110 protein-coding genes and 1 tRNA gene (2 of these 111 cut by a window edge) are annotated in these 112,455 nt (G+C 63.5%); 90 read left to right on the top strand and 21 right to left on the bottom strand.

What is annotated here, in order from left to right:
• From AC07VI_RS16295 to AC07VI_RS16275, 5 genes are all read left to right on the top strand, one after another.
• Positions 1-92, top strand: partial view of a substrate-binding periplasmic protein gene (locus AC07VI_RS16295; protein ID WP_226935844.1) — the 3' end only. It extends 706 nt beyond the left edge of the window; only the last 92 of its 798 coding nucleotides appear in the window; its start codon lies beyond the left edge, outside the window; the stop codon is at positions 90-92.
• A 21-nt stretch (positions 93-113) separates the two neighbouring features.
• On the top strand, positions 114-626 hold the full coding sequence (locus AC07VI_RS16290; protein ID WP_492995091.1) for a lipocalin family protein: 513 nt from the start codon (positions 114-116) through the stop codon (positions 624-626).
• Between the two features lie 257 nt (positions 627-883).
• On the top strand, positions 884-2,671 hold the full coding sequence (locus tag AC07VI_RS16285) for a methyl-accepting chemotaxis protein (RefSeq protein WP_099374959.1): 1,788 nt from the start codon (positions 884-886) through the stop codon (positions 2,669-2,671).
• 84 nt (positions 2,672-2,755) lie between these two features.
• Positions 2,756-3,442: a tRNA-uridine aminocarboxypropyltransferase gene (locus AC07VI_RS16280; protein WP_086148309.1), complete on the top strand. Its 687-nt coding sequence runs from the start codon at positions 2,756-2,758 to the stop codon at positions 3,440-3,442.
• Positions 3,443-3,522: 80 nt separating this feature from the next.
• Positions 3,523-4,716 carry a PA0069 family radical SAM protein gene (locus tag AC07VI_RS16275; RefSeq protein WP_492995088.1) on the top strand — a complete coding sequence of 398 codons (1,194 nt, stop codon included), beginning with the start codon at positions 3,523-3,525 and terminating at the stop codon, positions 4,714-4,716.
• A 153-nt stretch (positions 4,717-4,869) separates the two neighbouring features.
• Here the strand turns inward: AC07VI_RS16275 and AC07VI_RS16270 are convergent, their stop codons facing one another.
• Both AC07VI_RS16270 and AC07VI_RS16265 read right to left on the bottom strand, forming a co-directional pair.
• A complete protein-coding gene (locus AC07VI_RS16270; protein ID WP_492996355.1) occupies positions 4,870-5,472 on the bottom strand; it encodes a gamma-glutamylcyclotransferase in 603 nt (200 codons plus the stop codon).
• 61 nt (positions 5,473-5,533) lie between these two features.
• Positions 5,534-6,457 (bottom strand): LysR family transcriptional regulator, encoded by a 924-nt coding sequence (locus AC07VI_RS16265; protein WP_086148308.1) that lies wholly within the window; start codon positions 6,455-6,457, stop codon positions 5,534-5,536.
• A 126-nt stretch (positions 6,458-6,583) separates the two neighbouring features.
• On the opposite strand from AC07VI_RS16265, the gene AC07VI_RS16260 reads away from it, so the two are divergent.
• From AC07VI_RS16260 to AC07VI_RS16190, 15 genes are all read left to right on the top strand, one after another.
• Positions 6,584-7,117: a VOC family protein gene (locus tag AC07VI_RS16260; protein ID WP_076567022.1), complete on the top strand. Its 534-nt coding sequence runs from the start codon at positions 6,584-6,586 to the stop codon at positions 7,115-7,117.
• Between the two features lie 60 nt (positions 7,118-7,177).
• Positions 7,178-8,212, top strand: coding sequence for a fumarylacetoacetate hydrolase family protein (locus AC07VI_RS16255; RefSeq protein ID WP_099374958.1), 1,035 nt, complete (start codon positions 7,178-7,180; stop codon positions 8,210-8,212).
• A gap of 14 nt (positions 8,213-8,226) precedes the next feature.
• Positions 8,227-8,877 carry a maleylacetoacetate isomerase gene (gene maiA / locus AC07VI_RS16250; protein WP_086148306.1) on the top strand — a complete coding sequence of 217 codons (651 nt, stop codon included), beginning with the start codon at positions 8,227-8,229 and terminating at the stop codon, positions 8,875-8,877.
• 137 nt (positions 8,878-9,014) lie between these two features.
• On the top strand, positions 9,015-9,794 hold the full coding sequence (locus AC07VI_RS16245) for a uracil-DNA glycosylase family protein (RefSeq protein ID WP_086148305.1): 780 nt from the start codon (positions 9,015-9,017) through the stop codon (positions 9,792-9,794).
• 38 nt (positions 9,795-9,832) lie between these two features.
• Positions 9,833-10,384: a riboflavin biosynthesis intermediates N-glycosidase gene (gene ybiA / locus AC07VI_RS16240; RefSeq protein WP_492995084.1), complete on the top strand. Its 552-nt coding sequence runs from the start codon at positions 9,833-9,835 to the stop codon at positions 10,382-10,384.
• Between the two features lie 216 nt (positions 10,385-10,600).
• Positions 10,601-11,077: a Fe-S cluster assembly transcriptional regulator IscR gene (iscR, locus tag AC07VI_RS16235; RefSeq protein ID WP_034779566.1), complete on the top strand. Its 477-nt coding sequence runs from the start codon at positions 10,601-10,603 to the stop codon at positions 11,075-11,077.
• A 40-nt stretch (positions 11,078-11,117) separates the two neighbouring features.
• Positions 11,118-12,374 carry an IscS subfamily cysteine desulfurase gene (locus AC07VI_RS16230; RefSeq protein WP_076567030.1) on the top strand — a complete coding sequence of 419 codons (1,257 nt, stop codon included), beginning with the start codon at positions 11,118-11,120 and terminating at the stop codon, positions 12,372-12,374.
• A 175-nt stretch (positions 12,375-12,549) separates the two neighbouring features.
• A complete protein-coding gene (iscU, locus tag AC07VI_RS16225) occupies positions 12,550-12,939 on the top strand; it encodes a Fe-S cluster assembly scaffold IscU (protein ID WP_076567031.1) in 390 nt (129 codons plus the stop codon).
• A 51-nt stretch (positions 12,940-12,990) separates the two neighbouring features.
• On the top strand, positions 12,991-13,311 hold the full coding sequence (gene iscA / locus AC07VI_RS16220) for an iron-sulfur cluster assembly protein IscA (protein WP_071322760.1): 321 nt from the start codon (positions 12,991-12,993) through the stop codon (positions 13,309-13,311).
• 64 nt (positions 13,312-13,375) lie between these two features.
• Positions 13,376-13,891: a Fe-S protein assembly co-chaperone HscB gene (gene hscB / locus AC07VI_RS16215; protein WP_099374956.1), complete on the top strand. Its 516-nt coding sequence runs from the start codon at positions 13,376-13,378 to the stop codon at positions 13,889-13,891.
• A gap of 108 nt (positions 13,892-13,999) precedes the next feature.
• Complete coding sequence (gene hscA / locus AC07VI_RS16210; protein WP_086148302.1) at positions 14,000-15,880, top strand: Fe-S protein assembly chaperone HscA; 1,881 nt, start codon at positions 14,000-14,002, stop codon at positions 15,878-15,880.
• A gap of 71 nt (positions 15,881-15,951) precedes the next feature.
• Entirely contained in the window at positions 15,952-16,293 is a 342-nt protein-coding gene (gene fdx / locus AC07VI_RS16205; protein WP_034750070.1) for an ISC system 2Fe-2S type ferredoxin, read from the top strand.
• Between the two features lies 1 nt (position 16,294).
• Positions 16,295-16,489: a Fe-S cluster assembly protein IscX gene (gene iscX / locus AC07VI_RS16200; RefSeq protein WP_071076333.1), complete on the top strand. Its 195-nt coding sequence runs from the start codon at positions 16,295-16,297 to the stop codon at positions 16,487-16,489.
• A complete protein-coding gene (locus AC07VI_RS16195; protein ID WP_492995080.1) occupies positions 16,476-17,393 on the top strand; it encodes a class I SAM-dependent methyltransferase in 918 nt (305 codons plus the stop codon). Before iscX ends, AC07VI_RS16195 begins: the two co-directional genes overlap by 14 nt.
• A 157-nt stretch (positions 17,394-17,550) precedes the next feature.
• Positions 17,551-18,309 carry an rRNA pseudouridine synthase gene (locus tag AC07VI_RS16190; protein WP_099374954.1) on the top strand — a complete coding sequence of 253 codons (759 nt, stop codon included), beginning with the start codon at positions 17,551-17,553 and terminating at the stop codon, positions 18,307-18,309.
• On the opposite strand, the gene AC07VI_RS16185 is transcribed toward AC07VI_RS16190, so the two are convergent.
• From AC07VI_RS16185 to AC07VI_RS16165, 5 genes are all read right to left on the bottom strand, one after another.
• Complete coding sequence (locus tag AC07VI_RS16185) at positions 18,306-18,734, bottom strand: group III truncated hemoglobin (protein WP_086148299.1); 429 nt, start codon at positions 18,732-18,734, stop codon at positions 18,306-18,308. The two genes, AC07VI_RS16190 and AC07VI_RS16185, sit on opposite strands and share 4 nt — an antisense overlap.
• 66 nt (positions 18,735-18,800) lie before the next feature.
• Positions 18,801-19,337 carry an RDD family protein gene (locus tag AC07VI_RS16180; protein ID WP_099374953.1) on the bottom strand — a complete coding sequence of 179 codons (537 nt, stop codon included), beginning with the start codon at positions 19,335-19,337 and terminating at the stop codon, positions 18,801-18,803.
• The gene (locus AC07VI_RS16175) at positions 19,327-20,115 is read right to left on the bottom strand and encodes a DUF3106 domain-containing protein (RefSeq protein WP_099374952.1); all 789 of its coding nucleotides are present in this window, start codon (positions 20,113-20,115) and stop codon (positions 19,327-19,329) included. The genes AC07VI_RS16180 and AC07VI_RS16175 overlap by 11 nt, the downstream gene beginning before the upstream one ends.
• Before the next feature lie 2 nt (positions 20,116-20,117).
• A complete protein-coding gene (locus AC07VI_RS16170; protein WP_099374951.1) occupies positions 20,118-20,522 on the bottom strand; it encodes a DUF3619 family protein in 405 nt (134 codons plus the stop codon).
• Complete coding sequence (locus AC07VI_RS16165) at positions 20,519-21,088, bottom strand: RNA polymerase sigma factor (RefSeq protein WP_076567046.1); 570 nt, start codon at positions 21,086-21,088, stop codon at positions 20,519-20,521. Before AC07VI_RS16165 ends, AC07VI_RS16170 begins: the two co-directional genes overlap by 4 nt.
• 497 nt (positions 21,089-21,585) lie before the next feature.
• Here AC07VI_RS16165 and AC07VI_RS16160 point away from each other — a divergent pair, with 497 nt between their 5' ends.
• The 9 genes from AC07VI_RS16160 to AC07VI_RS16120 all read left to right on the top strand — a co-directional run bounded on the left by AC07VI_RS16160 (position 21,586) and on the right by AC07VI_RS16120 (position 31,359).
• Positions 21,586-23,337 (top strand): acetolactate synthase 3 catalytic subunit, encoded by a 1,752-nt coding sequence (locus AC07VI_RS16160; protein ID WP_172404781.1) that lies wholly within the window; start codon positions 21,586-21,588, stop codon positions 23,335-23,337.
• Between the two features lie 2 nt (positions 23,338-23,339).
• Positions 23,340-23,831, top strand: a complete 492-nt coding sequence (gene ilvN, locus AC07VI_RS16155) for an acetolactate synthase small subunit (protein WP_010399754.1) — start codon at positions 23,340-23,342, stop codon at positions 23,829-23,831.
• 74 nt (positions 23,832-23,905) lie between these two features.
• A complete protein-coding gene (gene ilvC, locus AC07VI_RS16150) occupies positions 23,906-24,922 on the top strand; it encodes a ketol-acid reductoisomerase (protein ID WP_076567050.1) in 1,017 nt (338 codons plus the stop codon).
• A gap of 111 nt (positions 24,923-25,033) precedes the next feature.
• Positions 25,034-25,483, top strand: a complete 450-nt coding sequence (locus tag AC07VI_RS16145) for a hypothetical protein (protein WP_139842533.1) — start codon at positions 25,034-25,036, stop codon at positions 25,481-25,483.
• A 192-nt stretch (positions 25,484-25,675) separates the two neighbouring features.
• Entirely contained in the window at positions 25,676-26,923 is a 1,248-nt protein-coding gene (locus tag AC07VI_RS16140) for an MFS transporter (RefSeq protein ID WP_492995075.1), read from the top strand.
• Between the two features lie 186 nt (positions 26,924-27,109).
• Positions 27,110-27,865, top strand: coding sequence for an SIMPL domain-containing protein (locus AC07VI_RS16135; protein WP_086146451.1), 756 nt, complete (start codon positions 27,110-27,112; stop codon positions 27,863-27,865).
• Positions 27,866-27,978: 113 nt separating this feature from the next.
• Positions 27,979-28,743, top strand: coding sequence for an SIMPL domain-containing protein (locus AC07VI_RS16130; RefSeq protein WP_086146450.1), 765 nt, complete (start codon positions 27,979-27,981; stop codon positions 28,741-28,743).
• 171 nt (positions 28,744-28,914) lie between these two features.
• On the top strand, positions 28,915-29,766 hold the full coding sequence (gene pssA, locus AC07VI_RS16125; protein ID WP_086146449.1) for a CDP-diacylglycerol--serine O-phosphatidyltransferase: 852 nt from the start codon (positions 28,915-28,917) through the stop codon (positions 29,764-29,766).
• Between the two features lie 48 nt (positions 29,767-29,814).
• Positions 29,815-31,359, top strand: coding sequence for a 2-isopropylmalate synthase (locus AC07VI_RS16120; protein ID WP_086146448.1), 1,545 nt, complete (start codon positions 29,815-29,817; stop codon positions 31,357-31,359).
• 167 nt (positions 31,360-31,526) lie between these two features.
• Here the strand turns inward: AC07VI_RS16120 and bamE are convergent, their stop codons facing one another.
• Positions 31,527-32,024 (bottom strand): outer membrane protein assembly factor BamE domain-containing protein, encoded by a 498-nt coding sequence (gene bamE, locus AC07VI_RS16115; protein WP_086146447.1) that lies wholly within the window; start codon positions 32,022-32,024, stop codon positions 31,527-31,529.
• A gap of 185 nt (positions 32,025-32,209) precedes the next feature.
• Here bamE and rpsO point away from each other — a divergent pair, with 185 nt between their 5' ends.
• The 33 genes from rpsO (at position 32,210) to AC07VI_RS15950 (ending at position 61,993) form a co-directional block, all read left to right on the top strand.
• Positions 32,210-32,479, top strand: a complete 270-nt coding sequence (rpsO, locus tag AC07VI_RS16110) for a 30S ribosomal protein S15 (protein WP_010399743.1) — start codon at positions 32,210-32,212, stop codon at positions 32,477-32,479.
• Between the two features lie 232 nt (positions 32,480-32,711).
• Complete coding sequence (gene pnp, locus AC07VI_RS16105) at positions 32,712-34,829, top strand: polyribonucleotide nucleotidyltransferase (RefSeq protein WP_492995071.1); 2,118 nt, start codon at positions 32,712-32,714, stop codon at positions 34,827-34,829.
• Between the two features lie 215 nt (positions 34,830-35,044).
• On the top strand, positions 35,045-35,740 hold the full coding sequence (locus tag AC07VI_RS16100; RefSeq protein ID WP_099419445.1) for a hypothetical protein: 696 nt from the start codon (positions 35,045-35,047) through the stop codon (positions 35,738-35,740).
• Between the two features lie 30 nt (positions 35,741-35,770).
• Positions 35,771-36,046 (top strand): hypothetical protein, encoded by a 276-nt coding sequence (locus AC07VI_RS16095; protein WP_492995069.1) that lies wholly within the window; start codon positions 35,771-35,773, stop codon positions 36,044-36,046.
• 134 nt (positions 36,047-36,180) lie between these two features.
• Positions 36,181-38,127 carry a methyl-accepting chemotaxis protein gene (locus tag AC07VI_RS16090; protein WP_492995067.1) on the top strand — a complete coding sequence of 649 codons (1,947 nt, stop codon included), beginning with the start codon at positions 36,181-36,183 and terminating at the stop codon, positions 38,125-38,127.
• Positions 38,128-38,281: 154 nt separating this feature from the next.
• Positions 38,282-38,491: a hypothetical protein gene (locus tag AC07VI_RS16085; protein WP_086146444.1), complete on the top strand. Its 210-nt coding sequence runs from the start codon at positions 38,282-38,284 to the stop codon at positions 38,489-38,491.
• A 245-nt stretch (positions 38,492-38,736) separates the two neighbouring features.
• Positions 38,737-39,498: a GIN domain-containing protein gene (locus tag AC07VI_RS16080; RefSeq protein ID WP_086146462.1), complete on the top strand. Its 762-nt coding sequence runs from the start codon at positions 38,737-38,739 to the stop codon at positions 39,496-39,498.
• A gap of 69 nt (positions 39,499-39,567) precedes the next feature.
• The gene (locus AC07VI_RS16075) at positions 39,568-40,176 is read left to right on the top strand and encodes a tetratricopeptide repeat protein (protein ID WP_099374950.1); all 609 of its coding nucleotides are present in this window, start codon (positions 39,568-39,570) and stop codon (positions 40,174-40,176) included.
• Between the two features lie 73 nt (positions 40,177-40,249).
• A complete protein-coding gene (locus tag AC07VI_RS16070) occupies positions 40,250-41,230 on the top strand; it encodes an NAD(P)H-quinone oxidoreductase (protein ID WP_086146442.1) in 981 nt (326 codons plus the stop codon).
• Positions 41,231-41,303: 73 nt separating this feature from the next.
• Entirely contained in the window at positions 41,304-42,053 is a 750-nt protein-coding gene (gene tpiA, locus AC07VI_RS16065) for a triose-phosphate isomerase (protein WP_086146441.1), read from the top strand.
• A gap of 28 nt (positions 42,054-42,081) precedes the next feature.
• Positions 42,082-42,489 (top strand): preprotein translocase subunit SecG, encoded by a 408-nt coding sequence (secG, locus tag AC07VI_RS16060; RefSeq protein WP_086146440.1) that lies wholly within the window; start codon positions 42,082-42,084, stop codon positions 42,487-42,489.
• Between the two features lie 179 nt (positions 42,490-42,668).
• A tRNA-Leu gene (locus AC07VI_RS16055) sits at positions 42,669-42,753 on the top strand.
• Positions 42,754-42,930: 177 nt separating this feature from the next.
• Complete coding sequence (locus AC07VI_RS16050; RefSeq protein WP_010399734.1) at positions 42,931-43,290, top strand: NADH-quinone oxidoreductase subunit A; 360 nt, start codon at positions 42,931-42,933, stop codon at positions 43,288-43,290.
• A gap of 3 nt (positions 43,291-43,293) precedes the next feature.
• A complete protein-coding gene (locus tag AC07VI_RS16045; RefSeq protein WP_010399733.1) occupies positions 43,294-43,770 on the top strand; it encodes a NuoB/complex I 20 kDa subunit family protein in 477 nt (158 codons plus the stop codon).
• Between the two features lie 17 nt (positions 43,771-43,787).
• Positions 43,788-44,381: an NADH-quinone oxidoreductase subunit C gene (locus AC07VI_RS16040; RefSeq protein WP_086146439.1), complete on the top strand. Its 594-nt coding sequence runs from the start codon at positions 43,788-43,790 to the stop codon at positions 44,379-44,381.
• Positions 44,381-45,634, top strand: a complete 1,254-nt coding sequence (locus AC07VI_RS16035; protein WP_010399731.1) for an NADH-quinone oxidoreductase subunit D — start codon at positions 44,381-44,383, stop codon at positions 45,632-45,634. The genes AC07VI_RS16040 and AC07VI_RS16035 overlap by 1 nt, the downstream gene beginning before the upstream one ends.
• Before the next feature lie 12 nt (positions 45,635-45,646).
• Positions 45,647-46,126 (top strand): NADH-quinone oxidoreductase subunit NuoE, encoded by a 480-nt coding sequence (gene nuoE, locus AC07VI_RS16030; RefSeq protein ID WP_035820520.1) that lies wholly within the window; start codon positions 45,647-45,649, stop codon positions 46,124-46,126.
• Positions 46,123-47,418: an NADH-quinone oxidoreductase subunit NuoF gene (gene nuoF / locus AC07VI_RS16025; RefSeq protein ID WP_010399729.1), complete on the top strand. Its 1,296-nt coding sequence runs from the start codon at positions 46,123-46,125 to the stop codon at positions 47,416-47,418. The genes nuoE and nuoF overlap by 4 nt, the downstream gene beginning before the upstream one ends.
• A gap of 22 nt (positions 47,419-47,440) precedes the next feature.
• On the top strand, positions 47,441-49,774 hold the full coding sequence (nuoG, locus tag AC07VI_RS16020) for an NADH-quinone oxidoreductase subunit NuoG (protein ID WP_492995063.1): 2,334 nt from the start codon (positions 47,441-47,443) through the stop codon (positions 49,772-49,774).
• The gene (nuoH, locus tag AC07VI_RS16015; RefSeq protein WP_086146437.1) at positions 49,774-50,856 is read left to right on the top strand and encodes an NADH-quinone oxidoreductase subunit NuoH; all 1,083 of its coding nucleotides are present in this window, start codon (positions 49,774-49,776) and stop codon (positions 50,854-50,856) included. The genes nuoG and nuoH overlap by 1 nt, the downstream gene beginning before the upstream one ends.
• Positions 50,857-50,870: 14 nt before the next feature.
• The gene (gene nuoI / locus AC07VI_RS16010) at positions 50,871-51,359 is read left to right on the top strand and encodes an NADH-quinone oxidoreductase subunit NuoI (RefSeq protein WP_492995061.1); all 489 of its coding nucleotides are present in this window, start codon (positions 50,871-50,873) and stop codon (positions 51,357-51,359) included.
• A 66-nt stretch (positions 51,360-51,425) separates the two neighbouring features.
• Entirely contained in the window at positions 51,426-52,058 is a 633-nt protein-coding gene (locus AC07VI_RS16005; RefSeq protein WP_076567084.1) for an NADH-quinone oxidoreductase subunit J, read from the top strand.
• On the top strand, positions 52,055-52,363 hold the full coding sequence (gene nuoK / locus AC07VI_RS16000; protein ID WP_010399724.1) for an NADH-quinone oxidoreductase subunit NuoK: 309 nt from the start codon (positions 52,055-52,057) through the stop codon (positions 52,361-52,363). Before AC07VI_RS16005 ends, nuoK begins: the two co-directional genes overlap by 4 nt.
• Before the next feature lie 46 nt (positions 52,364-52,409).
• Positions 52,410-54,482 (top strand): NADH-quinone oxidoreductase subunit L, encoded by a 2,073-nt coding sequence (nuoL, locus tag AC07VI_RS15995; protein ID WP_086146436.1) that lies wholly within the window; start codon positions 52,410-52,412, stop codon positions 54,480-54,482.
• A 29-nt stretch (positions 54,483-54,511) separates the two neighbouring features.
• On the top strand, positions 54,512-56,011 hold the full coding sequence (locus tag AC07VI_RS15990) for an NADH-quinone oxidoreductase subunit M (protein ID WP_086146435.1): 1,500 nt from the start codon (positions 54,512-54,514) through the stop codon (positions 56,009-56,011).
• Positions 56,012-56,027: 16 nt separating this feature from the next.
• Positions 56,028-57,530 (top strand): NADH-quinone oxidoreductase subunit NuoN, encoded by a 1,503-nt coding sequence (nuoN, locus tag AC07VI_RS15985; RefSeq protein ID WP_076567089.1) that lies wholly within the window; start codon positions 56,028-56,030, stop codon positions 57,528-57,530.
• Positions 57,531-57,533: 3 nt separating this feature from the next.
• Positions 57,534-57,863, top strand: a complete 330-nt coding sequence (locus AC07VI_RS15980) for a DUF2818 family protein (protein ID WP_086146434.1) — start codon at positions 57,534-57,536, stop codon at positions 57,861-57,863.
• A gap of 75 nt (positions 57,864-57,938) precedes the next feature.
• On the top strand, positions 57,939-58,496 hold the full coding sequence (locus AC07VI_RS15975; protein WP_086146461.1) for an NUDIX domain-containing protein: 558 nt from the start codon (positions 57,939-57,941) through the stop codon (positions 58,494-58,496).
• On the top strand, positions 58,493-59,200 hold the full coding sequence (locus AC07VI_RS15970; protein ID WP_494808809.1) for a hypothetical protein: 708 nt from the start codon (positions 58,493-58,495) through the stop codon (positions 59,198-59,200). The genes AC07VI_RS15975 and AC07VI_RS15970 overlap by 4 nt, the downstream gene beginning before the upstream one ends.
• Positions 59,201-59,212: 12 nt before the next feature.
• On the top strand, positions 59,213-59,920 hold the full coding sequence (ispD, locus tag AC07VI_RS15965) for a 2-C-methyl-D-erythritol 4-phosphate cytidylyltransferase (RefSeq protein ID WP_086146432.1): 708 nt from the start codon (positions 59,213-59,215) through the stop codon (positions 59,918-59,920).
• A gap of 11 nt (positions 59,921-59,931) precedes the next feature.
• A complete protein-coding gene (ispF, locus tag AC07VI_RS15960) occupies positions 59,932-60,432 on the top strand; it encodes a 2-C-methyl-D-erythritol 2,4-cyclodiphosphate synthase (protein ID WP_086146431.1) in 501 nt (166 codons plus the stop codon).
• A 37-nt stretch (positions 60,433-60,469) separates the two neighbouring features.
• Positions 60,470-61,633 (top strand): PQQ-dependent sugar dehydrogenase, encoded by a 1,164-nt coding sequence (locus tag AC07VI_RS15955; RefSeq protein WP_492995054.1) that lies wholly within the window; start codon positions 60,470-60,472, stop codon positions 61,631-61,633.
• Positions 61,634-61,690: 57 nt separating this feature from the next.
• Positions 61,691-61,993, top strand: a complete 303-nt coding sequence (locus tag AC07VI_RS15950; RefSeq protein WP_172404779.1) for a hypothetical protein — start codon at positions 61,691-61,693, stop codon at positions 61,991-61,993.
• A 3-nt stretch (positions 61,994-61,996) separates the two neighbouring features.
• Here AC07VI_RS15950 and AC07VI_RS15945 read toward each other — a convergent pair whose 3' ends face one another.
• Positions 61,997-63,229: an MFS transporter gene (locus tag AC07VI_RS15945; RefSeq protein WP_099374946.1), complete on the bottom strand. Its 1,233-nt coding sequence runs from the start codon at positions 63,227-63,229 to the stop codon at positions 61,997-61,999.
• Positions 63,230-63,322: 93 nt separating this feature from the next.
• Here AC07VI_RS15945 and AC07VI_RS15940 point away from each other — a divergent pair, with 93 nt between their 5' ends.
• Positions 63,323-63,943 (top strand): TetR/AcrR family transcriptional regulator, encoded by a 621-nt coding sequence (locus tag AC07VI_RS15940; protein WP_086146427.1) that lies wholly within the window; start codon positions 63,323-63,325, stop codon positions 63,941-63,943.
• A gap of 18 nt (positions 63,944-63,961) precedes the next feature.
• Here AC07VI_RS15940 and AC07VI_RS15935 read toward each other — a convergent pair whose 3' ends face one another.
• Positions 63,962-64,291 carry an MmcQ/YjbR family DNA-binding protein gene (locus AC07VI_RS15935; protein ID WP_086146426.1) on the bottom strand — a complete coding sequence of 110 codons (330 nt, stop codon included), beginning with the start codon at positions 64,289-64,291 and terminating at the stop codon, positions 63,962-63,964.
• A gap of 525 nt (positions 64,292-64,816) precedes the next feature.
• Here AC07VI_RS15935 and AC07VI_RS15930 point away from each other — a divergent pair.
• Complete coding sequence (locus AC07VI_RS15930) at positions 64,817-65,473, top strand: CCXG family PEP-CTERM protein (protein WP_086146460.1); 657 nt, start codon at positions 64,817-64,819, stop codon at positions 65,471-65,473.
• A gap of 97 nt (positions 65,474-65,570) precedes the next feature.
• Here the strand turns inward: AC07VI_RS15930 and AC07VI_RS15925 are convergent, their stop codons facing one another.
• The 5 genes from AC07VI_RS15925 to AC07VI_RS15905 form a co-directional block, all read right to left on the bottom strand.
• Complete coding sequence (locus tag AC07VI_RS15925; RefSeq protein WP_099419439.1) at positions 65,571-66,548, bottom strand: FHA domain-containing protein; 978 nt, start codon at positions 66,546-66,548, stop codon at positions 65,571-65,573.
• The gene (locus AC07VI_RS15920) at positions 66,545-67,945 is read right to left on the bottom strand and encodes a S1 family peptidase (protein ID WP_086146424.1); all 1,401 of its coding nucleotides are present in this window, start codon (positions 67,943-67,945) and stop codon (positions 66,545-66,547) included. The genes AC07VI_RS15925 and AC07VI_RS15920 overlap by 4 nt, the downstream gene beginning before the upstream one ends.
• 64 nt (positions 67,946-68,009) lie before the next feature.
• Entirely contained in the window at positions 68,010-68,663 is a 654-nt protein-coding gene (ribA, locus tag AC07VI_RS15915) for a GTP cyclohydrolase II (protein WP_076571963.1), read from the bottom strand.
• Positions 68,664-68,883: 220 nt separating this feature from the next.
• Positions 68,884-71,127 (bottom strand): PhoX family protein, encoded by a 2,244-nt coding sequence (locus tag AC07VI_RS15910; protein WP_099419438.1) that lies wholly within the window; start codon positions 71,125-71,127, stop codon positions 68,884-68,886.
• Between the two features lie 200 nt (positions 71,128-71,327).
• Positions 71,328-72,029 carry a pirin family protein gene (locus AC07VI_RS15905; RefSeq protein WP_086146459.1) on the bottom strand — a complete coding sequence of 234 codons (702 nt, stop codon included), beginning with the start codon at positions 72,027-72,029 and terminating at the stop codon, positions 71,328-71,330.
• A gap of 166 nt (positions 72,030-72,195) precedes the next feature.
• Between AC07VI_RS15905 and AC07VI_RS15900 the strand changes: the two genes are divergently transcribed.
• Both AC07VI_RS15900 and AC07VI_RS15895 read left to right on the top strand, forming a co-directional pair.
• Positions 72,196-73,119, top strand: a complete 924-nt coding sequence (locus AC07VI_RS15900; protein WP_086146422.1) for a LysR substrate-binding domain-containing protein — start codon at positions 72,196-72,198, stop codon at positions 73,117-73,119.
• A 190-nt stretch (positions 73,120-73,309) separates the two neighbouring features.
• Positions 73,310-75,469 (top strand): putative bifunctional diguanylate cyclase/phosphodiesterase, encoded by a 2,160-nt coding sequence (locus tag AC07VI_RS15895; protein WP_086146421.1) that lies wholly within the window; start codon positions 73,310-73,312, stop codon positions 75,467-75,469.
• Here the strand turns inward: AC07VI_RS15895 and AC07VI_RS15890 are convergent.
• A complete protein-coding gene (locus AC07VI_RS15890; protein WP_492995048.1) occupies positions 75,466-76,395 on the bottom strand; it encodes a LysR family transcriptional regulator in 930 nt (309 codons plus the stop codon). The two genes, AC07VI_RS15895 and AC07VI_RS15890, sit on opposite strands and share 4 nt — an antisense overlap.
• Positions 76,396-76,492: 97 nt before the next feature.
• On the opposite strand from AC07VI_RS15890, the gene AC07VI_RS15885 reads away from it, so the two are divergent.
• Positions 76,493-77,716 (top strand): MFS transporter, encoded by a 1,224-nt coding sequence (locus tag AC07VI_RS15885; RefSeq protein ID WP_492995046.1) that lies wholly within the window; start codon positions 76,493-76,495, stop codon positions 77,714-77,716.
• 33 nt (positions 77,717-77,749) lie between these two features.
• Positions 77,750-78,145, top strand: coding sequence for a hypothetical protein (locus AC07VI_RS15880; RefSeq protein ID WP_492995044.1), 396 nt, complete (start codon positions 77,750-77,752; stop codon positions 78,143-78,145).
• Here the strand turns inward: AC07VI_RS15880 and AC07VI_RS15875 are convergent.
• Entirely contained in the window at positions 78,126-79,019 is an 894-nt protein-coding gene (locus AC07VI_RS15875) for an EamA family transporter (protein ID WP_099374941.1), read from the bottom strand. The genes AC07VI_RS15880 and AC07VI_RS15875 overlap by 20 nt on opposite strands.
• Before the next feature lie 77 nt (positions 79,020-79,096).
• On the opposite strand from AC07VI_RS15875, the gene AC07VI_RS15870 reads away from it, so the two are divergent.
• The 3 genes from AC07VI_RS15870 to AC07VI_RS15860 are packed head-to-tail and all read left to right on the top strand — an operon-like array spanning position 79,097 to position 81,113.
• Positions 79,097-79,585, top strand: coding sequence for an Lrp/AsnC family transcriptional regulator (locus AC07VI_RS15870; RefSeq protein WP_086146458.1), 489 nt, complete (start codon positions 79,097-79,099; stop codon positions 79,583-79,585).
• A gap of 10 nt (positions 79,586-79,595) precedes the next feature.
• Positions 79,596-80,417 carry an APH(3') family aminoglycoside O-phosphotransferase gene (locus AC07VI_RS15865; RefSeq protein WP_492995041.1) on the top strand — a complete coding sequence of 274 codons (822 nt, stop codon included), beginning with the start codon at positions 79,596-79,598 and terminating at the stop codon, positions 80,415-80,417.
• Positions 80,418-80,468: 51 nt separating this feature from the next.
• The gene (locus AC07VI_RS15860; protein ID WP_099374939.1) at positions 80,469-81,113 is read left to right on the top strand and encodes a GNAT family N-acetyltransferase; all 645 of its coding nucleotides are present in this window, start codon (positions 80,469-80,471) and stop codon (positions 81,111-81,113) included.
• A gap of 63 nt (positions 81,114-81,176) precedes the next feature.
• Here the strand turns inward: AC07VI_RS15860 and AC07VI_RS15855 are convergent, their stop codons facing one another.
• Positions 81,177-81,692, bottom strand: a complete 516-nt coding sequence (locus tag AC07VI_RS15855) for a hypothetical protein (protein ID WP_139842531.1) — start codon at positions 81,690-81,692, stop codon at positions 81,177-81,179.
• A 137-nt stretch (positions 81,693-81,829) separates the two neighbouring features.
• Between AC07VI_RS15855 and AC07VI_RS15850 the strand changes: the two genes are divergently transcribed.
• On the top strand, positions 81,830-82,213 hold the full coding sequence (locus AC07VI_RS15850) for a glutaredoxin domain-containing protein (RefSeq protein ID WP_099374938.1): 384 nt from the start codon (positions 81,830-81,832) through the stop codon (positions 82,211-82,213).
• A gap of 8 nt (positions 82,214-82,221) precedes the next feature.
• Here AC07VI_RS15850 and AC07VI_RS15845 read toward each other — a convergent pair whose 3' ends face one another.
• Positions 82,222-82,458, bottom strand: coding sequence for a DUF3820 family protein (locus tag AC07VI_RS15845; RefSeq protein ID WP_034749909.1), 237 nt, complete (start codon positions 82,456-82,458; stop codon positions 82,222-82,224).
• Between the two features lie 144 nt (positions 82,459-82,602).
• Here AC07VI_RS15845 and AC07VI_RS15840 point away from each other — a divergent pair, with 144 nt between their 5' ends.
• The 16 genes from AC07VI_RS15840 to AC07VI_RS15765 all read left to right on the top strand — a co-directional run bounded on the left by AC07VI_RS15840 (position 82,603) and on the right by AC07VI_RS15765 (position 110,722).
• Positions 82,603-83,814: an MFS transporter gene (locus AC07VI_RS15840; RefSeq protein WP_086146413.1), complete on the top strand. Its 1,212-nt coding sequence runs from the start codon at positions 82,603-82,605 to the stop codon at positions 83,812-83,814.
• An 82-nt stretch (positions 83,815-83,896) separates the two neighbouring features.
• Positions 83,897-85,114, top strand: coding sequence for a YeeE/YedE family protein (locus AC07VI_RS15835; protein ID WP_086146412.1), 1,218 nt, complete (start codon positions 83,897-83,899; stop codon positions 85,112-85,114).
• A gap of 68 nt (positions 85,115-85,182) precedes the next feature.
• The gene (locus AC07VI_RS15830; RefSeq protein WP_086146411.1) at positions 85,183-86,661 is read left to right on the top strand and encodes a sodium:solute symporter; all 1,479 of its coding nucleotides are present in this window, start codon (positions 85,183-85,185) and stop codon (positions 86,659-86,661) included.
• Between the two features lie 63 nt (positions 86,662-86,724).
• The gene (gene sppA / locus AC07VI_RS15825; RefSeq protein ID WP_492995037.1) at positions 86,725-88,599 is read left to right on the top strand and encodes a signal peptide peptidase SppA; all 1,875 of its coding nucleotides are present in this window, start codon (positions 86,725-86,727) and stop codon (positions 88,597-88,599) included.
• A 63-nt stretch (positions 88,600-88,662) separates the two neighbouring features.
• Positions 88,663-89,208, top strand: a complete 546-nt coding sequence (locus AC07VI_RS15820; protein WP_492995035.1) for a GNAT family N-acetyltransferase — start codon at positions 88,663-88,665, stop codon at positions 89,206-89,208.
• A gap of 437 nt (positions 89,209-89,645) precedes the next feature.
• The gene (locus AC07VI_RS15815) at positions 89,646-91,013 is read left to right on the top strand and encodes an efflux RND transporter periplasmic adaptor subunit (RefSeq protein WP_099374935.1); all 1,368 of its coding nucleotides are present in this window, start codon (positions 89,646-89,648) and stop codon (positions 91,011-91,013) included.
• The gene (locus AC07VI_RS15810; RefSeq protein WP_086145985.1) at positions 91,010-94,132 is read left to right on the top strand and encodes an efflux RND transporter permease subunit; all 3,123 of its coding nucleotides are present in this window, start codon (positions 91,010-91,012) and stop codon (positions 94,130-94,132) included. The genes AC07VI_RS15815 and AC07VI_RS15810 overlap by 4 nt, the downstream gene beginning before the upstream one ends.
• Positions 94,129-97,392: an efflux RND transporter permease subunit gene (locus AC07VI_RS15805; RefSeq protein WP_099419434.1), complete on the top strand. Its 3,264-nt coding sequence runs from the start codon at positions 94,129-94,131 to the stop codon at positions 97,390-97,392. Before AC07VI_RS15810 ends, AC07VI_RS15805 begins: the two co-directional genes overlap by 4 nt.
• On the top strand, positions 97,389-98,810 hold the full coding sequence (locus AC07VI_RS15800; protein ID WP_172404756.1) for an efflux transporter outer membrane subunit: 1,422 nt from the start codon (positions 97,389-97,391) through the stop codon (positions 98,808-98,810). Before AC07VI_RS15805 ends, AC07VI_RS15800 begins: the two co-directional genes overlap by 4 nt.
• A 128-nt stretch (positions 98,811-98,938) precedes the next feature.
• Positions 98,939-101,521 carry a chemotaxis protein CheB gene (locus AC07VI_RS15795; protein ID WP_226935853.1) on the top strand — a complete coding sequence of 861 codons (2,583 nt, stop codon included), beginning with the start codon at positions 98,939-98,941 and terminating at the stop codon, positions 101,519-101,521.
• Positions 101,518-103,662, top strand: a complete 2,145-nt coding sequence (locus AC07VI_RS15790) for a sensor histidine kinase (protein WP_492995031.1) — start codon at positions 101,518-101,520, stop codon at positions 103,660-103,662. The genes AC07VI_RS15795 and AC07VI_RS15790 overlap by 4 nt, the downstream gene beginning before the upstream one ends.
• A 66-nt stretch (positions 103,663-103,728) precedes the next feature.
• Positions 103,729-105,885, top strand: coding sequence for a S46 family peptidase (locus AC07VI_RS15785; RefSeq protein ID WP_492995029.1), 2,157 nt, complete (start codon positions 103,729-103,731; stop codon positions 105,883-105,885).
• A 145-nt stretch (positions 105,886-106,030) separates the two neighbouring features.
• Positions 106,031-108,628, top strand: coding sequence for a type VI secretion system Vgr family protein (locus AC07VI_RS15780; RefSeq protein ID WP_086145982.1), 2,598 nt, complete (start codon positions 106,031-106,033; stop codon positions 108,626-108,628).
• Positions 108,559-108,960 (top strand): phospholipase D-like domain-containing protein, encoded by a 402-nt coding sequence (locus AC07VI_RS15775; RefSeq protein WP_226935857.1) that lies wholly within the window; start codon positions 108,559-108,561, stop codon positions 108,958-108,960. The genes AC07VI_RS15780 and AC07VI_RS15775 overlap by 70 nt, the downstream gene beginning before the upstream one ends.
• A 2-nt stretch (positions 108,961-108,962) precedes the next feature.
• Entirely contained in the window at positions 108,963-110,060 is a 1,098-nt protein-coding gene (locus AC07VI_RS15770) for a tetratricopeptide repeat protein (protein WP_492995027.1), read from the top strand.
• 128 nt (positions 110,061-110,188) lie between these two features.
• Complete coding sequence (locus AC07VI_RS15765) at positions 110,189-110,722, top strand: hypothetical protein (protein WP_086145979.1); 534 nt, start codon at positions 110,189-110,191, stop codon at positions 110,720-110,722.
• Between the two features lie 3 nt (positions 110,723-110,725).
• On the opposite strand, the gene AC07VI_RS15760 is transcribed toward AC07VI_RS15765, so the two are convergent.
• Positions 110,726-111,127 (bottom strand): hypothetical protein, encoded by a 402-nt coding sequence (locus AC07VI_RS15760; RefSeq protein ID WP_139842496.1) that lies wholly within the window; start codon positions 111,125-111,127, stop codon positions 110,726-110,728.
• Between AC07VI_RS15760 and AC07VI_RS15755 the strand changes: the two genes are divergently transcribed.
• On the top strand, positions 111,119-111,253 hold the full coding sequence (locus tag AC07VI_RS15755; protein ID WP_494808808.1) for a hypothetical protein: 135 nt from the start codon (positions 111,119-111,121) through the stop codon (positions 111,251-111,253). The two genes, AC07VI_RS15760 and AC07VI_RS15755, sit on opposite strands and share 9 nt — an antisense overlap.
• 5 nt (positions 111,254-111,258) lie before the next feature.
• Here the strand turns inward: AC07VI_RS15755 and AC07VI_RS15750 are convergent, their stop codons facing one another.
• Positions 111,259-111,897, bottom strand: a complete 639-nt coding sequence (locus AC07VI_RS15750) for a TetR/AcrR family transcriptional regulator (RefSeq protein WP_172404755.1) — start codon at positions 111,895-111,897, stop codon at positions 111,259-111,261.
• 79 nt (positions 111,898-111,976) lie between these two features.
• Here AC07VI_RS15750 and AC07VI_RS15745 point away from each other — a divergent pair, with 79 nt between their 5' ends.
• Positions 111,977-112,455, top strand: the 5' portion of a protein-coding gene (locus tag AC07VI_RS15745) for a DUF2867 domain-containing protein (protein ID WP_492995024.1). It continues 40 nt past the right edge of the window; the window shows 479 of its 519 coding nt (coding positions 1-479); the start codon lies at positions 111,977-111,979; its stop codon lies beyond the right edge, outside the window.

The raw sequence follows: 112,455 nt of genomic DNA, 5'->3' as shown, positions 1-112,455 counted from the left end.
ATGATTTCATCGAACAATTCAATGCCGCCATCGCGCGCATGCAAAGCAGCGGCGAGATCGGCCGCATCGTCGAGCACGCATTGCTGCCCTGATTTCACTCACTGGAAAAGACCATGAAAAAACTGCTGTTCCTGTGTGTGCTCGTGCTGGCCGGCTGTGTCGGCCGGCCCGATAATATCGTCCCTGTCGGCAACTTCGACACCACGCGCTATCTGGGCAAATGGTATGAAATCGCGCGCCTCGACCACTCGTTCGAGCGGGGCCTGAGCCATGTGACGGCCGATTACAGCCTGCGCCAGGATGGCGGCCTGAAAGTGCTCAACCGCGGCTACAAGGATGCGGACGCGCGGTGGAAAGAGGCGGAAGGCAAGGCGTATTTCGTCGACAGGAAAGACGTGGGCTATCTGAAAGTGTCGTTTTTCGGCCCTTTCTATGGCTCCTATATCGTTTTTGATCTGGACCAGCAAAATTACAGCTATTCCATGATCAGCGGCCCCGATAAATCGTACTTGTGGTTGCTGTCGCGCACGCCGACCATGGACCCCGCTGTGCAGCAGCGCCTGATCGAGAAGGCCAGGGGGCTGGGTTTCGATACGTCCCAATTGATCTATGTGAAGCAAAACTGAGCTTGTTTGCCTGCCGCCCGCTCGTGGCGGCGTCGCGTCTTCTGGTTGTTGCTTTTCTGCATGTTATTTCTTGCAATACCATCCTGATTCACTCACAATCAGCACCAAAGTAGTGCGTGCGTGGCGCCTTGGCGCCGGGCACAGCTGCGTCCCCTCCCCACTCGCGTTTGTCTGGTGGCAAATGCTTGCTATAGTGATTTGTAGCGGCGGCAAGCTGGCGGCATCCGTGCATAGTGCTTTCAAATAGGAATCTCGCAATGAAAAACCTCAAGATTGGCGTGCGTCTCGGTGGCGGTTTTGCCGCTGTATTGCTCTTGCTGACTTCTTTGACCGTGGTGGGCATCGTGCAGATGCAAAGCGCCAGCCAGGAAACTGATCAGCTCGTCAACGTGAAGGTGCGCAATGAGCGCCTGATCGGCGAATGGACCAAGGTCATCGAGGTTAATGCGGCCCGCACGGCGGCCGCCTGGAAAGTCAGCGACCCGGAACACCAGAAACAATTTGAGAAGGAAATGGCGGTTTCATCCGCTCGCGCCACGGAAATCCAGAACGAGATCGGCAAGAGCGAACTGAGCGCGGAAGAGCAAGCGCTGTACCAGGAAGTGTTGAGCACGCGCAAGGCTTACACGGAGGTGCGCAAGGACGTGTTCAAGGCCAAGACCGCGGGCGACCTGGAACTGGGCAAACGCCTGTATGACGGCGACATGGCCGTCAAGCGCGACATTTACCTGGCGGCGCTGAAAAAACTGGCCGTGCTGGAAGCCAGATTGCTCGATGAAACGGCCGGGCAAATCCGTGCGCGCTATGAAAACGGCCGTTTGTTGCTGATTTCGCTGGGCATGGCCGCCATGCTGCTGGGCATAGCCTGCGCCTACTGGATCACGCGCTCGATCACGCGCCCCATCACGCGGGCCGTGCAGGTGGCGGAAGCCGTCTCGGCAGGCGATCTGACCAGCCATATCGTGGTGGAAAGCGGCGACGAGACGGGACAGCTGATGCATGCGCTGAAAAACATGAACGACAAGCTGGTGAGCATCGTCGGCCAGGTGCGTTCCGGCACCGATTCCATCAGCACGGCGTCGAGCGAAATTGCCGCCGGCAACATGGACCTGTCGTCGCGCACGGAACAGCAGGCCAGTTCGCTGGAAGAGACGGCGTCGTCCATGGAGGAGCTGACGTCCACCGTGAAACTCAATGCGGACAACGCGCGCAGCGCCAACCAGCTGGCCATCGACGCTTCGCAGATCGCCAGCAAGGGCGGCGCGGTAGTGTCGGAAGTGGTCAGCACCATGGGCTCGATCAATGACTCCTCGCGCAAGATCGTCGACATTATCAGCGTCATCGACGCCATCGCCTTCCAGACGAATATCCTGGCCCTGAACGCGGCCGTCGAGGCGGCACGCGCGGGCGAGCAGGGCCGTGGCTTCGCCGTGGTGGCGTCCGAAGTGCGCAACCTGGCGCAGAGGTCCAGCCAAGCCGCCAAGGAAATCAAGGGCTTGATCGACGATTCCGTGCAAAAAGTCGAGGCCGGTTCGCAACTGGTGGACAAGGCGGGCCGCACCATGGATGAAATCGTGGAAAGCATCGGCCATGTGACGCAGATCATGAACCAGATCACGGACGCCAGCGACGAGCAGCGCACCGGCATCGAACAGGTCAACCAGGCCATCGGCCAGATGGACCAGGTGACGCAGCAAAATGCGGCCCTGGTGGAGCAGGCGGCTGCGGCAGCCGAATCCATGCAGGAACAGGCGGCCAAGCTGGCCGACGTGGTGGGCGTGTTCAAGCTCGATGCTTCGCAGCAATATGTTGCCGCCAGTGCCGCTCCCGCTATGGCCCCGACCATGACCGCGTCCGCGCCGGCGCGGGCGCCGGTAAAATCGGCCGCGCGGCCCGCCATCCGGCGCACAGCGGCCCCGGCCCCGGCCCCGGTCGTGGCCGCGCCCGCGCCCGCGACGGGCAAGGCGGCGCCAGCGGAAGCTGTGCGCGCCCGCACGCCAAAGGCGCCGGTGGCCTCCGGCGCCGACGAATGGGAAGAGTTTTAAGCGCGGTTGCAAGCGCAGATTTCCCCCTGACATGGCGTGGGCGCTACAATCGCGGCTTGCAGACAGCCGCGATCACGCTCCGCCATGACCACCCGCCATACTTCCCGTCCTGCCGTCACCAGTTCTACGGTCGCTTCGTCTTCCCAGGGCGCATCCGTCAAACGCGCGCGCTGTCCAGCTTGCCTGCGCGCCGAAGCCAGCTGCATTTGCCGCTGGATCGCTCCCGTTGGCCACGCCGTGCAAGTGCTGATCCTCCAGCATCCGCTGGAAGTGCAGAATGCCAAGGGCAGCGCCCGCTTGCTGCACCTGAGCCTGCCCAACAGCCGCCTGCTGACAGGCGAACAATTTGCCCCCGCCACGCTTGCCGAGTTGCTGGCCGGCAAGTACAACGTGTTGCTGTATCCCGATACGCCCGGCGACCGCTCGCTGGGCATCGCGCCGCCGCCCGCGCTCGACCCCGCCATCTTGCTGGACCCGGCGCAATTGCAACTGGTGGTACTCGACGGCACCTGGCGCAAGAGCCGCAAGATGCTGTATGTAAATCCCCTGCTGCAGCAGCTGCCGCGCTTGCCGCTGCGCGACATGCCGGCTTCGCATTACCTGATCCGCAAGGCGCATGCACCCGACCAGCTGTCGACCCTGGAAGCGACGTCTTATGCCCTGATGCAGTTGGAGCAGGACGCGCCGCGTTTCGTTCCCCTGATCGCCGCCTTTGACGGTTTTGTCGCACAGCAGTTGAGTTATGTCACACCGCACGGTGAAAAAGCTTGAAATAGCACCACGGCGGCCCTTGATCTTGCCCCGGGAGCGGCATAGTATACTGTACGTATATACAGTTGATGGGGCCGTTCATGAAAGCAATCATTCCAGAGCACGATGACAGCTTTGCCGGGCAAGCGATGCTGCCGCCGCCGTCCTTGAAAGCCCGCAAGGGGCGTGGCGCCGTGTCCAACCTGCAAGGGCGCTACGAATTGCAGGCGCGGGCAGGCTTCGATGATGGCTGGGGCCTGGCCGACGAGGCCGGGCCGGCGGCCGGGGAGGAGGGCGCGGCCGCGTGGCAGACGCGGGTCAGCGACGAACAGGCGCGCACCATTCTCACGCGCAACGCCTCGCCCGATCTGCCCTTCAACGTCTCCCTGAACCCCTACCGCGGCTGCGAACATGGCTGCATCTATTGCTTTGCCCGCCCCACGCACAGCTACCTGGGCCTGTCGCCGGGGCTGGACTTCGAGAGCCGCATCTATGCCAAGGTCAACGCCCCCGAGCTGTTGCGGCGCGAACTGGCCAGGGCCTCGTACCTGCCCGAACCCATCGCCCTGGGCGTGAATACGGACGCCTATCAGCCGTGCGAGCGCGAGCGGCAGCTGACGCGGCGCGTGCTGGAAGTGCTGCACGAATGCGACCATCCGGTGGCGCTGATTACCAAATCGTCGCTGATCGAGCGCGATATCGACTTGCTGGCGCCCATGGCGGAAAAACGCCTGGCGGCCGTGGCGGTGACCGTCACCACGCTCGATCCCGCCATCGCGCGCACGCTGGAGCCGCGCGCGGCCGCGCCGGCGCGGCGCCTGCGCACCATACGCACCCTGACGGAGGCGGGCATTCCCGTGGGCGTGAGCATCGCGCCCATCATCCCGTTCGTGACGGAGCCGGAAATCGAGCAGCTGCTCGAAGCCGTGCGCGACGCGGGCGCCATCCATGCCCACTACGTGGTGCTGCGCCTGCCGTGGGAAGTGAGCCCCTTGTTCCAGCAATGGCTGGAAGCGCATTTCCCGGAACGGGCCCAGCGCGTGATGAACCGGGTGCGCGAAATGCGCGGCGGTAAGGATTACGACAGCGCGTTCGGCGCGCGCATGCAGGGCGAGGGCGTGTGGGCCGACCTGATCCGCCAGCGCTTTGAAAAGGCCATGCACCGGCTGGGGCTGCACGGCAAGGGCGGCCGCTTCAAGCAGCTCGACTGTACGCAATTCCGGCGGCCCCTGGTGGTGCCGCCGCTGGGAAGCAAGGCAAAAGGGGGCAATGCGGGGCAGCTGGATTTGTTTTAAATTAAACCGTCGTCACGGCTGGTGCTGCACGGGCGCTCAGGTGCTGAAGGCCGGTGGCGCTGGCCTGCTGCTTGCGGGAAAGCCGCCGCTCGCCGGAGGTGGCGGCGCGCCAGCGTCCTGGAACGCGCAGGCATGGCCAGGATGCTGGCTATCTCAGGTGCCGCCGGACGTTGCGGCGTCGTTCTGGGCATGGGTCTGGAGTCGCGCCAGATGTTGCTCGATGGCAAAGACATGCGGATCGCTCTTGCCCAGTTCGCGCAGGGCGCTGGCCAGGTGCAGCACATACTCGCTGTTGGGGCCGCTGGGGCCGTTTGAGCGGGCGATCTGGCGCGCGATGTCCAGTTCCGACGCGGCGCCGAGGAAGGCGGCGTTTTCTTCGTTGGCGACGTACACCAGGCCTTGCGTGCTGCTGCCGTCGTCGAAGCTGATGTCGGTGGCCAGGCGCAGATAGCCGTTCTTTTCGCGGTGGTCGAGGTGGGCGAAGACTTCGGGCGTGATCAGGTAGGCCATGCCGTCGCACGAGGCGCCCGCCTGCGGCACGATGGTGGCGACCCGGCCCGGCGCCATCGGCGTGCCCCGGTGGTCGTGCGAACCTTGCCAGAAGCGCCGCGTCCAGCCGGCGATGCTGGCGGGACGGCGCTCGAGGTACGGAAAATCGGCTTTGTAGATCAGCGAGCCGTAGCCGAACAGCCACACCTGCGCATGGCCGTCGAAGGCGTTCATGCGCTGGTTGATGGCGATGGTGGCGGCGTCGATGGGCGACAGCTCGTTCGGGGCAGGCTTGGTCATGGCGTAGGCGGCAAGGGATGGTGGCCCATTATAAGGCGGCGCCCGCTCCCACGTTCCACTCGTGCGTCTCGACATACTTGAACAAAAAGGCGATGAAGCTTTCGGCGGCCGGCGACAGCGAACGGCCCGTCTTCGTGTAGACGAAAAAGCGCCGCGTCAGTTCCGGCTCGTGCAGCGTGCGCATCTGCAGCTTATATAACTTCACCATCGGCTCCGCGTACGGCAGGCAGGCCGTGATGCCCAGGTTGGCGCTGACCATGGCCAGCGCCGTCGTCATGAACGTCACTTCATTGTAGGGATGGAGCGACAGGTCGCGCAAGCTGCCGTGCATGTCGCGCAGCAGGCGTTCCGTGAACTGGCCCTGCAGCGAGATGAACGGATAATCGGCCACGTCGGCCCAGGTCACGCGCGCTTTCCGCTGCAGCGGGTGCTGCTCGGGGAAGACCAGCACGAAGGGCATCTCGAACAGCACCTGCGCGGCGATTTCCGCCGTCGGGTCGCGCTCGGGGCCGATGCCGAAATCGACTTCGCCGCTGAAGACGCGGCTCGATACATTCTCCACGGGGCAGTCGACCAGGCGCAGCTGCACCTGCGGGTGCGCCTGGCGGTAGGCGGCGATGACTTCCGGCAGCAGCGTACACGCCATCATCTGCGGCGCCGCGATGCGCACCATGCCTGTTTTCAGGGCCTTGCGCTGGGCGATGCCGGCCATGGCGCCGTCGAGGTCCTCGATCATCTTCTCAAACAGCGGATACAATTCGCGGCCGATTTCGGACAGCTGTGTCTTGCGCGTGCTGCGCTCGACCACGCGCACGCCCAGCACGCTTTCCAGTTCCTTGATCAAGCCGCTCAAGGCCGATTGCGTCACGTGCAGGTACTCGGCGGCCAGGGTAAAGCTGCCGGTCTTGGCAAGGGCGACGAAGGCGCGCATCTGGCGCAGGCTGGGACTCATAAGATAATCCGATAAATCAATGGTTAAATATTGTTTGTATGATAGCTGGATCTCGATTCTAATGGTGAAAAGCTGAAAAACAGGCCAGCCATCGCGCCCAGGGCGCATCCATTGGAGACAAATACCATGAAAATCAAGCAAATCCACCATGTCGCCTACCGCTGCATCGACGCGAAGCAGACCGTCGAGTGGTACGTCAAGCATTTGAACATGAATTTCGTCCTCGCCATCGCCGAAGACCTGGTGCCGTCGACCAAGGCGCCGGACCCGTACATGCACGTCTTCCTCGACGCGGGCCAGGGCAATGTGCTGGCCTTTTTTGAATTGCCGACGCAGCCGCCGATGGACCGCGACCGCAATACCCCGGCCTGGGTGCAGCATCTGGCGCTGGAAGTGGGCAGCATGGAGGAACTGCTGGCCGCCAAGGAGCGCCTGGTGGCCGCCGGCATCGACGTGCTGGGCCCCGTCAACCACGCCATCTTCCAGTCGATCTACTTCTTCGACCCGAACGGCCACCGCCTGGAGCTGGCGGCCAACGTGGGCACGCCCGAGATGATGGCCAAACTGGACGCCGTCAAATGGGAAATGCTGGAAGAATGGTCGCAGACGCGCCGCGCACCGAAGCACGCCGCCTGGATGCACGCGCCAGCCGACGCCTGAGACTCAGCCTGACCTGGCGCAAACCGCAGCCCCGATACGTTCATCCACACAAGGAACACCATGAAATTCGCAACCCTGAAGAACGGCAGCCGCGACGGCGCCCTGATCCTCGTCAGCCGCGACCTGCGCCAGTACCAGCGCGTGGCCGCCATCGCCCCCACCCTGCAGGCGGCGCTCGACAACTGGGACGCCGTGGCGCCCAAGCTGGAACAGGCCTACGCCAACCTGAACGCGGGCCAGGCGCCGGACGCACAGCCGTTTGACGCCAATCTGTGCCACTCGCCGCTGCCGCGCGCCTACCAGTGGGCCGACGGTTCGGCCTACATCAACCACGTGGAACTGGTGCGCAAGGCGCGCAACGCGGAAGTGCCGGCCTCGTTCTACACGGACCCGCTGATGTACCAGGGCGGCTCCGACAGTTTTATCGGACCGCGCGACCCCATCTTCGCCCTGTCGGAAGAGTGGGGCATCGATCTGGAAGCGGAGGTGGCGGTGATTACGGGCGACGTGGCCATGGGCGCCAGCGCGGACGACGCGGCGAAAGCGATCCGCCTGGTGATGCTGGTCAACGACGTCTCGCTGCGCAACCTGATCCCGGGCGAACTGGCGAAGGGCTTCGGTTTCTTCCAGTCGAAGGCGGCCAGCGCGTTTTCGCCCGTCGCCGTCACGCCCGATGAACTGGGGGCCGACTGGGCGGACAGCAAGCTGCACCTGCCGCTGCTGGTGGACCTGAATGAGCAGCCCTTCGGTAAACCCAATGCGGGCGAAGACATGACCTTCAATTTTGCGCAGCTCGTCGCCCATGCGGCCAAAACGCGCGAACTGGGCGCCGGCAGCATCGTCGGCTCGGGCACCGTGTCGAACAAGCAGGGCAACCTGTTCGGCTCCAGCATCGAAAATGGCGGCGTGGGCTATTGCTGCCTGGCCGAAGTGCGCATGTACGAAACCATCGAACACGGCGCGCCGAAAACGGCGTACCTGAAGTTCGGCGACAAGGTGCGCATCGAGATGCGCGACGCGGCCGGCGCCAGCATCTTCGGCAGCATCGAGCAGACGGTCGCGCTGTATGTCGGCAACAGCGCCGGCCGCGCCTGAGGGGAGGGCGCCCGATGAAGCTGTACACCTATTTCCGCAGTTCGGCCGCCTACCGCGTGCGCATCGCCCTCAATTTGAAGGGCATCGCCTATGACAGCATCGCCGTGCACCTGCTGCAGGATGGCGGACAGCAGTTGCTGCCGGCCTACCGCGCCGTCAACCCGTCGGCCCTGGTGCCGGCGCTCGATGACGATGGCGCCATCCTGACGCAGTCGCTGGCCATCCTCGAATACCTCGACGAGACGCATGCGGCCGCGCCGCTGCTGCCGGCCGACGCGCTGGGACGCGCCAGGGTGCGCGCGCTGGCGCTGGCGATCGCCTGCGACGCCCATCCGCTGACGAATCTGCGCGTCCTGAAGTATCTGAAAGGGACGCTGGGCCTGTCCGAGGAAACCAAGCAGGAATGGTACCGCCACTGGATGGCCGAGGGACTGGCGGCCGTCGAAGCGCTGCTGGCCCAGGGCGACCCGGCCGGCGCGGGCCTGTTCTGCCACGGCGACAGTCCCACGATGGCCGATTGCTGCCTGGTGCCGCAAGTGTTCAATGCGCAGCGCTTCGGCATCGACCTGGCGCCTTACCCGCGCGTGGCGCGCATCCACGCGCACTGCGCCGCCTTGCCGGCCTTTGCCGCCGCCCATCCGGCGCAGCAGCCTGACGCCGAATAGATTTTATAGCGCACGATGCAGAAAGCCCCGCCTGGCAACAGGCGGGGTTTTTTTATGCGTGCTTGATTTTTGGAGGGCAATTCTTGCTTGCCGGTGCGCTACAATTTGCGTTTGCCCAAATATTTTACTGACGCGTCATGACCGCTACCACCATTCCTGCCAGCATAGCCGATGCCCTGTCCCTGGCGCATGCTTCCTGGCGGCCCATCCTGCTGCGCGGCCTGCAGGCCGTGATGGCGGCCGATCCCGCCTACCTGCCGGCGCTGGCCGCCGACGATTATCTGCCGACGCAGGGCCGGCTGTTCGCCGCCTTTGCCCTGCCGCTGGCGCAGGTGCGCTATGTGCTGGTGGGCGAGGGACCGTATCCGCGCGCCGACAGCGCCACGGGCGTGTGCTTCATGGATGGCGCCGTCGGCAGCCTGTGGTCGGCGACGGGCCTGTCGAAGCCCGTCAACCGCGCCACCTCCCTGCGCAACTTCATGAAGATGCTGCTGGTGGCCGATGGCCAGCTGCAGGGCGGCGACACCTCCGGCGCGGCCATGGCGCCCGTGGCGGCCGCCGCGCTGCAAGCCGGCAGCGGCGTGGTCCAGAGCCTGCCCGACTTGCAGCGCAAGATGACGGAGCAGGGTTTCTTGCTGCTCAACGCGGCGCTGGTGTTCCGTTCCCACGTGCCGCCCGTGCAGGATGCGCGCGGCTGGCTGCCCTTCCTGCAGGTGGTGCTGGAAGCGCTGGCGCGGCAGGGCGGGGCGGCCTTGCCGCAACTGGTGCTGTGGGGCAAGATTGCCGAGCTCATCAAGCGCTTGCCGGTGGCCGCATTGTTGCCGCAGGTCACGGCGGAACATCCGTATAATCTGTCCTTTATCGGCAACAGCGACATGCAGGCCTTGTTTGGCCCGATGCGGCTGTTGCGTGCTTGAGATTGAATTGGCGCCTGTCTGGCGGAAGTGCGGGGAATATGCAAATCAGTAACGTGGAAGAATTGAAGGCGTGGATCGCGGCCGGCGGCATGCCCGACTATCTGTATTTCTGGGGCCACACGCCGGCGCAGCCGCAGGTGCCCGACAAAAGCTGCTTCAGCCAGTGGTTTCCGTCGCCGTTCAGCCTGGCCGGCGTGACGTATGCGACGGCCGAACATTACATGATGGCGCAAAAGGCGGCCCTGTTTGGCGATACCTCGGTGCAGGCGCGCATCGTGGCGGCCGAACGGCCGTCGGAAGTGAAGAAGCTGGGGCGCGAAGTGGCCAATTTCGACGCCAAAGTGTGGGAAGCGGCGCGCGCCGGCATCGTCTTCGATGGCAATTTTGCCAAGTTCTCGCAAAAAGCCGCGCTGCGCAAGTTCTTGCTGGGCACGGGCGAGCGCGTCATCGTCGAAGCCAGTCCCGTCGACCGCATCTGGGGCGTGGGCCTGGCGTCGGACAATCCGCGCATCGGCGATCCATCGCGCTGGGACGGCTTGAACCTGCTGGGGTTTGAACTGATGAAAGTAAGAAGCGCTTTACGGGGCTGAGAATTGACGCTGCGCATGCCCGCGCTTTCCCGACTGTTGTTTTCCTGATGCCGCCGCGCCTGGCGCGGCCGGCCATGCCCCTGCCAGCCCTGTGGTCATCGAGGGGCGCTCTGACAAACCCCGCCGAATTTGTTATACTTGACTAAATCATTCAACTACTCGGGCTTTGAGAAGTTGAAAAACCGCAATATTTTAAACCAGTTGACCAGAGGATGTATGCGTCTGACTACAAAAGGCCGTTTTGCCGTGACAGCGATGATCGATCTTGCCCTGCGCCAGGGCAAGGGGCCGGTCACCTTGTCCGGCATCAGCCAGCGCCAGTCGATTTCCCTGTCCTACCTGGAACAGCTGTTCGGCAAGTTGCGCCGGCATGAGATCGTCGAATCGATCCGCGGTCCGGGCGGCGGCTACAGCCTGGCGCGCCGTGCCGACAAGGTGACGGTGGCCGACATCATCATCGCCGTCGACGAGCCGCTGGACGCCACGCAGTGCGGCGGCAAGGAGCATTGCCACGGCGCCGACGCGGCCACGGGCGCGCGCTGCATGACGCATGAATTGTGGTCCACGCTCAACGAAAAAATGGTCGATTATCTGGATTCTGTGTCCCTGCAGGACCTGGTCGACCAGCAGAGACAAAAGATTGCCGAACAAAGCGTGATGGTGATGCACCGTAACCACGCCGCCCTCGGTTGAACATAACAAAATACCAAGTTGCTGATTGCAGGAGTTATTGATGAACGCCCCAGAAAAAAACGTAGGCCAAGTGCACTTTGAAACCGCACCGCATTTCCCGATCTACATGGATTACTCGGCCACCACGCCGATCGATCCCCGCGTCGCCGACAAGATGATTCCCTACCTGCGCGAGCAGTTCGGCAATCCGGCCTCGCGCAGCCACATGTACGGCTGGACGGCGGAAAAAGCCGTGGAAGAGGCACGCGGCCACGTGGCGGCCCTGGTGAACGCCGATCCGCGCGAAATCATCTGGACTTCCGGCGCGACGGAAAGCAACAACCTGGCCATCAAGGGCGCGGCGCAGTTCTACAAGACCAAGGGCAAGCACATCATCACCGTCAAGACCGAGCATAAATCGGTGCTCGACACGGTGCGCGAACTGGAACGCATCGGCTTTGAAGCGACCTACCTGGAACCGCAGGACAACGGCCTGATCACCGTCGAGCAGCTGGCCGCGGCCGTGCGCCCGGACACCATCCTCGTGTCGGTGATGCTGGTGAACAACGAAATCGGCGTGATCCAGCCGATCGACGAGATCGGCGCGTTCTGCCGCTCGAAAGGCATCATCTTCCATTGCGACGCCGCGCAGGCGACGGGCAAGGTCGTCATCGACCTGCAAAAGACCAAGGTCGACCTGATGACCTTCACGGCGCACAAAACCTACGGTCCGAAGGGCGTGGGCGCCCTGTATGTGTGCCGCAAGCCGCGCGTGCGCCTGGAAGCGCAGATGCACGGCGGCGGCCATGAGCGCGGCCTGCGCTCGGGCACCCTGCCGACGCACCAGATCGTCGGCATGGGCGAAAGCTTCCGCATCGCCAAGGAAGAGATGGACAGCGAAATCGGCCGCATCCAGGCCTTGCGCGACCGCCTGGCCAAGGGCTTGCAGGAGATCGAAGAAGTCTATATCAACGGCGACATGGACCACCGCGTGCCGCACAACCTGAACGTCAGCTTCAACTACGTCGAAGGCGAGTCGCTGATCATGGCGATCAAGGATATCGCCGTGTCGTCCGGTTCGGCCTGCACCTCGGCCAGCCTGGAGCCATCGTACGTGCTGCGCGCCCTGGGCCGCAGCGACGAACTGGCGCACAGCTCGATCCGCTTCACCATCGGTCGCTTCTCGACCGAGGAAGACATCGACTTCGCCGTGAACCTGCTGAAATCGAAAGTACACAAATTGCGTGAGCTGTCGCCGCTGTGGGACATGTTCAAGGAAGGTATTGACATTAATTCGATCCAATGGGCAGCCCACTAAAAGCACCTGTTAAACCTACTGCGCGTCGCGATTTGCGGCCTGCGATGCTCACTGTGCTACAGCACAGTTCCGCTTCTCGGCCACAACTCACTGCCGCTCGCTACGGTTTTCCAGGCACTTGAAGATAAATTTGCCTCGTGAACGGGGCCGGCAAGAATATTTAAGGAGCATCAAAATGGCTTACTCGGACAAAGTACTCGATCACTACGAAAACCCGCGCAACGTGGGCGCTTTCGACAAGGGTGATGAAACCATCGGCACCGGCATGGTGGGCGCGCCCGCCTGCGGCGACGTGATGAAACTGCAGATCAAGGTCGGCGCCGATGGCCTGATCGAAGACGCGAAATTCAAGACCTACGGCTGCGGTTCGGCCATCGCGTCGAGTTCGCTGGTGACGGAATGGGTCAAGGGCAAGACCCTGGACCAGGCGCTGGCCATCAAGAACACGCAGATCGCCGAAGAACTGGCGCTGCCGCCAGTGAAGATCCACTGCTCCATCCTGGCGGAAGACGCCATCAAGGCAGCCGTTCTGGATTACCAGACCCGCCATCCAGTAGCAGCTTAAACGTTGGCAGCCCGCCCCAGCCGCAAGGCTGGGGCAGTTGCGGAGAAATACATGATCACACTGACCGAAAAAGCGGCGAAGCACATCAACCGTTATATCGAACGGCGCGGCAAGGGCGTGGGCCTGCGCTTCGGCGTGCGCACCACGGGCTGCTCGGGCCTGGCCTACAAGCTCGAATACGTCGATGAAGCGGCGGCCGAAGACAGCGTCTTCGAGTCGCACGGCGTGAAAGTCTTCGTCGATCCGAAAAGCCTGCCCTACATCGACGGCACGGAACTCGATTTTGCGCGCGAAGGCTTGAATGAAGGCTTCAAGTTCCACAATCCGAACGAAAAAGACGCCTGCGGCTGCGGCGAGAGCTTTAGAATTTAAAAGCTGGCAAGACCCCGGTCGGTGCGCTGTACTCATCGATTGAGGCACAGCGACCACCGACACTATGCAAAACCACTTCGAACTCTTCCAGTTGCCTGCCCAGTTCTCGCTCGACATGAACGCGCTCGACGCGGCTTACCGCGACGTGCAGGGCAAGGTCCATCCCGACCGCTTCATCAACGCCAGCAGCGCTGAAAAGCGCGTGGCGATGCAATGGGCCACGCGCGCCAATGAAGCCTACCAAACCCTGAAAAGCCCGCAAAAGCGCGCGCAATACTTGTGCGAGATCAATGGCGTCGACCTGCAGACGGAGTCGAACACGGCCATGCCCGTCAGCTTCCTGATGCAGCAGATGGAATGGCGCGAGGAGCTGGGCGACGCGCGCGCGGGCAAGGACGCCGACGCGCTCGACGCCCTGGACCGCCAGCTGCGCGGCGAACGCAAGGCCTTGCTGGCCCAGGTGGCGGCCCAGCTCGATGGTGGCGACTATGTGAACGCCGCGCAAAGCGTGCGCGCCCTGATGTTCCTCGACAAATTCGGCGAGGAAGTGCGTTTTGCCTATGAGGCCATGGAAGCCTGACTGGCCTATCGCTTGACCGGCGTGCCAAGCGCCAGTCTGGCGCGCGTCTTATAATGCGCACCAGGCATCAGCTGCATCATGCAATAAATTAATCGAGGCACGAATACAATGGCACTTCTGCAAATTTCCGAACCAGGCATGTCGACCGCGCCGCACCAGCACCGCCTGGCCGTCGGCATCGACCTTGGCACCACCAATTCCCTGGTCGCGACGGTCCGCAACAGCATTCCCGAGGTGCTCAACGACGAAGAAGGGCACTCCCTGCTGCCGTCCGTCGTGCGCTACCTGCCGAATGGCCATGCGAACATCGGCTACAAGGCCCTGGCCGCACAGACCACCGACCCGAAGAACACCATCGTGTCCGTCAAGCGCTTCATGGGCCGCGGCCTGGCCGACATCGCCTACGCGGAAAACCTGCCCTACGACTTCCAGGATACGCCTGGCATGGTGCAGCTGAAAACCGTGGCCGGCGTGAAAAGCCCCGTTGAGGTGTCGGCACAGATCCTCGCCACCCTGCGCCAGCGCGCCGAGGATTCGCTGGGCGACGACCTGGTGGGCGCCGTCATTACTGTACCAGCGTATTTCGACGATGCCCAGCGCCAGGCGACGAAAGATGCGGCGCAATTGGCCGGCATCAATGTCTTGCGCCTGCTGAGCGAGCCGACGGCCGCCGCCATCGCCTACGGCCTCGATAACGCTTCCGAAGGCGTGTACGCCGTGTACGACCTTGGCGGCGGCACGTTCGACATCTCGATCCTGAAGCTGAGCAAGGGCGTCTTTGAAGTGCTGTCCACGGGCGGCGATTCGGCCCTGGGCGGCGACGATTTCGACCGCCGCCTGTTCTGCTGGATCAGCGAGCAGGCCAAGCTGGCGCCGCTGTCGGACGAAGACACGGCCATCCTGATGGTGAAGGCGCGCGAAATCAAGGAATTGCTGTCGACCAAGCCGGAAACGACGATAGACGCCAAGCTGAACTCGGGCGAGGAAATCCACCTGCGCATCACGGCAGCGGACTTTGCCGCCATGACGCAGCACCTGGTGGGCAAGACCATGAACGCCATCAAGAAGGCGCTGCGCGACGCGAACGTGGATGCGGACGACGTCGACGGCGTGGTGATGGTGGGCGGCGCCACGCGCATGCCGCACGTGCAGCGCGCCGTGAGCGAATTCTTCCACACGACGCCGCACGCGAATATCGACCCCGATAAAGTGGTGGCGCTGGGCGCGGCCATCCAGGCGAACTTGCTCGCTGGCAACCGCGCCGCCGGCGACGACTGGCTGTTGCTGGACGTCATTCCGCTGTCGCTCGGTATCGAAACCATGGGCGGTCTGGTGGAAAAGATCATCCCGCGCAATTCGACCATACCATGCGCGCGCGCCCAGGAATTCACGACATTTAAAGATGGCCAGACGGCCCTGGCCGTGCACGTGCTGCAGGGCGAGCGCGAACTGGTCAGCGATTGCCGCTCGCTGGCGCGCTTTGAATTGCGCGGCATTCCGCCGATGGTGGCGGGCGCCGCGCGCATCCGCATCACCTACCAGGTCGATGCGGACGGCTTGCTGTCCGTCTCGGCGCGCGAACTGCGCTCGGGCGTGGAAGCGTCGATCAGCGTCAAGCCCGCCTATGGCCTGGGCGACGACGACATCGCCCGCATGCTGCAGGATTCGTACACCTCGGCCGACGTCGACATGGTGGCGCGCGCGCTGCGCGAAGAGCAGGTGGAAGCGGAACGCATCCTGCTGGCCACGCAGTCGGCGCTGGACGAAGACGGCGGCTTGCTGGACGCGGCCGAGCGCGCGGCAGTCGATGGCCTGATGAACAAGGTGCGCGACGCCATTATCCAATCGCAAAGCGGCGCCATCGACCACCAGGCATTAAAACTGGCGATCGAGGCACTGGCCGACGGCACCGAGGATTTCGCCTCGCGCCGCATGGACCGCAGCGTGCGCACGGCATTGACGGGCAAAACGCTTGATCAGGTCGTATAAAACTAATAGAACAGCGCGCCGCAGGCACTCGCCGCGGCCGCGCTCCGAATGACAGACTGAAAGAAGAAACCATGCCACAAATCGTTATCCTGCCGCACGCCAAGCTTTGCCCGGACGGCGCCGTCATCGAAGCCCCGGCCGGCAAGTCCATCTGCGACATCCTGCTGGAAAACGACATCGACATCGAGCACGCCTGCGAAAAATCGTGCGCCTGCACCACCTGCCACGTGCTGGTGCGCGAGGGCATCGAATCCCTGAACGAAGCGACGGAACTGGAAGAAGACATGCTGGACAAGGCCTGGGGCCTGGAAGCCGTGTCGCGCCTGTCGTGCCAGTCCATCGTGGCCGAGGCCGACCTCGTCGTCGAAATCCCGAAATACACGATCAACCAGGTCAGCGAAGGCAGTCACTAACATGAAATGGTCCGACATACACGCGATCGCCGAGGCGCTGTACGACGCGCATCCGGACATCGATCCGCTGACCGTGCGTTTCACCGACCTGCATAACTGGGTGGTGGAGCTGGACGGCTTCGACGATGACCACACGCGCGGCGGCGAAAAAGTGCTCGAAGCGATACAGATGGCGTGGATCGATGAAGCGCGCTAAGGGCGCGGCAGCCGCCGCCACCGCAGCCGTTGCGCCGAAAGACATCATCACGGCCGCCAGCAACATGCCCGAGATCAAGGATGGCCAGTCGGTCGCCCTGCTGCAGGAATTGCATATCCTGACGCGCGACGGCAAGATGAACCAGGACAGCCGCCGCAAGCTCAAGCAGGTGTACCACCTGACGCAGTTCATCGAGCCGCTGCTGCGCGAAGTGCAGCTCGACCACCCCGGCGTGTCGCTGGTCGACCACGGCGCCGGCAAGTCGTATCTCGGTTTCATCCTGTACGACCTGTTCTTCAAGAACGGCAACGACGGTTCGCACATCTACGGCATCGAGACGCGCGAAGAGCTGGTGCAGCGCTCGCAAGAGCTGGCGAAGAAATTCAAGTTCCCCGGCATGTCGTTTTTGCCGCTGTCCGTGGCCGAATCGACGGAATCGAACCTGCTGCCGCAGCAGATCGACATCGTCACGGCCTTGCACGCGTGCAACACGGCCACCGATGACGCCATCCACTTCGCCCTGAAGAAAAAGGCGAAGTTCATGGTGCTGGTGCCATGTTGCCAGGCCGAAGTCGCTACCGTATTGAGGAAGAACAAGGGCAAGAGCCTGGGCAAGAATGTTTTGACGGAATTGTGGCGCCACCCGCTGCACACGCGCGAGTTCGGCAGCCAGATCACCAACGTGCTGCGCTGTTTGCAGCTGGAAGCGCATGGCTACCAGGTCAGCGTGACGGAACTGGTGGGCTGGGAGCATTCGATGAAGAATGAACTGATCATCGCCAGCTACAAGAACCTGCCGCGCCAGCGCCCGACGGAGCGCCTGCAGGAAGTGCTGCAGACCCTGGGCCTGGAAGAGATGGGCCACCGTTTCTTTGCCGAGGAACTGGCCAAGGCCACGGCTTGATTGTCGGATGACGACCGGGGTCTGACCCCGGCCTTTTGCTGCGTAGGCCGGATTAGCGCAGCCTGATCCGACAGCCGGCAGCGCAAGTCGCAAAAGAGGTGGGGCGGGTCGGTTACAATACCGGCTTTCTCCTCCTCTTGCTTTTTGCGCCTTCCCCATGACCACACCACACGAAATGCCCACCGTCCGCCTGGCCAAGCGCCTGTCCGAAGACGTGCCCTGCTCGCGCCGCGAGGCCGAGCTGTATATCGAGGGCGGCTGGGTCACGGTCGACGGCGTGCTGGTGGAGGAATCGGGCGCGCGCGTGGCGGATAATCAGGAAGTGGTGCTGTTGCCGAACGCCACCCTCGATGAAATGCCGCCCGTGACGATTCTGCTGCACAAGCCGGCCGGCATCCATGGCGGTATCGGCAGCGAGGGCAAGCCTGCATTGAGCTGTCTGCGTCCCGAAGAGATATTCACCCCGGAGAACGTGGCGCCGAGCTCCGTCACGCGCTTCCTCAAGCGCCACCTGATCGGCCTGACCATCACCAACCCGCTGGAAACCATGGCCTCTGGCCTGCTCGTGTTCACGCAGGATTTCCGCGTGGCCCGCAAGCTGGTCGACGAAGCGAAGACGGTGGAGCAGGAATTCATCGTGGAAGTGGCGGGCGACATCATGGAAAACGGCCTGGCGCTGCTCAATCACGGCTTGCCCTTCAATGGCAAGCCCTTGCCGCCGATCAAGGTCAGCTGGCAGAACGAGACGCGCTTGCGTTTCGCCCTGAAAAACGTGCAGCCGGGCCAGATCGCCCATATGTGCAAGATGGTGGGACTGGACGTCGTCGCCATGAAGCGCCTGCGCATCGGCCGCATCCCGATGGGCGCCATGCCCGTGGGGCAATGGCGCTACCTGCAAGGCTACGAGAGGTTCTAAAGCTGCGGCGCCACGATGGAATGGTTTTCCGCAAAGCTTTTCCATAGCCGTTCGGCAATATTCAAGGCGATGGCATCGGCCTTCTCCTGCAGGGCCAGGTTGCCCATGCTTTCCGTGGTGGCAAAGAACAGGGTCAGCCAGCGTCGGAACATGCACGGCGTCAGGTTTTCCATCTGCGCGTGCTGGGCCAGCGGCTTGCCGTGGTAGCGCATGGTGCCGCGCAGCAAGCCTGACCAGAAATCAACGAGGGTCGCCAGGTGGGCGTCCCAATCCTTGACCTCGGCGGCAAAGATGGGGCCCAGCATGGCGTCGTCGCGCGCGGCCGCATAAAAGGTGTGGACAAGATGCTTGACGTCGTCTTCGCTGCAGACTTCCGCGCGGTATTTGGCGAAGCGGGTATGGGGGAGGGGGGCGGTATTATTCATGGCATGCCATGATCGCAGAGCCCCCGTGGCGCTTCAATGACGCAGGTCAAGACCTGCCGAGACAGCTCAAGCGGCGACCTTCTTCGCTTTCCTGGCGGGGGCCGGCAATTGCACGATCTGCGTGCCCAGCAATTTATCGTGCAGGAACTGGCCATTGCCCGTGAACAGGGCCGTGGCCGACCAGGCGAGGATGCCGATGCCGATGGCGCCCAATGCCGTCCAGTGCTGCAAGTCAAACGCGTACGCCACCAGCAGGGCTGGCAACAGCCACATCCAGGCCAGGATGTAGCGGCAGGCGGCCAGGCGCAGCGGCACGTGGGCGTGGCCCGGCAACACCACTTTCAGGCGCCACGTCTTCATGGCCAGGGTCTGGCCTTCGCGGCTCCACTGGTGGATGAAATACGCACCCATGACGAGGAAGGCCAGGCACTGGCGCAGGTGTTCCGTCAGCGGCGTGTGCGCGCCCTGCACGGCCAGTTCAAACAGCAGGAAGGGCAAGAACAGCACGGCCAGGGCCAGCAGCGACTCGTAAACCATGGAAATCAGGCGGCGCTTGATTGTCGGGCGGGAAGTGTTGCTGGCGGCAGGCGTACTATTTGACATTGGTGGGCAGTGGGGCAGGCGTGGTGGGTGGCGTGACGGGCACGGCGGCGGGCGGCGTGGCCGCGGCGGGATCGGCTGCCGGCGCGGGGGCAGCTGCGGCAGCGGCAGCGGGCGGCAGGGCGGGTGCGGCAGCCGCAGGTGCCGGCGGCGTGGCGGGCAGCAGGATGGGGGCCGGCTTGCTCGTGTTCGAATTGATGGCAGGAACTTTTTCCAGCGGCTTCTTCGGCATCGGCACGAGTTCCGTGGCCAGTTTTTTCCTTTGATCTTCCGGCAACTGCTGGTACTGCTCCCATTGGGCAGACTTTTGACCTGGATCAATCTTCTTCGTGCGCGCATAGTTTTCGCGCACCAGGCGGCGCTGTTCCGGCGTCAGTTTGACCCATTCGCGCATGCGTTCATGCACGCGGGTTTGCTCGTCGGGCGTCATCGAGGCGAAACGGTTGGCGATATCGAGCCATTTCTGCTTGCGCAAGGGTTCGAGCTTGTTCCATTCGCCGGCCAGCGGCTGCAAGGCTTCCTGCTGCGCGCGCGACAGCTTGTTCCAGGATGGGTTGTCGCTGGCCTTGGGCGGCGTGCCGCCCTTGCCGGCCGTGCGCGGCGAGCCGGGTTTGACGGGCGGCGCCGAGGCGACGGGGGCGGGTGCTGCCGCTGCCGGCGCGGGGACGGCGGCGGGCGCGGGATGTTGCTGCGCGCCTACCCAGGCGGCGCCGGCCAGGGCGCAGGCACCCAGGCCGATACCGGCGGCGAGCCAGCCATTGCGTACGCTTGAGCGTGCCATGCTTATTGCTCGCGTTTCGTCAGGTAGGCGTTGAAGCCATGGTCCATGTACGCAGACAGCGGCAATTCGTCCGACAGGACGGCGGCGTCGATTTCTGCCAGTTCGGCAATATGTTGTTCCTGCTCAAACTGATAGATGCCCACCATGCCGCCGACCAGCAGCAGCAGCGGGATGACCACGCTCATGCGGCCCAGCCATGACAGCGGCTCGGCGAAGAACTGGCTGGCCACGCCGGCGAACACGTTTTCGCGCGCGGCCACGGCGGCGGGCGCGTCCGCCTTCTTGCGCGACAGGGCCAGCTTGCGTGCCGCTGCCAGGCGATCGGTGGCCGATGCGGGCAGGTCGTCGAGTTTTTCGTTCAGTGCATGGCGCACTTTGTAAGCGAAATTGAGATCGTCGGTGTTCATAATTTTATTCCCTTGGCTTTCAGCGATTCGGCGAGCGTGTGGGTAGCTCTAGAGCAATGTGTTTTCACGCTGCCTTCGGAGCAACCCATCGCTTCCGCTGTTTCAGCCACATCCATGTCCTGCCAATAACGCATGAGGAAGGCTTCGCGTTGACGTGACGGCAGTTTTTGTACTTCTTCATCAATCAAATCAAGGATTTGCGCGCGTTCGACCTGGTCGGCCGAGGATTCGGCGGCGCTGGAGCCCTGTTCCGATTCATAAGTGTCAAGTATATCAAAATCTTCATGCTCGTCGCCCGAGGGCTTCATGCCGGAAAACAGGCTGACCCAGGTGTTGCGAACTTTTTCGCGGCGGAAATAATCGAGTATGGTGTTCTGCAAGATGCGCTGGAACAGCATCGGCAGTTCGGCGGCCGGCTTGTCGCCGTATTTCTCGGCCAGCTTGATCATCGCGTCCTGCACGATGTCGAGTGCCGATTCATCCTTGCGGACCGCGTAGGCGGCCTGCTTGAAAGCGCGCCGCTCGACATTTTCTAGAAAGTCGGATAATTCTTTGTCTGTTGCCATGCGGTATGGGGGCGAGCTAACGGCTGCGTGTGCTGTGGGCGAAAGGGAGGCGGGTATGCTTTTTGCAACCATGAGCATGCTAGCAAAAAATGTGCGTTTCCGCAGGGTTTTTGCATGTGGTGCGAGCAAAAAGGGCTTTCGGCTGACATTTTCCTTGACCATAATGGTGCAACGCGATAACGTAGGGGACGCTTTGAACACCCCAAAGCCCTATGGTCAGGTCGCGACCGGCACACAAGGCCAGCAGCGGCAAGACGCGCTTTCATTTGTAGGCAGTTTGTTCTAACCCGCGCCACAAGCGCGAGCGGTTCGTACAGGCGCCACAGAAACTCCGGCCAAACGAGTTGCGTTAAGCGTTGTTTTGTAAGGTATCTATGGGTGCCCAAAGAAATTGCGTGACCGCATGAAAAGGGAAGCAGGAGCACTGTTGCGTTAGGCGTACCTCGTCAGGAAAGAACATCCGATCAATCTCCAATGGACCTTGAAAGGAATGTTTCATGAATACCGAAGCAAAGGGACCTGCAACAGGTTCCGCAACAGGACCGATCACGGGCGCAGAAATTGTCGTGCGCTGTCTGGCTGAAGAGGGCGTCGAGCACGTCTTTGGATATCCGGGCGGGGCCGTACTCTACATCTACGACGCCATCTTCCAGCAAAACAAATTCCAGCATATCCTGGTACGCCACGAGCAGGCCGCGATCCACGCCGCCGATGCCTATTCGCGCAGCTCGAACAAGGTCGGTGTCGCCATCGTCACGTCGGGTCCCGGCGTCACGAATGCCGTCACGGGCCTGTCGACCGCCTATATGGACTCGATTCCCATGGTGGTGATCTCCGGCCAGGTGCCGAGCCACGCCATCGGCCAGGATGCGTTCCAGGAATGCGACACGGTCGGCATTACCCGCCCCGTCGTCAAGCACAACTTCCTCGTCAAGGACGTCAAGGATTTGGCGGCAACGATCAAGAAGGCGTTCTTCATCGCCCGTACCGGCCGTCCGGGACCCGTGCTGGTCGATATCCCCAAGGATATCAGCATGCACAAATGCCATTTCGACTACCCGAAGGAAGTCGAGATGCGTTCCTACCGTCCCGTCGACAAGGGCCACTCGGGCCAGATCCGCAAGGCCGTGCAGCTGCTGCTGCAGGCCGAACGCCCGATGATCTACACGGGCGGCGGCGTGATCCTGGCAAATGCCTCGGCCGAGCTGAACAAGCTGGTCGATCGCCTGGGTTTCCCGTGCACCAACACCTTGATGGGCCTGGGCGCCTACCGCGCCTCGAGCGAGCAGTTTGTCGGCATGCCCGGCATGCACGGCACCTACGAAGCGAACATGGCGATGCAGAACTGCGACGTGCTGATCGCCATCGGCGCCCGTTTCGATGACCGCGTGATCGGCAACCCCAAGCATTTCGCTTCGCATCCGCGCAAGATCATCCACGTGGACATCGATCCGTCGTCGATTTCCAAGCGCGTGAAGGTCGATATCCCCATCGTCGGCAACGTCAAGGACGTGCTGATCGAGTTCCTCGCGCAGCTTGACGCGGCCGAAGCCAAGCCGAACGTCAATGCCCTGAGCAACTGGTGGAAGCAGATCGCCGAATGGCGCGGCCGCGAATGCCTGAAATATCCGACCTCGGACCTGGTCATCAAGCCGCAATCGGTGGTCGAGAAAGTATACGAGATCACCAAGGGCGACGCCTTCATTACCTCCGACGTGGGGCAGCACCAGATGTGGGCGGCGCAATATTATCGCTTCGACAAGCCGCGTCGCTGGATCAATTCCGGCGGCCTGGGCACCATGGGTGTCGGCTTGCCGTACGCCATGGGCGTGCAGATGGCCAATCCGGACGCCACCGTTGCCTGCATCACGGGCGAAGGCTCGATCCAGATGTGCATCCAGGAGCTCGCCACGTGCAAGCAGTATCACCTGACGCCGAAGATCATCATGCTCAACAACCGTTTCCTCGGCATGGTGCGCCAGTGGCAGGAAATCGATTACGGTTCGCGCTATTCCGAGTCGTACATGGATTCGCTGCCCGACTTCGAGAAGCTGGCCGAAGCGTATGGCCACGTGGGCATGAAAATTGAAAAACCGGGCGACGTCGACGGCGCCCTGAAAGAGGCGTTTGGCATGAAAGACAGGCTGGTGTTCATGAACTTCATTACCGACCAGTCTGAAAACGTGTGGCCAATGGTGAAAGCCGGCAAGGGCCTGTCCGAAATGATGCTCGGCTCGGAGGATCTCTAATCATGCGCCATATTATTTCTGTTTTGCTGGAAAACGAAGCGGGCGCCCTGTCGCGCGTGGTGGGCCTGTTCTCGGCACGCGGCTACAACATTGAAACGTTGACCGTGGCGCCGACGGAAGACTCGACCCTGTCGCGCATGACCATCGTCACCAGCGGCTCGGACGACATCATCGAGCAGATCACCAAGCACCTGAACCGCCTCATCGAGGTTGTCAAGGTGGTGGACCTGACCGAAGGCCAGCATATCGAACGCGAGTTGATGCTGATCAAGGTCCGTGCCGTGGGCAAGGAGCGCGAGGAAATGAAGCGCACCGCTGATATCTTCCGTGGCCGCATCATCGATGTCACCGAAAAGACGTACACGATCGAATTGACCGGCAACAAGGTCAAGCTCGACGCGTTCATCGATTCGATCGACCGCGCCGCCATCCTGGAAACCGTCCGCACGGGCGGGTCCGGCATCGGCCGCGGCGAACGCATCCTCAAAGTATAAAAGTATAAAAACAGCAGTACGCGGCCACGGCCGCCCCCCCCATACAACGCATCATCAAATATATAGGAAATACCATGAAAGTTTTTTACGACAAAGACGCTGACCTCTCCTTGATCAAAGGCAAAAACGTCGCCATCATCGGCTACGGTTCGCAAGGCCATGCGCACGCGCAAAACCTGAACGATTCGGGCGTCAACGTCACCGTCGGCCTGCGCAAGGGCGGCGCTTCGTGGACCAAGGTCGAGCAAGCGGGCCTGAAGGTGGCGGAAGTCAACGACGCCGTGAAAGCGGCCGACGTCATCATGATCTTGCTGCCGGATGAAAACATCGCCCAGGTCTACAACGAAAACATCGCGCCGTTCGCCAAGCAGGGCGCCGTGCTGGCCTTCGCCCACGGCTTCAACGTGCATTACGGCCAGGTCGTGCCACGCGCCGACCTCGACGTGATCATGGTCGCGCCGAAAGCCCCGGGCCACACCGTGCGCGCCACCTACACCCAGGGCGGCGGCGTGCCCCACCTGATCGCCGTGTACCAGGACAAATCGGGCATCGCCCGCGACGTCGCCCTGTCGTACGCCTCGGCCAACGGCGGCGGCCGTGCCGGCATCATCGAAACGAATTTCCGTGAAGAAACCGAAACGGACTTGTTCGGCGAACAGGCCGTGCTGTGCGGCGGCGCCGTGGAACTGATCAAGGCCGGCTTCGAAACCCTGACGGAAGCGGGCTACGCGCCTGAAATGGCGTATTTCGAGTGCTTGCACGAACTGAAGCTGATCGTCGACCTGATCTATGAAGGCGGCATCGCCAACATGAACTACTCGATCTCGAACAATGCCGAATACGGCGAATACGTGACCGGTCCTAAAGTCGTCACCTCGGCCACGAAGGATGCGATGCGTCAATGCCTGAAAGACATTCAAACGGGTGAATACGCGAAGAGCTTCATCCTGGAAAACAAGGCGGGCGCACCGACCCTGATCTCGCGCCGCCGCCTGACGTCCGAGCACCAGATCGAAGAAGTGGGCGCGAAACTGCGCGCCATGATGCCTTGGATCGCCAAGAACAAGATGGTTGACCAGTCGAAGAACTAAATAATTATCGTTCTTCACAGGAAGCCGGCGCAAGCCGGCTTTTTTTGTGCGCGGGCGCCTGGCCGCCAACATCCGTTACAATCAGGTCCATTCAACCATAGCGTCAGCCTCATGCTTGTTTTTTCTAAAGTTTTTGTCGGCAATCTTCATGTGCTCAAGCGTCCCGCCTCGGTTGCCATCAGCTGCTGGTTTCTGGTCATCGGCTCGCTGTCGGCGCTGGTGTCAGCCTACCTCGGCCGCAACGATCCCGCCATGCAGGCGTGGATGGCGGACGGCGCGATTCCCGCCGAGGTGCAATACGCGATCTTGATCTTCAGTCAGGGCATTACCGTGGTGGCGGCGCTGGCCATGCTGCAAAGGCAGCGTGGCGCGCGCACCGTGTATCTGGTGTGGGGCGTGATCGACATTGCATTCTGCCTGGCGACCGTGCCGCTGAAGATGAGCGTCTTGCCTGGCGCGCTCCTGTTCGCCGTCATCTGCGCCTTGCTGTACAGTCCGAAATCGAATGCCTGGTTTTCGCCGCGCAAGGCGGCCAATGACGCCTGCATGACGCCAGCCTGAGCGCGGCCGGCTTGAGCACGGCTGTCTTGGCGCGCACGCTTTTCGCCCGCCTCCTATATAATCCCGCCCTTCCTTTGCAGTTTCCTGTGGACTGCATCTGTTTCGGTATCTGCCGACCGCAACGCGCATCACCGCTTTTGTAGCACGCCAGGCGCTGGTTTTTTAGCCGCTTGCGCAACCAGAAAGACCCCCATGACTGACCGTATCACCGCCACGGCGCCCTCGCAGGCTGCTGCTGACTCTTCCATTCCCGTTCTGGCCTTGCTGGCCCTGGCCATGACGGCCTTCCTCGCCCTCCTGTCGGAAACCTTGCCCGCCGGCTTGCTGCCGCAGATTGCCAAGGACCTCGGCATTTCCGAAGTCATGACGGGCCAGCTGGTCACCGTGTACGCCATCGGTTCCATATTGACGGCGATTCCCCTGACGGCGCTCACCAGCAGCTGGCGCCGGCGCAACGTGCTGCTGCTGGCCATCATCGGCTTTTTGATCTTCAATACGGCGACGGCCCTGGCGCCCAACTACGTCGTCGCCCTGGTGGCGCGCTTCGTCACCGGCATGGCCGCCGGCCTGGCCTGGGGCTTGATGGCCGGCTACGCGCGCCGCATGGTGTCCGTGGAACAGCAGGGCAGGGCGATGGCCATTGCCATGATCGGCACGCCGCTGGCCCTGTCGCTGGGCGTGCCGTTGGGCACCCTGATGGGCGGCGTGCTGGGCTGGCGCAGCATCTTCGGCGTCATGTCCGCCATGGCCGTGGTGCTGGTCGCGTGGGTGCTGCTGGCCGTGCCCGATTATCCGGGGCAAAAGCAGGGCGAGCGCCTGTCGATCCGCCAGGTGTTCATGACGCCGGGCGTGCGGCCGATTCTGGCGGTGATCGTCGCCTGGATGCTGGCGCATAACATTTTATATACGTATATCGCGCCGTTCCTGGCGCCGTCCGGCTTGCGCCCCCGCGTCGACCTGGTGTTGCTCGTGTATGGCGTGGGTTCGCTGGCCGGCATCTGGCTGGTCAGCCAGCTGATCGACCGCTGGCTGCGCCCGCTCGTGCTGGGCTGCATCGCCGCCTTTGCCCTCGTGATGGTGGCGCTGGGGCTGGCGATGGACTCGCCCGCCGTGATCTATGTCAGCATGGCCATCTGGGGCATCACCTTTGGCGGCGCCGGCACCCTGCTGCAGACGGCGTCGGCGGACGCGGCCGGCGACGGCATGGATGTGGCGCAGGCGATGGTGGCGACCATCTGGAACGTGGCCATCGCGGGCGGCGGCCTGACGGGCGGCATGCTGCTCGACGGCTATGGCGCGGCGTCGTTCCCGTGGGCCATGCTGGCCCTGCTGCTGGTGGCGCTGGGCATCGCCTGGCGCGCGCGCCGTTACAGTTTCAAGCCGGGCCGCCGCACGGGTGGCGTGGTGGCGGGACATAGATGTCATTGCCATTTAAAATAACGTTGTTATTAAAATGTGAGTAAATGTGACCGCCAGACGCATTTTGTGACGATTTGTTAATTTGCGCCACGGGAATGAACGAGGCGTTAGAATCTACACAGTTTGACAAGTTTCTCAAGCGAAAGGGACGGCAAAAGCGTTCCTTTCGCGGGCTGTCAGCCATATTAACCACCTAGGAGTACCCCCATGACCGTGATGAAATCCGTCCTTGTTGCCGCCGCAGCCACCGTTGCCCTGAGTGCGCAAGCGCAATCCCTGCCGACTTCCGGCACCCTGGTGGTCGTCCCCGCATTTGGCGAAGTCAAGCATGTCAACGACCAGGTCGTCGCCACCCTGGCCATCGAAGAGCAGGACAAGGACAAGGCCGCCGCCGCGTCGCGCGTGAACCAGAAGATGAACAAGGGCATCGCCATCGTCAAGCAGGCCGATCCTTCCGCTGCGCTGAAATCGTATGGCTATTACACTTACCCCGTGTATCCGGAAGAGCGTCCGCTGCCGGCCGGCGCCGTGGCCAAGCCGCGCCTGCCGACGGCGTGGCGCGTGGGCCAGTACCTGGAAGTGACGACGGCCAACCTGGCGTCCCTGCCGAAAACCGTGTCGGCGGCGCAAGGCGTGCTGACCCTGAATGGCTTGAATTTCGGCCTGAAGCCGGAAACCATCCGCCTGCTGGACGACCAGCGCATCGCCGCCACGTATAAAAACCTCAACGAGCGCGTGGCCGCCATCGCCAGGGCCATGGGCCGCAACGTGTCCGACGCCGTGCTCGATACGGTGGACTTCGAAGGTTCGGGCAATTACGCCACCGAAAGCCGTCCGGCCGCCGCGCCGATGATGATGCGCAGCGCCAAGATGGCCGAAGACAGCGTCGTCGCCGAGCCGAGCTTCGAGCCGGGCGAAACGACGCTCGACATGCGCGTCGTCGGCAAGGTGAAGTTCAAGTAAGCAAGCGTGTTTGCGCCGCGTGCCCCGCCCGCGGTACAGTAGTCGTCAAGTAAAAGCCGGGGAGCACCCAAGCTCCCCGCGCGTCTGAGTATCAAATTCCCAAGGAGAAATATATGACCGTCATGAAAGCTGTGCTGGCCGCCGCCGTTACCGCCGCCGCTACCGTTGCCCTGTCCGCCCATGCGCAAAGCCTGCCCACCGCCGGCACCCTCGTGGTCGTGCCCGCCAACGGTGAAGTGGTGCAGGCGAACGACCAGGTGACCGTCACCCTGGCCATCGAAGAGCAGGACAAGGACAAGGCCGCCGCCGCCTCGCGCGTGAACCAGAAGATGAACCAGGGCGTGGCCATCGTCAAGAAGGCCGACCCGCAAGCCGTGCTGAAGACGCAGGGCTACTACACGTATGCCGTGTACCCGGAAACGGCGCCCTTGCCGCCAGGCAGCGTGGCCAAGGCCCGCGTGCCGACGGGCTGGCGCGTAGGCCAGTACCTGCAGGTAACGACGACCAATCTGGCCGCCTTGCCGAAAACCGTTTCCGCGGCGCAAGGCGTGCTGACCCTGAACCGCCTGAACTTCGGCCTGGCGCCCGCCACCATCCGCAAGCTCGACGACCAGCGCATCGCCGCCGCCTACAAGAATCTCAATGAGCGCGTGGCCGCCATCGCCGGCGCCATGGGCCGCAACGTCAATGACGCCGTGATCGACACCATCGATTTCGAAGGTTCGGGCAACTATGCGCAGCGCGCCAACATGGCCGGCGCGCGCGCCATGAGCGCCGATGCGGCCAGCTACGGCGGCAGCCAGGTGGCCGAACCGAGCTTCGAACCGGGCGAAACCACCCTGAACATGGGCCTTGTTGCCAAAATCAAGTTCAAGTAATTTGTTCGGCGTTCAAGGCTGGATGCGGCGCTATCTTGCCAAGCTTGCTCCATCGCACTTTTCTTTGGCGGCGGCTCCTCTATAATGGCAGGATCGGCGCGCGCATGGTGTAATGGCCATGTGCGCGCCGCCTGGCACCGATACCCCGCAGTACACAAAATATGGAACAACATGGCAAACTTCCCCCGTCGTAGAGGCAAGAACGGCACTCCCGCAGCATCCAAAGCTTCCCGCTTCAGCAAATTCGTGCGCCAGCCGGTGGCAGATGGCACGGGCAAGAAAACCTTGCGCCGCCGCGGTATTTATCTGTTGCCGAACGCCTTCACGACGGCGGCCCTGTTTTGCGGCTTTTATGCCATCGTCATGGCCATGAACCAGAAATTCGAGCACGCGGCCTGGGCCATCTTCATCGCCATGATCCTCGACGGCCTCGATGGGCGCATCGCGCGCCTGACGAACACGCAAAGCGAATTCGGCGCCCAGTACGACAGCCTGTCCGACATGGTGTCGTTCGGCGCCGCGCCGGCGCTGGTCATCTATGAATGGTCGCTGCGCGGCATGGGCAAGCTGGGCTGGCTGGCCGCCTTCGTCTACTGCGCCGGCGCCGCCCTGCGCCTGGCCCGCTTCAACACGAATATCGCCGTGGTCGACAAGCGCTTCTTCCAGGGCTTGCCCAGCCCGGCTGCCGCCGCCATGGTGGCCGGCTTCATCCTGCTGATGAACGACCTCGAATTTGCCGGCAACCAACTGGCCTGGGTCTCGTGGACGATCGCCGTGTTCGCCGGCCTGACCATGGTCACCAACGTGCCGTTCTACAGCTTCAAGGATGTCAATTTCCGCAAGTCCGTGCCCTTCATCGTCGTGTTCCTGCTGGCACTGTTCTTTGCGCTCATTTCCATCGATCCGCCGAAAGTGTTGTTCCCCATCTTCGTTGCCTACGGCTTGTCCGGCTACGCCGTGTTTTTCTGGCGCATGGCCAAGGGAAAGCCTGTTAGCATAGTCCAGACGGACCCGGAGCACTGACAGCGGCCTGGGTCGGTAGCCACTTCTTTCCATCAGCGAGGAGCAGCCATGAGCACCAGCAACCGACTCATCATCTTTGACACCACCCTGCGCGACGGCGAGCAATCGCCGGGCGCCTCCATGACGCGCGAGGAAAAGCTGCGCATCGCCAGGCAGCTCGAGCGCATGAAGGTCGACGTGATCGAAGCCGGCTTCGCCGCCGCCTCGCAGGGCGATTTCGAGTCGATACGGGCGATTGCCGGCGCCGTGCGCGAATCGACGATCTGCTCGCTGTCGCGCGCCAACGACCGCGACATCGCCCGCGCCGCCGAAGCGCTGGCGCCTGCCGAGCGCAAGCGCATCCACACGTTCATCGCCACCTCGCCCCTGCACATGCAGATGAAGCTGCGCATGACGCCCGAGCAAGTCTTGCTGCAGGCGCAAAACGCCGTGCGCTACGCGCGCCAGTTCACGGACGATATCGAATTCAGCCCCGAAGACGGCAGCCGCTCCGACGAGGATTTTCTGTGCCAGGTGCTCGAAGCCGTGATTGCCGAGGGCGCCACCACGATCAATTTCCCCGATACGGTGGGCTACGCCGTGCCTGAAATCTTCGGCAACACCATCCGCCGCTTGCGCGAACGCATACCGAATTCCGATAAGGCCATCTGGTCTGTGCATTGTCATAACGACCTGGGCCTGGCCGTGGCCAATTCGCTGGCCGGCGTCATGATAGGCGGCGCGCGGCAGATCGAGTGTACCGTCAATGGCCTGGGCGAACGGGCCGGCAATACGGCGCTGGAAGAAGTGGTGATGGCGCTGCGCACGCGCGCCGCCTATTACAATCTGACCGTGGGCATTGATACGACGCAAATCGTCGCCGCCTCGAAAATGGTGTCGCAGATCACGGGCTTCGCCGTGCAGCCGAACAAGGCCGTCGTGGGCGCGAACGCCTTTGCGCACGCGTCCGGCATCCACCAGGACGGCATATTAAAGGCGCGCGAGACGTATGAAATCATGCGCGCCGAAGACGTGGGCTGGACGGCCAACAAGATCGTGCTGGGCAAACTGTCGGGGCGCAACGCCTTCAAGCAGCGCCTGCAGGAGCTGGGCATCGCGCTGGAATCGGAGGCGGAAGTCAACGCGGCCTTCATCCGCTTCAAGGAGCTGGCCGACCGCAAATCCGAGATTTTCGACGAAGACATCATGGCCCTCGTCAGCGAGGAGCAGCAGGCGCAGGAGAGCGAGCACTACCGTTTCATTTCCCTGGCGCAGCAGTCGACGACGGGCGCCGTGCCCCATGCGCGCGTGGAGTTTCTTGTCGGCGGCGAGCAGCGCAGCTGCGAGGGGCGTGGCGACGGGCCCGTCGACGCGACCGTCAACGCCATCGAAAGCGCGGTTGCCAGCGGCGCGGAACTGGTCTTGTTCTCCGTCAATGCCATCAGCACGGGCACGCAGTCGCAGGGCGAGGTGACGATGCGCCTGTCGCGCGACGGGCGCATCGTCAACGGCGTGGGCGCCGACCCGGACATCATCGTCGCCTCGGCCAAGGCGTATTTGTCGGCCTTGAACAAACTGCATGCCAAGGATGAGCGCATCGATCCGCAGCCGTAGGAAGGACGCCTGATGAAACCTGCTGCGCGTCGCGCTTTGCGGCCGGCGATGCTCGCCGCCTCGGCGGCCCCGTGTCTAGCACGGCTGCGCTTCCTGGCCCAAAGGGGGCGCCGAGCCTCACTGCCGCTCGCCACGGTTTTATCAGGCGTCGTTCCGCCGGTAATGGTTTACCAGAAGAAGCGGCGCTCCTCCTTGGCCGGATCGGGGCCGTTCATCATCATGCGCACGATGCCGTCATGGTCGAAGTGCACATGCATCATGGAATCCCACACGCCCGATTCCTTGTAGCGGTAGGACCAGACGTAGAGCCTGGGCAGCGGCAAATAGGATTTTTCCGTCGGGCGGCCCAGCGTCTGCAGCACGTCCTGCTGCGTCGACACGCCCACCTTGATGCGGGCAAAGCCCGGCGTGTCGAGCACTTGCTCATAGGAAATCAATCTGTCGTCGGGGCCGAAGCGGGCCATGTACGTATATTGGCCATACGGACCCGTCGCGTATTCGAGTTCCGGGCCCGTGGGCAGCTGGTAGACGGCCGTGGGCCGGCCCAGGCGCGCTTCCACGGCGGCGCGCGCTTCGCCCGGCTGCGGCGGCGGCGCGTTCCAGCTGGCGCAGCCGGCCAGCGCGGCCAGCAGCACGGCTGTTGCTAATTTGAGCAGTTTTTTCATGTTTGTCCTCCTGAAATGCGGGAAAATCCTATCATGCGCCGAGAAAAGCCCGCACGGCAGGATACAGGCGGGCATTTTTCCGATATACTTGCGCGTCTGGTTGGAAGCATAGGCCAGTATTTTAATAATCGTAGTTCACGGTGGATAGGGTTCAGACTCTGTGCACCGCATGTGAAAGGTTTATCATGACAGTAGAAAACATCAACAAAGCCGCTATCATCGCGGACAACGCACGTGGTCAAAACGACACCGGCTCCCCTGAAGTGCAAGTTGCACTGCTGACAGCTCGCATCAACGAACTGAACGGCCACTTCAAAGCCCACTCGAAAGATCACCACTCCCGCCGCGGCCTGATCATGATGGTCAACCGTCGTAAGAGCCTGTTGTCCTACCTGAAGGCTAAAGACGCTACCCGTTATCGCGACCTGATCGCTAAACTTGGTCTGCGCAAGTAATTTTTGCCGTACAAGGTTTATACAGAAATGCCTGCGCCAGTTCGCTGACGCGGGCATTTTGTCATTTGAATTCCGGATTTATGTCGAGAAGTACAGTATTCTCTACCGACATCATGTTTTAAAAGTAAAGTAGCAAAGGTGGCAACAAGTAAAGGCAGCATTTTTACGCCGCCTGTGGTGAGGTGAACGACAGCCCCTGAAAATCTGTCGGCAATTAGAAAAGGGATACCCCATGTTTAACAAAGTTACGAAAACCTTCCAGTACGGTCAACATCAGGTGACCCTGGAAACCGGCGAAATCGCACGTCAGGCATCCGGCGCAGTGCTGGTGTCGATCGAAGATACCGTCGTTCTGGCAACGGTGGTGGCACGCAAAGATGCCAAGCCAGGCCAGGATTTCTTCCCTTTGACGGTTGATTATGTCGAGAAAACTTATGCTGCCGGTAAAATCCCGGGCGGTTTTTTCAAGCGCGAAGGCCGTCCTTCCGAAAAAGAAACACTGACATCGCGTCTGATCGACCGTCCTATCCGTCCGCTGTTCCCGGAAGGCTACCTGAATGAAGTGCAAGTCATCATTCACGTGCTGTCGGTCAACCCGGAAATCGATCCGGACATCGCCGCCATGATCGGCGCATCGGCCGCCCTGTGCGTCTCGGGCGTGCCTTTCAACGGTCCTATCGGCGCCGCGCGCGTCGGTTACGCGAACGGCCAGTACATCCTGAACCCGACCGTCCAGCAACTGAAAACGTCGCAGATGGACCTGGTTGTCGCCGGTACCGAAACGGCCGTGCTGATGGTCGAATCGGAAGCGCAGCAGCTGTCCGAAGAAATCATGCTGGGCGCCGTGGTCTTCGGCCACGACCAGATGAAAGTCGTCATCGACGCGATTCACGACCTGGTGCGTGACGGCGGCAAGCCGGAAGTGGAATGGGCGCCTGCGCCGAAGAACGAAGCACTGATCTCCCGCGTCGCGCATTTCGCCAACGCCAAGATCAATGATGCATATCAAACCAAGGACAAGCAGGAACGCACGGCCAAGCTGAAGGCGGCAACGTCGGAAGTGCTGGCCGACCTGTCGGCCGAAGCGGCTGCCAACGGCGGCGCGGCGATCGACAGCGCGGAAGTGAACAACATCCTGTTCGACATCGAAGCCAAGATCGTGCGCACGCAGATCCTGGACGGCGAGCCGCGCATCGACGGCCGCGACACGCGCACCGTGCGTCCGATCTCGATCCGCACCAGCGTGCTGCCACGCACCCACGGTTCGGCCCTGTTCACGCGCGGCGAAACGCAGGCGCTGGTCGTCGCTACCCTGGGCACCGCCCGCGACAGCCAGAAGATCGATGCGCTGATGGGCGAGTTCACCGATTCGTTCATGCTGCATTACAACATGCCTCCGTTCGCCACCGGCGAAACGGGCCGCGTCGGTACGCCGAAGCGCCGCGAAATCGGCCACGGCCGCCTGGCCAAGCGCGCGCTGATCGCCGCCCTGCCGGCAGCTGAAGAGTTCAGCTACTCGGTGCGCCTGGTATCGGAAATCACGGAATCGAACGGTTCCTCATCGATGGCCTCCGTCTGCGGCGGCTGCCTGGCGCTGATGGACGCCGGCGTGCCGATGAAAGAGCACGTGGCCGGCATCGCCATGGGCCTGATCAAGGAAGGCGGCAAGTTTGCCGTGCTGTCCGACATCCTGGGCGACGAAGACCACCTGGGCGACATGGACTTCAAGGTAGCCGGTACCCGCAACGGTATCACGGCGCTGCAGATGGACATCAAGATCATGGGCATCACCAAGGAAATCATGCAAGTGGCGCTGGCGCAAGCCAAGGAAGGCCGCGAGCACATCCTGGGCGAAATGCAAAAAGCCATGCCGCACGTCAAAACCGAACTGTCCGATTTCGCACCGCGTCTGATCACCATCAAGATCAACCCGGAAAAAATCCGTGACGTGATCGGCAAGGGCGGCGCCGTGATCCGCGCGCTGACCGAAGAGACGGGCACCCAGATCGACATCAGCGACGAAGGCGTGGTCACCATCGCGTCCGTCGACGCTGCCGCCGGCCAGGAAGCCAAGCGCCGCATCGAAGAACTGACGGCCTCCGTCGAAGTGGGCAAGACCTACGAAGGCACCGTGCTGAAACTGCTGGACTTCGGCGCCATCGTGCAAGTCATGCCAGGCAAGGACGGCTTGCTGCACATCTCGCAGATCGCCAACGAGCGCGTCAACGCCGTGGCCGACTACCTGAAAGAAGGCCAGCTGGTGCGCGTCAAAGTGCTGGAAACGGACGACCGCGGCCGCCTGAAGCTGTCGATGAAAGCTGCTGAAGGCAACGAAGCGCCAGCCGCTTAAGCTCGCCTGACGGCGGCCTGGTCCGCCACCCCAAAAACCGCCGGCGCGCAAGCCCTGGCGGTTTTTTTATGCGTATCGTTTGCGCTGCATCGAAGGCACGCGCTTGGCGGCGCGCCTGTTTGCCTGCGCCTTGATGCAGGTCGCGTCAGCGTATTGCGCTCCTTGTAGATTCGTACGGGTTCCTTTCCCGTTCGCCACTTCCAAGGAGATGCAGCATGCTGAAACCCTACTGCCTGGCCGCCGCCTTCCTGATCGCGCTTGCCCCCGGCGCCTGGGCGCAGGCCGACGACAATCCCACGCCGGTGCCGCTGCCGATACCGATCGCCGCCGCCTCCACGGCCATGCCGGCGCAGGATATCGACGCCTTGCGCGCCGTGCATGCGCGTGAAATCAATGACCTCAGCACTTTCAGGACGGCGGGCTTGCCGCGCGAAGCTATCGACTCCTATCTCGATAGCGGGGCAGGGCAGCAATTTCTGCGCGAACTGCGCGCGGCCGATCCTGCCGCGCCGGCCGACACCATCTATGCGCGCGCGGTCGAGCAGCTGGCCTCGGGCAGCACCTTGCCGGCCCTGCAGCCGATGGCTGCCGCGCTGGTAAAAATCGTGCCGCACGGCCAGAACGTATCGCCATACTCGCCGTATTTCACCACCAGCACGCAGTTGCAGCTAGCGTCGGGCCAGTGCGCCAGCCTGGCCGACTGTTTCGGCCTGCCCCTGAAGAGCGAGGCGCCGCTGTATGATGTGTATCAGATCATGCCGAAGGGAACTGTCAACGTGTTCGTCAGCCAGGTGGCTCCCACGGAAGAGCTGGGCGGCCTCGTGCGGCGCCGGGGCGGGGCGCAACAGTACTTGTTGCCAAATCGTAACTTGTGGTCGGTGCCCGTGCTGATCGGCACGATCAAGAACTGAGGAGGCATGATGGATCAGCAGCGCTTGCGAATGCGTGCCGCGGAACTGGAACAGTTGCTGGCGCGCCTGGCGCCCGCCGATGGTGAGGTGGCCGAGCTGCGCGGCGCGCTCGAGCCGCTGCTGGCGCTGGCGGGCAGCGGCGCCTTGAGCGTGCCGCTGCCGTGGGGCGATATCCCCGGCGGACGCTATTTTACGGAAGGCGGCTTGCGCCAGTACCCTGAGCTGGAGCAGGCATTTGCGCGCTTTCGCCTCGAGGCGACGGGTGGCGAATCGCCGGCCCTGGGCAAGCTGCGCGGCGAGATGTAGTTAATGGGTTTAGTTAATATATGGTATCAATTGTTGTTTATGGGTAATCGACTGTTAGTATTGCTTGACGACAAAATCTTATTCCCTGACCATGGCGCATCCCTTCCCCTTTCCTCTTTTTTATCGGGTGCACCATGTTGTCCTCTCTTAAGGCGCGGCTGATCGCCATCGCTGTCTCTACCGTCGTGCTGGCCATGCTGGCCGTCGCCATCGCCAATTTCTATACCACGCGCTCAAGCACCCTGGCCGCGCTCGACACGCAGATGCTGCAGCTGTCGCACAGCCATGCGCAGGCGATCGCCGAATGGCTGCGTTCCAAGCAAGCCGTCGTGGGTTCGCTCAAGCAGGGCGCGCAGGCGGCCGATCCGCTGCCGGCCCTGAAGGCGGCCGAGCAGGCCGGCACGTTTGACATGGCTTACATCGGTTTTGCCGACAAGCACGCTGTGTTTTCGCAGGAGCGCAAGCGTGCCGCCGACTACGATCCCACGGCGCGCCCGTGGTACAAGCTGGCGTCCGAAACGGGCGGCCCCATCATCACGGCGCCGTATATCGGCGCCAGCACGGGCAAGCTGGTGGTGACGTTTGCCGAGCCGCTGGGCGGCAAGGGCAGCGTGACGGGCGTGATGGCGGCCGACGTGATGATGGATGCGGTCGTGCAAAACGTCGCCTCGATCAAGCCGACGCCAGCGAGCTACGGCTTTCTCGTCGATGGCGGCGGCAAGATCATCGCCCACCCGGACACCAAACTGACCTTGAAGCCGCTGTCCGAACTCGATGCTGGCCTGAGCGCACAGGCGCTGGGCAATATTGAAAAGAGCGGCGAAGGCGCGGCCATCCGCCTGGACGGGCGCGCAGGCATCTTGCACGTGAGTAAAGTGCCAGGCAGCGACTGGCTGCTGGCTACCGTGCTGGACCGGGCTGAATCGACGCAGGCCCTCAGTTCCATGCTGCGCGCCTCGGCCCTGACGGCCCTGCTGGTGCTGGCCCTGGCCGCCGCGGTGCTGAGCGCCCTGGTGGCGCGTGCCCTGCGCCGCCTGGGCCTGGTGCGCGATGCCATGGAAGCCATCGCCACGGGCGACGGCGACCTGACCAGCCGTCTCGACGCGGAAGGCACGGACGAGCTGGCCCAGATCGCCAAGGCCTTCAATCTGTTCGTCGAAAAGATCGCCACCGTGCTGGTGCAGATCCGCAGCATCAGCACCCTGGTGCGCAGCGAGTCGGCCGATATTGCGGCCGGCAATGCCGACCTGTCCTCGCGCACGGAAGCGCAGGCGGGCGCCCTGGAAGAGACGGCCAGCTCGATGGATGAGCTGACGTCGACCGTCAAGCAGAATGCGGAAAACGCGCATGCGGCCAACGAGCTGGCCGTGTCCGCCTCGGAAGTGGCGGCCAAGGGCGGGCGCGTGGTGCAGCAGGTGGTGGGCACCATGGCCGGCATCCAGGAAAGCTCGCGCAAGATCGTCGACATCATCGGCGTGATCGACGGCATCGCCTTCCAGACGAATATCCTGGCCCTGAACGCGGCCGTCGAGGCGGCGCGCGCGGGCGAGCAGGGCAGGGGCTTTGCCGTGGTGGCGTCGGAAGTGCGCAACCTGGCGCAAAGGTCGGCCGGCGCGGCCAAGGAAATCAAGGAATTGATCGGCGACTCGGTGGAAAAAGTCGATGCCGGCGGCCGCCTTGTCGACGAGGCGGGCCAGACCATGGATCAGGTGGTGGCCTCGGTGCAGCAGCTGACCACCATCATGAGCGAGATCACGGTGGCCAGCCGCGAACAGAGCGCCGGCATCGGCGAGATCAATACGGCCGTCACGCACATGGATACCATGACGCAGCAGAATGCCGCCCTCGTCGAGCAGGCGGCCGCCGCGGCGGAAAGCCTGCAGGAGCAGGCCGTTGACCTGGCGCAAGCGGTCGGCATGTTCCGCCTCGGCGATGCCGGCCCTGCCGCGGCCCCCGCGCCCGTGGCGCGCCTGAAGGCGAAGCCGCCCGCATCGGTTCCACGCGCGCCGGCCCGCGTGCTGGCGCCGGCCAAGCCCGTCAAGGTGGCCAAGTCCGGCGCCGACGAGTGGGAAGAGTTTTAAGCTGCTAGCGTAGCGATCTGTGCGTTCGTCCGCGTTTTTGTCAGGCCAGCCTGCCAAAAATGCAGTTCGTCGCAATCGGCGTGCCTGGCGGGGGCGGTATGGCTATAGTGACACCATACCGCAAGCCCACTGCCAGACACCCGAGGAGAACAACATGAACGTCGCTAAAAACATGGAAATCATTGCCGTTGCCGCCGCCATCGTGCTCGGCGCCGGCTGCTACGCCATCGCCCCGGCCGCCCCGGCCCTGCAAGTGGCCAGTTCCACGGCCACCCTCGCCACGCCAGCCGGCAAGGCGGCCATGCAAGTGGTGGTGGTCAAGGCCAGGCGCCTGAGTGCCGCCGAAAAAGCCCGTTTTGCATAAGACACCCGTCAAGACCTACTGCGCGTCGCGATTTGCGGCTTCCGATGCTCACTGTGCATTCGCACAGTTCCGCTTCTCGGGCCAACGGGGGCGCCGAGCCTCACTGCCGCTCGCTACGGTTTTGTCGGGCGTCAAAGTCATTGTCAGCAATTTTCGGCGCTGCTACAGTGGCAGCCAGTGGCAATGCGCGCGCGTCCCATGAGGGCGCCGCGACACATAAAAACAAGATACCGAGGATGCAATACATGAAAAAGATACTGCAACTGGCGTTGCTGTTCCTGGCGACACTGGGCCTGGTGCGCGGCGTGGCCGCCGAGACCCGTTTGCTGGAAATGCGCAACGTCGACGCCCGCGTGGTACGCGTCAAGCTCGACGGCGTGATGGAAGTGCGCATCCGCCAGGGCAGCGTGCCGTCGCTGAGCATCACGGCCGACAAGCGCTACATCGCCGACGTCAGCACGGCGCAAAGCGGCGATACCCTGCACATCGAAACGGAAGTGCGCGGCTTCAAGATCAACCCCGCATCGATCCGCGCCGACCTCGTCCTGCCGAACTTGCGCGAACTCAGCTCCGAAGGTTTCGGCAGCACGGATATCACGGGCTTTACGGGCGAGGAGCTGACCCTGTCGCTGGAAGGGGCGGGCAGCATCAAGCTGGTGGGCGATTACCGCAGGCTCAACGCCACGCTGGGCGGCGTGGGCAGCATGCAGCTCTGGATCGGCAACAATGAGCGGGCCGAGCTGGACTTGCAGGGTGCCGGTTCCGTGGTGCTGGGCGGGCGCGGGCGCTTGCTGAAGGCCAGCCTCGGCGGCCTGGGCAGCCTGAACGCGCAGCAGTTCGAAGTCGATGCCGTCAACCTGGAATTGAGTGGCCTGGGCAATGCCACGGTGAATGCCCATACGAATGCCAGGCTGAACCTGAGCGGACTCGGTTCGGTGGTGGTGTACGGCAAGCCGGCCAACCGCGACGTCAGCGTCGAGGGCCTGGGCAAGGTGAGCTGGAAGTAAGCAAGCGCAGCCAGGCCTAGCTGTCCTTGGGCTGGATAAGAAAAAGCAGTGAGACTACATCCCATTCCGATGAAAAAACTGATCATTACACTACTCATGCTGTTGGCGATACAGCTGCCCGCGCGGGCCGGCTTCGTCGAAGGCGCCAGCGCCTACAACAACAAGAATTATGCGCTGGCCTACAAGGAAATATTGCCCCTTGCCAAGACCGGCAACGCCGATGCCCAGCATTTGCTGGGCTTGATGTATTACATGGGGCGCGGCTTGCCGCAGGATTACAAGCAAGCCATGTTCTGGCACCGCAAGGCGGCCGAGCAGGGCAAGGCCGACGCCCAGTACGTGGTGGGCGCCATGTATTACACAGGCAACGCGGTGCTGCAGGACCACAAGCAGGCCGTGGGCTGGTTCCGCAAGGCGGCCGAGCAGAATCATGCCGAGGCGCAACAGGTGCTGGGCCTGATGTACCGCTATCACATGGGCGGCGTGCAGCAGGATAACGTCATCGCCTACATGCTGTGGAACCTGGCGGCCGCGAATGGCAACGCGAACGCGGCCGACCAGCGCGCCGCCGTGGTGCGCAAGATGACGCATGAGCAGGTCGAGGAAGGGCAGGCCCTGTCGGCGAAATGGAAGCCGGGCACGCCCTTGCCGCGCCAGTCGAAAACGGGCGGTGTCTGAGCGATCAAGTAGCGGCCTGCAAGGGGCGGCGGCTTGGCGTACAATCGCCGTTTTCCCTTGAAAGTGTCCCGCCATGCGTGCAGTTGCCATCAGCCAGCCAGGTCCCGCCGACGTATTGCAGATCGCCGAGCGTCCCGTTCCCGCTTTCAAGACGGGCGAACTGCTGATCAAGGTGCATGCGGCCGGCATCAACCGTCCCGATGTGCTGCAGCGCCTGGGCAAGTATGCGCCGCCGGCCGGCGCCTCGGACCTGCCTGGCCTGGAGGTGGCGGGTGAAATCGTCGATGGCGATTTCACCGGCACGGCGTTCAGGAAGGGCGACCTGGTCTGCGCGCTGGTGCAGGGCGGCGGCTATGCCGAATATTGCGCCGCGCCTGCCGGCCAGTGCCTGCCCTTGCCCAAGGGCTTGACGGCGCTGGAAGGCGCGTCCCTGCCCGAGAACTTCTTTACCGTGTGGAGCAATGTCTTCGACCGCTGCGCGCTGGCCGATGGTGAAACCCTGCTGGTGCAGGGCGGCACGTCCGGCATCGGCGTGGCGGCCATCCAGCTGGCGGCCGCTCTGGGCCACCGCGTGTTCGCCACGGCGGGCAGCGACGAGAAGGCGCGCGCCTGCGAGGCGCTGGGCGCCGAGCGCGGCATCAATTACCGCACGGAAGATTTCGTTGCCGTCGTCAAGGAATTGACCGATGGCAAGGGCGTCGACGTCATCCTCGACATGGTGGGCGGCGACTACCTGCCGCGCGAAATCGATTGCCTGGCCGACGATGGCCGCATCGGCCTCATCGCCGTGCAGGGCGGCAGCAAGGCCACTCTTGACCTGGGGCAAGTGCTGCGCCGCCGCCTGAGCGTCAGCGGCTCGACCCTGCGCCCCCGTCCCGTCGCCTTCAAGGCCGCCATCGCCAGCCACCTGCGCACGACCGTCTGGCCGCTGATCGAGGCGGGCAAGATCAAGCCCGTGATCTATCAAACTTTCCCGCTGGAAAAAGCTAGCGAGGCCCATGCCTTGATGGAAGCGAGTACGCACGTGGGCAAGATCATGTTGCAAGTTGCCTGAAACGGGGCACTGCCTGTTTGACCGGCATCGGTGCCGGAGTTAGAATGACGGGTTATTAAGAATTTAGGCTACTATGCGTCGCAAACTCGTCGTCGGAAATTGGAAAATGAACGGCAGTCGCACCACGAACGCGGTGTTATTGTCTGAAATAGTGGCTGGCTTGAGCGCCTCTGGCGCCGCCGGCGCCGTCTGCGTGCCCGCGCCCTATCTGGCGCAGTGCCAGGCGCAATTGGCAGGCTCGGCCCTTGGCTGGGGCGCGCAGGATGTTTCCGCGCACGCCAGCGGCGCCTATACGGGAGAGATTTCGGCCGCCATGCTGCAGGATTTCGCCTGCGGCTACGTGGTGATCGGGCATTCCGAGCGCCGCGCCTACCATGGCGAGAGCGATGCCCTGGTGGCGGCCAAGACGGTTGCCGCGCTGGCGGCAGGCATCACGCCTATCGTTTGCGTCGGTGAAACCCTGGCGCAGCGCGAGGCGGGTCAGACCGACGCCGTCGTGACGCAGCAGCTGGGCGCTGTGCTGGCGGCCATTTCCGCCGACGACGTGGCGAAACTGGTGTTGGCCTATGAGCCGGTCTGGGCCATCGGCACGGGCAAGACGGCCACGCCGCAAATGGCGCAGGACGTGCATCAGGTATTGCGCGCCCAGCTGGCGGCAAAGAATGCGGCAGCGGCCGCCGGCGTGCAGATCCTGTACGGCGGCAGCATGAAGCCGGAGAACGCAAAAGAATTGATGGCGATGCCGGATATCGATGGCGGTCTGATCGGTGGGGCGGCATTGAAGGCGGCGGATTTCCTGGCAATTATTCACGCCGCCGATTGAATTACTTTAAACTAAGAATGGAATTGCAATGAACATGATGTTCAATCTGGTAGTGGTGGTACAGGTTATTTCGGCATTGTCGATTATCGCGCTGGTGTTGCTGCAGCACGGCAAGGGCGCCGACATGGGCGCCGCGTTTGGTTCGGGCGCCTCGGGCAGTCTGTTCGGTGCGACGGGTTCGTCGAACTTCATGTCGAAGTCGACGGGCGTCGCCGCCGCGATCTTCTTCGGCGCCACGCTGGCCCTGTCGCTGATGGCCAACCAGCGCGCTACCACGGTAGGCGGCGGCGTGATGGATAAAGTCGTCAAGCCAGTGCCAGTCACCGGCGCGGGCGCAATCCCGACGACGGTGCCGGCGCCGGCAGCGCCGGCAGCAAGCACGCCGGCCGCTGCGGCGCCGGTTGCCAGCACCCCGGCTGGCGCGATTCCCAAGTAAGTGGCGGGATATCGAGAGTAATTCTCATTACGGGCAGATTATTGCTCAATGTTTCAGCAGCGCGGCAGGAAAAAATCGTGACGCGCTGGAAGATGTAAAAATTTATCGTTTTTATCTGTGTTTTGATGCATTTGTGCATTAACTTTAGCGCCAAAGCAGAGTAGAATACGGGCCTTACCGCCGACGTGGTGAAATTGGTAGACACGCTATCTTGAGGGGGTAGTGGCGAAAGCTGTACGAGTTCGAGTCTCGTCGTCGGCACCAGAAATCAGAAGCCAGCAACGGCGCACGAGCCATGGCTCGTACAAAGTTGCTGGCTTTTTTTACGAGGATGTGTCGTTCGATCCTGGTCTTAGCTTTGATTGGGGTCGTGCGTTAGATACGCTGCAAATGATCGCAGCGTCCTCATTTAACCGATCGTTCAATATAAGCTTATCAATCGTGAACCTCGAAAATTACTTCCCCGTCCTGCTGTTCATTATTATCGGCCTCGGTGTCGGTATCGCTCCCCAGCTCCTGGGGCGCCTGTTGGGTCCTAACAAGCCTGACGCAGCAAAACTCTCCCCGTACGAATGTGGCTTTGAAGCATTCGAAGACGCGCGCATGAAATTCGATGTGCGCTACTATCTGGTCGCAATCCTGTTTATTTTGTTCGATCTGGAAACGGCATTCTTTTTCCCATGGGGCGTTGCAATGCGCGACCTGGGCTGGGCCGGTTTCGTCACGATGATGGTGTTCATCGCTGAATTCGTGGTCGGATTTTGGTACATTTGGAAGAAAGGTGCCCTTGACTGGGAATAAACCATGGCTATTGAAGGCGTATTAAGCGAAGGTTTCATCACCACCTCGGCCGACAAGCTGATCAACTGGGCGCGCACCGGGTCTATGTTCCCGATGACGTTCGGTCTGGCCTGCTGTGCGGTCGAAATGATGCATGTGGGCGCAGCCCGCTACGATATGGACCGTTTCGGCGTCGTGTTCCGTCCGTCGCCGCGTCAGTCCGACGTCATGATCGTTGCCGGCACCCTGTGCAACAAGATGGCGCCGGCCCTGCGCAAGGTCTACGACCAGATGGCAGAGCCACGCTGGGTCATCTCGATGGGTTCCTGCGCCAATGGCGGCGGGTACTACCATTATTCCTACTCCGTGGTGCGCGGCTGCGACCGCATCGTGCCCGTCGACGTGTATGTGCCTGGCTGTCCTCCGACCGCTGAAGCCTTGCTGTACGGCATCATGCAGTTGCAGAACAAGATCAAGCGTACCAGCACGATCGCACGCTAACCGGGCCGCTTCAGATTATGACAACACATTTAGAAGTTTTGCAAAACGCCCTCGGCACTGCCCTGGGCGATCGCGTTAGCACGACCGTTGCGCTGGGCGAAGTCACCTTGCAGGTCAAGGCCGGGGACTACCTGGCCGTGATGCAGACCCTGCGCGACGATCCGACCCTGCATTTCGAGCAACTGATCGATCTGTGCGGCGTCGATTACTCGACCTATGGCGATGGCAGCTGGGATGGCCTGCGTTATGCGGCCGTTTCGCATTTGCTGTCGGTCAAGCACAACTGGCGCGTGCGCGTGCGCGTGTTCGCGCCCGACGACGACATGCCGCTGCTGCCTTCCGTGGTGGGCATCTGGCGCGCCGTCAACTGGTACGAGCGCGAGGCGTTCGACCTGCTGGGCATCCTCTTCGAAGGCCACAACGACTTGCGCCGCCTGCTGACCGACTACGGTTTCATCGGCCATCCGTTCCGCAAGGACTTCCCCGTCTCCGGCTATGTCGAGATGCGCTACGACCCGGAACAGAAGCGCGTGATTTACCAGCCCGTGACGATCGAGCCGCGGGAAAACGTGCCGCGCGTGATCCGCGAAGAACATTACGGGATGAAATAATGGCTGAGATTAAGAACTACACCCTGAACTTTGGGCCGCAGCATCCGGCCGCGCACGGTGTGCTGCGCCTGGTGCTGGAGATGGATGGCGAAGTCATCCAGCGCGCCGACCCGCATATCGGCCTGCTGCACCGCGCCACCGAGAAGCTGGCCGAGCAGAAGACCTACCTGCAATCCGTGCCGTACATGGACCGTCTCGACTATGTGTCGATGATGTGCAATGAACACGCGTACGTGATGGCCATCGAAAAGATGCTGGGCCTGGAAGTGCCGCTGCGCGCGCAATACATCCGCGTCATGTTCGACGAGATGACGCGCATCCTGAACCACCTGATGTGGCTCGGCACGCACGCGCTGGACGTCGGCGCCATGGGCCCGTTCCTGTATTGCTTCCGCGACCGCGAAGACTTGTTCGATGCCTACGAGGCAGTGTCGGGCGCGCGCATGCACGCGGCCTACTACCGCCCGGGCGGCGTGTACCGCGACCTGCCGGACGCGATGCCGCAGCACAAGGCGTCGATCATCCGCAACGCCAAGGCGATTTCCAAGCTGAATGAAAACCGCCAGGGCTCCCTGCTGGACTTCATCGAAGACTTCGCGCGCCGCTTCCCGAACTCGGTGGACGAGTACGAAACCCTGCTGACCGACAACCGTATCTGGAAACAGCGTACCGTCGGCATCGGCGTGGTCTCGCCGGAAGATGCGCTGGCCATGGGCTTTACGGGCGCCATGCTGCGCGGCTCGGGCGTGCAGTGGGACTTGCGCAAGAAACAGCCGTACGAAGTGTACGACCTGATGGATTTCGACATTCCTATCGGCACCAACGGCGATTGCTACGACCGCTACCTGGTCCGCGTGGAAGAGCTGCGCCAGTCGAACCGCATCATCAAGCAATGCGTGGAGTGGCTGCGCAACAATGAAGGTCCTGTCATGACCAGCAACCGCAAGGTGGCGCCTCCGGGCCGCGTCGACATGAAGACCAACATGGAATCGCTGATTCACCACTTCAAGCTGTTCACGGAAGGTTTCCACGTGCCGCCAGGCGAGGCCTACAGCGCCGTGGAACATCCGAAGGGCGAGTTCGGCGTGTACCTGGTGTCCGATGGCGCCAACAAGCCGTACCGCATGAAACTGCGCGCGCCAGACTACGCCCACTTGCAGTCGCTCGACGAAATGGCGCGTGGGCACATGCTTGCCGACGCCGTGACCATCATCGGGACGCAAGATATCGTGTTCGGCAGTATTGACCGCTAAGAGGCAAAAAGTATGTTGTTATCAGAGCAATGCTATAAGAAAATTGACCGCGAGCTGGCCAAGTACCCGGCCGACCAGCGTCAGTCGGCCGTCATGGCCGCGCTGGCCCATGCCCAGGATGAACTGGGCTGGCTGGCGCCGGAAACCATGAAGGAACTGGCCGACTACATCGGCATGCCGGCCATTGCCGTGCAGGAAGTGGCCACGTTCTACAATATGTACAACGTGAAACCCGTGGGCAAGCACAAGATCACCGTGTGCACCAACCTGCCATGCGCCCTGTCGGGCGGCGTGCGCGCTGCTGAGTACCTGAAGCAGAAACTGGGCATCGATTTCCGCGAAACCACCGCTGACGGCCAGTTCACCCTGGTCGAGGGCGAGTGCATGGGTGCTTGCGGCGATGCGCCGGTCTTGCTGGTCAGTAATAAAACCATGTGCAGCTGGATGTCGAACGAGAAAATCGACGCCATGCTGGAGGAACTCAAGAAATGACGTCACTCCACAACCGCCATATCGATCCATTGATCCTGAAGGATCTGGATGGCAAGAACTGGCATTTGCAAGATTATGTGAACCGCGGCGGCTATTCGGCCCTGCGGCGTATCCTGGAAGAGAAAATCACGCCGGAACAGATCATCGCCGACCTCAAGGCTTCGTCCTTGCGCGGCCGTGGCGGCGCGGGTTTCCCTACCGGCTTGAAGTGGAGCTTCATGCCGCGCCAGTTCCCGGGCCAGAAATACCTCGTCTGCAATACAGATGAAGGCGAACCGGGCACTTTCAAGGACCGCGACATCATTCGTTACAATCCCCATGCCCTGATCGAAGGCATGGCCATTGGCGCTTATGCGATGGGCATCACCGTCGGTTATAACTATATCCACGGTGAAATCTTCCAGGAATACCTGCGTTTCGAGGAAGCGCTGGAAGAGGCGCGCGCCGCCGGCTTCCTGGGCGACAAGATCATGGGCAGCGAGTTCTCGTTCCAGTTGCATGCGCACCATGGTTATGGCGCCTACATCTGCGGCGAAGAAACGGCCCTGCTCGAATCGCTGGAAGGCAAGAAAGGCCAGCCGCGCTTCAAGCCGCCTTTCCCGGCCTCGTTCGGCCTGTACGGCAAGCCGACGACGATCAACAACACGGAAACCTTCGCGGCCGTGCCTTTCGTGCTGAATATTGGCCCAGAGAAATATCTGGCCATGGGCAAGCCGAACAACGGCGGTTCGAAGATCTTCTCGATCTCGGGCGACGTGGAAAAACCGGGCAACTACGAAGTGCCGCTCGGCACCCCGTTTGCGACCCTGCTGGAACTGGCAGGCGGCATGCGCGGTGGCAAAAAGATCAAGGCCGTGATCCCTGGCGGTTCGTCCGCTCCGGTGATCCGCGGCGACATCATGATGCAGACCGACCTGGACTACGACTCGATCGCGAAAGCCGGTTCGATGTTGGGTTCGGGCGCCGTCATCGTGATGGACGAAACACGCTGCATGGTAAAGGCGCTGGAACGCCTGTCCTACTTCTACTTTGAAGAATCGTGCGGCCAGTGTACGCCTTGCCGTGAAGGCACAGGCTGGATGTACCGCATGGTGCACCGCATCGAGCAGGGGCAGGGTCGTCCAGACGACCTGGACATGCTCAACTCGATCGCCGACAACATCCAGGGCCGCACCATTTGCGCGCTGGGCGATGCGGCTGCCATGCCGGTACGGGCCTTCATTAAGAATTTCCGTGAAGAATTTGAATATCATATCGAGCACAAGCATTGCTTAGTGCCCGCATATATCTAAGCTGCGTCAGGTAACGATCACCATGGTTGAAATCGAAATAGACGGCAAAAAAGTCGAAGTCCCTGCTGGTAGCATGGTGATGGACGCCGCCAACAAATTGGGAACCTACATTCCGCACTTCTGCTATCACAAGAAATTGTCGATCGCAGCGAACTGCCGCATGTGCCTGGTCGAAGTGGAAAAGGCGCCCAAGCCTTTGCCCGCTTGCGCGACCCCGGTCAGTGCCGGCATGATCGTGCGCTCCGCCAGCGATAAAGCTGTGCAGGCGCAAAAGTCGGTCATGGAATTCTTGCTGATTAACCACCCGCTCGATTGCCCTATCTGCGATCAGGGCGGCGAATGCCAGTTGCAAGACTTGGCCGTCGGTTACGGCAAGGGCGAATCGCGCTACAAGGAAGACAAGCGCGTCGTCACGCCGAAGGAAGCCGGTCCGCTGGTTTCCATGCAAGAGATGTCGCGCTGCATCCAGTGCACCCGCTGCGTGCGCTTTGGCCAGGAAGTGGCCGGCGTGATGGAGCTGGGCATGATCGGCCGCGGCGAACACTCGGAAATCGTGTCGTTTGTCGGCCAGTCGGTCGACTCGGAACTGTCGGGCAACATGATCGACCTGTGCCCGGTCGGCGCACTGACCTCGAAGCCGTTCCGCTACAGCGCCCGTACGTGGGAATTGTCGCGCCGCAAATCGGTCAGCCCGCATGACGGCCTCGGTTCGAACCTGATCGTGCAAGTGAAAGCTGGCAAGGTCAAGCGCGTATTGCCGCTGGAAAACGAAGCCGTCAACGAGTGCTGGATCTCGGACAAGGACCGTTTCTCGTACGAAGCGCTGGACAGCGCCGAACGCCTGACGTCCCCGATGCTGAAACAAGGCAACGAGTGGAAAGAAGTCGATTGGCAGACCGCGCTGGAATACGTGGCGCACGGTTTGAAAAATATCAAGCACGAGCATGGCGCTGACGCCATCGCCGCGCTGGCCACCCCGCATTCGACCGTCGAAGAGCTGGTCCTGCTGCAAAAAGTCGCCCACGGTCTCGGTAGCGAACACGTCGACTTCCGCCTGCGCCAGACCGACTTCGCGCTCGACGCGAACGTCAAGCCATGGCTGGGCATGACGATCAGCGAATTTGGCCAGATCAAGCGCGCCTTCGTCATCGGCTCCTTCCTGCGCAAGGATCACCCATTGCTGGCCACGCGTCTGCGCGCGTCCGTCAAGGGCGGCGCCAAGCTGTCGATCCTGCACGCCTCCGACGATGATCAACTGATCACCATCGCCAACAAGATGATCGCCGCACCTGGCGATTGGCTGGCGGCCTTGTCGGAAGTGGTCGTCGCTGTTGCTAAAGCGAAAGAAATCGCCGCGCCAGCCGGTTACGAAGCGGTCACCGCTTCGGACGTGGCCGTCGCCATCGCCGCCAGCCTGATGGCCGGCGACCATGGCGCCGTGCTGCTGGGTAATGCCGCAACGCAACACCCGCAAGCGTCGCAACTGCATGCTGCCGCGCAATGGATCGCCGAACAGACGGGCGCCAAGCTCGGTTACCTGACGGAAGCGGCCAACACGGTAGGCGCGCACCTGGTCGCCAAGCCGCGCGCCAACGTGCAAGCGGCGTTCGCCGCGCCGAAGAAAGCCTACGTGCTGCTGCACGCCGAGCCGGAACTCGACGCCGCCAATCCGCAAGCGGCCCGCGCCGCCCTCGATGGCGCCGACATGGTCGTGGCGATGTCCGCCTTCAAGCACGGCATGGATTACGCCGATGTCTTGCTGCCGATTTCGTCATTTGCTGAAACTTCAGGTACTTTCGTCAACTGCGAAGGCCGCGCGCAAAGCTTCAACGGCACCGTGAAACCGCTGGCGGAAACCCGTCCAGCCTGGAAAGTGCTGCGCGTCCTGGGCAACATCCTGGGCCTGGCCGGTTTCGACTACGACACCTCGGAAGCGATCCGCGACGAAGCGTTCGGCGCCGGCGTGACCGATCTGTCGGCACAGCTGAACAACATCGCCAAGAACGCACCGGAAGCGGCAAGCTACGCACCGGCTTCACCAAAGCTGCAACGCATCGCCGACGTGCCGATCTACTTCGCCGACGCGCTGGTACGCCGCTCCGAACCGTTGCAACGCACGGTCGACGGCGCCGCGCCGCAAGCCCATCTGTCGCCAGCATTGGCGGAAAAGCTGGGCATCAAGGCGGGCGACAAGGTCAAAGTGGCGCAAGGCTCCGGCAGCGCCATCCTGGTGGCGGCACTCCATGCCGGCCTGCCAGCCAATGTGGTCAAAGTGTCGGCGGCGCATGCCTCGACGGCCAGCCTGGGCGGCATGTTCGGTGACATCACAGTTGAAACAGCAGAGGGGAAAATCTGATGGCTCTGCCTGAATTTGTAAACGTCATCAACAGCAGCGGCCAGGATTTGCTGGGCGGCACATGGCCGTTCTTCTGGACCCTGATCAAGATCCTGTGCGTGCTGTTGCCGCTGATGGGTCTGGTTGCCTACCTGACCTTGTGGGAACGCAAGCTGATCGGCTGGATCCAGATCCGCGTCGGCCCGAACCGCGTCGGCCCCTTGGGCTTGCTGCAGCCGATCGCCGATGCGCTGAAACTCTTGTTCAAAGAGATCATCATCCCGTCCAAGGCCGCCAAGGGCCTGTTCGTGATCGGCCCGATCATGACCATCATGCCGGCCCTGGCCGCCTGGTCGGTCGTGCCCTTCGGTCCGCAAGCCGTGCTGGCCAACGTCAACGCGGGCTTGCTGATGCTGCTGGCGATTACCTCGATGGAAGTCTACGGCATCATCATCGCCGGCTGGGCCTCGAACTCGAAGTACTCGTTCATGGGCGCCATGCGCGCGTCGGCACAGATGATTTCGTATGAAATCCCGATGGGCTTCGTGATGGTCATCGTGCTGATGGTCTCGGGCAGCCTGAACTTCATCGACATCGTCGGCGGCCAGCAGATCGGCTACTTCGCCGACAAGGGCGTCAATTTCATGTCGTGGAACTGGCTGCCGCTGCTGCCGATGTTCGTCATCTACCTGGTGTCGGGCCTGGCTGAAGCCAACCGTCACCCGTTCGACGTCGTCGAAGGCGAGTCGGAAATCGTTGCCGGCCACATGGTCGAGTACTCGGGCATGGCCTACGCCATGTTCATGCTGGCCGAATACGCCAACATGATCCTGATCGGCGCCCTGGCTTCGATCATGTTCCTCGGTGGCTGGTCCGCACCATTTGCTTTCCTTGAGTTCTGGGGTGGTTTCGGCGGCTTCTTCTGGCTGTTCGCCAAGACCTTCTTCATCGTGTCGGTGTTCATCTGGGTGCGCGGTACGTTCCCACGCTACCGTTATGACCAGATCATGCGCCTCGGCTGGAAAGTGTTTATCCCGTTGACGCTGGTCTACCTGGTCTTCGTCGCTGCCTGGATGCAGACATCCTGGAATATTTGGAAGTAAGAGAGTGCATACGAATGGATAAGGTAAAAGATTTCTTCAGCAGCCTCTTGTTAGGCGAGCTGATCAAGGGCATGGCGCTGACAGGCAAGTACATGTTTTCGCGCAAGATCACGGTGCAATTCCCGGAAGAGAAGACACCGATCTCGCCGCGTTTCCGTGGCTTGCACGCGCTGCGCCGCTACCCGAACGGCGAGGAACGTTGCATCGCCTGCAAACTGTGCGAAGCGGTTTGCCCGGCGATGGCCATCACGATCGAATCGGAACAGCGTGACGACGGCTCGCGCCGCACCACGCGCTACGATATCGACTTGACCAAGTGCATCTTCTGCGGTTTCTGCGAAGAGTCCTGCCCGGTCGATTCGATCGTCGAGACGCAAATCCTGGAATACCACGGCGAGAAACGCGGGGATTTGTATTACACGAAAGAGATGTTGCTGGCCGTGGGCGATTGTTATGAAAATGACATCGCCGCTGCGCGCGCCGCCGACGCACCTTATCGCTGATGGATGCGCCGCAGCTGAGAAGCTGCGGCGCGCCCCTCGTTCATCTGTACGTCTATTGGGTTTTTTATGGACTTTAAAACAATTTTGTTTTACGCCTTCGCGCTGATTCTGATCATAGCGGCGACACGCGTCATCACGGCCCGTAATCCGGTCCACGCAGTACTGTTCCTGGTGCTGTCCTTCTTTTCCGCAGCGGGCATCTGGATGCTGCTGCAAGCTGAATTCCTGGCCATCGTGCTGGTATTGGTGTATGTCGGCGCCGTGATGGTGCTGTTCCTCTTCGTGGTGATGATGCTCGATATCAATATCGACCGCATGCGCGAAGGCTTCTGGGGCTATCTGCCATTGTCCGTGACGGTGGGCGTGATCATCGTGCTGGAAATGGCCGCCGTCCTGTGGCACGGTTTCCGCAACTTTGCGCCTAGCATCGCGCCGGTGAACGTCAACCTGGGCGGCACCAAGGAACTGGGCCTGCTGATCTACACCAAATATGTGTTCGCCTTTGAAATCGCCGCCGTCGTGCTGCTGGTGGCCATCGTTGCCGCGGTCGCACTGACTTTGCGCAAACGCAAGGACACCAAGCATTTTGCTCCGGGCGATGCCGTGCGCGTCAAGCGCAACGACCGCCTGAAGATCATCAAGATGGACGCGGTCGTCGAGCGTCCTGCGGCTGAGCCGGAAGTTAAGGAGGCACCATGACACTATCGCTCACACATTTTCTGGTCCTGGGCGCGATCCTGTTCGCAATCTCGATCGTCGGTATTTTCCTGAACCGCAAGAACATCATCGTATTGCTGATGGCAATCGAATTGATGCTGCTGGCGGTGAATATGAATTTCATCGCGTTCTCCCATTTCATGGGCGACGCGGCCGGTCAGATCTTCGTTTTCTTCATCCTGACGGTTGCCGCCGCTGAGTCGGCTATCGGTCTGGCTATTCTGGTGGTGATGTTCCGTAATCTGGATACCATCAACGTCGAAGACCTGGACAGCCTCAAAGGCTGATGTTTTTCAGACTCGATCTCTCGAATAATAACGATTAAGGTTCATCATGGCGGGGCAACTCCTCAACCCTAACCTCCTTCTTGCCGTACCGCTGGCGCCGCTGGCCGGTGCCGCGATTGCAGGCTTGCTTGGCACCCAGTTCCTGGGTAATTTGGTCGGACGCAAGACGTCGCATACCGCGACGATCCTGGGCGTACTGATTGCGTTCATCCTGTCCGTGCAGACATTGCTGGCAGTGATGGATGGCGCGACATTCAATGGCACGATCTATAACTGGATGACGATCGGCACCCTGAAGATGGAAGTGGGCTTCCAGATCGATTCGCTGTCGGCGATGATGATGTGCGTGGTCACCTTCGTTTCGCTGATGGTGCATATCTATACGATCGGCTACATGAAGGATGACGAAGGCTACAACCGCTTCTTCGCCTACATCTCGCTGTTCACGTTCTCGATGTTGATGCTGGTCATGGCCAACAACTTCCTGCAGCTGTTCTTCGGCTGGGAAGCCGTGGGCCTGGTTTCTTACCTGCTGATCGGTTTCTGGTACCAGCGTCCGACGGCCATCGTGGCCAACATGAAGGCCTTCCTCGTCAACCGCGTGGGCGACTTCGGCTTCATCCTGGGCATCGGCCTGCTGCTGGCCTACGCCGGCACCATGAACTACCAGGAAGTGTTCGCCAAGAAAGACGAACTGGCGCTGTTGACGATGCCGGGCACCGACTGGGCCCTGCTGACGGTAGCCTGCATCTGCCTGTTCATCGGCGCGATGGGCAAATCGGCGCAGTTCCCGCTGCATGTGTGGCTGCCTGACTCGATGGAAGGTCCTACCCCGATTTCGGCACTGATCCACGCCGCGACGATGGTGACGGCCGGTATCTTCATGGTCTCGCGCATGTCGCCGCTGTTCGAACTGTCCGACACGGCACTGTCCTTCATCCTGGTGATCGGCTCCATCACGGCGCTGTTCATGGGCTTTTTGGGCATCATCCAGAACGACATCAAGCGCGTTGTTGCTTATTCGACACTGTCGCAACTGGGCTACATGACCGTGGCGCTGGGTTCGTCCGCGTATTCCGTGGCCGTATTCCACCTGATGACGCACGCATTCTTCAAGGCTCTGCTGTTCCTGGGCGCCGGTTCCGTCATCATCGGCATGCACCACGACCAGGACATCCGCAACATGGGCGGCCTGCGCAAATACATGCCGATCACCTGGATCACGTCGCTGATCGGTTCGCTGGCCCTGATCGGCACGCCGCTGTTCTCCGGTTTCTACTCGAAAGACAGCATCATCGAAGCCGTCGAAGCGACGCACATCTGGGGCGCTGGCTTTGCCCAGTTCGCCGTGCTGGCTGGCGTGTTCGTCACCGCTTTCTACTCGTTCCGCATGTATTTCCTCGTCTTCCACGGCAAGGAACGCTTCGGCCAGGCGCATGCGCACGGTCATGACGACCATCACGCGGCCAAGCATGATTCGGACGCGCACGATGAAGAAGACGACCACGGCCACCACGGCCTGGAACCTGGCCAGAAGCCGCATGAATCCCCGTTCGTCGTGTGGTTCCCGCTGGTGATGCTGGCGATTCCGTCGCTCATCATCGGTTACCTGACGATCGGCCCGATGCTGCATGGCGATTTCTTCAAGGGCGTGATTTTTGTGGGCGAAAACCATCCGGCGATGGAAGAGTTGTCGCATGAATTCCACGGCGCGATGGCGATGGCGCTGCACGGCCTGTCGACGGCACCGTTCTGGCTGGCATTGTCCGGCGTGGTGGCAGCCTACTACTGCTACATGGTCAACCCGCGCGTGCCGGCCTGGTTCTTTGCCAAGTTCCACGCGATCCACACCCTGCTGGACAACAAGTACTACATGGACAAGTTCAATGAAGTCGTGTTCGCCGGCGGTGCCCGCTTGCTGGGTAATGGCCTGTGGAACTTCGGTGACAAGAAGCTGATCGACGGTTTCGTCGTCAATGGCAGCGCCAAGGTCGTCGCCTGGCTGTCCTCGCTGTCGCGAGTGTTGCAGACCGGCTACATCTATCACTATGCATTCGTGATGATCCTGGGCGTGCTGGGCTTCCTGATCTATTTCCTGCCATTCTGGCCCGCTAAGTAAGCTGACCTGATAAAAGAATACTGAGAACCATGATGCAGTCTACGATTTCTACACTACCTCCTTACCTGAGTCTGTCGATCTGGGTGCCGATCATTTGCGGCGTCCTGGTCCTGGCTCTCGGCCGTGACAGCAAAGCGGGCTTTACCCGCTGGCTGTCGCTGGCCGGCGCCGTGCTCAGCATGCTGTGCACCTTGCCGCTGATCCAGCATTTCGACAACGCCGCCCACGGCATGCAGTTCGTCGAAAAAGCACCGTGGATAGCAACCTTCAATATCTGGTATTCGCTGGGTATCGACGGCCTGTCGCTGTGGTTCATTCCACTGACGGCCTTCATCACGGTCATCGTCGTCATTTCCGCTTGGCAAGTGATCGAGAAGCGCATCGCCCAGTACATGGGCTCGTTTTTGATCCTGTCGGGCCTGATGATCGGCGTGTTCTGCGCGCTGGACGGCTTGCTGTTCTACTTCTTCTTTGAAGCAACCCTGATCCCGATGTTCATCATCATCGGTATCTGGGGCGGTTCGAACCGCGTGTACGCGTCGTTCAAGTTCTTCCTGTACACCTTCTTCGGTTCGCTGCTGACCCTCGTTGCCATCATCTACCTGCGCAATGTGTCGGGCACCTTCGACATCCTGGCCTGGCATGCGTTCAAGCTGACGATGAACGAGCAGATCTTCATCTTCCTGGCCTTCCTGATGGCGTTTGCCGTGAAAGTGCCGATGTTCCCCGTCCACACATGGCTGCCGGACGTCCACGTGGAAGCGCCGACGGGCGGTTCCGCCGTGCTGGCCGCCATCATGCTGAAACTGGGCGCCTACGGCTTCCTGCGTTTCTCGCTGCCGATCACGCCGGACGCCAGCCACTATCTGTCGGGCTTCATGATCGCCCTGTCGCTGATCGCCGTCATCTACATCGGTCTGGTTGCCCTGGTGCAAACCGACATGAAAAAACTGGTCGCCTATTCATCGATCGCGCACATGGGTTTCGTCACCCTGGGCTTCTTCATGTTCAACGACATTTCGGTGCAGGGCGGTATCGTGCAGATGGTCTCGCACGGCTTCATCTCCGGCGCGATGTTCCTGTGCATCGGCGTGCTGTATGACCGCATGCATACCCGCAACATCGCCGACTACGGCGGCGTCGTGAACCGCATGCCGAAATTTGCCGCCTTCTTCGTGCTGTTCTCGATGGCCAACTGCGGTCTGCCAGCGACGTCCGGCTTCGTCGGCGAGTTCATGGTGATCCTGGGCGCGGTGAAATACAACTTCTGGATCGGCTTGCTGGCTGCAACGGCACTGATCTGGGGCGCGGCGTACTCGCTGTGGATGGCCAAGCGCGTGGTGTTCGGCAAGATCAAGAACAAACACGTGGCCGAATTGACCGACATCAACAAACGTGAATTCTTCATGCTTGCTGTGCTGGCCATCGCCGTGCTCGTGATGGGTCTGTACCCAGCCCCGTTCACCGACACGATGCAAACTTCGGTTGCCGACCTGCTGCAGCATGTCGCCATCAGCAAGTTGCCTTAAATAGAAGACCGATAACATGACTAATGCACCTAATCTGGTACCGCTGTACGCGGAAATCTTTCTGCTGATCGCCACGTCGGCGCTCTTGCTGATCGATATGTTCTTGCCTGCGGCGAAGCGTTCGATCACTTACGTGCTGGCCTTGCTGACCCTGGCCGGCTGCGCCTTGCTGACCGTGGGCGACTTCAACGCGGGCACCACCGTCTACACGTTCCACAATATGTTCGTGTCGGACCCGATGTCGCAGTTGCTGAAACTGTTCTCGTACGGCGCCGTGGCGCTGACGCTGATCTACTCGCGTGCCTATGCCACCGACCGCAGCATGCTGTCGGGTAACCTGGGCGGCGAGTTCTACGTGCTGGCCCTGTTTGCACTGCTGGGCCAGATGATCATGATCTCGGCCAACAACTTCCTGATCATCTACCTGGGTCTGGAACTGATGTCGCTGTCGCTGTACGCGCTGATCGCGCTGCGCCGTGACAATGCCAAGGCCACGGAAGCGGCCATGAAATACTTCATCCTGGGCGCGCTGGCTTCCGGTTTCATGTTGTACGGTATCTCGATGCTGTACGGCGCCTCCGGCACGCTGGACCTGGGCGAACTGCGGGTGGCGCTGGAAAACGGCAAGACCAACGGCACCATCATGGTCTTCGGCCTGGTGTTCCTGGTAGCCGGCCTGGCCTTCAAACTGGGCGTCGTGCCATTCCACATGTGGGTGCCTGACGTGTATCAAGGTTCGCCGACGGCCGTGACCCTGCTGCTGGGCGCGGCGCCGAAACTGGCCGCCTTCGCCATCACGCTGCGCTTGCTGGCCGAAGGCTTGCTGCCGATGGCGCATGACTGGCAGCAAATGCTGCTGGTGCTGGCCGTGATGTCGCTGGCCATCGGTAACTTCACCGCCATTGCGCAAACCAATTTGAAGCGCATGTTGGCGTACTCGACCATCGCGCAAATGGGCTTCGTGCTGCTGGGCTTGCTGTCGGGCACCGTCGACGCGCCGAACAACACGCTCAACGCGGCCGGCGCAGCCACCGCCTACGGCGCCTCGATGTACTACGTCATCACCTACGTGTTTACCACCCTGGGTACCTTTGGCGTGATCATGTTGCTGGCACGCAATGGTTTCGAAGCAGACGAACTGGCCGACTTCAAGGGCCTGGGCAAACGCAGCCCGATCTTTGCCCTGGTGATGACCCTGTTCATGTTCTCGCTGGCTGGCGTGCCGCCACTGATGGGCTTCATGGCCAAGTACTCGGTGCTCGCTTCCGTGCTGGCCACGGGCCAGCTGTGGCTGACCATCGCCGCCGTGCTGTTCTCGCTGATCGGCGCCTTCTACTACCTGCGCGTCGTCAAGATGATGTGGTTCGACGAGCCGAGCGACAGCAATGCGCTGGTCGTGCATGGCGACATGCGCGTCGTGCTGGCCCTGAACGGCGTGTTCGTCCTGGCCCTCGGTGTGATGCCTAACAGCATCCTGGCTGCCTGCGCGACGGCCATCACCAAGACCCTGGCGTCCTGACCGATGGATGTCACCGTCTCGAGCTGGCTGGTGATCGCCCTGGGCATCCTGGGCGCCAACCTGCCTTTCCTGAACGAGAAACTGTTTGCCGCCGTGCCGCTGAAAAAGGCGGCGCAGGCAGACGGGGGCAAAGGCTGGCGCAAGCCGCTGGCGCTGCGCCTGCTGGAGATGGTGATTCTGTACTTCATCGTCGGCGCCGTGGCGTTCGCGCTTGAAGCGCGCATCGGCAACGCTTTCCCGCAGACATGGGAGTTCTACGCCATCACCGGCTGCCTGTTCCTGGTGCTGGCTTTCCCAGGCTTTGTCACCCGCTACCTGCGCAAACGACATTAGCCCCATCGACCGAAAGCGGCGCCTCTGGCGCCGTTTTTTTTTATTGAGCATAATCAACGTATGGATACTGAACGCATGGATATGAATTTAACTGAGACCAAGGTGGACGGCGAACTCGTCTACCAGGGCGGCTTCCTGCGCGTGCAGCGCGACCGCGTTGCGCTGCCCGACGGCAAGATCACGGCGCGCGAATTCGTCCTGCATCCGGGCGCCGTCGTCATCCTGCCCCTGCTCGATGACGGCACCGTGCTGATGGAGCGCCAGTACCGCTATCCGCTGGACCGGGTGTTTATTGAATTCCCGGCCGGCAAGATCGATGCGGGCGAGGCCCACCTGGCCTGCGCCCAGCGCGAGTTGCTGGAAGAAACGGGCTACACGGCCAGCGACTGGCAATTCGTTGCCACCATCCATAACGCCATCGCGTATTCCGACGAACACCTGGAACTGTTTTTGGCGCGCGGACTCGTGGCCGGCGAACGCCAGCTCGACGAGGGCGAATTCCTCGAAACGTTTACGGCCACCGTGCCGCAGTTGCTCGACTGGGTCAGGGATGGCACGATCACGGACGTGAAGACCGTCATCGGCATCTTCTGGCTCGACAAGATTACCAGCGGCGCCTGGCAACCGGCTTGATCCTGCGCATGCGCACGGCGATCTTCCTGCTGCTGGCGTCGGCCAGCCTGGGCGCACACGGGGCGCAGCGCACGCCGTTCCAGGTGCGCTGCGAAGACACGATCAGCAAGACGGTGTCCGTGCTGACGGCGCAGCAGAACGGCTATACCATCGACACGCACCTGCCATACAAGGCGCTGACGGTGATGAAGGGCACGGCGCGCGCCGATGCCTGGGTGCTGGGCCTGACGAAGACCGATTCGCGCGTGGCCATCGCCCTGGCCGGCCCCATGCTGCAAGACCCGGCCAGCGGCTATGAATGCGTGGCGCCGCAGATTACCGTGACCCTCACGTATGCGCCCGTGGTGATCTACATCGGCCGCGAGTTTGCTCCCGGCACGTGCGCGTATGATGAAATACTCGCGCACGAGCTGCGGCACATGAAAACCTATATGGAACACCTGCCGCGCGTGGAAAAGACCGTGCGCGCGGCGCTGGCCCGGCGCTTCGAGGCGCGCCCCCTGTATGCGCCCAGCGGCACGGCCAAGGCGGCGCTGGCGCGCGAGATCGACACGGGCTGGTTGCCCTACATCAAGGCGGAAATGCGCAAGGTGGAAATCTTGCAGGCCGCCATTGATTCTCCGCAAGAATATGCGCGCCTGGGCAAGGCGTGCAAAGGTGAAATCCAGAACATCCTGGCCGGCAAGGCCGCGCCGACCAACTAGATAAGGAATGGCATGACCGCAGCACCGAACACCGTCCGTTATTTTGCCCTGATCCCCGCCGCCGGCGTGGGCGCGCGCATGGAGGCGGGCAGTCCCAAGCAATATTTAGCCATCGCCGGCAAGCCCATGCTGCGCCACGCGCTCGACGCTTTTCTCGCCAGTCCCCTGATCGCGCACACCTATGTCGTCGTCAGCGCCGACGATGGCGTCATCGACACGGTCGTGCCGGAGCAGGGCGTCACTGTGCTGCGCTGCGGCGGCGCCACGCGCATGGAAAGCATCCTGAACGGGCTGCAGGCCTTGCAGGGCAGCATGGATGGCCATGACCAGGTGCTGGTGCACGACGCGGCCCGTCCCGGCCTGACGCCGGCGCTGATCGCCAAGCTCATCACCGAAGTCGGCGACCATGCGGCCGGCGGCTTGCTGGCCTTGCCCGTGGTCGACACCGTCAAGCGGGCCGGGCCGGCCAATGTGTCGGCGCAGACGGTGCCGCGCGACGGCCTGTGGCTGGCGCAGACGCCGCAGATGTTCAGCTATGCCTTGCTGCACCGGGCCTTGTCGCAGGCGCCCGACCCGCAAGCGATCACGGACGACGCCAGCGCCGTCGAGGCGCTGGGCCTGGCGCCGAAACTGGTCGAGGGCCACCCGCGCAACCTGAAGGTGACCCTGCCGCGCGACATCCACACGGCCGAGCTGTACCTGGCCAACCCCCGCATTTGAAAGAGAACAATATGAATACAACGACTCCCGACCTCCCATTTCGTATCGGCCAGGGCTATGACTGCCACGCGCTGGTCGAAAACCGCGACCTGATCATCGGCGGCGTGAAGATTCCCCATCACCTGGGCCTGCTCGGCCACTCCGACGCGGACGTGCTGCTGCACGCGATTACGGACGCCATCTTCGGCGCCGCCGCCCTGGGCGACATCGGCCGCCATTTCCCCGACACGGACGCGCAATTCAAGGGCGCCGATTCGCGCACCCTGCTGCGCGAAGCCGTGCGCCGCGTGCAGGCGACCGGTTATATCATCGGCAATATCGACGCCACCATCATCGCCCAGCGCCCGAAAATGGCGCCGCACATCGCCGCCATGTGCGCCAACGTGGCCGAAGACCTGGGCGTGACCGTGGGTCAGGTCAACATCAAGGCCAAGACGAATGAAAAGCTGGGCTACCTGGGCCGCGAAGAGGGCATCGCGGCCGAAGCCGTGGCCTTGCTGCTGCGCGCCTGAGAGGCCCGCCATTGATCGATCACCGACAGGAGTCGCCATGTTCCAGTTACGCCGTACCAGCATCTTGCTTGCATGGGCATTGACTGCCGCGCCAGCGGCCCACGCCGAACTGCAGGCCACGGGAGAGCCACCCGCCGCCAGACAGGGCTGGAAGGCCGAGACCGTCGCGCAGGGTGTGCGCCAGCCGTGGGGCATCGCCTGGCTGGGCGAGGGGCGCGCGCTGGTCACCAGCAAGCAGGGCAGCTTGCATCTGCTCAATGGCAAGAAATTCGAGGATGTCGCGCTGGAAGGCATGCCCAAGGTGTTTACGGGCGGGCAGGGCGGCCTGCTCGATATCGTCATTCATCCGCAGGACGCGGGCAAGCCGAACCCGCGCGTGTACATGACGGTGTCGACGGGCACGAATGACGCCAACCGCACGACCCTCGTGCGCGGCGTGTTCGACGGCAAGAAGGTGACGGGCATCGAGACCCTGTTCAAGGTGGCGACCGACAAGAGCGGCGGCCAGCATTTCGGCTCGCGCCTGCTGTGGCTGCCGGACAGCAGCTTGCTGATGAGCGTGGCCGACGGCGGCAATCCGCCGCTGCGCATCGGCGACCGCCTGGCCCGCGAACAGGCGCAGAACCTGGCCACGCACCAGGGTTCCATCCTGCGCCTGACGCAAGACGGCAAACCGGCGCCCGGCAATCCGCTGGCCGCCAGGGGGGCCTTGCCGGAAATCTGGTCGTATGGCCACCGCAACGTGCAGGGCCTGGCGCTCGACCCTGTTTCCGGCCGCGTGTGGGCGACGGAACACGGCCCGTACGGCGGTGATGAACTGAACCTGATAGTGGCGGGCGGCAACTACGGCTGGCCGCTGCAAAGCTATGGCGCCGACTACAAGACGCACGAACCCGTCGGCAAGCATGAGGTGCCCGGCATGCTCAATCCGAGCGTGGCCTGGGTGCCGTCGCCGGCGCCGTCGGGGCTGGCCGTCTACACGGGCGACAAGATCGCCGCCTGGCGCGGCAGCATCTTCAGCGGCGGCCTGGCGGCCGGGGATATCCGCCGCATCGCCGTCGATGCGAACGGCAAGGTGACGGGGCAGGACCGCCTGGCCATCGGCGCGCGCGTGCGCGACGTGCGCCAGGGACCGGACGGCTACCTGTATGCGCTGACAGACGAAGACAATGGCCGTTTGCTGCGCATCGTGCCGCAGTAGCACGGCAGGCGCCCACTTCGCTTAAGATGGCGCCTTTATTTCATTCAAGGTGGCGGCATGGCCCGTGATACTTATGCATACCGGCATGTTGCCGTCGAATCGCGCGCCGTCCATGGCCGCGTGGAAATCCGTCCCGTGCCGGGCCAGGCTTTTTCGCCGGAACTGGCCGTGCAGTGCTCGCGCCGCCTGACGGACCTGCAGCGCTATCCGCTGGGCAGCCGTTTCTTGCTCTTTGCCAAGCTGACGGACCGCCTGGGCGGCACGCCCTTCCTGTACGCGTATCACGGCGATGCCGACGTGCCCATGACGCCGGCCGAAGTGGCGAAATTCCTCGGCGAATTCCGGCGCGGCCGCATCTGATACCTATGACGCGGCGCACGCCGCGCCGGCCTTGGCGGCGACCTGCGGCTTGCCGAACAGCGCGATCGTCAAGGCGCAGCCGAGGGCGAACGCGCCACCCACCACCATCGCGCTCGATACGCCCAGCCGGTCGACGGCCATGCCCCCCAGTAATGCGCCCGACGCCAGCGATACTTGCACAATCGCAACGAAGAGTGCGCTGCTGCCTTCCATCAGCTCCGGCGCCGCCTTGAACATCCACGTCTGCACGGCGATCGGCATGGCGCCGAAACCGAAGCCCCAGACGGCCACCAGCAGCATGGCCGTCAGCGCATGGCTGCCCAGCGCGGCCAGCGCCAGGGTCGATACGCCCAGCACGGCGCCCGTCACCATCAGCGCGGCCCGCTCATGGCGCCCGGCAGCCCAGCCGCCGACGAGGTTGCCGATGAAGCCGGCGGCGCCGTACACGAGCAGCATGGCGCTGACCGTGCCGGCCGCCAGGTGCGAGATTTGCGTGAGGAAGGGCGCGATATACGTGTAGGCGGCGAACTGCCCCGTGAACAGCATGGCCGTGGCGATCAGGCCCAGCCTGGCCTTGCGGATGCCGAAGATCATCGGCAGCTGGCGCAGGCGGACGGCTTGCGTGGGCGGCAGCCGGGGCAGCAGCAACAGCTGGCCGATGAAGACCAGCACGGCGATGGCGCTGGCCGCGCCGAAGGCCACCCTCCAGCCCACCAGCTCGCCCACCAGCGCGCCGGCCGGCACGCCCGCCACCGTGCCCAGCGACACGCCGGCAAAGATGATGGACATGGCGCGCGACGCGTGCCGCGGCGCGACCAGGCGCGGCCCGATGGCGCTGCCGATGGCCCAGAAGCCGCCCACGCCCACGCCCAGCAGGGCGCGTCCCAGCAAGATCCAGCCATACGACGGCGCCAGCGCCACCAGCAGGTTCGAGGCGACCAGCAGGGCCGTCAGGGCCAGCAGCACGATGCGGCGGTCCAGGCGGCCCGAGCCGACGGTGACCAGAATGGCGGCAAACGCGGCGACGATGCCGGGCGTGGTGATCATCAGCCCCGCCTGGCCCTTGCTGATGGCCAGTTCGGCCGCCATGGCCGGCAGCAGGCCGACGGGCAGGAATTCGGAGGTGACGAGGGCAAAGGCGCCGATGCCGACGGATAATACCGCCAGCCAGGGCGCCACGGTGGTATCGTCGCTGGTGGCCGCGGACGGCGCGGAAGAGGGAGTGGATGTCTGCATGTCGAGTTCCTGAAAAGCCGGGGGGTTTTTAACCGGTCGGTATATAATCAGGGCAGGCAGACAGTGTTGTCAATAAATTTTTTACCGAACGGTATGAAACAAGATAAAACAGAGGAAGCGGGCAAGGCGAAAACGGGCCGGCCACGCACGTTCGATGCGGACGAGGCGCTCGATTGCGCCATGAAAGTGTTCTGGGAAAAGGGCTATGAAGGCAGCTCGCTGCCGGAATTGACGAAAGCCATGGGCATGAACCGGCCCAGCCTGTATGCCGTCTTCGGTAACAAGGAGCAGCTGTTCCACAAGGCGCTCGAGCGCTACAGCGATACGCGCATGCAGTTTTTCGATGCGGCGCTGGAGCAGCCGACGGCGCGCCTGGTGATCGAAGCGTTGCTGACGCAGTATGTCGATGCGCAAACAATGCCCGACGGCCCGCACGGCTGCATGGGCGTCAATGCGGCGCTGGCCTGCAGCGACGATGCCTTGCCGATCCGCGATGAATTGTTTGCGCGCCGCCTGCGCGGCGAGATCAAGCTGCGCGACCGCTTGCGGCGCGCCAGGGAAGAAGGGGATTTGCCGGCCGATTCCTGTCCCGAGCAGCAGGCGCGCTTTGTCGTGACCCTGTCGCAGGGCATGGCGATCCAGGCGGCGGCCGGCGTGTCGCGCGAGCAATTACACCAGATGGTGGCCCTGCTGCTGCGTAACTGGCCGCTGTAGCGGGCGCTTCCTCCCCGTTCAGTCGATGGTCCCGGCCAGGTCGCGCGGCGCCTTGCGCCGCCAGGCGGCCGTCAGGGCGGCGGCCAGCATGTCCAGTTCGGCGTCCGCCAGGCACACGGTGATGCCGGCCAGGCGTTCGCCCCACCACAGTTTTTCACAGCCGGCGGGCGTGATCACGGTGGCGATATGCGCCGCTTCCGCATCGAGCAGCACGTTGATGTGCTCGTCGTCGGGCAGGGTGGCAAAGATCTTCCCGCCCACGCGGAAGGCCGGACGGTCGTGGTGTTCTTCCTCGGTGGTGTCGGGAAACGACAGTGCCAGATAGCGTAGTTCTTCCAGGTCGACCATTTCCTCTTTCCCCCTCATCGGACAGATAGCTGCATGTGTGCATTTTGCCATGCTGTTTCGCCCCGTGGTGCAGCGGCATGCGAAAAGAAGTGCGGGCGATGCGACAGTGACAGACCCGTCTGTGGCGCCGCCGCGACACGCCGCAGGCCGCCGGCACGGGCGCGCCGCCCCTGCATCAGGGGGATGCGGGGCGCTTTTTGCCAGCCAGGAAAGTGCTTGTTAGAAAAATATCTTTCATGGTTAAAAGAAAAATACTTTTCTTATGGGGAATTTAAGATAGAATGGCTTCAACGTCTTACCTGACCCGTCAACCGTCTGACTTTGTCCCGGGAACCCGACCCCTTTCCAGGATGCTTGCAGTGCCGCCACGGCACGCCGCAAGTCCGCGATCTTGCGCGGAAGTTACGCTCCCGACCGCTCATCCTTGCAATGCTTGCGCTATGCCGACACGCCTCAATGCAGCGTGTATTCAGCTCCAGCGCCCGTTTGCCGCGCCCACTGAATACTTACTTACTGGATACCATCATGAAAAACTTGCCTAAAATCGCCCTGTCCCTGATCGCCGTCGGTGTGTTTGCCCACGCGAACGCCAGCACCATCACCCTGTCCACCGGTTTCTCGAATGCCGGCGCGCAAGCTTCCGCCGCCGCTTACCAGTCCGTGGTGAACGCCGCCGTGGCCACGCCCGGCGCCGGCTACGGCTCGACGACCATCGCCAGCTATGACAACGTCAACAACAGCGGCCTGTTTGGCAGCGGCTCGAACATTGCCTTCAAATCCGTCATCAACTTTGGCGTCAGCGCGGCCGATGCAGGCGCCTGGAGTTTCCGCAGCGGCGTCGATTTCGGCAAGGGCGGCGCCCTGTTCCTCGACGGCGTGGCGCTGGACTTCAAGAGCAACGACATGTGGTGGGCAGGCAACTACAACAATGGCAGCCAGTTCCTCAGCGGTTCGAGCTCCTTGTCGGCCGGCAACCACACCCTGAGCATCTACGGCCTGGAAGGCTGCTGCGATGGCGGCCAGCAAGCGCAATTCAAGGCCGGCAATAATAATTTCGTCAGCTTCGGCGCCAAGGACGGCTTGATCTCGGCCGTGCCGGAACCGACCACCTACGCCATGCTGCTGGTCGGCCTGGGCTTGCTGGGCTTTACGGCGCGCCGCAAGCAGGAAAGCAATTTCTAAGCTTTTATCGCCGACATGCGCGCCTGAGGGCGCGCGCTAAAAAGCCCGCCCGTCTGCAAGGACGCGGCGGGCTTTGTGCATGCGCGGTCGGCGTCGCTTATTCGTCGCCGTCGTCGTCCGCCTCGCCCCTGGAGGACTTGCCGCGCTCCGCATCGGCGCCGCGCTGCAGGGCGGCCGCATCGCGGAAGAAGGCGTCCGTCGCGTGATCGGGGCTCAGGCGCAGCGCCGGCGGGTAGATCGCGGACATGTACAGTTCATCCGCGAGGCGGCCGCTGATCTGCAAGTTGCTCAGCAGTATCAAGGTCGAGCCGATGATGGCCAGCACCACGCTGACGAGCCCGAAGCGGCGCGGATGCTGGGGTTTGATCGTGCACAAATGGTAGTAGATCATGGCGCATACAATGACGATGAACATATGCCGTCCGTAGCGCGTCAGCAGTTCCAGCGAGAGCGCATACGCAGCCATGTTGCTGCCCAGTTCCCACGCTTCCATGGCCAGCAAGCCGCAGCCGATGATGAACAGGTGGCGGCCGAAGCGGGCCGTGTGGCCGAACAGGCGGTTCGCCACGGCCCAGATGGCGGCCCACACGAGGCCAGCGCCCAGCGCGGAGGCGATGACCATCAGGTAAGAAATCGGATCGAACGCTTCCGCGTCGCCCAGCCAGTTGCTGAAGGCGGCCGAAGCGCCGATCATGACGAGGCCGGCCATGGCGGGGCGCAAGCCTTCCCAGTTGTGCATGGTCGTGTCGCTCAGTTCGGGCGCCACCGGATGGTCGCTGGCGCGCACACGCAGTCGCGTGTGGCCCAGGCGCACGACGCTGTTGCCATCCAGGGCCACCTGCGTCTGGCGCTGGCCGAGGTGGATCACGCCATTCTGGCTGCCCAGGTCGCGCAGCAGGAGGCCGCCTGCGCCATCATCCTCGACGATGGCGTGGGCGGGCGCCGTGTGCGCATCGTCGAGGATGAAGTCATTGTCGTAGCCGCGGCCGATGCGGATCGGCAGGCTGGCGATGCGCTGGCGCCGTTCCACGTCGCCATTTGCGGCGAGGATTTCGATGTGATAGGGCGCTTTCATGGCTTGCGCGCGCCGCTGGCGGAAGGGGCGCGCGACAGCGCTTCGAGGAAGGTGCGGGTGACGCGCACGCCGTTGGCGTAGGACACGCCGCGCGCGTCGATGCGGCTTTGCAAGCTCATCAGTGGCTCATCGGTGCTGGCGGCCAGCAGGGCAAAATCGTACAGGCCGGTAAATTTGCGGTAGGCGCGCACGCACAGGACGGCGCGCAGGGGCAGGGTGGCATTCTTGACGAACTGCTCGGTGCAATGGGGGCCCGTCAGGTTCGCGCTCTTGTAGTTGCCGAAATTTTCGTTCTTGAACGAGGCGCTGGCCAGCTGGGAAAAGCGCAGGGCGCCCAGCTCGCTGCTGCGCAAAAACTCGTGGCGCATCGACACCTGCCCCGTTTGCAGGGCGCCGGAAATGAAGAGGGCCGATTCCATGGCGCAGCTCGTGTTGTCTATCGTGTAGGGCTTGTCGGCTTTCACGTTGGAGCGGCCCCAGCAGCGCATCTGGTCCGATTCGCGCACGGGCACGCGGTACGGGCCCATGGCTTTCAGGCTCAGGGGCGTGTCGAGCAGGCGCGCCAGCATCACGTCCTGGTGCGCCAGCAGCTGGGCCGTCACCAGCGGCTTGAAGTCCTTCGGCGGCTTGCCTTGCTGCGCCGCCTTGGCCAGCAATTGCTGTGCATAGCGGGCCGGCACGAGAAAACTGACGAGTTCGCCGTCGAGGCGTTTCGAGACATTGATGCCGGCGACATCGCCATTCGCCGTGACGCTGGGGCCGCCGCTCATGCCGGAATTGATCGGCCCCGTAAACATCAGCTGGTCGTAGAAGCTGCGCGTGACGACGCCGTTGTACGCGCCTTCCGAAATGGCAAAGCCCAGGTCCAGCGGATTGCCCATCGAATACAGGTACTGGCCCTGGGTCAGCGGCGCCAGCTGCTCGGGCATCTTGAAAAACCCCGTGCCGTGTCGGTTCACGCGCAGCACGGCCAGGTCGTGCAGCACGTCGACGGCCAGCAATTCCACGTTGCCCCGCTGGCCGCTGGTGTCGACCCATTCGCCCACATAGGTATCGGGGTCGAGCGCGAACTGCGACACCACGTGATAGTTGCTCACCACCAGGTCGCCCGTGCCGATCAAAAAGCCCGAGCCCACCGACGACTGCGTGCGGCCGTTTTTCAGCAGCACGCGCACTTGCAGGATGTCGGCGCGCGCGGCCGTGTACAGTTTTTGCGCGGCCGACGAGGGCGGCGGCAGGGCCGCGTGTTCGTTGGCGGCGGGGGCGGCGGTGGCCGGCGGCGGCTTGACGGGAGGAACCGATGCGGCGGAGGCGGCCGGTGCTGCGGCCGGCGCCGCCTGCGCGCCGGCGGTGGCGCACAGGCCGGCCAGCAGGAGGGCGAAGTTAGATAATTTCATGCATCCTTTGTGCGTGAGCGGGAGCACCTGCCCCGGTGGCGCCGCCTGCGCGCCAGTGCGGCAATTACAGGGCGCCGTCTTCCAGCGCCGGCGCCGTCACCGGCGTCATCATGTGGCCCAGCTTGCTTTGCTTGGTATTCAGGTAATGCTGGTTGAAGGCGTTGCGGTTGACCAGCAGGGGCACGCGCTCGGCCACCGTGATGCCCAGCGCTTCCATGGCCGCGATCTTGCGCGGGTTGTTCGTCATCAAACGCAGGCTGTCGATGCCGAATTGCGCAAACATGGGCTTGCACAAGGCGTAATTGCGGGCGTCGGCCTTGAAGCCCAGCTGCTCGTTCGCCTGCACCGTGTCGGCGCCCGCTTCCTGCAGGCGGTAGGCGCGGATCTTGTTGATCAGGCCGATGCCGCGTCCTTCCTGGCGCAAATACAGCAACACGCCGCGGCCTTCCTCGGCGATGCGTTTCAGCGCCCCTTCGAGCTGGGCGCCGCAGTCGCAGCGCTGCGAAAACAGCACGTCGCCCGTCAGGCACTCGGAATGCACGCGCGCCAGGACCGGTTCGCCGTTGCCGACGTCGCCCAGCACCATGGCCAGGTGTTCCTTGCCCGTGGCGTGCTCGACAAAGGCGTGCAGGGTGAACTGGGCCCACGGCGTCGGCAAGGCGCAGGAAGTCGTGTAATCCAATTCGCCTGTCGCCAGGAGGTCTGCGCCGCTTTGCATGGTTGTGCTCATATAAGTAATTGTCAAAAATAAAAGGCGCGCGACACCACTCCGGTGCCGGCGCGCCTTGCCATCATACCAAAAAGCAGGGAAACGTTTTCCCCGGCTGCCATTCGGTCGTTGCAATGTCTGGTGATGAGCCTTACTTAGGGGCACTTCCTCCTTTTACAAGGTCGATGGCTGGCTGTGCCTGGCGGATGCCTCCGCCAGGCACAGTCCATCAGCTGCCGATGCGGCCGCCGTCGTTCTTGGTGATCACGATGGTGGCCGAGCGGGGACGCTTGCCGACGCCGTAACCGGCGTTGGCCGGCCACTGGCTCGTGTACTTGGACGGGTCGCCGATATTCGCCAGCGCGGTGTTTTCGCCCGGATGCTGGATGTTGATGAACATGGTCTTGCCGTCGGGCGTTTCGCTGATGCCCGTGATTTCCGAGCCGACCGGCCCCACCAGGAAGCGCTTGAGCGTGTCGGCCGTGGGCTTCTTGCCGATGAAGGTGTCGACCGCCAGGTTGCCGCCGGCCGCCGTGGCGTAGTTCAGGGTGGACTTGGCGCCGTCGCCCACCTTGCCGGGAATGGCCGCCAGCATCATGCAGTTGGTCACATCCGTGTACGCGCCATCGTCCGTCTGGATCCAGCAGATGCCCGTGTAGGGGCTGAAGGCCAGGCCGTCCGGGCTCGAAAAGTCCTGGTCGGCCGTCAGGTTCGACAGGTTGATCTTGCTGGCGTCGGCGCCGCTCTCGGCGCCAAACAGGTAGACATCCCACGTAAAGCTGGTGGCCGCGGCTGCGCCCGTGCCTTCCTTGAAGCGGATGATATGGCCGTTCGGATTGCCGTTCTGCGCGCTGCTGCCCTTCATGTCCGTGTAGGCGCGCGGGTTGGCGCTGTCGGGCGCCAGCTGCGACGAGCCGCCCGGATTGACGGTGCGGTTCGAGTTGTTGGTCAGCGTGTAATAGATCTCGCCATTGGCCGGGTTGACCGAGCACCATTCCGGACGGTCCATCTTTGTCGCGCCCACGGCGTCGGCCGCCAGGCGGGCATTGACCAGCACGTCGGCCAGGTCGGCGAACTTGTAGGCGCCGTAGGCCTGGATCAGCGCGTTCGACAGGGACAGCTCGATCCACTGGCCGGTGCCGTCGGCGGCCAGCTTGGCCACGTACAGCTTGCCCGAATCGAGGTATTTGTCGCCGGTGGCGATGCGGTCTGCCGGGTTGGCGTCCGCCGCGGCCCAGACGGCCGCCGTGACGAATTTGTAGATGTACTCGTTGCGCGAATCGTCGCCCATGTAGACGGCCAGCTGCTGGCCCACGGTCGGCACGCTGAAGGCGGCGCTTTCGTGCGCGTAGCGGCCCAGCGCCGTGCGCTTGCGGATGGCGCGGGTCTTGTCATACGGGTCCATCTCGACGATGTAGCCCATGCCGTTCAATTCATTGCGGTAGTCGTCGCTGCCGTCGGCTGATGCGCCGATCTTGCTCAGGTTCCAGCGCGCGTACTTGTCGTCGCTGCCGCCCGTTTCCCAGCCGTGGCGCGAAGCGCCGCCCTGGCTGCGGCCATAGCGGTTCAGCGACACCACGGACTTGTCGCCGCGCGCCGCGTTGTCGGTGGCCGAGCGCGTGAAGTAGCCGGCCCAGTTTTCCTCGCCGGACAGGTAGCTGCCCCATGGCGACTTGCCCGTGCCGCAGTTGTTGATGGTGCCGCGCGTCTTGGTGCCGGTCGGCGAGTACTTGGTCACCACGAGGGCATTGCCGCGCACGGGGCCGGCAAGCTCGATGTCCGTCAGCGGCGTGACGCGGCGGTTGAAGGCGGAATCGTTGACGGTGGCCCAGGCGCTGCCCGTCTTCTTGACTTCCACCACGCTCAGGCCGTGGACGGCCACTTCCTTGTCGACTTCGGCGGCGGGGCGCGGCAGCGTGGTGGTGCCGCCATTGACGTGCAGGAAGTGCGAGGACAGCTTTTCGTCCGTGGTCGCTTCGTGGTTCATCGCCAGCAAGCCCCGTTCGGCGCCGGACGCCAGCGGCGCGCCGGCGGCGGACAGGCCGTAGTATTCCATGCCGTCGTGGTGGTCGCCGGCGCGGTTGTCGAAATCGGTATCGCTGCCGTCGTTCTTGTAGGCTGGCGTGGCCGCGCGCAGCGAGTCGCCCAGCGCATACAGGGCCGTGGCCGTGTAGCCGGCCGGCACCGACACGACGTCGGCCAGGCTTTTCGGCACGGCCGTGAAGGCCAGCAGTTTTTCGGGCGTCGGCGTCGGCGTCGGGGTGACGGCGACCGCATCGCTGCCGCCGCCACAGGCGGACAGGCCCATCGACCCCATGACGGCGGTGGCGGCCGTGACGGCGCTGCCGCGCAGCCAGTTGCGGCGGCTCAGGCGGGCGTTCAGGATGCTGTTGAAATGGTTATCGTGGGACGCGTTGCTGTCGATGTCGTTCAGATCGGTGGCGCGGATGGCCAGATCGTTGGGCTTGTTCATGGGCTGCGATGTCCTGTGGTTGCGTGATTTAAAGGCAAGCGCATGATAGTGAGCGTATGTGACGGCCGCATGTCAGTTCGATGACCAAACGGTGACAGGCGGCCGGCCGGACGGGCCCCGTGCGTGACGGGTCCGTCCGGTCAGGCCGCCTTGGCCTTAACTGGCCTGGCGAAAACCGCGCCGAAGAGGGGCAGCTGCCATCAACGAGGCAGATCGAACAGCAGGAATTCCGCGTCTTCCGGCTGGGTAATGATCACGGCCGCCTCCTGCGTCAGTTTCAGCGCATCGCCCGCTTTCAAGGGCGTGCCGTTGACGACCAGGCTGCCGCGGATCAGGTGCACATAGGCGAGGCGGCCTTCATCGAGCGCATGTTCGGCTTGCTCGCCTTCGCGCAGAATGCTGGCGTAGATGGCCGCGTCCTGGTGGATCAGCACGGAACCGTGGCGGCCGTCGCCCGAGGCGATCAGGCGCAGCTTGCCCTGTTTGCTTTCCGGCGAGAAATGCTTCTCTTCATAGCTGGGGGGAATGCCCGTCACGTTCGGCTGTATCCAGATCTGCAGGAAGTGCAAGCCATCCGTGTTCGAGTGGTTGAACTCGCTGTGGCGCACGCCGCTGCCGGCGCTCATGCGCTGCACGTCGCCGTAGTGCAGCACGGAGCCGGTGCCCATGCTGTCCTTGTGCTCGAGCGCGCCGTCGAGCACATAGGAAATGATTTCCATGTCGCGGTGGCCGTGCGTGCCGAAACCCTGGCCGGGCGTGACCCGGTCTTCATTAATCACCAGCAATGGGCCGAAACCCATGTGATTGGCATCGTGGTAGCTGCCGAAGGAAAAGCTGTGGTGGGAATTGAGCCAGCCGTGGTTGGCGGCACCGCGTTCTGCGCTGTGACGAATCTGTAACATGGTGTGCTCCGTTTCTGTAAAGTTAATGTGCGATAATTTCGAAGGACCGTTGCCCGGCATTTGCCGTGACGCCTTTCTGCCCCTCGCTGTACGATGGAGAAAGTATAGGCCGCCACGCGGGGAAAGAAAAACGGAAAATCTACCGTACTATCATCGAAAAAATCGAATGTTAAGACTGAGCCTGGAAGCCCTGCAAATCGTCGACGCCATCGACCGCCGCGGATCGTTCTCGTCGGCCGGCAAGGAGTTGCATAAAGTGCCGTCCACCATTTCCTATACGGTGGCCAAGCTGGAAGACGACCTGGGCGTGCAGGTCTTCCAGCGCAACGGGCCGAAAGTCGTGCTGACGGCGGCGGGGCAGGAGTTGCTGAAGGAAGGGCGCTACCTGCTGAAGGCGGCGCAGGATCTGGAACACCGCGTGCGCAGGGTGGCGTCGGGCTGGGAAACGGAACTGGCCATCGGCATCGACTCCATGTTTTCCGCCGTGGCCCTGGCCGACGACGTGCGCGCCTTTTATGAGGTGGCGCAGCAGACGCGGCTGCGCCTGGGGCAGGACACCCTGTCGGGCACATGGGAAGCGCTGCTGGACCGCAGGGTCGACCTGCTGGTCGGCGCGCCCGGCGACGGGCCGGCCGGCGGCGGCTATATTGCACAGCCGATCGGCATGCTGGACTTTGTCTTCACCGTGGCGCCCACGCACCCGCTGGCGCTGCTGCCCGGCCCGCTGTCGCGCGGCGACCTGCAGCAATACCGCGCCGTGGTGGTGGCTGACTCTGCGCGCCAGCTGGCGCCGCGCACGGTGGGACTGCTGCTGGGGCAGGATGCGCTGACGGTGCCGAACATGCAGGTCAAGTTCGACTGCCAGGTGCTGGGGCTGGGCTTCGGCTTCCTGCCGGGGCCTTGCGCGCGCGCCGCCATCGCCCGCGGCCTGCTGGTGGAAAAGGCCGTGGAAGAGCCGAAACCGTCGGAAACGTTCTACCTGGCCTGGCGCGTGGGCGAGGATGGCGCCGCGCTGCGCTGGTGGCTGGCGCGCATGCGCGATCCCGAAGTGTTCGCGCGGCTGGCGCTGCACCTGCCGGGACGTGCCTGACGCAGCGCCCCGCCATTCGGCGTAGGCCTTAAAATGTTGACATAGGCCAACATTTTCAGGTTACCATATTCACAGTATTTCCATCGTATTTCTGGCCCGACCTCCATGCCCCCTGGTGGGATTTTGATGATTACACAGACCGCAGCGCTCCCGACATTCTTCCTGGCCCCGTTTCCTGCGCGGGGTTGCCGTGCTTGAGGCGAAAGTGGCGCTGTGCCTGCGCCTGGCCCAGGAGGCCCGCGAACAGGCGGGGCCGCAGCAGCTTGCCACCCTGGCGCGCCTGCAGGACGAGCTGGAGCGGCTGCGCGGCGCCAGCCGGCCCGTGGTGCGCGTGGCGCCGGCCGACGCCCTGCTGGAAATCGATCCCGACGGCTTCCTGATCGGCTGGAACCATGGCGCCGAACAGATGTTCGGCTATTCCGAAATCGAGGCGCTGGGCCAGCACATCCTGTTCCTGTACCCGGAAGACGATGCGGAAGCGAGCGTGCTGGAGCTGCATTTCGTGCAGGGCGACGTGGCCACCGATGTGCGCCGGCGCAAGAAGTCGGGCATGGTGACGTGGCTGCGCATGCACCGCCACGTGATCCACGACCAGGCCGGCAAGGCTTGCGGCATGGCCGTGCGCCTGTCCGCGCTGAGCGAACCGCTGTCCGACGTGGACAAGGTGAAGTTGCACGCGCGCATCATCGAAGACAGCGAGCAGGGCGTGCTGATCACGGATGCGGAAGAGCGCATCGTGTCGATCAACAGTTCGTTTTCCCGCATCACCGGCTATTCGCCGGCCGAAGCCATCGGCCGCACGCCGGACTTGCTGCGCTCGGGCGTGCATGACCCCGATTTCCGCGCCAAGGTGCGCGCCGCCATGCGCGGCCACGGCTCCTGGCGCGGCGAGATCATCGGCAAGCGCAAGAACGGCGAACTGTTTCCGCAAGACGTCACCATCAGCGTCGTGCGCGACGAGTACGGCGAAATCAGCCATGTGTTTTCCCTGTTTTCCGATATTTCCGTGCACAAGGACGCCGAGGCGCGCATGCAGCGCATGGCCAACTACGACAGCCTGACGGGCCTGCCGAACCGCTGCCTGCTGAACCAGCTGGTCGACCAGGGCCTGGCCGAAGCGAAGCGGCAAGGCACGCATGGCGCGCTGATGGTCATCGACATCAGCCGCATCGGTTCCATCAGCGACACCCTGGGCCATGAAGTGGGCGACCAGCTGGTGATCGCCATCGGCCAGCTGTTCCGCGGCGCCCTGCGCGACGCCGACATCCTGGCGCGCGTCGACAACAACAAGTTCGTCGTGGCCCTGCTGCACATCGAAAAGCGCGAACACGCGGCCAACGTGGCGCAAAAACTGCTCAACCTGCTCGAAGCACCGATCAATATCGATGCGCACGCGCTGCACGTGGGCGCCAGCATCGGCATCACCGTGTATCCGGAAGACGGCCTGGAAGCGCCGGCCCTGTTCCGCTTTGCCGACGTGGCCGTGGCCAAGGCGGGCCAGACCATCGAATCGACCTTCCTGTTCTACCGCGAGGACATGAACCGGCGGGCCAAGGAACATTTGCGCCTGGAAAGCGAAATGCGACTGGCCCTGGGCGACAAGGAGCTGGAATTGCATTACCAGCCGAAAGTGAGCCTGGCCAGCGGACGCATCGTGGGCGCGGAAGCCTTGCTGCGCTGGAAGCATCCGATGCGCGGCATGGTCTCGCCCGGCGTCTTCATCCCCGTTGCCGAGGAAACCAGTTTAATTTTAGAACTGGGCACCTGGGTGCTGGACGAGGCGTGCCGCCAGATCCGCAGCTGGGAAGACCGGGGCCTGCACATGCCGGCCATCGCCGTCAACCTGTCGGCGCGCCAGTTCGACGAGCAGTTGCCGGCGCGCATAGCGGCCGTGCTCGAGCGCTACGGCGTGCGGCCTGAGCAGATCATGCTGGAAATCACGGAAAGCCTGCTGATGCGGGGCGCCGACAAGGTCATCGACATCATGAACCAGCTGGTGGCCATGGGCCTGGCGCTGGCGCTGGACGACTTCGGCACCGGCTATTCCAGCCTCGCATATTTGAAAAAGTTTCCCATCAGCACACTGAAAATCGACCGCTCGTTTGTCGTCGGCTTGCCCTTCGAGGAAAATGACTGCGCCATCGCCCGCGCCATCGTCACCATGGCGCAGCAGCTGCGCCAGGAAATCGTCGCCGAAGGCGTGGAAACGGCCGAGCAGATGCGTTTCTTGCGCGAACTGGGCTGCGACCAGCTGCAAGGCTATCTGTTCAGCCCGGCCGTGCCGGCGGCCGAGTTCGAACTGATGCTGGGCGAAGGCCGCCAGCTGCGCCTGGGCGAGGCCGTCGCTTAAGGCAGGCCCAGCTTGACCTTTTCCAGCAGGTAATCGAGCATTACGCGCACGCGGGCCGGCACCTGCAGGCCCGGTCCCACGAAGACGGCGTGCACGACCTCCTTGTCGCCCGGATTGTAGTCCTGCAGCACCTCCACCAATTGACCTTGCGCAATGTCGCGCCGCACGTGCTGGCGCGAAAAACGTCCCAGTCCCATGCCCGCCAGCGCCAGCTGGCGCATGCTTTCGCCATCGCTGACGCAGGTATTGCCCTGCGGCGTCACCTGCAACGTTCCTCCGCTCCCGTCGAGGAAGGGCCAGGTTTCGTTCTGGCAGCGGAAGTTGAACGCCAATAAATTGTGTTCGGATAATTCCTGCGGCGTGCGCGGCAGGCCGTGGCGCGCCACGTAGGCGGGCGCGGCGACGACGACCATCGCGTCTTCGCCCAGCTTGCGCGCCACCAGGTTCGATGCCTTCAGCTGGCCTGTGCGGATGGCGATGTCGGTGCGGTCTTCCAGCAGGTCGACGACGGCGTCGCTGACGACGACGTCGAGCACGATGTCGGGATAGCGGCGGGCGAACTCGGGCAGGATGGGCAGCAGCTGGTGCACGCCGAAGGGCACGAAACAGTTGATGCGCAGGCGCCCGCGCGGCGCCGCGCCCTGCGACGCTTCGCCCTGCGACGCTTCGCGCTCGGCGCCGTCGATATCGTCGAGGATGCGCTTGCACTGCACGAAGAAGGCGTCGCCCTCGGGCGTGGTGTGCAATTGCCGCGTGCTGCGCTGCAGCAAACGGGCGCCGAGCCGCGCTTCCAGCCGATTGACGAGCTTGCTGACGGCCGACGGCGTCAGGGCCAGGCGGCGCGCGGCGGCGGAAAAAGCCCCCGTTTCCACCACGGCCACGAAGACGCTCATCTCGAAGGCGCGGTTGATGTCTTGCCTGGCCATTATTGAATCCATTTCACAGGTGTTTCCATTATAGGAGTCTATATCAAAAGTGTTTCTCCCGATACACTGGCCGGCTTGAATCATTGCTGGAGCCATCATGACCACCGCACACCCTGTTTCCCCTCAAGCCAGCAAGATGCCGCCCGGCGTGCTGGCGCTGGCCGTCGGCGCCTTCGCCATCGGCGTGACCGAATTCATCGTCGTCGGCATCCTGCCCGCCATCGCGAGAGATTTGCAGATTTCCATCGAATCGGCCGGCTCGCTGGTGAGCCTGTACGCGCTGGCGCTGGCCGTCGGCACGCCGCTGCTGGTGCTGCTGATGTCGCGCCTGCCGCGCAAGGCGGCCTTGCTGGGACTGATGAGCGTTTTTCTCGCTGGCAACCTGCTGGCCGCCTTGTCCCACACGTTTGAATTGTTGCTGGCGGGGCGGGTCATCACGGCCGTGGCGCACGGCACCTTCTTTGCCATCGGCGCCACCGTGGCCGCCAGCCTGGTGGACAAGGCGCAGGCGGGCAGGGCGATTTCCGTGATGTTTGCGGGACTGACGCTGGCCATGGTGATCGGCGTGCCGCTGGGCAGCTTCCTCGGCAACCTGATGGGCTGGCGCCTGCCCTTCTTTGCCGTGGTGGTGCTGGCCGCGCTGGGCCTGGCGGCCATGGCGCGCTGGCTGCCGGCCGGTTTATCGCAAGGCCAGGGCGGCAAGGCCATGACGCAGCTGGCGGCCCTGGGCAGCGGCCCCATCCTGACGATGATGGCCGTGACCACGTTCGGCTTCGGCAGCAGCTTTGCCGCGTTCACGTTCATTACCCCCATCCTCACGGACGTGACGGGTTTTTCCGCCGCCATGGCCAGCGCCCTGCTGATCGTGTTCGGCGCGGCCACCTTTGCCGGCAACCTGGCGGGCGGCTACCTGACCAGCCACCTGGGCTGGCAAAAGGCCTTGCGATCGATGCTGCTGTTGCTGGCCGTGACGCAAGTGGGCGTGGCGCTGGCCGTCACGTCCCAGTGGCTGATGACGGTGATGCTGTTCGTCTGGGGCGTGTTCGCCTTCGGCCTGTCGCCGGCCCTGCAGGCGGGCATGCTGGCCACGGCCGAGCGCTACACGCCGCAAGCCGTCGATTTCGCCTCGGGCCTGAACATTTCCGCGTTCAACCTCGGCATTTCCTTCGGCTCCATGCTCGGTGCGCTGATGGTGTCGCGCCAGCTGATGGCATCGTCGCCCTGGGCCGGCGTGGCCGCTGCGCTGCTGGCCCTGCTGCCGCTCGCGTGGCTGGCGCGCAGGAACCTGGCCGCCCACGTGGCGGGAGCTGCCGCGCACTGAACGCAGGCCGCCTTATTCCAGCAGGGCGCCATCGTGATGGACGTGGGCGGCAAGGGCTTTTACCGCCGCGTCGACGCCACGGGGGCGCGCTATGCCGGCAGCGACGACGATGTGCTCCACGCGCAGAATCTGCCCATCGACGTGGGCCAGGCGCTGCGCATGGAGGCGATCCGCTTCGCCGTCATCGCCCTGTGCCTGCTGCTGCCGCTGGGGTGGTGGACGCGCGCGCACGGGCGCAGCCTGGCGGCGCGGGCGCGGGTCAGCGCCGCATCGAGCATCGCGCCGCTGGCGGGCCGCATCAACGACATGGCCGGGCGCATCGGTTCGCTGCTGGAGGCGCGCAAGCATTTGCTGCTGCACGGCGGCGCCATCGCCGTCGACGATTCGCCGCTGGGCGGCGCCCGCTTCACTATCTGCATTCGGCCATGAGCGCCGGCGCATCGCGCTTCTGGCGCTGCGCCATGTAGGAACTGCCCATGGACGCGGCCATGATCATGGCAATCGCCAGCCACTGTCCCGCTCCCAGGCGCTCGTCGAGCAGGATGTAGGCCAGCATGGCGGCCACGGCCGGCTCCATGCTGCTCATGATGCCGAAGGCTTGCGGCGTCAGCCGTTTCAGGGCCACCATTTCCAGCGAGATCGGGATGGCGCTGGAAATGAGCGCGACCCCCAGGCCCACGCCCAGCACGACGGGCGAGAGCAGGGCGGCGCCGCTGTGCGCCACGCCCACGGGCACCACCACCAGCGCGGCCATGGCCAGGCCCAGGGCGACGGAATGGCCCGCGTGCAAATGGCTGGCGCGCTTGCCGAAGACGATGTACGAGGCCCAGCAGACGGCCGCGCCCAGGGCGAACAGCACGCCCGTGGGGTCGAGATTGCTGACGTCGTGGCCCAGCGGCAGCAGCAGCGCCAGTCCCGCCACGGCCAGCGCCACCCAGACGAAGTCGAGCGGGCGGCGCGAGGCCAGCAGGGCCACGGCCAGCGGGCCGGAAAACTCGATAGCCACGGCGATGCCGAACGGTATCGTGCGCAGGGCCATGTAGAAACACAGGTTGGTCAGGCCCAGCGCCGCGCCGTACAGGGCCACCGTGCGGGCGTCCGCGCGGCTCAGCTGCCAGCGCCACGGGCGCCAGAACAGCAACAGCAGCAGGGCGGAAAAGCCCACGCGCACGGCCGTCGTGCCTTGCGCGCCGACCAGCGGGAACAGGCTGTGCTTGGCCCATGAAGTGCCCAGTCCCAGCGCGGTGACGGAGCCGAGGATGGCGAGCAAGGGAATAAAAGAAGAGTAGCGGTGCTGAGGCATGGTAATAAATGGCTTGATATCGGAGTAATGAAAGTTTATTGTGTCTACTCCGATATTTGCACTGCATTTTGACCATCATGACGCAACTTTCGCTCGCGCCTTCCCCCGCCCTCGACGCCTTCGACCTGGCCATCCTCGATATCTTGCAGCGCGATAACACGACCTCGCAGCGCGCAATCGCCCAGGCCGTGCATTTGTCGGCGCCCGCCGTGCAGCGGCGCATCCGCCGCCTGCGCGAGAGCGGCGTCATCCGCAACGAGGTGGCCGTACTCGACGCGAGCCGCCTGGGCCGCCCCCTGACATTGGCGGTGGAAGTGCATCTGCACGACGAGCACCCGCTGCGCACGGCCGGCATGCGCGCGCGCATCATGGCCGAACCCGCCATCCAGCAATGCTATGGGATTACCGGCGAGGCCGATTACCTGCTGCTCATCACGGCCAGCAGCATGGCCGAATACGAGGCGCTGACGGAGCGGCTGTTCGGCGGCGACGACAATATCCGGCGCTACCGCACGTCCGTGGCATTGACCTGCCTCAAGATGGGCTTGCACGTGCCGCTGGCATAGGAGCGGGCAGATGACGATCTCCAAAAGGACGCAAGGGGCAGTGACGGCAGCCATGCCCGCCGGCCTGGCTGCCGCCATTACCGGTTATCAATGGACGCGCGACAGCGCCGGCGAGTCGGACGCCGCCGTCTACCGCCTGCAGGGCGGGGATGGCGCGCCGGACCTGTACCTGAAGCACGGCAGGGGGCCTGCCGCCGCCGACCTTGCCGATGAAGCGGCGCGCCTGCACTGGCTGGCGCCGCACCTGCCCGTGCCGGCGGTGGTGCAGTTCGCGCGCGTGGCAGCGCCGGACCAGGCCTGGCTGCTGACGGCTGCGCTGCCGGGCAAGACGGCCTCCCAGGTGCTGGATGCGGACCCCGCGCTGGGACCCGCCGTGGCCCACGCGCTGGCGGCCTTCCTGCGCCGCCTGCACGCGCTGCCCGTGGGCGCGTGTCCCTTCGACGCCGGCCTTGCCGTGCGGCTGGCCCAGGCGCGCCGGCGCATCGATGCGGGCCTCGTCGACGCCGATGATTTCGATGCCGAGCGACAAGGCTGGACGGCGCAGCAGGTGTGGACGGCGCTGCAGGATTGCCAGCCGCTCACGCCCGACCCCGTCGTCACGCATGGCGACTTCTCGCTGGACAATATCCTGCTGCAGGACGGCGCCGTCGTCGGCTGCCTCGACGTGGGACGGGCCGGCGTTGCCGACCGTTACCAGGACCTGGCCATCGTTTGCCACGGCCTCGCCGAGTTGGACGCCGCGCTGGTGCAAAGCTTGTTGCGGCACTACGGGATCCTTGATGCCGATCAAGGCAAGCTGCAATTCCATCTGCTGCTTGACGAGCTGTTCTGAGCGCCGCCTGCACTCTGGCATAATCAGCAGGGGCGAATGAGGGAGCATGGGATGGCGGAGCTGGAAAATGCGCATCAGGCTGAATCCGGCCTGCTTGCCGCCTGGCTGGCGGCACGTTCGATTGCGCGTGGCTTGCCGCCGCCCGTGCCCGAGCACGGCGGCTGGCGTGTCGACGCGGGCTTGCCGGGCGAAATCCGGCGCCACGTTTTTGGGGGACCGGTTCCAGGCATCAGCGCCTTGGCTGCGTCGATACACGGACCGCATATCTTCATCAAGATGTGTGGTTCCGGGGAGCAATTGCTCGGGTTATTGCCGCCCCGATGGCAACTGTTGCCTGGCGGCTTTTTCATGCGCCATGAAGGCAGCCTGCATGCGTCCGTGCTGCCTGCCGGCTACCGGCTGGAAGTGACAACGGCACAGGCCATCACGACGGCGCGCATTCTGAGCGGCGATGGCGGTATTGCCGCCAGCGGCCATGCCGTGGAACATGCGGGCGTCTTTGTCTTTGACAGGATCGTCACGCAAGCGGCGCATCGGCGCCGGGGACTGGGGCGGGTCCTGATCGCCGCGCTGGCGGCCAGGCAGAGGTCGGGCCGCGCGCGCCGGGTGCTGGTGGCCACCGGCGACGGCTTGAACTTGTATCTGAGCCTGGGCTGGCATGTTCAATCACTGTATTCGACGGCAACGATCATGTGAGGCCGCGATAAAGGCCGCGATATGCACTTCCGCATCGCGGATGCCGGGCGGTCATGCCACGGCTCACGGCTCATCGCGCTCGGCGTCGCGCTCGCGGCAGCTCAGGGACGCGTAATGGCCTTTGGGCAGCCTGTTCTTGATGGCAACATCTTTCAGGGCCTGCCCGATATCGACGGGGTCGTTCAAGGTGCAGCGCTGGGCGCGGGCGAACGCCTGCAGCTTCTGCGTGCTGCCCTGCACCCTGACCGTGACGCCCGCCCCGGGGCTGACGCAGCAGCCGATGTATTGCGTGATGTATTCTTCCTCGATCAGCACCAGTGCATGCCCCATGAAGCTGGCCGGCTTTTTCAGCAGGTAGTAATCGGTGTAGTCGAAGCGCTGGTCGGGGCGCCTGCCGATGTAGCCTTCGCGCACGTAGGCGGCGATGGCCTTGCCCGAGGTGCCCACTCGCTCCGTCGTGCCCTTTTTCAGGTGCAGCGCATGGATCAGATCGCTTTCAAGCGCGGGATCGGCGGCGCTGGCGCAGCTGGCGGCGAGCAGAAGAGCGCCGAGCAGGCGGCGGGCGCGGCATGCGGACATGGACGTGATTGCTTGCATATATTTCATGTGAAGGGGAGAAGAGGCGCAGTGTAGCGCACGCCAGCCACGGCGCGTGACACAAGTGCGTGGCACAATGCGTGATCCGCACGCCATGTGCCACTCACCCCAGGACTTTCATGACCCGCGCCATCCTCGACGAAGCCCAGATCCATCCCGCCGCCCGCCCTTTGATCGGCAGCAAGCACCAGGACATCGTGCGCGAGGTGCAGCGAGCCATCGCCGCCCACCAGGTGGTGGTGGTCGGCATGGCGCTCAATCCGTTTCCGCGCAAGGCGCGCAAGATGCTCGACGTGCTGGGCACGCCCTATCAGTACCTGCAGTACGGCAGCTATTTCAGTCAGTGGCACCGCCGCAATGCGCTGAAAATGTGGACGGGCTGGCCCACGTTTCCCATGATTTTCGTCAATGGCGTGCTCATCGGCGGCGCCAGCGAGCTGCAAAAGCTCGTGGAAAATGGCGAGTTCAGCGCCATGCTGGCGAAGAAGCTGCGCGCGATTTAAGCCCCGTCTTATTCTCCCGGCCGCCATGGCGACTTGCGCGTGCGCAAGGGGTCGAGCAGGCTGCGTAAATCGTTGTGGTCGAGCTCGTACATCAGCGCAATTAAACTGCCCAGTTCGCCCGAGGGGAAGCCCTCGCGCGCGAACCAGCCCAGGTAATGGCCCGGCAAGTCGGCCAGCAGCCGTCCCTGATATTTACCGTATGGCATTTCGCGCGTGACCAGCAGCGCCAGTTTTTCTGAATTCATGGTGGAAATCTCGTGTTGACCTGCCCAGTGTAGCAGACCTCTGCATTGTTGATTTTGGCGCAACTATCTTCTGCCCGCTGACGTATTTTTCGGAACAAAGAAAACCCCGATACTGCATGCCAACATCATTTATCGGAGTTTGTCATGCCCATTGCCTTGCTCGCGCTGACCCTCAGCGCGTTTGCCATCGGAACCACCGAGTTTGTCATCGTGGGGCTGTTGCCCACCATCGCCGCGGACCTGGGCGTCAACCTGCCGTCGGCCGGCCTGCTGGTCAGCCTGTATGCGCTGGGGGTCGCCGTCGGCGCACCCGTGCTCACTGCCCTGACGGGCAAGCTACCGCGCAAAACCTTGTTATTGTCGCTGATGGTCTTGTTCACCCTGGGTAACTTGCTGGCGTGGAAATCTCCCGGCTATGCAACCCTCGTCGTCGCCCGCATCGTGACGGGGCTGGCGCATGGCGTGTTCTTTTCCATCGGCTCGACCATCGCCACCTCGCTGGTGCCCAAGGACAAGGCGGCCAGCGCGATCGCCATCATGTTTACGGGCTTGACCGTGGCCCTGGTGACGGGCGTGCCGCTGGGCACCTTCATCGGCCAGCATGTCGGCTGGCGCGAAACCTTCCTGGCCGTCTCGGCCCTGGGCCTGGTGGCGTTCATCGGCAGCCTGCTGTACGTGCCGTCGACCATCAAGCACGGCAAACCGGCGTCGCTGCTGCAGCAAGTGCAGGTACTGGGCCAGCCCCGGCTGCTGCTGGTGTACGCCATGACGGCCGTCGGCTATGGCGGCTCCTTCATCGCCTTTACCTATCTGGCGCCAATCCTGCAGCAGGTGTCGGGTTTCAGCGCCGGCGCCGTGGGCGCGGTGATGCTCGTGTATGGCGTGTCCGTGGCCTTCGGCAATATCTGGGGCGGCAAGCTGGCCGACACGATGGGGCCAGTGCGCGCCCTGAAACGGATCTTCCTGCTGCTGGCAGCCGTTTTGCTGCTGCTGACCTTCACGGCGCCGCATCCGGTGCTCGTCGTCATCACCGTGCTGCTGTGGGGCGCCGTTGCCTTCGGTAACGTTGCTGGTTTGCAAGTGTATGTCGTTCAGCAAGCCGAACACTTCACGCCCCGCGCCGTCGACGTGGCATCGGGCCTGAATATCGCCGCGTTCAATCTTGGCATCGCCGGCGGCGCCTGGGGCGGCGGCCTGATCGTGGAACACCTGGGCCTCGTGCATACGGGCTGGATCGGCGCGCTCGTCGTGCTGGGTGCCTTCGGCTTGACGGCCCTGAGCGGCCGGATGGACCGCTTGCATCCCATCGCCGTGCGCAGCGGCGGCGAAAAGTCGATGCATGCGGTGGGGCATTAACTGCTTGATCTGCAAGCAAGTCGCTGGCATGGACGAGACCAGGGTTTACAATGGTGTTTCCTTTTCTCCCGCCCATACCCCCATGTCCGATACCGCAATGTCACCGCTGCGCCTGCGCGCCGCCATCAATCCGAAACCGCTGGGCGTGGCCCTGTTGCTCATCGTGCTAGGCGCCTGGTATCTGGCGCAGAGCGTCGGCATCAAGCAGGCCGCGCTGTACGTGGTGGGCGCCTTGCTCGGCATTACCCTGTATCACGCGGCCTTCGGCTTTACATCGGCCTGGCGCGTCTTCATCGCCGATGGCCGCGGCGACGGCTTGCGCGCGCAAATGCTGATGCTGGCCGTGGGCGTGGCCCTGTTTTTCCCGGCATTGTCGGCCGGCACCCTGTTCGGCACGCCCGTCGCGGGCCTGGTGTCTCCCGCCGGCACCTCGGTGATCTTCGGCGCCTTCATCTTCGGCATCGGCATGCAGCTGGGCGGCGGCTGCGCCTCCGGCACGCTGTACACGGTGGGCGGGGGCAGCACGCGCATGCTCATCACCCTGGCCGCCTTCATCGTCGGCTCCGTGATCGGCACGGCGCACATGCCGTTCTGGACGGCGTTGCCGCAACTAAAACCCATTTCCCTCGTCACGACGCTGGGCCTGGCGCCCGCGCTGGCGCTGAACTGGTTCGTCTTCGCGCTGATCGCCGGCCTCACGGTATTCGTGGAAAAGCGCCGCCACGGCAAGCTCGTGGCCACGCCCCTGCGCCCGTCGCAGGCGTCGCCCTGGCTGCACGGCCCGTGGCCGCTGGTGGCGGGCGCCATCGCGCTCGTCGTGCTCAATTTCATCACCCTGGCGCTGTCGGGCAAGCCGTGGGGCGTGACGTCGGCGTTCGCCCTGTGGGGCGCCAAGGCCGCGTCCGCGGTCGGCATCGACATGGCCAGCTGGGCCTACTGGTCGACCAAGGCCAACGCGGCCGCCCTGGCCGCGCCTTTGACGCAGGACAAGACTTCCGTGATGGATATCGGCATCGTGCTGGGCGCCATGCTGGCGGCGGCGCTGGCCGGCCGCTACGCGCCCGTGTGGCGCATCCCGCGCCGCTCGGTCATCGCCGCCGTCGCCGGCGGCCTGCTGCTCGGCTATGGCGCGCGCCTGGCCTACGGCTGCAACATCGGCGCCTATTTCAGCGGTATCATCTCGGGCAGTTTGCATGGCTGGCTGTGGCTGGTCTGCGCTTTCCTGGGCAATGTCATCGGCACGCGTTTGCGTCCATGGTTCGGCCTGGAAGTGGAGAAAGTCAAGCCGAGCGGCTGCTGAGGCCGGCGCAGACTGGGGCTTTGCTGTATATTTCTGCCCCTGTTCCCCTTGCCGCCAGAGCAATACCCATGTCCCCAGCCATCCTGTTTGCCGTCGTCCTCGCGTATTTTTTGATCCTGCTGGGCGTGGCATGGCGCACCTCGCGCCATGCCACCAACGACAGTTTTTTCATCGGCAACAAGGACAGCAACTGGATGCTGGTGGCCTTCGGCATGGTCGGCACGACGCTCACGGGCGTGACCTTCATCAGCGTGCCCGGCGCCGTGGGCAGCAACGGTTTCGGCTACATCCAGCTGATGCTCGGCTATGTGCTCGGCTATCTCGCCATCACCTTCATCCTGCTGCCGCTGTACTACCGGCTGCAGCTGACTTCCATTTACCGCTACCTGGAAGTGCGCCTGGGCCGGCGCTCCTACCAGAGCGGGGCGGCGTTTTTCATCGTCTCGCGGCTGCTGGGCGCCACGGCGCGGCTGTATCTGGTGGTCAATATCCTGCAGGCCACGATACTCGACAGCCTGGGCGTGCCGTTCTGGCTGACGTCGTGCATCGTGCTGCTGCTGATCCTGCTCTACACCTATGAAGGCGGCGTGAAAACCATCGTCTGGACCGACACCCTGCAAACGGCGTGCATGCTGGCCGGCCTCGTCATCTGCAGCGTGTTCTTGCTGCGCGCGATGGACCTGTCCGTGATCGACAGCCTCGAGCGCATGCGCGCGCAGGGCCTCACGCGCATCTTCACCGTCGACCCGGACAGCCCCGCCTACGTGTGGAAGCATATTCTTGCCGGCATGTTCATCACGATTGCCATGACGGGCATGGACCAGGAAATGATGCAAAAGAACATTTCCGTGCGCACCTTGCGCGATTCGCAAAAGAATATGCTGAGTCTCACCGTGGTGCTGACCGGCGTGCTGCTGCTATTCCTGTTTCTGGGCGGACTGCTGCACCTGTACGCGCCGCTGGCCGGCGTGACGGCCACGGGCGATAAACTGTTCCCCGCCGTCGTGCTCGGGCATTTTCCCGCCGCGGTGCAGCTGATTTTCTTCATCGCCCTCGTTTCCGCCCTGTTTCCCAGCGTGGACGGGGCATTGACGGCGCTCACGTCCACCTTCTGCATCGACATCCTGGGCCTGCAGCGGCGGGCGGATTTGAGCCAGGCGGCGCAGATGCGCTGGCGCCGCCGTGTCCACCTGGGCTTTACCGCACTGTTCTTGATCTTGATCATGGTCTTCAGGTGGCTCGACGATCCCAGCATGATAGGCGTGATCCTGAAGCTGGCCAGCTATACCTATGGTCCGCTGCTGGGCCTGTTTGCCTTCGGCCTGCTGAGCCGGCGCGGCGTGCGCGACCGCTGGGTGCCGCTGGTGGCCATCGCCGGGCCGCTGCTGTGCGCGCTGGTCGAGCAGGAACAGGCGCGGCTGTTTGAACATTACCGCATCGGCCTGGAACTGCTGATCCTCAACGGCGCCCTCGTGCTGGCGGGCCTGTTCCTCATTTCCACGCCGCCAGGGCAGGGCGGCCAGGGCGCGGCACAGTTGTCAAAATAAGACGATTCGCACCGTTTTCAGTTATATTGGTTTCCTTTAGGTATATAACCTCACGGAGCATCAATGTCACTGAACCCCTTTCCGCCGCTGCGCCGCGGTTTTGGCGCATTCTGGCGCGCGCTGGACGCCACCCGCCGCGCCGTCTTCAACCTGATTTTCCTGCTGATCGTCATCGCCATCCTGATCGCCATCTTCGGCGGCGGCGCCAAGCCGCTGGGCGAAAAGACCACCCTGGTGCTGGACCTGCAAGGCCCGCTGGTGGAGGAAACCCCGGGCGGCGTGCGCGAAGCCGTGCTGGCCAATGTCAGCGGCGAAGTCAAGAAAAGCGTGCAGCTGCGCGACGTGCTGGCGGTGCTCGACACGGCGGCCAAGGACAAGAACATCGGTTCCATGGTGATCCTGCTCGACGAACTGCAGGGCGGCGGCCTGGCTTCGCTGCGCGAAGTGGCGGCCGGCGTCGAGCGTTTCCGCGCCTCGGGCAAGAAAGTGACGGCCTGGGGTTCGAGCTACAACCAGCGCCAGTACCTGGTGGCGGCCAGGGCCGACGAAGTGTTCGTGCACCCGATGGGCGGCGTCATGCTCGAAGGCTTCGGCCGCTACCGCAATTACTACCGCGACGCGCTCGACAAGGTGGGCGTGACGGTCAACCTGCTGAAAGTGGGTACGTATAAAAGCGCGGCCGAGCCTTTCATCGCCAACGGCCCGTCCGAAGCGGCGGCCGAAGCGGACCGCTACCTGAACAACGGCCTGTGGACCACCTATACGACGGACGTGGAAAAGGCGCGCAAGCTGCCGGCCGGCGCCATCATGCAAACGATCGACAACCTGCCCGCGCTGATGACGGCGGCCGGCGGCGACATTGCCAAGCTGTCGCTCAATGGGAAACTGGTCGACGGCCTGAAAACGCGCGATGAACTGCGCCAGTTCATGATGGCGCGCGGCGCGAAGAACACGGAAGGGACGAATTTCCGCCAGGTGAACTACACCGACTACCTGGCGCGCCTGCGCCCCGTGCATATCGGCGACGCCGTCGGCGTGGTCATCGCCTCCGGTGAAATCGGCGACGGCATCGCGGCGCCAGGCGCCATCGGCGGCCTGTCCACCTCGCGTTTGATCCGCCAGGCGCGCGAAGACAAGTCGATCAAGGCCGTCGTGCTGCGCGTCGATTCGCCGGGCGGCAGCGCCTTCGGCTCGGAACTGATACGCCGCGAACTGGAACTGACGCGCGCCGCCGGCAAGCCCGTGGTCGTCTCGATGGGCAACGTGGCCGCGTCGGGCGGCTACTGGATCAGCACCTCGTCCGATGAAGTGATCGCCGACGCGGCCACCATCACCGGTTCCATCGGCGTGTTCGCGATTCTGCCGACGGCCGACAAGGTGGTGGAAAAGCTGGGCATCCACACGGCCGGTTCGCCGACCACCTGGCTGGCCGACGCGGGCAACCCCTTGCGCCCGCTCGACCCCCGCTTCGCGCAAGTGATCCAGGGCTCGATCAACCACGTGTATGGCGACTTCCTGAGCCTGGCCGCCAAGGCGCGCAAGACGACGCCCGAGAAAATCAATGAAGTGGCGCAGGGCCGCGTCTGGACGGGCTTGCAGGCGAAAGAGCGCAACCTGGTCGACCGCATCGGCAGCTATGGCGATGCGCTGGCCTCGGCCGCCAAGCGCGCCAAGCTGGGCGCCGACTACCGCGTGACCTACCTGGAGCAGGAAACGTCGAACGTCGATCGTTTGCTGGGCTTGTTCGGCTCCAAGGCCATGGCCTCGCTGGGCCTGGGCGAGCACGTGAAGCTGGGCCTGGCCACGACGGGCTTGCCGGCCGACGCGGCGCTGGGCATGGCGCAGGACCTCTCCTGGCTGTCGGGCATCACGCGCGAGCACAAACCGTTCATGGCCCTCACGCACTGCCTGTGCGAGGTGCCTCTGGGCGGCAAGTAATACCCACATCAACAGCATACGCAAGCCGGCTTCGCCCGGCTTGTTTCATATCAGGAGCAAGGCATGGCAAGCGACATCAGCGCACCCACGGGTATCGCCATCCGCCCCTGCGTCAAGGGCGATGAACAGGCGCTGGCGCTGGTGGGGCAATCGACTTTTCTTGAAGCGTTCGCCGGCATCCTCGACGGCGCCGATATCCTCGCCCATTGCCAGCGCCAGCACGACGCGCAGCTGTACCGCGACTGGCTGGCGCTGCCGGCCATGCGCTTGTGGCTGGCCGAGGCCGCGCCCGGCGGCGCCCCCGTGGGCTACCTGGTGCTCAGTCCCGCCGGCCTGCCGGTGGCGGACCCGCGCCCGGACGACCTGGAAATCAAGCGCATCTACCTGCTGCACCGCTTCCAGGGCCGGCGCGTGGGCCAGCGCCTGATGCAGGCGGCGCTGAGCCAAGCGCGCGCCGGCGGGGCAGGGCGCGTGCTGCTGGGCGTGTACGCGGAAAACCACGATGCGCTGGCCTTTTATGCGCGTTGCGGCTTTGCGCAGGTGGGCCGGCGTACCTTCCGCGTCGGCAGCACCGACTATCAGGATGTCATCCTCGGCATGACCTTGTAAATCCAGGTAAAGACTCGCTGCCCTCTGCCGGCGCCTGAGCATCCGCATGGCGCCAGGTCAAGGCGGCTGGCGGGAGATTTGTAGCGAGTTTGTATCCGCATGCGAGTCGCCCGCGTCTGGCGCACGCCGGGCGGTGACGCCCCGCAAGCCTGATTTTTCCACCGCTCCCCCATACAGGCGGCCTGCCTGCCGGCCCGCCTGATCCTCCCGTGCCTGTCTGGCTGTGTGTAATTGTTTCAAGTAGAAATGAAACAGTTACATGACTATGCTAGAGTCGTTTCAGCCTAGGGAGCGATGTTTTTTCAGCTGACTTTCAGCTCTTGATTCCCCGGCTTTGTACCGATACAACCCCGAAAAACGGCCGTTCTGCCTGAGTGTCTTCCACCTCGGCCGGCGCCACAGACTCGCCGTGCCAGCGGCCACTACAAGGATAAGCGATGGATTCGCAGACAGCACCCAATACCCCGCGGCGCAGCCGCCGTTCGAAAATCGTCGGCAGCGTCATCGCGCTGGCAGTGATGGCCGCGCTGGGCGGCGGCGCCTGGTATCTGACTCACTCGGGCGCCAGCGCGCAGGGCGGCGCTGGCGCGGGCGGCCCCGGTGGCCCGGGCGGGCCAGGCGGGCGCCGCGGCGCGCCGTCGACCACCGTCGGCGTGGCCACGGCCGTCAAGTCCGACCTGCCCGTGGTGCTCGATGCGCTGGGCACGGTGACGGCCGCGTCCACCGTGACGGTGCGCCCGCAAGTGTCGGGCATCCTGAAAGAATTGAAATTCAAGGAAGGCGGCATGGTCAAGGCGGGTCAGGTGGTGGCGCAGATTGATCCCGCGCAATTCGAGATGGCGCTGATGCAGGCCACGGGCCAGCGCCAGCGCGACGAGGCGCAGCTGGAAAACGCGCGGTTGACCCTGAAACGCTATCAAACCCTGCTGGGCCAGGATTCCATTGCGCGCCAGGACGTCGATACGCAGGCGGCCCTCGTGAAGCAGCTCGAAGGCACCGTCATGACGGACCGCGCGGCCGAAGGCACGGCGCGCCTGAACCTCGGCTACACCAAGGTGGTGTCGCCGATCAGCGGCCGGGCGGGCCTGAAGGTGGTCGATATCGGCAACCTGGTGAGCACCAGCGACGCGGGCGGCGTGGTGGTGGTGACGCAGCTCTCGCCCATCGACGTGCAGTTTTCCGTGCCGCAGGATAAGGTGCAGACCATCCAGGAGCGCCTCAATGGCGGCTCGGCCCTGGCCGCGCTGGCGCTGGACCGCACGCGCACGCATACGCTGGATAAAGGCAGCCTGAGCGCGCTCGATAACCAGGTCGACGTGCAGACGGGCACCGTGCGCGCCAAGGCCCGCTACGCGAATGACAAGATGGCCCTGTTCCCCAGCCAGTTCGTCAATGTGCGCCTGGAACTGGGCAATATCACGGGCGCCGTGCTGGTGCCCGTGACGGCCTTGCGCCACAGCAATAACGGCGACTTCGTCTACGTGCTCAAGGCGGACAAGACCGTCACCGTGCGCATGGTCACGCGGGGCCAGGCCACCACCGACATGGTGGAAATCCGCGCCGGTCTCGAAGCGGGCGAGCAGGTCATCACGGAAGGCGCCGACCGTCTGAAAGAGGGCGCGAAAGTCATGCTGGCCGGCGACAAGCCGGCCGGCGCGCGCGGTGCCGGCGCTGCCGGGGCGAACGGCGAACGCCGCCACCGCCGCCAGCAGGCCGACGGCGCGCCCGGCGCATCGGCTTCTGCATCGGCATCCGCGCCGGCCAGTGCGCCTGCTACCACCCCGGCCAAGGGCGCGGCGCAATGAGTCCATCGACGCCGTTCATCCAGCGCCCCGTCGCCACGGCGCTGCTGATGCTGGCCATCGTGCTGGCGGGACTGGTCGGCTTCAAGTTCCTGCCGCTGGCCGCCTTGCCGCAGGTGGACTTCCCCACCATCCAGGTGCAGACCCTGTACCCGGGCGCCAGCCCCGAAGTCATGGGGCAGACCGTGACGGCGCCGCTGGAGCGCCAGTTCGGGCAGATGTCTGGCCTGCAGCGCATGAGTTCCACCAGCGCGGCCGGCGTCTCCATCATCACCCTGCAATTTACGCTGGGGCAGACCCTGGACGTGGCCGAGCAGGAAGTGCAGGCGGCCATCAACGCGGGCGGCTCCCTGCTGCCGACTGACTTGCCGGCGCCGCCCGTGTACGCGAAGATCAACCCGGCCGACGCGCCCGTGCTGACCCTGGCGATCACCTCCGACACGATGCCGCTGACGCAGGTGCAGAACATCGTCAACACGCGCCTGGCGCTGAAGATCAGCCAGGTCAACGGCGTGGGCCTGGTGTCGCTGTCGGGCGGCCAGCGCCCGGCCGTGCGCATCCAGGGCGACACCAAATTGCTGGCGTCCTACGGCCTGGGCCTCGACAGCCTGCGCACGGCCATCGCGGCGGCCAACGTGAACAGCGCCAAGGGCAGTTTCGACGGCCCCACGCGCTCGTTTACCATCAACGCCAACGACCAGCTGGTGACGGCGGAAGACTACAAGCGCCTGATCATCACGTATAAAAACGGCGCCCCCGTGCGCCTGGCCGACGTGGCCAGGGTCGTCGACAGCGCGGAAAACACGCGCCTGGGCGCCTGGTCCGGCAAGCAGCCGGCCATCATCCTGAACGTGCAGCGCCAGCCCGGCGCCAACGTCATCAAGACGGTGGACGCCATCAAGGCCCTGCTGCCCGACCTGCAGGCCAGCCTGCCGGCGGCCATGAGGCTCGACGTGCTGAGCGACCGCACGACGGGCATCCGCGCCTCGGTCGAGCACGTGGAAATGGAACTATTATTGTCCGTGCTGCTGGTGGTGCTGGTGATCTTCGCCTTCCTGCACAGCCTGCGCGCCACCGTGATCGCCAGCCTGTCCGTGCCGATTTCGCTGATCGGCGCCTGCGGCGTCATGTATTTGCTCGGCTACAGCCTGAACAACCTCTCCTTGATGGCCTTGACGATTGCCACGGGCTTTGTCGTCGACGACGCCATCGTCATGATCGAAAACATCGCCCGCTACATCGAGGAGGGCGAAACGCCGATGGCCGCCGCCCTGAAAGGCGCCTCGCAGATCGGCTTTACCATCATCTCGCTGACGGTCTCGCTGATCGCCGTGCTCATTCCCCTGCTGTTCATGGGCGACGTCGTGGGCCGCTTGTTCCGCGAATTTGCCATGACCCTGGCCATCACCATCCTCATTTCCGCCGTCGTGTCGCTGACCCTGGTGCCGATGATGTCGGCGCGCTGGCTGAAAAGCCACGCCGATGAAAAAATCAGCGCCACGGGCCGGCGCATCCAGGCTTTCCTCGACAAGGTCATCCATCAGTACGACCTTGCGCTGGTGTGGGTCTTGAAACGCCAGGGACTGACCCTGCTGGTGGCCCTGGCCACCTTGCTGCTGACCGTGATTTTGTACATCACGATTCCGAAAGGCCTGTTTCCCACGCAGGATACGGGCCAGCTGCAGGCGCGCATCGAAACCTCGCAAGCCGTCTCGTACGAACGCATGGCCACCCTGCAGCAGGCCGCCGCCAGCGCGCTGCTGGAAGACCCCGCTGTCGACACGCTCAGTTCCCTCGTCGGCGTCGATGCGGCCAACAATACCATGCTGCACACGGGTAGCATGCTGATCAATCTCAAGCGTCCGCGCAGCGGCAGCCAGGACGAGATCATGGAACGCCTGCGCAACCGCGTGGCCCAGGTGGCCGGCGTGACCCTGTACCTGCAGCCGACGCAGGATCTGACCATCGACGCAGAATCGGGCCCGACGCAGTACCGCGTCTCGCTGGAAGGGGCCGATACGGCCACCGTCACGCAATGGGCCGGCAAGCTGGCGGCCCGCATGCGCGAGCAATCGCAGCTGCGCAACGTCGTCACGGATGCGGGCGCCACGGGCGCCGCCGTCGTGGTGGCCATCGACCGCGACAGCGCCGCGCGCATGTCGGTGACCACGGCCACCGTCGACGACGCGCTGTACAACGCCTTCGGGCAGCGCATCATTTCGACGATTTTCACGGAAACCAACCAGTACCGGGTCATCCTCGAAGCACAGCCGGGCATCGTCACCACGCCGTCCGACCTGTCGGAGCTGCAGGTGCGCACGGGTTCCGGCAAGTCGACGCCGCTGTCCGCCTTTGCCAGCGTCAGCGAGAAGCAGGCGCCGCTGCAGATCACGCACGTGGCGCAATACCCGGCCACGACGCTCGGCTTTGATACGACGCAAGGCGTGGCCCTGGGCAGCGCCGTCGACGCCATCCGCCAGGCGGCGAAGGATATCGCCCTGCCGCCATCGGTGACATTGACCTTCCTCGGCGCGGCCGGCGCGTATGAAAACTCGCTGTCGAACCAGCTGTGGCTCATTTTGGCCGCCGTCGTCTGCGTGTACATCGTGCTCGGCGTGCTGTACGAGAGCTACATCCATCCGCTGACGATCCTGTCGACCCTGCCGTCGGCCGGCGTGGGCGCCTTGCTGGCGCTGATGATGTCCGGGCAGGACCTGGGCGTGATCGGCATCATCGGCATCATCCTCTTGATCGGCATCGTCAAGAAAAACGCCATCATGATGATCGACTTCGCCATCGAGGCCGAGCGCGATGAAGGCAAGAGTCCGCAGGAAGCCATCCACCAGGCGGCGCTGCTGCGCTTCCGCCCGATCCTGATGACGACCCTGGCGGCCCTGTTCGCGGCCGTGCCGCTGATGCTGGGCTGGGGCGAGGGCGCCGAGCTGCGCCGTCCGCTGGGCCTGGCCATCTTCGGCGGTCTGATCGTCAGCCAGGTGCTGACCTTGTTTACCACGCCTGTCATCTACCTGGGCTTCGACCGCCTGGGCCGGCGTTTCGGCAGCAAGACGGGCGGTGCGGTGAGCCTGGACAAGCCAGCCGATCATGCGGGGGGCGCCGCGTGAACCTGTCCGAACCGTTCGTCAAGCGTCCCATCGCCACCGTGCTGCTGACCATCGGCATCGCGCTGGCCGGTGTCGGCGCCTTCTTCGTGCTGCCCGTCTCGCCGCTGCCGCAGGTCGACTATCCGACCATTTCCGTCAGCGCCAGCCTGCCCGGCGCCAGCCCCGCGACCATGGCCACTTCCGTGGCCACGCCGCTGGAGCGGCGCCTGGGCGTGATCTCGGGCGTGAACGAGATGACCTCGTCGTCGGGCACGGGCTCGGCGCGCATCAACCTGCAGTTCGACCTGAACCGCAAGATCGATTCGGCCGCGCGCGAAGTGCAGGCGGCCATCGCCGCCGCGCGCGTGGACCTGCCGGCCACCCTGCGTAGCAATCCCACCTACCGCAAGGCCAATCCGTCCGACGCGCCCGTGATCATCCTGGCGCTGACGTCGAAAACGCGCTCGCCGGGCCAGATCTACGACGCCGTGTCCAACCTGGTGCAGCAAAAGGTGGCGCAGGTGAAGGGCGTGGGCGACGTGGAACTGGGCGGCGGCTCGCTGCCGGCCGTGCGCGTGGAGCTGCTGCCGTATCAGCTCAATCACTATGCCGTGTCGATGGAAGACGTGCGCGCGGCCATCCAGGCCACCAATGCCAACCGCCCCAAGGGGGCCATTTCCGGCGACGCGCGCAGCCTGCAGATCTACTCGGGCGCAGCGACGGCCTCGGGCGGGCGCAGCGCGGCCGACTACCGCAGCCTGGTGGTGGCCTGGCGCGACGGCGCCGCCATCCGCCTCGACGACGTGGCCGACGTGGTCGACGGCGTGGAGAACAACAATACCCTGGGCCTGTTCAATGGCGACCCGGCCGTCATCGTGCTGATCACGCGCCAGCCCGGCGCCAACGTCATCGCCACGGTGGACGGCGTGCGCGCGCTGCTGCCGGAGCTGCAGGCGCAGCTGCCGGGCGACATCAAGCTGCAGGTGGCGTCCGACAGCACCAATTCCATCCGTTCCTCGCTGCACGAGATCGAATTCACCTTGATCCTGTCCATCGTGCTCGTCGTGCTGGTGGTCAGCGCTTTCCTGCGCAGCGTGCGCGCCACCATCATCCCGGCCGTGGCCACCATCGTTTCCCTGCTGGGCACCTTCGGCGTGATGTACATGCTGGGTTTCAGCCTGAATAACCTTTCCTTGATGGCGCTCACGGTGGCCACGGGCTTTGTCGTCGATGATGCCATCGTGGTGCTGGAAAACACGCAGCGCCACATCGAGGCCGGCATGGACCGCTTCAAGGCGGCCCTGCTGGGCGCGCGCGAAGTGGGTTTTACGGTGCTGTCGATCAGCCTGTCGCTGGTGGCCGTCTTCATCCCGCTGCTGTTCATGGGCGGGCAGGTGGGGCGGCTGTTCCGCGAATTTGCCGTGACCCTGTCGGCCGCCGTGCTCATTTCGCTCGTCATTTCGCTGACGACCACGCCGATGATGTGCGCCTGGCTGCTGAAAAGCGGCCAGCAGCATAAAAAGCCGGGCGCCGTGGCGCGCTGGTTCGAGCGGGGCTTCGGGCGCATGCTCAAGGTCTATGAGCACTGCCTGGACTGGGCCTTGTCCAGCGCCGCTCTCGTGATGACCATCCTCGTCTTCGTCGTCGGCCTGAACGTGTACCTGTTTGCCGCCGCGCCCAAGGGCTTCTTCCCGCAGCAGGATACGGGCCAGATCAACGGCGGCATGCGCGCCGACCAGAGCATCTCCTTCCAGGCCATGCAGGGCAAGCTGCGCCAGCTGGTCAACATCATCAAGGACGATCCGGCCGTCGCCACTGTCGTCGGATTCACGGGCGGCGGCAGGGCAGGGGGCGGCTTCATGTTCATCGACCTGAAACCGGCCTCGCAGCGCACGGACAAGGGCCAGGCCGTAATCGCCCGCCTGCGTCCGCAGCTGGCCAAGGTGACGGGCATTTCCCTGTTCCTCAATCCCGTGCAGGACTTGCGCATGGGCGGGCGTTCCAGCAATTCCACCTACCAGTACACTTTGATCAGCGACAACCAGGCCGACCTGAAGAAATGGGCGGCGAAGCTGGCCGACCAGATGAAGCTGCAGCCGGCCCTGATCGACGTGGACACGGACCAGGCGGAAAACGGCGTGGAAACCTTTGTCTCCATCGACAAGGACCGCGCCACGCAGCTGGGCGTGCAGGTGCGCGACATCGACAATGCGCTGTACAACAGCTTCGGCCAGCGCCAGGTGGCGACTATCTACGATGAGCTGAACCAGTATCACGTGATCATGGAAGTGGCGCCGCGCTATGCGCAAAGCCCGGAAGCGCTGCGTTCCGTGTACGTGCCGGCCTCGAACGCGGCGGCCATCGCCGCCAGCGGCAAGGCCGCCACCGCCACCGCCGCCACGGCCAGCACCGCTGCCGCGGCGAGCGCGGCGACGTCGAACACGACGGCGGCGCGCGACCCGTCCAGCGGCTCGGCCTTGAGCACCACCCTGGCGACGATGGTGCCGCTGTCGTCGTTCAGCCGCTTTGCGGAAAGCGCGACGGCCACGTCGATCAACCACCAGGGCGGCGAACTGGCCACCACCGTGTCGTTCAACCTGGCCGACGGCTATCCGCTCAGCGACGGCCAGGCGGCCGTGGCCCAGGCGGAGTCGGAAATCGGCATGCCGGTCAATGTGCGCGGCAGCTTCCAGGGCTCGGCGAAGAGCGCGCAGGACAGCAACAAGGAGCAGCCGCTGCTGATCCTGGCGGCCATCGTGGTGATCTACATCGTGCTGGGCATCCTGTACGAAAGCCTGGTGCACCCCGTCACCGTGCTGTCGACCCTGCCCTCGGCGGGCGTGGGCGCCGTGCTGGCCTTGCTCATGTTCCGCATGGAGTTTTCCATCATCGCCCTGATCGGCGTGTTCCTGTTGATCGGTATCGTCAAGAAAAATGCTATATTGATCATCGACTTCGCGCTGGAGGCCGAGCGTTCGCGCGGCCTGACAGCGGTGGAAGCGGTGCGCGAGGCATGTTTGCTGCGTTTCCGCCCCATCCTGATGACCACCCTGGCTGCGGCGCTTGGCGCCTTGCCGCTGGCGATCGGTTTCGGCGAGGGGTCAGAGCTACGCCAGCCCTTGGGGGTCGCCATCATCGGCGGCCTGATTGCCAGCCAGTTACTCACATTGCTGACCACTCCGGTGGTCTACATCCTGCTTGACAAGCTGCGCACGCGCAGCGCCGACGAGCAGCAATTGAGCCGCATTCCTGGGCCAGATAACCCGAGCACACAATCATGAAGCAAGTAAAAGCTATTTCTCCCGCCATTCCCGCCCGCCGCCTGCTGGCCGTGGCTGCTGCCGTCCTGCTGGCCGGCTGCGCCGTCAGCCCCGTATATGAAGTACCGACGGCCGCCGCGCCGCAAGCGTTCAAGGAGGCGGCCGGCTGGCAGCCCGCCGCGCCGGCCGATACCCTGGAGCGGGGGCCGTGGTGGACCCTGTTCGGCGACGCGCAGCTGAACCAGCTGGCCGAAGGCATCGACATATCGAACCAGAACGTGGCGGCCGCCATCGCCTCCTACGAGCAGGCGCGCGCGCTGGTGCGCGAACAGCGTGCCTCGCTGTTTCCTACAGTCAACCTGACGGGCAGCGGCGCCCGCTCCGGCGGCGGGGGCGAGCAGCAGACGAGCAACAACTTCAAGGCCGCCATCGGCGCCGCGTGGGAACCGGACGTGTGGGGCAAGCTGCGCGCCGGCGTGACGGGCGCCGACGCCAGCGCGTCCGCCAGCGCGGCGGACCTGGCCGCGGCGCGCCTGTCGGCGCAGGGCGAGCTGGCCACCAATTATTTTTCGCTGCGCCAGAGTGATGCGCAGATCGCGCTGCTGAACGCCACCATAGCCGGCTACAAGCGCGTGCTCGACATCACCGGCAACCGTTTCAACTCCGGCATTGCCGCCAGGTCCGACCTGCTGCAGGCGCAGACGCAGCTGGCGAATGCGCAGATCGAGCTGTCCAGCCAGGTGCGCGCGCGCGCCCAGCTCGAACACGCGATCGCCATCCTCTTGGGCCGCGCGCCGTCCGACTTCAGCCTGGCCGTGGCGCCGTGGACCCTGACCGTGCCCGAGGTGCCGCTGGGCGTGCCCTCGACCCTGCTGCAGCGCCGCCCCGACATCGCCGCCGCCGAGCGCAGGGTGGCCGTGGCCAACGAGCAGATCGGCATCGCCCGCTCGGCCTACTATCCGAGCCTGAACCTGACGGGATCGTATGGCTCCGGCGCCAGCAGGGTGGGCGACCTGTTCAATGCCTCATCGAGCCTGTGGTCGCTGGGCGTGTCGGCCGCGCAAACCCTGTTCAACGCGGGCGCCACCACGGCCAGCGTGGACGCGGCCAGGGCCGGCCATGAAGCGGCCGTGGCGCGCTACCGCCAGACGGTGCTCAGTGCCTTTGGCGCCGTGGAAGACCAGTTGTCGGCCACGCGCGCGCTGGCCGAGCAGCTGGAGCTGCGCAAGCAGGCGTCATCGGCCGCCGACCAGGTCGAACAGCAGATGCTGAACCGCTACAACGCGGGCCAGGTCGGCTATACGGACGTGGTGACGGCGCAAGTGACGGCCCTGTCGGCGCGCCGCTCGCTGGTGCAGGCCCAGGCGGACCGCCAGACGACGGCCGTGGCCCTGATCCAGTCGCTGGGCGGCGGCTGGCATGTGCCGCAGCCACAGTAGGGGGACAGGCTGGCGCAGGCTGAAAAACCTGCGCCAAATTCGCGTTTTCCCGTGCATCTTGAGTGCTAGAATGCAAGATTATCAATTCCCAGCCTGACGGTTTGGCCGTGGCTGCTATCTTGCCGACGATGACACGCAGCAAACACAGCAATATGTCCGTGCCCGACGTGGCCACCATCGCCTTCCCCGTGGTGGCCATCGGCGCTTCCGCCGGCGGACTCGACCCCATCGTCGCTTTCCTCGCCAACGTGCCGCAGGAGAGCGGCATCGCCTTTGTGGTGATCCAGCACCTTGATCCCACGCAAAAGGCCATGCTGCCGGAATTGCTGCAGCGCGCCACCAGCATCCCCGTCACGGAAATCACGCACCAGGCCGAATTGCGGCCCAATCATATCTATGTGATACCGTCGAATGCGGACCTGGGCCTGTCGAAGGGCCGTTTCGTGCTCAGCGAGCCGGTGCAGCTGCGCGGCCACCGCTTGCCCATCAATATTTTTTTCGAGAGCCTGGCCAGCGAGCTGGGCGAGCTGGCCGTGGGCGTGATCTTTTCCGGCATGGGCAGCGACGGCACGCGCGGCTTGCAGGCGATCAAGCAGGCGGGCGGGCTGACCCTGGCCCAGCATCCCGATACGGCCAAGTTCGACATGATGCCGCAAAGCGCGATTTCCGCCGAAGTGGTGGATCTCGTCGATTTTCCCGACAAGATGCCGGACAAGATCATCAGCTATCTGTTCCGCAGCAGTTTTCTCAGCTTGCCGGGCCACGAAGCGAGCGGCCGCAATTCCCTGCAGGAAATCGTCGCCTTGTTGTCCGAGCACACGGGCAACAGTTTTACCGATTACAAGATCAACACGGTGCTGCGCCGCATCGAGCGGCGCATGAGCTTGTATCAAATGACGTCAATGGAAGAGTACGTTCCCTACCTGCGCGACAATCCGGCGGAAATCGACTTGCTGTTCAAGGAGTTGCTGATCGGCGTGACGAGCTTCTTCCGCGACCAGAAGGTATGGGAATACCTGAAGATGGTGGTCTTGCCGCAAATGCTGGCGGCCCACCCGGACGGGCGCGCCTTCAAGGCGTGGATACCGGCCTGCTCCACGGGCGAGGAAGCGTATTCGCTGGCCATGGTGTTCCATGAAGTGGTGTCCAGCATCAACCCGCCGTCGAAATACAGCCTGCAGATCTTCGCCACCGACCTGTCGGCCGACGCCATCGACCGCGCGCGCCAGGGGCGCTTTCCGCACAGCATTATCAGTGACGTGTCCGCCGAACGGCTGGAGCGCTTCTTTGTCAATGACAAGAACGGCTACCACGTGAAGAAAGAGATCCGCAACACGATCATCTTCGCCCAGCAAAACATCATTTCGGACCCGCCGTTCACCAAGCTCGACATCTTGTGCTGCCGCAACCTGTTGATCTATCTCAATGCCAAGCTGCAGCAGCGCCTGATTCCCCTGTTTCATTACGCCTTGAACCGCGATGGGATTTTGCTGCTGGGCAGCGCCGATACGCCCGGTCATTTTTCCGAGCTGTTCTCGCCGCTGACGACGTCGACCCGGCTGTACCGCCGCCTCGACAATCTGGCGCGCCAGCGCCTGCCCACGTATTTTCCCACCAAGGTTTCGTTGGCATCCCCCCCCACACCTAGCGACACGAGAGAAGTCAGCATGACCGGAAAGATTCAAGCCCATGTCGAGCAATTATTGCTCCAGAAATATTCACCAGCCGCCGCGCTGCTGAACCAGGATGGGGACATCCTGTATATCAACGGCCGCACGGGCGCCTTCCTGGAGCCGGCGGCAGGCAAGGCCAACTGGAATATCCACGCCATGGCCCGCGAAGGCTTGCGCTACGAGCTGGCGGGCCTCATCAAGCAGGCGCTGCAAAGCGAAAGCGTGGTGCGCCTGAAGGGCCTGGTGGTCAAGGACCATCTGGGGCAATCGCTGGGCGTGGACTTGAGCGCCGAAGCCCTGAGCCAGCCGGAATCGCTGCGCGGCATGGTCTTCGTCACGTTTTCCAGCGTGCCCCTGGTGGCCGAGGCGCGCCGCGGCCGTTCGCCGAACCCCAAGGTGCTGGAGCTGGAACAGCAGCTGGCGCAGGCGCGCAATGAGATCCAGGCCGTGCGCGACGAGATGCAGACCTCGCGCGAAGAGCTCAAATCGGCCAACGAGGAGCTGCAGTCGACCAATGAAGAGCTGCAATCGACAAACGAGGAACTGACCACCTCGAAGGAAGAGATGCAGTCGCTCAATGAAGAGTTGTACACGGTCAATGCCGAGCTGCAATCGAAGGTCGATGATTTGTCGCTGGTCAATAGCGACATGAAGAATCTGCTCAATAGTACGGATATCGCCACCATCTTCCTCGACAGCGACTTGCGCATCCGCCGCTTCACGGCGCCGGCCACGCAGATCTACAAGCTGATCCAGACGGACTTGCGCCGCCCGCTCAGCGACATCGTCAACGACCTCGATTATCCGGGGCTGGAAGACGATGCGCTGGAAGTCATCCGCAGCCTCGTGTTTTGCGAGCGGCAAGTGCCGACCAAGACGGGGCGCTGGTACAACGTGCGCATCATGCCCTACCGTACGATTGAAAACGTGATCGACGGCGTGGTGGTGACCTTCATCAACATCACGGAATCGAAGCTGCTGGAAGCCCAGCTGCGGCAGATGCAGTCCGAAGGAGCCGCCGGAGAGAGCGCGCCATGAGCGAGCCATTCGACGGCGGCGCGCCGGCCAGGCTGAGGGAGCAGGCCGAGCAACTGGCGGCGGAGCAGCGCCAGCCCGCGCCGCCGCTGTCGAATGAAGAGCTGATGCGGCAGATGCATGAGCTGCAGGTGAGCCAGATCGAGCTGGAAATGCAGAACGCCGCGCTGGCCGAGCTGGAGCAGTTGAAGAATGAATTTGAAAGCAGCCGCGACCGTTATGCGCAGCTGTACGAACAGGCGCCCGTCAGCTACTTTTCGCTGGCGCGCGAAGGCGTCATCACGCGCGCCAACGAGGCCGCCTGCGGCCTGCTGCGGCGCGACAAGGACCGGCTGCTGGGACGCCGCTTCGAGCAGTTCATCGCGGCGCAGGCGCAGGGCGGCTTCCGCCGCTTCCTCGACGCTGTTTTTGCCAGCGGCGCGCGCCAGGTGCTCGAGGCGCAGCTGTTCGAGGGCGAGGCGGGACGCGCGGGCGGCATGGTGCGCATCGAGGCCAACTACGATGCGGACAGTGCCACGGCGCGCATGCTGGTGACGGACCTGGGCGACGAGCACGTGCGCGAATCGGCCTTGCGGCGCGCCTTCGTCATCCTCGACACCATCCGCGAAGGCGTGCTGGTGACGGACGGCGGCAACCGCATCATTTCCGTCAATCCCGCCTTCACGGCCATCACCGGCTACCAGGCGGAAGAGGCCATCGGCCGCGACCCGTCCTTCCTCGGCGGCGGCACGCATCTGCCGCAGTTTTATGAAGCCATGTGGCGCAGCCTGCACCAGGACGGCAGCTGGTACGGCGAGCTGGTGAACCGGCGCAAGAATGGCGAGCGCTTCGTCGAATCGCTGTCGATCACGCCCATGCGCGCGCCGGACGGCGCCATCAGCCATTTTGTCGGCGTGTTTTCCGATATCACGGAGCGCAAGCTGGCCGAGGCAGCCCTGCGCGAATTGCACCGCGAGCTGGACCAGCGGGTCATCGACCGCACGGCCGAGCTGGTGCGCGCCAATCAGCACCTGCAGCTGGAAGTGCAGCAGCGCGAGCGGGCGCAGGAAGCCCTGCGCGACGCCGAACGCTTTTTCCACGCCACCATCGACTCGCTGACGGACCGGGTGCTGGTGCTGGACCAGGCGGGCCGCCTCGTGCATGCCAACCAGGCATGCCTGGCCTTCGTCGGGCAAATCCCGCGGCCGCTGCAGTACCTGGAATTCTGCGAGACGGACCCGCGCTGGCAGCGCAGCGCCGGGCGCGAGCTGGCCGCCGGCATCCGCGCCGTCATCGCCGGCAATGCCGACGCGTTCGCGCTGGAGTACGAATTTGCCACGCGCGCCGGCCCGCGCTGGTCGCAGGCCAGGGTCAGCCGTTTCCTCGGCGAAGGACCGCTGCGCGTGGTGGTGGCGCAGACGGACATCACGGAGCGCATGCTGATGGACGGCGCGCTGCGCCAGTCGCACGCCCAGCTGCGCCAGCTGGCGCTGCACCTGGAAACGGCCAAGGAAGACGAGCGCAAGCGCATTTCGCGCGATATCCACGACGAACTGGGGCAAAACCTGCTGGCGCTGCGCATCGACATTTCCATGCTCAGCGCGCGCACCGAGAGTTCCCATCCGCGCCTGCACCGCCGGGTCGGCGCCGTACTCAGCAATGTTGACACCACCATCAAGAGCGTGCGCGGCATCATGAACGAATTGCGCCCGATGGCGCTGGACCTGGGCTTGCAGGCGGCAATCGAGTGGCAGGTGGGCGATTTCCGCAAGCGCAGCGGCGTCGCCTGCCGCCTGCTGATACGCGACGAGGCGCTGTTCGCCGCCATCGCCAGCCAGGTCGAGATCGTGCTGTTCCGCATCGTGCAGGAAGCGTTGAGCAACGTCATGCGCCATGCCCAGGCCAGCCAGGTCGAGATCGAGCTCAGTTCGGATGCCTGCGCCGTGTACCTGGCCATCAGCGACAACGGCGTCGGCATCACGCCGCTGCAGCAGCGCAAGAAACAATGTTTCGGCCTGATCGGCATCGCCGAGCGCGTGACGGCGCTGGGCGGGCAGTTCGAGGTGGGCGTGCCGCCGTCGGGCGCGGGCTGCCGGCTGGCCCTGCAGATTCCCCTGCAGGGGCGCAGCGGCCGGGCGCCCGATACAGAAATTGCAGTGGGATAATTTTTTGCCGACTCTGGCGGTCTGGACAGGCTATACTTTCGCCTGCTTTTTATGGAGGGGCAAATCTTGTTCAAGACAATCGTACTACCAGTCGCCTTGATGGGCGCGTTCGCCGGCGCACACGCCGACGAAGGGCAGTGGCAACCACACCAGCTGCCACAGCTGAAAGCCGAGCTCAAACGGGTCGGCATCGAAATCCCCGCGGAAAAACTGGCCGACCTGAGCAAGCACCCGATGAGCGCCATCGTGTCGCTGGGCGGCTGCTCGGCCGCCTTCGTCTCCGACGCGGGCCTGGTGGTGACGAACCACCATTGCGCGTATGGCGCCATCCAGCGCAATTCCACGCCGGAACACAATTACATCACCAACGGCTTTCTGGCCAAGACACGCGCTAGCGAGCTTCCGGGCGGTCCGAACAGCCTCGTGTATGTGACGGACAAGGTGGAGAACGTCAGCGAGCGGGTGCTGAAAGGCTTGACGGCCGACATGAGCGGCCGCGCGCGCCACGAAGCCGTGGAAAAGCGCATCAAGGACCTGATCGCCGAATGCGAGACGGACAAGATGTACCGCTGCTCCGTGCCCGCCTTCCACCGCGGCCTCGAGTACTACCGCATCCGCCAGATGATGATACGCGACGTGCGCCTCGTGTACGCGCCGTCGGACAAGATCGGCAATTTCGGCGGCGACACCGACAACTACGAATGGCCGCGCCACACGGGCGATTACTCGTTCCTGCGCGCCTACGTGGGCAAGGATGGCCGTCCGGCCGACCCGTCGCCCGACAACGTGCCGTATAAATCGAAGGACTTCCTGGTGGTCTCGGCCGAAGGCTTGAAAGCCGGCGACGGCATCTTGCTGGCGGGCTACCCCGGCCGCACCAGCCGCTACAAGCTGCCGGCGGAAATCCGCTTCGCGCGCGATACGGCCTTCCCCCTGAAAGTATCGGAATTGCAGGCCGACCTGGCCGTGATGGCCGACGCGACGCAGGGGGATGCCGCCGCCGCCGTGCGCTACGCCAGCGTGGTGAAAAGCATCAACAACGTGCTGAAGAAAACCCAGGGCTTGCTCGACGGTTTCGCCCGCAAGGACATCGCCGCCATCAAGGATGGACAGGATGCCGAATTCCGCGCCTGGTATGCCAAGCAGCCGAACGTGTCGGCTACCCTGCTGGCGGAACTGGACGCGGCGATCGCCAGCGACATGGCCCTGAGCGAAGAAGAGTTCGCCTGGACGGTCGCCACCAACAGCGACCTGCTGAAAAGCGCGCGCACCGTCTACCGCCTGTCGCAAGAGCGCCAGAAGCCGGACGCCGAGCGCGAATCGGGCTTCCAGCAGCGCGACCTGGCCTTCATCAAGGCACGCCTGGCGCGCCTGGAGCAGTCCTACGTCAACAAGGTCGACCAGGCGCGTTTTGAGGCCGGCCTGAAGCGCTACGCCCAGCTGGCGGCGAAGAGCCATCCGCAAGGCCTGGACGCGCTGCTGCCGGCGCCAGGCGCCGTGGCGGCCCTGTACCAGCAGACGCAGCTGGCTGACACGGCCAAGCGCCTGGCCTGGCTGGACAAGGACCAGGCCGCCGTGACCCGCTCCGACGACGCCTTCATGCAGCTGGCCGTCAAGCTGCAGCCGGTGGAACTGGCGCTGGAAGAACGCCGCAAGGAAATCGACGGCAACCTCGAGCGCGTGATTCCGCAATACATGCAGGCCGTGATCGCCTGGAAGAAAACGCAAGGCAAACCCGTCTACCCTGACGCCAACTCGACCCTGCGCGTCACCTACGGCACGGTATCTCCGTACTCGCCGCGCGATGGGCTGACCAAGGGACCGTTCACGACCGTGGAAGGCATCGTCGAGAAAGTCACGGGCAAGGCCCCGTTCGAAGCGCCGCAAGGCTTGATCGACGCCGTCAAGCAAAAACGCTACGGCCAGTTCCGCGATCCGGCCCTGGGCACGGTTCCTGTCAACTTCCTCACCAGCGCCGACACCACGGGCGGCAATTCCGGCTCGGCCGTGATGAACAAGCGCGGCGAGCTGATCGGCCTGAACTTCGATTCCACGTATGAATCGATCACCAAGGACTGGTACTTCGACACGGCCATCACGCGCGCCATCCACCTCGACATCCGCTACATGCTGTGGGTGATGAAGGAAGTGGACCACGCGGATAATTTGCTGCAGGAAATGACGATCAAGTATCCTAAGTCTGTGAAAGCTGCCAAGAAGTAATCTTCAGCTTGCGCTAGCGCAAAGCCGCATCCGCCCCAGGGCCGATGCGGCTTTTTTGCGTATGGCCAACTATTTTGAGTTCCATCAATATGCCAGCGCCCACCATGGTTAGCATGGATCAGGGAAACTATGCGATGGAGGCAACATGGATGATGGCGAGCTGGCAGACGATCTGGCGCGGCTTTTCGGAGCGGGCCGGGGCGTCCAGGAGAGCCGCTTGCTGCGCATGGATTTTCCGCGCGAGGACGGTCCGCCCGATACCGCGCTGCTGGTCAACAGCTTGCGGGCACGCGAGGAAATGTCACGCGACTTCCGCTTCGAGGCCGAACTGCTGTCCGACAATCTCCACATTCCCCTGACTGCGATGATGGGGCGCATGGTCACGATTTCGCTGGTGCGCGACGACGGCAGCTTGCGCTATTTCAATGGTTATGTCGGCGAATTTCGCCTGTTGCGCAGCGATGGCGGCTTCGCCTTCTACCGGATGGTGCTGCAACCCTGGCTGGCGTTGTCCAGGCTGCGCATGGACAACGTCTCGTTCCACGAACGCACGGTCGTCGACATCAGCGAAACGACCTTCGAGCATTATTGGCAGCGCGACTGGCAAAACCGGCTGCATGAGGAAAAAGCGATATTAAGCTGCGCCAACCAGCATAATGAAACCGATTACAACCATCTGCACCGGCGCTGGGAAGACCAGGGTATCCATTACTGGTATGAACATCGCGCCGACGGCCATACGCTGTGTCTGGGCGACAATACCTGGCTGAGCGACAGCATCGATCCCAGCGACGGCCATGCCAGTGCAGCCGACGAGATGGCGTTTCGCAGCGGCGCGGGCTCGCTGGAGCGCGACGGCATACGCGATTGGCAGGCAATACGGAAGATCGCTTCAGGCTCGCTCACGCTGGCCAGCTTCAACTACAAGCATCCGTATGCCAGCCGCGCCAGCGGCCATGCGCTGCACCAGCAGGGCGACGTGTTTGCCCATGAACTGTATCAAAACACCGGCTATGGCTATGCCGGCATGGGCGACGGCGAAGCGCTGGCGCAACGCCGCCTGGAGGAACGTAACTGCGAGGCGCAATACTTCGACGCTGGCGGCAATCACCGCTGCGCCCAGGCCGGGCGCAGTTTCACGCTGGGCGGCCACTTCAGCGGCACGCCATCCGTGCCGGCCAGAGGTGAAGCGGCGCGCCCGGACATCGGCGCGCGCGAATACCTGATTCTGTCGGTCGATCATGTCGCCAGCAACAATTACCAGGCAGGTACGGGCGCGAAGTCGCATTATGAAAACCGTTTTCGCTGCATCCGCAAGAGCATCCGCTGGCATCCGGGGCGGCAGTTCAACAGCACGCCTTGCGCCTTGCCCGGCGTGCAGACGGCGATCGTCACCGGCCCGGCAGGCGAAACCATCCATACCGACGGTCTGGGCCGGGTGAAGGTGCAGTTTCACTGGGACCGCCTGGGCAAGTTCGACGCGGGCAGTTCGCCTTGGATCCGGGTCATGACGCCATGGGCGGGCCAGGCGTTCGGCCAGATCGCACTGCCGCGCATCGGCCAGGAAGTGCTGATCCAGTTTCTCGACGGCAATATCGACCGTCCCGTCATCGTCGGCGCGGTGTACAACGGCAACCATGTGCCGCCGTGGAATTTGCCGGGGCAATGCATGCTGGGCGGCTGGCGCAGCGCCGAGCTGATGCCTGGCGGCGGCTGCGGCGTGCGCGGCAACCAGCTGGTGTTTGATGACACGCACCAGGGCATCCAGGCGCAACTGAAAAGCGATCATCAGCACAGCCAATTGTCGCTCGGCTGCATCAGCCGCATCGAGGACGCCAGCGGGCGCAAGGATGCGCGTGGCGAGGGCTGGGAACTGGCGTCGGACGCCTGGGGCGTGGCGCGGGCCGGCCGCGGCATGTTGCTGACCACCGAAGCGCGCCCTGGCGCCGCCTCGCATATCAAGAGCATGGATGAAACCTTGCGCCGGTTGGCCGAGGCTGCTGAACGGCACAAGGCGCTTGCCGCCCTGGCGCAGCATTACGGCGCGCAAGAAAGCGCCGCCCAGCAGGGTGCCGCCGCCGATGTGCTCAATGCCCAGCATGCCGCGATCAAGGGCGGTGCCGGCAGTGGCGAAAGCGCATTTCCCGAATTATCGAAGCCGCATCTGGTGCTGGCCAGTCCGGCCGGTATCGAAACGACGAGCGCGCAATCGACGCACATCGCCAGTGCCGAGCACACCGCGCTGACGTCCGGGCGCGACCTGTCGCTGGCGGCCGGCGGCGGCCTGTTCGCCAGCATCGGCGCGGCGCTGCGCCTGTTCGTCCACAAGGCTGGCATGAAACTGATCGCCGCAGCCGGCCCGGTGCAGATCGCGGCGCAAACCGATACGGTCGATATCGTCGCCCACAAGGTGCTGGAATTGATCAGCCAAGCCGACTGGGTGCATATTCGCGGCCGCAAAGGCGTGCGCCTGCATGGCGCCGATTGCATGCTTGAAATTAGCGACAAGGTCCAGTTTTTTACCGCGTCTCCGACGCTGTTCCATGGAAACCTGGAAACCTTGGCGCCCAAGAACCGGCCGCAACCGGAGCTGGAGCCGCCCGTCGCGCCGGCAGCGGGGCAATTGCAGCATACGATACAGGCCCATGCGGATGGCGGGCTATATCGGTGGCCATGCTCAATGTCAGCGCGTTTGACAAGGACCGCTGGCGCTACCGTGAAATCTACATCCATTCCAAATTGATGCTGGTCGACGACGCGTTCATGACGCTGGGCAGCGCCAACCTGAACCAGCGCAGCATGGCCGTCGACAGCGAGATCAATATCGCCACCGTCGACCACCGCGTGGCCCGCGATTTGCGCAAGCGGGTGTGGCGCATGCATAGCGGGGGATTGGTTGATGGAGGGGGCGGGACGAAGGCGGAGATTGTGGATGCTTTTGAGAAGTGGGTGGAGCTGATGGGCGCAAATCGCCGAAAAAAATGGGATAAATCTGAAAATGCAATATTAAAAAAAATGACTGGTTTCCTGCTGCCATTGGAAGACAAACGCAGCTCCACCATACGTCTGGGTTGATCATGAATAAGAAAAGTATCGTCTTTTTTCGCCTGCCATTTCTTGCGTTGGCAGTTCTTCTCTTTGTTCCTTTGATTGCCTGCAAAATGCCTAACGACAAAGTCCTGCCACGTAACCAAAGCCTGCCCCTCTTCAATCCGCATGTTTCGGATTTTATTTGTGAAACCGAGGCAAGCAAGGTGCCGCCCATCGATGCTCAAGCCGAGGACTGGTTTCTTGAAGCGCGCGCCATGGAAGATCCCGAAATTTTCGTGGAAGACCGCGATTACAAAAAAATCGTCGCTCTGACGCATCAGGCGGCAGAGCGATTGCACTGGAAGGCGATGCTCAATCTGGCCAGTCTGTATGTGGAAGGACGCGATCCTTTATATGGTGAGGAAGAAGCGGTGCAACTGGTGGAAAAGGCGATGCGGCTGGGCATACCGGCGGCCTATGACCGGATGGGAACGTATTATGCGAATGGCACGGGTGTCAACGGCGACATCACTCGCGCTTATGCCTTCTGGCAAAAGGCGGCGCAGATGGGTAACCCGCAAGCGCTGGGTTTTTTAGGAGAAAAACTCACTGCGGGGAAGGATTATCCAGGTGCTGAAATGTGGGGGAATATTCCTGTGGCAATCAAGATGATGGAGTGCGCGCTGGGGCAGGGATATGGCCCATCCGCATATGATTTATCTTATTTATATGTTGTAGTAAGAACGCCTGACGGCACGTCTGATGGGGAAAGAACCACTGAAACCAAAGAACGTGCTTTGCAGGTATTACATACCGGAGTAAGGCTGGGCTGCGAGAAATGCGCAAACAAACTCAAGATTGAATTCGGCGATCCGTTTGATCTTGCAAATATGCTGGTTCCGTATATTGATAAGGCGCGAGCGGAACGTTACGGCGTACTTAGTCGTGCCCTCGGCTTCAACCCCAATCGCCGCTTCCCCAACCTCGATAAAATCCTGCCATTGCCACCAGCCGATCTGCCGCCGTGGGATGGTCAACGAAAGAGCCTGCTCGACGCCGCCATGGGTGTCCGTCCACCGCCCGCCACCCCGCAGCCAAGCGCCGCGTCGCTGTTGCAAAAACCATATTTCCTGGCCGCCGACTAAGCGCAGCGTCCCGCCGGTTTGCCGTCCCGGCATCGCGCGCACTGTTCACGCGCCACAGCCTGCCGCATGGGCTGCGCCACGTATAATTCCTCGCACTATCCACCGCTATTCTTTTTCGACAGGTTCCCATGCCCCAGACTCCCGATTTGCCGCCGGATTGGCACGCGTTTGAAACTGCATACGACGTTGAAGCAAGCTGGTTCAGGCTGGCCCATGCATCGCTGGCGCTGCTGGGCGCGTCCGCTTTCAAGGATCAGGCATTTTCAGCCTTTGCCTTCAATGCCGTATCGTTCCCGTCCATTTCTCTGAGCTTCGACACCGATCCCGGTAACAGGGCGCGCGATTACTATCCTCCTGACTGGTCCAACGAGTGCATGGAAGCCGATGTGCCGGAAATCGGGCAATTATGGGAGGAGGGCCACGCAAGGATCGAAGATGCTTTAAGCGAGCTGATCGACGCCGCCGATGACGAGCTGCTCTGCGCCATCGAGGAAGGCTATCTGCACAGCCTGAGGAAAACCATGGTGCGGCTGGAAACGAGCCGTGCTTTCGAGCAGATCAAGACGTGCGCGCCGTTCTGGACCGTGGTCACGCAAATCGATGCCGATACGGATGAAGAGGAGCGCCTGCTCGACCAGGTGCGCCAGGGCCTTCTGGCGTGAGCGTTATATCAAGGCTTGCCAGGCCTTCACTTCCCCGTCCGTGAGCGCCGGCCCCCAGCCGCCGCGCAGCGCCGCATCGTGCTGCGCATAGTGCCCAAGCTGCGGCAGCGCCACGTCATGCCGGACGCAGATGGCAAAAACGGCTTCCAGCTGGCGCCGGCTTGCTGGAAGGTCATCGCCATGCCAGGTGCAGGCGCTCGTTTCCAGCACATGCTGCACCAGTTCTTCCAGCGTGCCGCGCAGGTGCCCGGGCATGGCCATGCTTACCTCGGCGGGCCAGGGATCGCCCATGCCCGTCACGGCCAGGGAAGCAAAGCCCCGTTCCCAGGCTGCAAACTCTCCAGGCGCGAGCTGCGCCACTTCCCACACGTGAGCGGCGAACGCGGACAGGGCGGGATGATCCATGTCAAAGCGCCGGCAAAAGCGTTGCAGGCACGTGACGGCAAGGCATTGCCTGGCGATCAAGGAGAGCGCGTCTATCGCTATATTGTGCATGAATCATCAGCTCCTGAAAATGGCGCCTGCCGGTAACCGAGTCAATTTGACGGTATTGCGCTTGTCCCGCCTGGCAAGGCAGCCTGCCGCAGCGCTTCCAGCGGCAGCTGGAAGAAGCGCGGCACCATGGCCGGCGACAGGTTGTCGCCGCCGTCGGCCATGGCCAGGCGGCCACTGAGCAGCAGCATCACGTAGCCGTGGCCCAGCGACCAGCCGGCGCTGGCGGCGGCCTTGTCCCAGCGCGCATCGAGACCCGCCTCGCGCACGGCCGCGCCCGCCGTCTGCAGCACGTACTGGAAACAGGCCTGCGCCGCCTCCTGCAGGACGGGAAACTGGCGCACGTCCTGGTGCTCGAACATCAGCCGGTAGTGGGCGGGCGCGGCCAGGGCGAATTCGATGTATTGCTGGCCCAGCAGCTGAAAGCGCTGTTCGGCGGGCAGGCTGCCCGGCGGCGGCAGCTGCGTTTCCCATTTCCGTATCAGGCTGGCGAAGCCGGCCGCCGCCACCTCGGCCAGCAGGGCTTCCTTGCTGGGAAAGTGGCGGTACACGGCGGCGGCCGAGACGCCCACCGTGCGCGCCAGTTCGCGCAGCGACAGGGCGGCGTCGCTCTGCTGCGCCAGTTGCGCGATGGCGGCGCCGACCAGGGTGTCGCGCAGCTTGCCGTGATGATAGCTTGTCATTGCTGTTGTCATTCGATGTTATCGCTGTTCACATTGTCGTGTATGATGGGCATGTTATCACTGAAAACATGGAGAGCACATGCATGAGATGAACATTGCCGTCCGTACCGTGGACTTGCCGTCGGGCGCCAGCATCGCCCCGTTGTATCCTGGCAGCAACCTGGCCGACGCCTACGCCGTCGACTTGCCGACGGCGCAGGCGCGCCAGATGGACATGCAGAGCCTGGCGCGCCAGCTGCTGGGCAAGCAGCCGGGCTGGGCGCACAAGCTGATGGTGCTGCGCGACGCCATCGTGGCGCGTTTCGGCATCCGGACGGCAAAACAGATGGAAGCGCGGCCCGGCAAGCGCATCGGCATTTTCCGCATCTATGCCGTCAGCGACGACGAGATCATCCTGGGCGAGGATGACAGCCACCTGGACTTTCGCCTGTCGGTGCTGCGCAATCGTGACGCGGGCCGGCATGGCAGCGTCACCGTCTGCAGCGTCGTGCATTGCCACAACCGGGTGGGGCGCGCCTACATCCTGCTGATCCGCCCGTTTCACAAGCTGATCGTGCG

The organism is Janthinobacterium sp. GW821-FHT03A03, assembly GCF_059421435.1.
This window is presented reverse-complemented; position numbering and strand designations above follow the sequence as displayed.

Excerpts from the sequence above, each read along its gene's own strand:
- AC07VI_RS16290 (WP_492995091.1), top strand. The coding sequence starts at position 114 with ATGAAAAAACTGCTGTTCCTGTGTGTGCTCGTGCTGGCCGGCTGTGTC.
- AC07VI_RS16285 (WP_099374959.1), top strand. The coding sequence starts at position 884 with ATGAAAAACCTCAAGATTGGCGTGCGTCTCGGTGGCGGTTTTGCCGCT.
- AC07VI_RS16280 (WP_086148309.1), top strand. The coding sequence starts at position 2,756 with ATGACCACCCGCCATACTTCCCGTCCTGCCGTCACCAGTTCTACGGTC.
- AC07VI_RS16275 (WP_492995088.1), top strand. The coding sequence starts at position 3,523 with ATGAAAGCAATCATTCCAGAGCACGATGACAGCTTTGCCGGGCAAGCG.
- AC07VI_RS16265 (WP_086148308.1), bottom strand. The coding sequence starts at position 6,457 with ATGAGTCCCAGCCTGCGCCAGATGCGCGCCTTCGTCGCCCTTGCCAAG.
- AC07VI_RS16260 (WP_076567022.1), top strand. The coding sequence starts at position 6,584 with ATGAAAATCAAGCAAATCCACCATGTCGCCTACCGCTGCATCGACGCG.
- AC07VI_RS16255 (WP_099374958.1), top strand. The coding sequence starts at position 7,178 with ATGAAATTCGCAACCCTGAAGAACGGCAGCCGCGACGGCGCCCTGATC.
- maiA (WP_086148306.1), top strand. The coding sequence starts at position 8,227 with ATGAAGCTGTACACCTATTTCCGCAGTTCGGCCGCCTACCGCGTGCGC.
- AC07VI_RS16245 (WP_086148305.1), top strand. The coding sequence starts at position 9,015 with ATGACCGCTACCACCATTCCTGCCAGCATAGCCGATGCCCTGTCCCTG.
- ybiA (WP_492995084.1), top strand. The coding sequence starts at position 9,833 with ATGCAAATCAGTAACGTGGAAGAATTGAAGGCGTGGATCGCGGCCGGC.
- iscR (WP_034779566.1), top strand. The coding sequence starts at position 10,601 with ATGCGTCTGACTACAAAAGGCCGTTTTGCCGTGACAGCGATGATCGAT.
- AC07VI_RS16230 (WP_076567030.1), top strand. The coding sequence starts at position 11,118 with ATGAACGCCCCAGAAAAAAACGTAGGCCAAGTGCACTTTGAAACCGCA.
- iscU (WP_076567031.1), top strand. The coding sequence starts at position 12,550 with ATGGCTTACTCGGACAAAGTACTCGATCACTACGAAAACCCGCGCAAC.
- iscA (WP_071322760.1), top strand. The coding sequence starts at position 12,991 with ATGATCACACTGACCGAAAAAGCGGCGAAGCACATCAACCGTTATATC.
- hscB (WP_099374956.1), top strand. The coding sequence starts at position 13,376 with ATGCAAAACCACTTCGAACTCTTCCAGTTGCCTGCCCAGTTCTCGCTC.
- hscA (WP_086148302.1), top strand. The coding sequence starts at position 14,000 with ATGGCACTTCTGCAAATTTCCGAACCAGGCATGTCGACCGCGCCGCAC.
- fdx (WP_034750070.1), top strand. The coding sequence starts at position 15,952 with ATGCCACAAATCGTTATCCTGCCGCACGCCAAGCTTTGCCCGGACGGC.
- iscX (WP_071076333.1), top strand. The coding sequence starts at position 16,295 with ATGAAATGGTCCGACATACACGCGATCGCCGAGGCGCTGTACGACGCG.
- AC07VI_RS16195 (WP_492995080.1), top strand. The coding sequence starts at position 16,476 with ATGAAGCGCGCTAAGGGCGCGGCAGCCGCCGCCACCGCAGCCGTTGCG.
- AC07VI_RS16190 (WP_099374954.1), top strand. The coding sequence starts at position 17,551 with ATGACCACACCACACGAAATGCCCACCGTCCGCCTGGCCAAGCGCCTG.
- AC07VI_RS16185 (WP_086148299.1), bottom strand. The coding sequence starts at position 18,734 with ATGAATAATACCGCCCCCCTCCCCCATACCCGCTTCGCCAAATACCGC.
- AC07VI_RS16180 (WP_099374953.1), bottom strand. The coding sequence starts at position 19,337 with ATGTCAAATAGTACGCCTGCCGCCAGCAACACTTCCCGCCCGACAATC.
- AC07VI_RS16175 (WP_099374952.1), bottom strand. The coding sequence starts at position 20,115 with ATGGCACGCTCAAGCGTACGCAATGGCTGGCTCGCCGCCGGTATCGGC.
- AC07VI_RS16170 (WP_099374951.1), bottom strand. The coding sequence starts at position 20,522 with ATGAACACCGACGATCTCAATTTCGCTTACAAAGTGCGCCATGCACTG.
- AC07VI_RS16165 (WP_076567046.1), bottom strand. The coding sequence starts at position 21,088 with ATGGCAACAGACAAAGAATTATCCGACTTTCTAGAAAATGTCGAGCGG.
- AC07VI_RS16160 (WP_172404781.1), top strand. The coding sequence starts at position 21,586 with ATGAATACCGAAGCAAAGGGACCTGCAACAGGTTCCGCAACAGGACCG.
- ilvN (WP_010399754.1), top strand. The coding sequence starts at position 23,340 with ATGCGCCATATTATTTCTGTTTTGCTGGAAAACGAAGCGGGCGCCCTG.
- ilvC (WP_076567050.1), top strand. The coding sequence starts at position 23,906 with ATGAAAGTTTTTTACGACAAAGACGCTGACCTCTCCTTGATCAAAGGC.
- AC07VI_RS16145 (WP_139842533.1), top strand. The coding sequence starts at position 25,034 with ATGCTTGTTTTTTCTAAAGTTTTTGTCGGCAATCTTCATGTGCTCAAG.
- AC07VI_RS16140 (WP_492995075.1), top strand. The coding sequence starts at position 25,676 with ATGACTGACCGTATCACCGCCACGGCGCCCTCGCAGGCTGCTGCTGAC.
- AC07VI_RS16135 (WP_086146451.1), top strand. The coding sequence starts at position 27,110 with ATGACCGTGATGAAATCCGTCCTTGTTGCCGCCGCAGCCACCGTTGCC.
- AC07VI_RS16130 (WP_086146450.1), top strand. The coding sequence starts at position 27,979 with ATGACCGTCATGAAAGCTGTGCTGGCCGCCGCCGTTACCGCCGCCGCT.
- pssA (WP_086146449.1), top strand. The coding sequence starts at position 28,915 with ATGGCAAACTTCCCCCGTCGTAGAGGCAAGAACGGCACTCCCGCAGCA.
- AC07VI_RS16120 (WP_086146448.1), top strand. The coding sequence starts at position 29,815 with ATGAGCACCAGCAACCGACTCATCATCTTTGACACCACCCTGCGCGAC.
- bamE (WP_086146447.1), bottom strand. The coding sequence starts at position 32,024 with ATGAAAAAACTGCTCAAATTAGCAACAGCCGTGCTGCTGGCCGCGCTG.
- rpsO (WP_010399743.1), top strand. The coding sequence starts at position 32,210 with ATGACAGTAGAAAACATCAACAAAGCCGCTATCATCGCGGACAACGCA.
- pnp (WP_492995071.1), top strand. The coding sequence starts at position 32,712 with ATGTTTAACAAAGTTACGAAAACCTTCCAGTACGGTCAACATCAGGTG.
- AC07VI_RS16100 (WP_099419445.1), top strand. The coding sequence starts at position 35,045 with ATGCTGAAACCCTACTGCCTGGCCGCCGCCTTCCTGATCGCGCTTGCC.
- AC07VI_RS16095 (WP_492995069.1), top strand. The coding sequence starts at position 35,771 with ATGCGTGCCGCGGAACTGGAACAGTTGCTGGCGCGCCTGGCGCCCGCC.
- AC07VI_RS16090 (WP_492995067.1), top strand. The coding sequence starts at position 36,181 with ATGTTGTCCTCTCTTAAGGCGCGGCTGATCGCCATCGCTGTCTCTACC.
- AC07VI_RS16085 (WP_086146444.1), top strand. The coding sequence starts at position 38,282 with ATGAACGTCGCTAAAAACATGGAAATCATTGCCGTTGCCGCCGCCATC.
- AC07VI_RS16080 (WP_086146462.1), top strand. The coding sequence starts at position 38,737 with ATGAAAAAGATACTGCAACTGGCGTTGCTGTTCCTGGCGACACTGGGC.
- AC07VI_RS16075 (WP_099374950.1), top strand. The coding sequence starts at position 39,568 with ATGAAAAAACTGATCATTACACTACTCATGCTGTTGGCGATACAGCTG.
- AC07VI_RS16070 (WP_086146442.1), top strand. The coding sequence starts at position 40,250 with ATGCGTGCAGTTGCCATCAGCCAGCCAGGTCCCGCCGACGTATTGCAG.
- tpiA (WP_086146441.1), top strand. The coding sequence starts at position 41,304 with ATGCGTCGCAAACTCGTCGTCGGAAATTGGAAAATGAACGGCAGTCGC.
- secG (WP_086146440.1), top strand. The coding sequence starts at position 42,082 with ATGAACATGATGTTCAATCTGGTAGTGGTGGTACAGGTTATTTCGGCA.
- AC07VI_RS16045 (WP_010399733.1), top strand. The coding sequence starts at position 43,294 with ATGGCTATTGAAGGCGTATTAAGCGAAGGTTTCATCACCACCTCGGCC.
- AC07VI_RS16040 (WP_086146439.1), top strand. The coding sequence starts at position 43,788 with ATGACAACACATTTAGAAGTTTTGCAAAACGCCCTCGGCACTGCCCTG.
- AC07VI_RS16035 (WP_010399731.1), top strand. The coding sequence starts at position 44,381 with ATGGCTGAGATTAAGAACTACACCCTGAACTTTGGGCCGCAGCATCCG.
- nuoE (WP_035820520.1), top strand. The coding sequence starts at position 45,647 with ATGTTGTTATCAGAGCAATGCTATAAGAAAATTGACCGCGAGCTGGCC.
- nuoF (WP_010399729.1), top strand. The coding sequence starts at position 46,123 with ATGACGTCACTCCACAACCGCCATATCGATCCATTGATCCTGAAGGAT.
- nuoG (WP_492995063.1), top strand. The coding sequence starts at position 47,441 with ATGGTTGAAATCGAAATAGACGGCAAAAAAGTCGAAGTCCCTGCTGGT.
- nuoH (WP_086146437.1), top strand. The coding sequence starts at position 49,774 with ATGGCTCTGCCTGAATTTGTAAACGTCATCAACAGCAGCGGCCAGGAT.
- nuoI (WP_492995061.1), top strand. The coding sequence starts at position 50,871 with ATGGATAAGGTAAAAGATTTCTTCAGCAGCCTCTTGTTAGGCGAGCTG.
- AC07VI_RS16005 (WP_076567084.1), top strand. The coding sequence starts at position 51,426 with ATGGACTTTAAAACAATTTTGTTTTACGCCTTCGCGCTGATTCTGATC.
- nuoK (WP_010399724.1), top strand. The coding sequence starts at position 52,055 with ATGACACTATCGCTCACACATTTTCTGGTCCTGGGCGCGATCCTGTTC.
- nuoL (WP_086146436.1), top strand. The coding sequence starts at position 52,410 with ATGGCGGGGCAACTCCTCAACCCTAACCTCCTTCTTGCCGTACCGCTG.
- AC07VI_RS15990 (WP_086146435.1), top strand. The coding sequence starts at position 54,512 with ATGATGCAGTCTACGATTTCTACACTACCTCCTTACCTGAGTCTGTCG.
- nuoN (WP_076567089.1), top strand. The coding sequence starts at position 56,028 with ATGACTAATGCACCTAATCTGGTACCGCTGTACGCGGAAATCTTTCTG.
- AC07VI_RS15980 (WP_086146434.1), top strand. The coding sequence starts at position 57,534 with ATGGATGTCACCGTCTCGAGCTGGCTGGTGATCGCCCTGGGCATCCTG.
- AC07VI_RS15975 (WP_086146461.1), top strand. The coding sequence starts at position 57,939 with ATGGATATGAATTTAACTGAGACCAAGGTGGACGGCGAACTCGTCTAC.
- ispD (WP_086146432.1), top strand. The coding sequence starts at position 59,213 with ATGACCGCAGCACCGAACACCGTCCGTTATTTTGCCCTGATCCCCGCC.
- ispF (WP_086146431.1), top strand. The coding sequence starts at position 59,932 with ATGAATACAACGACTCCCGACCTCCCATTTCGTATCGGCCAGGGCTAT.
- AC07VI_RS15955 (WP_492995054.1), top strand. The coding sequence starts at position 60,470 with ATGTTCCAGTTACGCCGTACCAGCATCTTGCTTGCATGGGCATTGACT.
- AC07VI_RS15950 (WP_172404779.1), top strand. The coding sequence starts at position 61,691 with ATGGCCCGTGATACTTATGCATACCGGCATGTTGCCGTCGAATCGCGC.
- AC07VI_RS15945 (WP_099374946.1), bottom strand. The coding sequence starts at position 63,229 with ATGCAGACATCCACTCCCTCTTCCGCGCCGTCCGCGGCCACCAGCGAC.
- AC07VI_RS15940 (WP_086146427.1), top strand. The coding sequence starts at position 63,323 with ATGAAACAAGATAAAACAGAGGAAGCGGGCAAGGCGAAAACGGGCCGG.
- AC07VI_RS15935 (WP_086146426.1), bottom strand. The coding sequence starts at position 64,291 with ATGGTCGACCTGGAAGAACTACGCTATCTGGCACTGTCGTTTCCCGAC.
- AC07VI_RS15930 (WP_086146460.1), top strand. The coding sequence starts at position 64,817 with ATGAAAAACTTGCCTAAAATCGCCCTGTCCCTGATCGCCGTCGGTGTG.
- AC07VI_RS15925 (WP_099419439.1), bottom strand. The coding sequence starts at position 66,548 with ATGAAAGCGCCCTATCACATCGAAATCCTCGCCGCAAATGGCGACGTG.
- AC07VI_RS15920 (WP_086146424.1), bottom strand. The coding sequence starts at position 67,945 with ATGAAATTATCTAACTTCGCCCTCCTGCTGGCCGGCCTGTGCGCCACC.
- ribA (WP_076571963.1), bottom strand. The coding sequence starts at position 68,663 with ATGCAAAGCGGCGCAGACCTCCTGGCGACAGGCGAATTGGATTACACG.
- AC07VI_RS15910 (WP_099419438.1), bottom strand. The coding sequence starts at position 71,127 with ATGAACAAGCCCAACGATCTGGCCATCCGCGCCACCGATCTGAACGAC.
- AC07VI_RS15905 (WP_086146459.1), bottom strand. The coding sequence starts at position 72,029 with ATGTTACAGATTCGTCACAGCGCAGAACGCGGTGCCGCCAACCACGGC.
- AC07VI_RS15900 (WP_086146422.1), top strand. The coding sequence starts at position 72,196 with ATGTTAAGACTGAGCCTGGAAGCCCTGCAAATCGTCGACGCCATCGAC.
- AC07VI_RS15890 (WP_492995048.1), bottom strand. The coding sequence starts at position 76,395 with ATGGCCAGGCAAGACATCAACCGCGCCTTCGAGATGAGCGTCTTCGTG.
- AC07VI_RS15885 (WP_492995046.1), top strand. The coding sequence starts at position 76,493 with ATGACCACCGCACACCCTGTTTCCCCTCAAGCCAGCAAGATGCCGCCC.
- AC07VI_RS15875 (WP_099374941.1), bottom strand. The coding sequence starts at position 79,019 with ATGCCTCAGCACCGCTACTCTTCTTTTATTCCCTTGCTCGCCATCCTC.
- AC07VI_RS15870 (WP_086146458.1), top strand. The coding sequence starts at position 79,097 with ATGACGCAACTTTCGCTCGCGCCTTCCCCCGCCCTCGACGCCTTCGAC.
- AC07VI_RS15865 (WP_492995041.1), top strand. The coding sequence starts at position 79,596 with ATGACGATCTCCAAAAGGACGCAAGGGGCAGTGACGGCAGCCATGCCC.
- AC07VI_RS15860 (WP_099374939.1), top strand. The coding sequence starts at position 80,469 with ATGGCGGAGCTGGAAAATGCGCATCAGGCTGAATCCGGCCTGCTTGCC.
- AC07VI_RS15855 (WP_139842531.1), bottom strand. The coding sequence starts at position 81,692 with ATGTCCGCATGCCGCGCCCGCCGCCTGCTCGGCGCTCTTCTGCTCGCC.
- AC07VI_RS15850 (WP_099374938.1), top strand. The coding sequence starts at position 81,830 with ATGACCCGCGCCATCCTCGACGAAGCCCAGATCCATCCCGCCGCCCGC.
- AC07VI_RS15845 (WP_034749909.1), bottom strand. The coding sequence starts at position 82,458 with ATGAATTCAGAAAAACTGGCGCTGCTGGTCACGCGCGAAATGCCATAC.
- AC07VI_RS15840 (WP_086146413.1), top strand. The coding sequence starts at position 82,603 with ATGCCCATTGCCTTGCTCGCGCTGACCCTCAGCGCGTTTGCCATCGGA.
- AC07VI_RS15835 (WP_086146412.1), top strand. The coding sequence starts at position 83,897 with ATGTCCGATACCGCAATGTCACCGCTGCGCCTGCGCGCCGCCATCAAT.
- AC07VI_RS15830 (WP_086146411.1), top strand. The coding sequence starts at position 85,183 with ATGTCCCCAGCCATCCTGTTTGCCGTCGTCCTCGCGTATTTTTTGATC.
- sppA (WP_492995037.1), top strand. The coding sequence starts at position 86,725 with ATGTCACTGAACCCCTTTCCGCCGCTGCGCCGCGGTTTTGGCGCATTC.
- AC07VI_RS15820 (WP_492995035.1), top strand. The coding sequence starts at position 88,663 with ATGGCAAGCGACATCAGCGCACCCACGGGTATCGCCATCCGCCCCTGC.
- AC07VI_RS15815 (WP_099374935.1), top strand. The coding sequence starts at position 89,646 with ATGGATTCGCAGACAGCACCCAATACCCCGCGGCGCAGCCGCCGTTCG.
- AC07VI_RS15810 (WP_086145985.1), top strand. The coding sequence starts at position 91,010 with ATGAGTCCATCGACGCCGTTCATCCAGCGCCCCGTCGCCACGGCGCTG.
- AC07VI_RS15800 (WP_172404756.1), top strand. The coding sequence starts at position 97,389 with ATGAAGCAAGTAAAAGCTATTTCTCCCGCCATTCCCGCCCGCCGCCTG.
- AC07VI_RS15795 (WP_226935853.1), top strand. The coding sequence starts at position 98,939 with ATGACACGCAGCAAACACAGCAATATGTCCGTGCCCGACGTGGCCACC.
- AC07VI_RS15790 (WP_492995031.1), top strand. The coding sequence starts at position 101,518 with ATGAGCGAGCCATTCGACGGCGGCGCGCCGGCCAGGCTGAGGGAGCAG.
- AC07VI_RS15780 (WP_086145982.1), top strand. The coding sequence starts at position 106,031 with ATGGATGATGGCGAGCTGGCAGACGATCTGGCGCGGCTTTTCGGAGCG.
- AC07VI_RS15775 (WP_226935857.1), top strand. The coding sequence starts at position 108,559 with ATGCTCAATGTCAGCGCGTTTGACAAGGACCGCTGGCGCTACCGTGAA.
- AC07VI_RS15770 (WP_492995027.1), top strand. The coding sequence starts at position 108,963 with ATGAATAAGAAAAGTATCGTCTTTTTTCGCCTGCCATTTCTTGCGTTG.
- AC07VI_RS15765 (WP_086145979.1), top strand. The coding sequence starts at position 110,189 with ATGCCCCAGACTCCCGATTTGCCGCCGGATTGGCACGCGTTTGAAACT.
- AC07VI_RS15755 (WP_494808808.1), top strand. The coding sequence starts at position 111,119 with ATGATCCATGTCAAAGCGCCGGCAAAAGCGTTGCAGGCACGTGACGGC.
- AC07VI_RS15760 (WP_139842496.1), bottom strand. The coding sequence starts at position 111,127 with ATGGATCATCCCGCCCTGTCCGCGTTCGCCGCTCACGTGTGGGAAGTG.
- AC07VI_RS15750 (WP_172404755.1), bottom strand. The coding sequence starts at position 111,897 with ATGACAAGCTATCATCACGGCAAGCTGCGCGACACCCTGGTCGGCGCC.